The organism is Thalassospira sp. HF15, from assembly GCF_011806525.1.
Taxonomy (GTDB): Bacteria; Pseudomonadota; Alphaproteobacteria; order Rhodospirillales; family Thalassospiraceae; genus Thalassospira.
Window position 1 is genome coordinate 115,344 of record NZ_JAAVKI010000006.1, and the last position, 115,343, is coordinate 230,686.

A 115,343-nucleotide genomic window follows, 5' to 3' on the forward strand; every position below is an offset into this window, starting at 1 on the left:
TTGTCGGGCAAACGACGATTGCCGGTGAAACCGTTCTTGCCGATGTCTCGGCCAAGGACAAGGACGCCGCAGTCGGGGAGATCCGCTAATGGCAGGCGGCATCGAACCCACCCGTCGTCCCCGTCGCTTCAAGGCGCTGTCGCTGACCCGGCTGGCACCGAATGTCGCGACGATGATGGGCATGTGTGCCGGTCTGACCTCGATCCGCTTTGCGATGCAGGATCGTTGGGAGGCCGCCGTTGCCGCCATCCTGATTGCCGGGATCATTGACGGTCTTGATGGCCGTCTGGCCCGCATGCTTAATGCGTCCAGCCGCTTTGGTGCCGAGCTTGACAGCCTTTCGGACTTTGTCTGTTTTGGCGTGGCACCAGCGATGATGCTGTATTTCTGGTCGCTTCATGAGTTGGGCGGCATTGGTTGGGCATTGTCGTTGCTGTTTGCGGTTTGCATGATGCTGCGTCTGGCGCGCTTCAACACCCAGATGCTTGGTGAGCCTGAATTGCCGACATGGGCCTATCGGTTCTTTACCGGGGTTCCGGCCCCGGCGGCCGCCGCCCTTGCCATGTGGCCGATTGTCCTGACCTTCCAGTTTGGCGAAGGCATTTTTGACAGCCCGTATATCGTGGCACCTTATGGCGTGCTCATCGCAGGACTGATGGTGTCGCGCTTGCCGACTTTCAGCTTCAAGAAGGTCAAGGTGCCGCGCGCCTGGGTGTTGCCGCTGATGCTGGCATTCGGGGCGTCGGTGGCGTTTCTGGTATCCTCGCCGTGGCTGACCCTTTCGGCGATTGCCGCAATCTATTTCATCACGATGCCGCTGTCCTATCGCTCCTATCGCCGTATGGGGGTCGAAAACCAGCAAGAGCAGGACAAGGAAGATGAAGAAGACGATGATGGCGAACCCGATGATGATCCCGACGAGGGATTGAACCGCGTCCATCAGAACTGATCATCAGATCAAACAAAAAAGCCGGCATCTTTGCCAGCTTTTTTATTGTGCCGATGAAGGGCTGTATTCAAGCCGGGTTTCGAAATGTTCGGAATGAATGTACTGGTCGCGTGCAGCATAGAACCATTCGCGGTCACTGGGTCCAAGCCATTCGGCATAAAACTCTGTCCACGGCATGGTCGGGTTTTGATCGATGATGCTGTTGATCTTGGCAATTGCCTTCTTGCCCACGGGTGTCTTGGCACATCCGATTGTGGCTTCCAGCAAAGTGGTGTTGCCCGCAATCGGCAAGGCCTTGATTTCAAGATCGGGCGTTTTCTGTCGGCGGTAATATTCTGCTTCTGACGGGAAATAGAGCGTCCAGTCGATCCGGTCGAGATCAAGCATGCGTAGAAATTTTGTATCATCGGCAACCTGCATGACATGCGTGGCGTGCCGATAACGGTTCAGATGCTCATCGACATGGGTGCCATAAGCGCGCCCGATACGCACCGCCGTCGAAAGCTGTTCGTCTGCCAGAAGCTTGTCGAGTTCAATATGCCCCTGCGCATTCAGATAGGGGGCAAAGCGCTCTTCGTCGGCCGCCTGAATGACAACTGAAATCGGCAGATGAAGCAGGATCGTCTTGGCAAAGGCGATATAGGTGCGGCGCTCGGGGGTGGGGATCAGTGTGGTGGAGCAACGCAAGGCTCCTTCGCCGCTTTTCATTTCTGCCAGAAGCCGGGCAAGGGGCACGTGTAATACACTGTGATGATATTGCGGCAGCTGGGCAGCAAACCAGTTCTGGGTATCAGCAGCATAGCCGTCAAGTTTATCGCCATCTGTGATGAACGCAGGGGCAAAGGCCGGCACTGTCCAGATAAAGGATTGATCCGAAGTGGTGTCCTCGGCCGTCGCGCCGTGGGGGATCAGCAACGCAAGCGCACAGGCTAGTCCGAAAACCTGTGATCGTGCCGTATGCCAAGCAACCCATTTCATGCAGATTTTTATTCCCAATCGAAGTCAGCTTCGAAGAATAACATAAATTTACGTCGAAAATTCTTAGGAAAGTATGTATTCGACGCCGCCTTGCAATAACCTTCGATATCGAACTTCATATGGTTTTAATGTTGGAATGTATCAACCATTGCAAAGGTTGGTCGATTATGAAGCCGAAAGGCAAAAAGGGTCCGGCCCCCGTAAAGGGGGCCGGTTCTAACCGCGCGGCGGGGTCGGGGGAAAAGTCGCGCGGCTATTGGGTTAATCGCTTTTCAAGGCAGGCTATTGTGCGCGCCGCTTTGTCTTGCCGGGCAAGAGCGATTTAATCGATTTCAGCCGATCACCAATCGACATCTTGCGAAGGCGAACGCCCATCTTGTGACGCATCATCAAGGCACATGGCGTGAAGATCAGCGTCAAGGCAGTCGCAAAGGCCAGACCGAATGCGATGGAGGTCGAAAGCTGTACCCACCATTGCGTGGACGGTGCACCAATCGAAACATTGCGCTCGGCAAAGTCGATATTGATCTGCAACACCATCGGCACCAGACCAAGGATGGTCGTAACGGTGGTCAGCATTACCGGACGCAGACGCTGTGCACCGGTCTGCAGGATGGCGGCCTCGATGCTGCCCGCGGTGTGTTTGAGCCGGTCAAACGTATCGATCAGAACGATGTTGTTGTTCACAACGATACCGGCCAGCGCCACAACACCAATACCGTTCATCACAATCGAGAAAGCCTGCCCGGTGATCATGAGACCAAGGAACACACCCGCGGTCGACATGATGATCGCGATCATGATCAGCAGTGAACTTGAGATGCTGTTGAACTGGGTGACCAGAATGATGAACATGATGAAAAGGGCCACCGTAAAGGCGTTCATCAGGAAGTCAGCCGATTTCTTCTGTTCCTCATCCTGCCCCTTGAACTGGACCGAGATACGCGGGTCGATATCAAGCGTCTGCATCCATGCCTTGACCTCGCCAAGCTTGGTATCGACCAGAACACCTTCCTGCACATCGGCCTTGACGGTCAGTGCACGGCGGCTGTCAACACGGGTCAGGGTGCCGGTCTTGGGCTTCGGGGTGCGTTTGATGAAGTTGGACATCGGCACCAGACCCTTGTCGGTGACGATCTGCAGGTTTTCCAGCTCGTCGAGCGAGCGATATTTCGCCGGATAGCGTCCGACAATATCGATTTCCTCGTTTGAGTCATCCGGACGATAGGTCGTGAAATTGATTCCGTTGGTCACCAGTTTGACGACATTGCCAATCTGGGTGATATCGGCACCGAATTTCAGGGCCTGGGCACGATCAACCGTGTATTCCCAGTCAATGCCCGGGGGCGACTTGCCGTCTTCGAAGTTATACATACCGCCCATTTCCTGAAGCCCGTTGACCAGCGTGGTCGCGGCATCATCAAGAAGTTCGGGATAATACGAACGCAGTTGGATCTGGATGTCCTTGCCCTGCGGCGGACCCGCTTCCTGGGCGCGGACTTCGACGTGAACACCGGCAAGATCGGCCGTATCGGCAAGGATACGTTTTTCGATCTCGGTTGCCTTGGGCCGGGTCTGCCAGTCAGCATATTCAAGCTGCACCGTCCCAATCACATCTTCGGATGCCTCATTACCACCGGCACCGGCGCCGGAACGGGCATAGACCGTATCAAACCAGTGTTCGCCTTCATGATGGGCATCAAGGGCAAGAATGCGGTCCTCGACTTCTTTAAGCAGGGCATCCTGTTCGTAGTAAGACAGGTTGCCACGTGCGCGGACCTGAACCACGGCGACTTCCGGTTCAACCGCAGGGAAGAATTCAACACCCTTGCCAAGCTTGCCAAATGCGACCCAGACGGAAATCAGGATGATAAACGCCGCCGGGATCACCAGCCAGTAGAAGCGAAGCGATCCGCTGAGGAGGCGAACATAAATTCCCGTGCCGCCTTTGACCTTGTGGATGTCATCGGCGTGATCGGCTGCAATCGCAGCCAGGCTTTCATTGTTGTCACTGCCCGGTTTGCCAAACCATGCACCCACGGTCGGCACAAAGATCAGTGCCATGGCAAGTGACGCGGTCAGCGTAAACAGGACCGTGATCGGCAGGAACTTCATGAATTCGCCGACGATGTCCGGCCAGAAGGCCAGCGGCAGGAAGGCTGCAAGGGTGGTTGCGGTTGATGCAATGATCGGAAGCGCCATGCGTTTTGCCGCCAGCGGATAAGCTTCGCGACGGTGCAGGCCATCAATCATTTTACGGTCGGCATATTCGGTGACGACAATCGCGCCATCCACCAGCATCCCGACAGCCAAAATCAGACTGAACAAAACAACGATATTAACCGTCATGCCCAGCGCCCAAAGGATCAGGATCGCGGTCAGGAAAGAACCCGGAATGGCAAGACCCACCAGAAGGCCTGACCGCCATCCCAGCGCCCAGATGACAACCACCATCACCAGCAGGATCGCAAGGATCACACTGTTCTGAAGATCGGTCAGCATGGTGCGGATATCAGATGACTTGTCCTGCGAATAACTGATCGTCAGGTTGGGCGGAAACGCCTGCTGTGCTTCGGCTGTGACGGCTTTGATGGCATCAATGACTTCGATGATGTTTTCGCCAACACGTTTGGAAACCTCAATGGCAATTGCCGGTTCGCCATTCAGACGGGCAAAGCTTTCAGCATCCTTGAATGTCCGGCGCACTTCGCCGATGTCACGGAATCGAATGACGGAATCCCCGTCAACGATCAGCGGCATATCAAGGATGTCATTCACGCTTTCAAACAGGCCGGGCACCTTGATGTTAAAGCGGCCCGTTCCGGTATCAACCGCACCGGCGGCCACCAGCGCGTTGGAATTGCGAACAAGGGAAACGATGTCGATGCCGTTCAGGCGATAGGCCTCGATCTTCATCGGATCAATGATGAATTCGACCAGTTCCTCGCGATCCCCGGCAAGGTTGGCCTCAAGAACGGCTGGAAGGCCTTCAATCGCGTCTTTCAGGTCGCGTGCGGCGTGCAACAAGGCACGTTCGGGCACGTCCCCGGAAAGGGTTACAACCAGAACCGGGAACAGCGACAGGTTGACCTCGTGAACTTCGGGGTCGTCGGTATCATCAGGCAGTTCGGATTTGGCGATATCAACCCGTTCGCGAACATCGGCCAGGGCTTCGTCGATATCGACATCGGAATAAAATTCAAGCGTCACCGATGCGCCGTCCTGATAGGACTGCGATCTCATTTCCTTGACGCCTTCGATGGAGCGCAATTCCTGTTCCATCGGGCGGAGCAAAAGACGTTCGGCATCTTCGGGCGAAACGCCGTCATGATGCATGGTGACATACAGAACCGGAATCTGAACGTCCGGATCGGCTTCCTTTGGGATGGCGTTGTAGCCGACCCAACCAGACAGAAGCAGCAGGATCAAAACCAGAATGACGGTGCGCGATCTGTTCAGCGCGTGATCAATCAGGGACATTTTTTATCTCCTCATGATACGCGCTATTGCGCGGCGTTTTCTGAAAGGGTCGGGCCGGCATCGTCAGACGCCGTTGCAGGTTTTGCGTCATCCTGCATGATCGGCAAGCCGTCCTTGTCGGTATCAAGATGGACAACCTCAACGGTGGTACCTTCGGTGACCCAGTCATGACCGACCACGATCAGTTCAAATTCGTCGGGCAGCCCGCCTATCCAGATCAGGTCACGGCTGCCGCCCTGTAATTCGACCGGCAGGAAGTCAACCTTGTTGTCATCAACAATGGCCCGAACGCCAAGTTCACCCTCGTCATTCAAGGTCAGGACCGACGGCCTTACACGATGGGCGCGTTTGATGCCGACCGGAATTTCAAGTTCGGCTGTCATGCCATCAGGAATGCGCAGGTCGGGATTGTCAATTTCCACCTCAACCCGATATGTGCGGGTGTCGTTATTGGAAACCCGTGCGGTATAGCGCACAATCCCGTCATGGGTGCTGCCATCAAACAGGGTAACCTCTGCGAGCTGGCCAAGATCAATCGCGCCAATGGAATGCTCGGGCACATGGGCAACGGCCAGTATCGGGTCACTCTGGATAAGGGTCGCGACCGGATCACCAATCGACAGAAGGTCACCAATCTCGGCCGGGCGATCTTCGACAATGCCATCAAAGGGGGCGCGAATTTCAGTGTTGCCCAGTTCGGTGCGGGCAACGATCAGTTCTGTCCGGGCTTCTTCAAGCAGGGCCAGTGCCTCGGCCACACCGTTCTTGGACCGATAGTTCTTTTCAGCAAGGCTTTCGGCGGCGGAGTGTTCAAGTTCGCGCTGCGCGACAAGGGCGCGCGCCTTGGCGACACGGGACTGACGGTCACCGGTATCAAGGCGCACAATAAGATCGCCTTTTTGAACGGGCTGGCCCTTTACCGCGCCAACTTCAATCACGCGTGCCTCGGTCTCAGCCCGGATCTCAACGGAAATGACTGCTTCGGTACGTCCTGTAATGCGCAAATGATCGACGTGATCGACAGCCTGACTGGTGATGGTGCGCACGCTGGCCAATGGCTTGGGCGCATCACTCTCACGCGTGGTGTTTTCAGACGCAGTCTGATCGGTCGTTTCGTCGCCGGGGGTTAAGTAGGCACTGCCGATCCATATAACGGTCCCAACGACCAGTAGAATGGCGATCAGGCGTGAAGCGTTCATTGTTCTCTTCCCTCAAATATTCCGGTCCGGAATGCGTCAGTGGCTGTGTTGGGCACGTCTTATGAAATTCTTTTTCTTGTCGCTATGCAGTCTTGTGCGCTGCTTAGGGTAAGGATGCTCAGGGCTTGTTGGCCTTGCGATTTCTTAATTCATCAAGCAGGCCCTGCTTGTTTTCACGAATAAATTTCACCGTCGCATTGCACATGGCCTGTCCCAGTCCGGCGACAAAACAACATCCCGGCGAGGGTTTGCCGTCTTCATCGCGCCCATGGAACTTCTGATGGGCAGGCTTGTCCGGGTTGTCCGGATCAATCTGCATGCTCATCAATTCGTGACGGGCGGCAAATTCGTCAATCAGCGCCTCAGTCAGTTCAATTGGCATTTCTTCGGCAAAGGTCAGCATGAACAAAATGTCGGAACGGTATCGATCTTCGGCCGGGCGTGTCTGCAAAAGGGTGCGCAGGAATGTGCGTCGGCCTTCTGATGTCAGTTGATAAATCTTCTTGTCCGGTTTGTTTTCCTGTTCATGTTCAACAAACGTAACCATACCGTCCTGGGTCAGTTTGGTCAGGGCCGGATAGATCGAGCCAAGGGACGCGATTTGAAAATGGCTAAAAGTGCCATCATCAAACATCTTGCGGATTTCATATCCTGTTGCCTCGCCGCCCATCAGGGCACCCAGACATAACGTACGTACGTCCATCTTCTGATCTGTATCCTTGTTGTTTCCCCCGGATCGAAAACGCCTTGGCGGGGGAGAGTGCCAAGATAACTGTATCAATCCGATATATATAGAACTATCATATATCAATTCGATATAGTCAATCGAATATAACGGAACTTTTTATGACAGCCTTTCAATCTGGACGATTCACGCGCCGATGGTGTTACATCATGGTCAGCGATTTTGATCCGATGCAGGTGATGTGATGGTGAGATTGGCAAATATGGCCTGTTGCGGCGTCCGCCTGTGCATAATCGGACGCCGATAGTGTCCGATTGTGTCTATTGAAACGATATAGTTGGTCTGGCCAGGGCATGGTGTGGCCGACAGACCAATGATCGATAAATTCAGGAGCATGCCGGAATGACCGGTTGGACGGATTATGTAAGTGCGCTGGTGGCGGCCGTTGGCGTGGCGCAGGCAGTGTTCCTGTGTTTGATCTTGCGCTCCGAAGGGGCGCGTGCGTTTGGTGCCAACCGCTGGATGATGCTGTTTATCGCAGCCGTTGCACTCAACCTGGTCGAAGATGTCGTCGAGCCGATGGTCGGAGGGGATTTCGCCGGTTTTCTCAAACTGTTCTTTGGGCCGATCAATTTTGCCATCGGACCGGCGATATATCTTTATTTCCGCGAAATTTCCGGCAATCCGTCCCGCCGCCCTTGGGGACATTTCGTCTTGCCGCTTGTGGTGTTTAACCTGACAGCCTGGGTCGTGACCCATCGCGATGCTGCAACGGCACGTATGGCGGGGCAATACACCGCCTGGGAACTTGTTGAAGCCTTTGTCTGGGCTGCAATCTTTGTTCAAGTGGCGGTATATCTCGTTCTTTTGTGGCAGGTGGCTTGCCGGTATCAGCGCAAAGCCGAAGAACAGCTTGGTGCGGATCGTAAGGTGATGCAGCGCTGGATCGGGGTGATTCTGGGTGGTTTGTCATTCGTTTTCATCACCGTTGCCCTAGGCAGGATCGTCAGTCTTTATATGCCTGATCATGCCGAAATGTTTGGCAGCGAGATCGCGTTTGCGTTGGTTTTGTTTGCCATGAGCTATGAAATTGCCACGCAACCGGCCTTGTTTGTTATGGCCGACTGGCCATCTGATGACACGTCTGATGAGGCAGATGAAGTTGGTGATTTGCTAAGCAAACCGGCCATTTCAACAGATAAAAATGCGCCGCTGAACGCATCCGTGGCGGATGATGGTGCGTCCAATGCCGCAATCGCGCGGCCGTTGCTTGATCCTGATGGTGTGACGCGCTCCTTGGCCCGCCTTGAAGAGATTCAGGCGCGGGGGGATATCCTTCTCGATCCGTTGGTGTCCTTGCCAAAACTTGCACGCGCCGTCGGGATAACGCCCAATCAGCTGTCCTATGTGCTTAATCACCATGTCGGCAAAAGCTTTTTTGATTTCGTCAACGCCGCGCGTGTGGCCGAGGCACGGTCTGTGCTGTTGCTGGAGCCGGATCGTACCATTCTCGACATTGCGCTGAGTGTCGGATTTAACTCGAAATCGACCTTCAACCTCGCTTTCAAGAAAATCACAGGTGAAACGCCAAGTGCCCTGCGTGAAGCAGCACGACGTGACGCGCAATCTGTCAACGCGTCCGAGCAGCCAATCGCAAGTCCGGATCAACAGCATTGGACGCCAAAGGTCGGATGACGGGTGATGCTGGGGGCCTCTTTATCAACGGAGGCGACCATGTATCAGCACCAGACATACCCAACCGGTTCATCTTGCAAAACAGCCTCGGGCGTTGCGGATCCTGATCGTTTGCAACGGGTTCAACGCCGTCGCAAACGCACACTTCGTGTCGGGGCGGGGGTGTTGTTGGGGTTGGTATGTTTTGCCCGCGCGGGGTTTGATCGCTCCAGTCAATGGCATGACAGTATCGAGGCCCTTGGAATCATTGCCATCATGGTCTGCATTGTCGGGCGGAGCTGGTGCGCGCTTTATATCGGTGGGCGCAAAAAGACCTCGCTCGTCACGCTTGGTCCCTATTCAATCAGCCGCAATCCGCTTTATGTGTTTAGCTTCATCGGGGCCTTTGGGGCAGGGGCGCAGACGGGCAGTCTTGTGATTGCAGGCTTGTTTGCCCTTGGATGCTGGCTGGTGTTTCGCGGCGTTGTCGCGCATGAAGAAACGATGCTTGCCGCGCGGTTTGATGCGTCTTTTGATGACTATCGCCAGACCGTGCCGCGATTTGGCCCCAACCTGATGAAGTGGCGCGATGCAAAAGATCTGGTTGTAAAACCGCATTTGTTTCTTGTGACCCTGCGCGATGCCTGCTGGTTTCTTTTGGCGGTACCGGTGTGCGAAGGCATCAAGCTCTTTCAGGATCAGGGACGGTTGATCGCGCTGATCTCTTTGCCGTAAGGCAGGTGTTGAAATCCTCTCAGGCGGCGGTATCTGTCGGTCGACCACCAAAGGATTTGATCATTTGGTTGCGTTCATCCTCGCGCAGTGGATCTGAATCAAGCGCAAGCGCGGCTTCAAGGACTTGCGGATCGACTTTCAACGCTTCGATGCCGTCGGTCAGGTCCTGTTTTGCCCAGAGATGCACGTTACATTCAAGCTTGATATAGCTGCGGGTCGCCGCATCGGGATCAAGCTTTTCAAAGGTGTCGACTTCATACTCGCCAGGGGCAAGCAACCCGGCATGACCTGGCAGATGGAACGGATGAAAGAACGTCACCGTGCGATGGGTTGTGCGGGTAATGCTCATGATCATGGCTCCTTCAAACAACCGGAAAATTGGACGCAAGAAATCATCGTTGCGCTTGGTCCCGGCCGTCTTGCAAGATTTTGTCTTTTAGCGAGCAGTCGTCATGTGCGTTTGCGGGCATGCGCCCTTCTTGAAAATGCGTTCTGTCTTGCTTGATGTGCAAGAAACAGCCGACCTTTATTACATAGTAATGTTGTTAAAGAAGTGCAAATCGGGATGGGAAACACCCAAGCGGACAGAGGGGGGTGTGTAAAAAATAGTTTACACCGTTGCGTCGGTCAAATTCCGTTGGTCGCGATCAAGGGCGGCATCGAGAACGTCGGGTTTAACATTCAGCGTCTGCTCAACCATTATGCCGCGTACTTTGACCTGAACATGCAGCTCGGTCGAAACGCGCCGGTAGGCATTAAAGGAAATGCTCTCGATCAGTTCTTCTGTCGTATCGACGCCATAGCTTCCTGACGGGAAAGTACCGTCAAACCCGTCCAAATGGAACGGATGGACGAAGGTCACTGTCTTGTGTGTCGTGCGCGAAATGGTCATGGCGAAAGCTCCTTTAAGATCTGTTGGTCAAAACCCGCATGTCTCCCAACAGAACATGACGGAGGGGAAATCCCCCCGCCAGTGCCATGGTCAGTCATTCGCCCCTTGCTTTGGTGCGGGAGCGTTTTCGGCCTGGGACTTGTCAGGCTGTGAAAGTGGGGTTTGTTCATCAGGTGCGCCGGCCAGCGGTTTGGCTGGCTTGGTCTTTACCGAGTTCGCTTGTGTTTCAGAAAAACTGCGAAATGACATGATGTGTACTTTCCATACGGGGCGCAAAGCACGCCTCCATATTGAAAATGGTATGTCCCCGATGGAATAGCAAACGCGCCAATGCCTTGTTTTTTCGGGAAAACCCCGATCCCCATGAAAAGGATCACCTATTTGGGATAAAATATATTTTCTGGCATGATGTCATAACGGCCCAGATGTTCAAACCCCGCGCAGATTACCCCAGACATGGACATCCATTATTCCCAGCCTGTTTCTTCTGGGAGGTTTTCGTCAGTGCTTTCACAAGAGGGCGCTATTTCAAAGAGAGCGGAAGTCTTCAAGCCAAAAGCGTCTTTTTCACATCAGTCGCAAATCAACAGTGTGCTGATTGCAGAAGCTTTGCACGGGAAGGCTCGGAGAAAAACGCAGTTTTATCAGAAACGGATGGGACTGAAGTGAATTTCTGCGTAGCTGTTAGTGCTAGCGTGTGGAATATGTGCCGCGGATGCTTTCATAAAAATCTGCGAGTCTCTCGCTGGGATCCCGCCCATGAAAAGTACTCTCAAATGCGGCATCAAGGATCGACGGTGTGAAGACAGTTTTTCGTGATAAAATTTCAAAGAATTGTGCAACTCTCAGGCGTCTCTCTGGATCCTGAATTTTTACCCCGGATTTATTTTGTTCAATTGTTTTGCCGAAAATTGCATACCTGTCGGTTGTATAAGTCTGGCTGCCGTTTTCATAGTTGCAGCCTGCGACAGCTTGCGCATTTGCAGTGATAATTTCCAAATCTCCGACATAATAGAATATCTCGCCCTGGCAAAATGCCTTTGCTGCTTCTTTATGATTGTTAAATGACCGCACAAGTGGCTGGTCAGGTTTGCAGGTCTCTTTTCCGGTTAAAGTTGATTTTTGGCCGTTTGCTGCCGGTGAAGGAATTTGGGCTTCTTTAATTCGGGCCTCTGTCTTGGAGGCAGGGTCTTTTTCAGCAACGACAATTCCGACCAGTGGATACCTTCGGTGGCAGGGTTGATTATTTCGACTTTGTATTGCGTTGCTGGCATTGACTAAGTATTTAGCGTATTTAGCACTGGTTGGCTCGATGCAGTTGTCGGAGTTTGTAATCTCTTTTTGAAGTTCTTCTGAGGGATCAGCAATGTACGCTACTTTACCCTCGCACAAAGCCTTCGCAGCTTGTTCGTCATTCTTAAAAGTCTGATAGATAGAAAGTGTTCTCGTACACACCTCGCTCCCGTTCAGGTAGGTGTTGATTTCTTTTTTGTACGAGGGGAGCTCGTTGGTGTTGGCCAGCGCCTGGATGGCATAACTGGTGTTGGTACCTTTGACCACGCCGATAAGGTTGTGATCTGTGCTACATGCCGTGAGTGGCGCGCCGGATCTGTTTTCGCCAGCCAGAGTTATGTAGCTGACACCTGTCAGGAAAAGCGGGGCGGATACTGTGAAATCCGAACGGCGATCATTTGTGATCGTTGCTGGATCACACAGAATATCGAAGTCCTGACCAAGATAGCTCAGTCTTGACCCATCAAGACCCGGTGTCGTTTCGAAGGTTACGTTCTTTTTGCCAGTCTCAATTCGGGTGTCAATATCGACCACACCGATGTCCGAGTAGGCGAGTATTTCTTCGTCGTCACCGATGTTTAAGGTCATTTCCTTAAGGGCGGCATCGCAGATGCGCACCATATATCCGGTATACCCCTTGCGCGCGAGCGGGCCGTGGGTTCCATCTGTTATGATTTCGGACCCAGATTCAGGCTTGAAGGAGAATGGTCGCGCGTGACTTCGAACCCCGATGCAGAGCTTTTTGCCTTTGCAATCGCTTGTAGCCTGCGAGGAACTTGTTTGTGCTTTGGATACAGAAGGCCCAGCCGCAGAAACAAATGTCAGAAGGCTAATGCAAATCAGCCAGAAGCATCTCGACATGATTTGTTATCCCCCTGCAGGATTCGGTTTCGGTGTCTCTGGCCCTTCGCTTAGCTCAAGCAATCCGGCAAACATAGTCAGGAATATGAACGGCACAATGCAGAATATTATGGCATCCCGGGCAGACTTGTGGGTCCAAGCCTCGTCATATGCGACAAAGTTCACACCGAACATGTACACGCAATAAAGTGCCATGAACAACACGGCTATTGTGATCGTCCATTTGGAATGAAGGTGGTCATGTTTGTCCATGATCACCAAAGCTGCAAATGCCAGAATCACACCTGCGCCAAACTGCAGAAAATAAAACGTACTAAATTGTTGAAAATGAAATGTTATTTGCGTTGTGGTCAGTTGGAAGTCGACATCAAAGGCAAGATTGGCGATGTCAATAAATGCGCTCGAGAATATGGCCGCGACACCGGAAAACAAAGACAGGCTGAGGATGCGCAGAAATGGAAAGTGATGTAATTTCCAGTTTGTGTTCCACGACTGCTGTTCGACACGAACTTCGCGTGCATAGATCACGAATAGAACGCTGGAAAAAATCACGGCTGCGGAACGAATGCTGTCCCAGGTCGCTGCCTCCAATGCTAGTTCGACACTTGGATAAATTTGCTGGTTGCTAAAAACATCAATTATCTTGGCCCAGACAAAATACGTCGAAACGATGGATAAGAAACCAAGGCAGATGGCGACAAGGAATGCCAATGCAAACGCGTTCTGCTCTGCGTTGTAGGTTCCTTGGATAAACTCCTTTATCACTTCTATAGGGTTGGAGTTATCACGTGAGCTTTCACGGTCGCGAATAACCTGCTGGACGCTGAAGATTGACCGATTGTTTCTTACAAACATCACGGAAAATAGCGCCATCGTGTTTTCCCGTGTAATCGCGGCCTTTCTTGCAAAATCAACATATGCCTGTTGTTCGTCATCGGTCATGGCCGATTGCGAATTTGACGTATGTTCGGGTAGAGCATCGATCGCCTTGCTTAGTTCATGGTGTTCTTCTTCTAAGGTCTTGAGTAACTCGGTCAGCTGAGACATACGGTGCATTGGAAAGTATAGTGTTCGGCTGTCGGTTCTCGTCGCCATTGCGAGGCAGTCAATTGCAAGCAGAGAGCTTTTTATCTCCGCGATGTGAAGAAATGCGTTTTGTTGATCTTTTAAGGCGGTAAGCTTCTTTTCAAATTTGCTGCATAAGGGCGTTGCCATCTGCGAGCAGTGCTTTTCGAATGGAAATGCATGTAGAGTCTCGATAACCCGATACACGCCGCGTGGTATGCCTGCCAAACGATGGGCAAAGCTGCGCATCGTACGCTCTATCGGTTTGACCGGTCCGAGCGAAAGAAAAGATATGAGCAAAGCAGAAACGAAGATTGGCTTTCCGTAGAAGTCATGTTCTTCGGGGGTGGGAATTGCGCCAACGGTCGTTTGAGCACCGGCCGCAAGCGATACAAGAGTGTATACCTCTGCGGAGCCGAGAATTGCGGCATAAAGCACGAGATACATCGTGGCGTAGCAAAGAAATCCAGCGATGATTTCGCCGTTGGTGCACAGCGTCCGCGCTTCCACTTGCTGCAAAATCGGGTGCAGCTCAAATGGGTGTCTACCATTAGGGGAGTTGAAGCTACGATAGGCTTCAACCAAAAGTGTGAATGCACCTGCCCCGACAATAAGCCAATATAACAACTGCTCATTCATGGCAGCTGATCTTCTTATATCAGATGCATTTTTGCGCAGACGGGTTACATGGCCCCGCTGCAAATGAAACGCCGATGCTGGCGGAAAATCCAATAGCGCCGACTAGTACTGCCAAGATCACAAGTGATTTGAACGACATGTTGCTTATCCCCCGATAATTCAGGTTGTTGTTATACAACCAGGAGGGGAGTTTATCAACCAAAAGATTCTAATATGAGAAATTTATTAACCTAAAGTAGTTTTCTTGATTTGCTGCTAGCATCTACGCTTTATACCCCGCGCAGATTGCCCCAGACATGTACATGCCATTGCGGCAGAACCCGCACATCAAACCATTTGCGTTTGGCGACTTCATCCACCAGCCAGCGATAGCGTTCCGTCAGGCCGTCGATATCAACACCGTCTGCACCATCCGGATGCGGTTCGGCGGGTGTGGTGTTGACCGGTTGCAAACAGACCGGAATGCCAATGTGAAGGTTCCTCACATAATCGGCAAACATCAGGTCGTTTTCATCGCGGATCGGGAATTTCAGGGTAATCGCCGGGCCGTTCAGCATGCCGTTGGCCTGCGCGGCATCAATGCAGGCCGCAAGGGCATCCTTATCAAAACTGGTTTCGGAACTGGGCGGCTTTGGGCTGATCGTCAGGAAATTCAGATCGGCAAACCAGTCCTTGGCGATGCTGCCCTGGGTCTCGATCGCGAAGGTAAACCCTTCTTGCGTGCCCATCGCAATCAGCGCACCCAACGGCTGGATCGCAGGATTGCCGCCCGAAAGCGTGATCAGGATCGGTTTGCCACCGGAAAGCTGTTTGACCGCGTCCAAAACCTCGGTCGCGGACATGGGTTTCCAATCCGCGCGAAAGGCCGGATCAACCGCATAAAGCGTGTCGCACCAGGAACAGCGGAAATCGCAGCCGCCGGTGCGGACAAACACGGTCGGCATGCCGATCAGCGCACCTTCGCCTTGCACGGTCGGGCCAAAGATTTCCGAAATGCGGATTTTATCGCGGTTGTCCGACAGGCCCGCCAAATGACGATCAACTGCGGTCATGGACGATATTCCGCCCAGGTTTTCGGGGTTTCCGACACGCGCACGGCCGAGACTTCCGGCCAGCGATCATGCGCCCAGTCATAGAAAAACAGCGCAAGTTGTTCGGCGGTGGGGTGGTCGTGGCCCAGAACATCATTGAGATGACGGTGATCAAACTCGTCATCGATCAGACTTTTAAGTGGCCCCAGTTCGCGGTAATCGCGCACAAAGCCGCGTTCATCAAGTTTGGCGGCCTTAAGTTCCACCTCGACAATATAGTTGTGGCCATGCAGGCGCGCACACGGGTGGTTTTCGTCAAGGCCGCTCAGTTGATGGCTGGCGGAAAAGGCGAATTGTTTGGTGATGGTGAACATCATTTGGTCTTTCATCAAAATCACGCGCACAGGCAGGCTGCCGGACGACCGGGCGTCAGCGCCGCGCATGCGGTTTGGTGTTTGGGCTGTGTGGGATTACTCGGCCGCGTTGGTGGCTCCGGCGGCGCTGTTTTCGCCTTTGGCAAACTTGCGTGCCATATGATCGGCACGGGCCTGTTTCCAGTAATCGCGATCGACATAGACGGTGGGGTCCTTGACGCGGGCCAGTTCAAGTGCCTCGCGCCGTTCGACACAGGTGCCGCACCGTCCGCAATGGGTTTCCCCGCCCTTGTAGCACGACCATGTCAGATCGACCGGCACGCCAAGACGCCCGGCTTCAAGCGCGATATCGGCCTTTGAGACAGTGACAAATGGCGTATACAGCTTGACGTCCTTTACCCCTTCAAGGGCATGGTTCTGCATGGCCTGAAACGCATTGATGAAATCCGGACGGCAATCGGGATAGATGAAATGATCCCCGCCATGGACAGCCGTTGCAACCGCATCGGCCCCGGCACTGGCCGCGGCCCCAAAGGCCACCGACAGCATGATGGCATTGCGGTTGGGCACGACCGTGACGCGCATGGTTTCTTCGGCGTAATGGCCATTGGGAACATCAATATCATCGCTGGTCAGCGACGATCCGCCCAGAAGGGCGCCCACCGGGGTCAGATCAACGATGTGATGTTTCACACCAAGATTGCGCGCGGCTCGGGCAGCGAAATCGAGTTCCTTTTTATGGCGTTGGCCATAATCAAATGAAATAAGGGAATGCAGTTTGTGCTCGGACGCGACCTTATAGGCCAGGGTTACGGAATCCAACCCGCCAGAGCAGACGACAATCGTCTTCATGATGTTTAGTCTCTCGTGTTTTTAACCTGGTGCTACGACAGGGGAAGGGGCATCCTTCCAAGGCTGCGCGGTTTGCCATGGCGGTCTTCAAAACGCAAGCAAAAATCCACGCATGCGGCCATGCGTGACGCGCAGGATTGCTTGGTTTTTTACGGAAATCCGCGATCAGGCAAGGTGTCTGGTCAGGCGCGTGTTCCGCTAAGTACATGAAAACAAATCGGGACCTGAAAATGGCCGTCTTCGATATAAGGGGCCAGCGTTTCAAACATCGCGGCATTGATCGCGCCGACTTCCATATCCGACGAATTGCGCAGGACATTGCCAAACAGCATGTCCATCTGCGGCTTCCAGAAGGGGGCGGTTTCGGGAATACGACCGGCCGGGCTGTGGCTGGTATCGGTGACATCGCTGAAACCGGCCTTTTTCAGGCGATCAGTGGCATGATCGACATCGCCAAAGCCAAACGGATCAAGCCCGGCTGCATCGAACCCGATGCCAAGGATATTGCCCAGAACTGCGTCCATCGCCGCAAAAAGTGGATTGTCCACCAAGGGGGCCCAAACCATGAAAACCGCCTTGCCGCCGGGGCGCAGAACGCGGAAAGCCTCACGCAGGGCCTGATCGGGATCATCGCAAAACATCACGCCAAAGCGACAGGACACGACATCAAAGGACTGGTCCTCAAAGGGCAGCTTTTCCATATTGGCCGGAACGGCCGTAATGTTGGAAATGTCTTCTTCCAGGGCGCGTTCGACAAGGGCATCGCACATGTCTGGTACGATGTCGGACGCGGTCACCTTGCCCGATACACCGGGAATGTTGACCCGGTCTTCTGCACTGCCACCGCCAAGGGCACGGGCAAAGGAAAAGGCCGGCTCACCGACCCCGGATGCCAGATCGAGAACGTCAAGCGGAGCACCGTGACGCTTTGCCGAAAGGCCTTCAAGATCGGCGGCCTCAATCATATGCCGATTGATTTTTTCAGCTGCTGGGGCAAGCCGTTCGGCCCAGGTAATCCAGTCGGTCGAAAGGTTTTGCCAAGTCTCGGATGTCTTGTCGGGTGATGGCGTGGTCATGGTCGGTCTGCTTCCCTTTGGGTTTGGCAATGACCATAGACGCAAACATGGCATGCTTTAAAGGGTGTTTTGCAGTGCAATGCAGACGAAAAGCCCCGCGCGCCATTGCGCGGGGCTCCCTACGCGCGCTAGACGGCGGCTCTTCAACCTTCCAGCAGGCGTAACAGGTTCTGGCGCATTTCACTGATGCGCCCGAGCATTGCAACGCTTGTTTGGGTCAGGATTTGGTTGGAGGCCTGGTTGGTCAGCTCTGCGGCAATATCCAGATCAAGCAAGCTGGAGCGTGCGTCTTTGACATTTTCAAGTGTCGCAGCAAGGTTGGAGCCGGCAACGTCGAGACGGTTCTGATTGGCGCCGATATTCGTGCGGGCCCGCTGGATGTCATCAATGGCGCGCGTGATGGTATCGAGTGCCTTGCGCGCCTTGACCGATGTGGTAATGGCATCCTTGCCAAGATCATCAAGGCTTTTTTCGGTGCCATTTGCACCCGCACCAAGGGCAGCAGCATCGACAGCCGTCATCGAAATCGAAACCTGGTCACTGGCGGTGTTGCCGCCGCCGACCTGCAGGTAAACCCGGTCAGACAGTTTGGTGCCCTGATCCTCAAGCACCGAGAATACCGGGGTGGACCCAAACAGCTGTGTCGTGGTGGAGCCATCCGCCCCCGCACCGTCAGATCCTTGCGTCAGGGCGTTTGCGATCGTGCTGCCGATATTGAAGTTCAGATCAACTTTCACCCCGACATTGTCGAAATCAAGCGACAGTTTTTCGCTGACTTCAAGCGCCTTGGTGCCGCCGGTTGCGTAATCGGTGATATCGATGCTTTGGCTTCGATCCACTGAGGCGCCATCAATTTCAGCCGCAGCACTGAGCATGACCCTGTCGCCAATCTTGATCAGATCAAGTCGAAGCTGGTTGTCACCAAGTCCGTCACCGGTGTCATCGCCCGCCCAATAATTGTCCTTGGTAATGGTAAAATTGGAAAAGCCATTGGCATGGGAAAGCGCATTGGCGCTGCCACCCGTTTTCAAATCCGAATAATCAAGCGAGACATCACTGCCATCGCCCAACAACTGGATGCCGTTGAAATTGGTCGAGGATGCAATGCGATTGATCTCGTTGCGTAACTCGATGAATTCGTCATTGAGAAAACCCCGTTCGGAGTCCGAGAGGTGTTCTGATGCGGACTGAACGGCCAGCGTTTTCATGCGCACCAGCACGCCATCAATGGTGGCCATGCCACCATCGGCGATTTGCAGCATGGAGTTGCCGTGACCGATATTGACAATCCCGGATGTAATCGCCGAGGCCGTCGAATTCAGGCGCGCGCCGATGGCCAAAGAAGTGGCATCATCGCGTGCAGATACTACGCGCTTTCCCGATGCCAGCTTGGCAAGCGATCTGTTCGTCGCTTCCTCGGCGCGTGCGAGATTGCGGTGAGCAAGGTTCGCCGCATGATTGGATATGATATTTGACGCCATGTAGCAGTTCCTACCTGAACAAGCAAAAAAACGGTGGCGGCGTTTAGGGACCTCTACGTGAGGTCATCTGAGAAAAATCTTAATTAGATAAATATGAAATTGCAACAGATAATATTAGAAATGACTCATTAACAAGTCATTGAAAGATAGCTATCTTTTAGTCTCCTATGCCAAAGGAGGGGTTTGAAATTCTATTTTCTGCGGGTGGTTTCTTTGGAAAAAAGCAAGCCCCTGTCGGGGAGGACACGGCCGTTGAAAAGCCACCTGTCACGTTAAGTCGGCGTATACAGGTGCAAAACCAAAGAGCCCTGCGATGCTTCGCAGGGCTTGGAAGTCTGGCTGGTCAGCAGTTTTAACCTTGCAGCAAGCGCAACAGGTTTTGTGGCATCTGCTGGGCCTGTGCCAGCATGGCAATACCTGACTGAACCAGAATTTGTTTCGAGGTGAAGTTGGTCATTTCCGACGCCACGTCGAGGTCAAGCAGGGTGGAGCGGGCATTTTCGATATTCTCGATCATAGTCGAAAGATTTTGCCCCGCGAAATCCAAGCGGTTCTGATAGGTGCCGACATTGGCGCGTGCGCGCTGCAAATCATCAATCGCACGGGTGACAGCCTCAACCGCGTCCTGGGCGTTTGCCGCAGTGGCGATGGCATTGGTGCCAAGATCCTCAAGGCTTTCGGCCGAGCCGGTTGCACCTGTGCCAAGCGTGGCGCTGTCGACCGACTGGAAGGAAACCGAAAGCCGGTCATTTGATGTATTGCCTGCACCGACCTGGAAAGAGATATCATCGGCAAGCTTCTGACCGTTATCCGCACTCATTTCGACATTATTGCCAAAGCCGATAACCTGGGTCGTCGCCTGACCATCCGCACCCGCGCCGTTCGAGCCAAGGGTGATGGTGTCTGCAATGATGCCACTGATGTTCGAATTCAGATCAAGGCTGAGCCCGAGTTCATCAAAATCAAGGGTTAATCCGTCGCCGGGGCTAAGCACCTGTGAACCACCCGTGCCATAATCGGTAATGTCGAGCGACTGGGTGCGGTCCGTGGCCCCGTCAATCAGGGCGGAAATCGTCAGGATGACGGTCGTTCCCATCTTCTCCAGATTGACCAGGAAAGAGTTATCCGTGACACCGTTATCATTGGCGTCGGTCGCCCAGTAGTTGTTGTCGGTGATCGCGAACCGGTCAAAACCGTTGGCCGGGCTCAGCGCTTCAGCCGCACCACCAGTGGCAAACTCGGCATAATTAAGCGATACATCGCCGCCATCGCCCAGAAGCTGAATGCCATTGAAATTGGTCGAGGATGAAATCCGATTAACCTCGTCACGGAGCTGCGTGAATTCATCATTGAGAAAGCCGCGCTCGGTATCGGAAAGGTTGCCGGACGATGCCTGCACCGCAAGGGTTTTCATGCGTACCAGAATGTCATCGATGGTTGCCATGCCGCCATCGGCAATCTGTAACATCGAATTGGCCTGCCCGACATTCACGGCTGCGGTCTTCAAGGCTTCTGCGGTGGCGCGGAGCCGGGCCCCAATCGCCATCGAGGCCGCATCATCGCGCGCCGATACAACCCGCATTCCCGAGGAAAGCTTGGCAAGCGAACGGGTCGCCGCCGCATCTGACGCTGTCAGATTGCGATGCGCAAGGTTCGCCGCATAGTTTGAGATGATGTTCAAAGCCATCGTTGTTCCTACCTGAACCTGAAAACAGGGCCAAAGCCACTGTCAAGTCGCTCTACTTGAGCGATTAGTATGAGGAATTTACGATATGTTTGATCGCGACGCAACTGTTAATAGAGTTTGATGGTTTGTAAAAACCTCAAAGTTTTTTCTGTCTGGCATCTGTGTATAAAATCGTCGGCAAACACAAAAAAAGCAGTAGCAGAAAACCCTGCCACTGCTTTCGATATCTTGGCCTAGACCGGAACTATGATCAGCCGTTAGTGCCGTAACGCGGGGTGTTGCGCTGGGCATTGCTGCCAGCTTCGGCGTAGGCTTGGCTTGCCTGTGCGGTCTGGGTGACCTGCGATTGCAGGACCTGTTCATCGCGTTCCGGCGTTGCTGCCTCACCCGCTTCTTCTGACGCGCTGCTGTTATAAAGCTCGGTCAGGCGCTGCTCGATGCTTTGCAGGCCTTCATTGAGGCGGTCTTCGGTCTCGGAGATATTGCCGTTGATTTCGTCATTGAGTGCGCCCAATCCATCAAGGATTTCACGCGCATCTTCAAGACCGGCCTGAATGCCTTCGCTGGCCTGATCGAAAATCTCGCGGGCTTCGGCCTCTGAACTTGCGTTGGATGCAATCAGATCGCCGACACGGGCAAGAATACGGTCTGCGACGGCTTCTGGCGTGAAGTGGTTCGGATCAACGCCCTGGATCGACAGGCCGGTTGATTGCAGGCTTTCATTGATCGCAGCAACGATATTGTCGGCCGACAGGCGGACGGCGGATTCAGATGAAAGCGAAACAGACGTCGCAGATGCAAATGCAGATGCGCCATTGTTTCCGGTTTTCTCAGAATCACTTTGGCCCGGCAAATAGGATTGCGCCGAGCGACCAGATGCCCCGGATTGTTGGGATGACAGACCACCAATGGTGATATCCATAAACGTCCTCCCTGGACGGAATGCGTTAAGCACGGTGCTGACAATCAGCACGTTTGCAAGCAGTATCGCACGGTCATTGTGTGCGCAAACAACCACTTGGCGAATTTCACCGTGTAATATGGCATGGAAAGGCGCAAAAATCCAGTGTTGTTGTTCGGATCAGGTCAGGGTTGGTGGTTCGCTGTGAACAGGATTGCATGCCGTGCGGTTCAGGATGGACAGTCGATGTTGGTAAAAATCGTCGGATTTTCGCCGGATTTGTCGCGATCTGATGTTGCACGTCGATCAAAGCGCGCTTATGAACACTGCATAAGTTTATGTTTAAACCCATTCGGGTTTTGCTGGCGCGGCCTTGGGCCGGCGCCTCAGCCCGATAGGCAGGAGTTGATTGAGCGTGGCGAACTATCAGGAAAGTGCGCAGGAATTTGAAAAGCGCTGGCAGGCATATTGGCGGGAAAACGATACCTATCGCACGCCAAATCCCGGCGATGCCGATTTCGACGCAAGCAAAAAGAAAAGCGTCATCCTGGACATGTTCCCATACCCAAGCGGGGTTGGCCTGCATATCGGGCATCCGCTGGGCTATATCGCGACCGATGTAAAGGCACGGTTCGAGCGCATGCGCGGCAAGAACGTTCTGCATTCCATGGGCTTTGATGCCTTTGGCCTGCCGGCAGAGCAGTTCGCAATTCAGACCGGTCAGCATCCGCGCATCACGACCGAAGCCAATATTGAAAACATGCTGCGTCAGCTTCAGGTCATCGGCCTTGGCCATGATCCGCATCGTCGTTTCGCCACGACCGATATTGACTATTACAAATGGACGCAATGGATCTTCCTGCAGCTGTTTAACAGCTTCTATGACCCCACGGTTGAATGGAAAGGCCCGCAGGGGCAGGTGATCAGTGGTCGTGCGCGCCCGATTGCCGAGCTGCGCCCGCTTTTGGAAAGTGGTGAATGGCTGCTGGACGAAGATGGCGTGCCGCAGCCGAAATCGGTCATTGGCGAAGGTACGAAGGCCGAAGGCAAAGATATTGATCGCGCGATTGATCGCGGGCGTCTGGCCTATGTCGATGAAGTGCCGGTCAACTGGTGCCCGATGCTGGGCACGGTTCTGTCGAACGAGGAAGTCACCAACGAAGGCAAGTCCGAACGTGGGGATTACCCGGTTTATAAACGCCCGCTGAAACAGTGGATGTTGCGCATTACCGATTATGCCGACCGTCTGGTGGCCGATCTTGAAGGGCTGGACTGGCCGAATGGCGTGGTCGAGATGCAGAAGGGCTGGATCGGCCGTTCTGTCGGTGCGCGGGTGAATTTCCCGGTCAAGCTGTCCGATGGCGCGGATGACAAGATCGCGGTCTATACCACCCGCCCGGATACCATCTTTGGCGCGACCTATATGGTGCTGGCACCGGAGCATCCGCTTGTTGATAAGCTGGTGGCCGAAGACAAGAAGGCCGACGTTGCCGCTTATCGCGCGCAGGCGTCCGAGCTTAAGGCCGTCTCGGCCAAGGATGATGCCGAGCGTGAAAAGACCGGTGTGTTCATTGGCGCACATGCGACCAACCCGGTCACTGGCGAAGAAATCCCGGTCTGGATTGCCGATTATGTCCTGATGGGCTATGGCACCGGCGCGATCATGGCAGTTCCGGCTGGTGATCAGCGCGACTTTGAATTTGCCCATAAATTCGATCTGCCGATCAAGGCAACCACCAAGCCGTCCGATGCGTGGCTTAAAGACAACGCCCCGGCAGATGCCGTCGATGCCGATGCTGCAACGCTGCTTGCGCGCTATGAGGCAGAGCCTGGCGCCTTTAAACTGGCCCAGGTTGAGGTTGGCGAGACGATCAATTCCGCCAATGACGAGGTGTCGCTCAACGGGCTTTCGACCCCGGATGCCAAGGCAAAGATCATCGAATGGATGGAAGCCAAGGGGATTGGCCGTGGTCGCGTGCAGTACAAACTGCGTGACTGGCTGTTCTCGCGTCAGCGCTATTGGGGGGAGCCGTTCCCGGTTCTGTTCGACGTTGAGACCGATCAGGTGCACGGCATTGCCGACGCCGCCCTTCCGGTTGTTTTGCCGGAAATGACCGATTTCAAACCGAAATCCAACGAAGACCCGAATTCCGAACCGGAACCGCCGCTGGCACGTGCCAAGGACTGGATGGAAGTCACAGGCATCGTCCTTGCCGATGGATCGGTCCTGCCGGTTGAGGCCGAAGTCGGTTCAACATACGCCCATGACGGGGCGGAGTATGAGGTGCGCGCGTTCAAACGTGATGCCAACTCCATGCCGAACTGGGCCGGGTCTTGCTGGTATTATCTGCGCTATTTCGATGCCAAGAATGATGCCAAGTTTGCATCTGATGATGCGGCGGCCTACTGGGCGAGCAGCACGGATGCGAATGGCGATGCGCTTCCGGGTGCGGTTGACCTTTATGTTGGCGGTGCGGAGCATGCGGTGCTGCATCTTCTGTATTCGCGTTTCTGGCATAAAGTCCTGTTTGACCTTGGCTATGTCGCAACGCCGGAACCGTTCCAGAAGCTGTTTAACCAGGGCATGATTACGGCCGATGCCTATACCGATGCGCGCGGTGTTTATGTCGACATCCATGATGTTGAAATGCGCGATGTCGATGGCAAGAAGGTTCCGTTTAATGCCAAGACCGATGAACAGTTGATCACGGTGCCGGGCAAGATGGGCAAGCGTTATAAAAACGGTATCCCGCCCGAGGAAATCTGCGACCAATACACCATCGATACGTTCAGAACGTACGAGATGTATATGGGGCCGCTTGATAGCTCCAAACCTTGGCAGTCAGATGCGATTGTCGGCATGATGCGCTTCCTTTCCAACGTCTGGAAAGTCACGACCCAGATGGAACGCACCGATAACGTTGATGGCAAGATCGAAACGCTTCTGCATAAAACCATCGCCAAGGTGACCAAGGACGTGGCCGACCTTCGCCATAACACGGCGATTGCAGCCCTCATCGAACTGACCAATGCGCTGACCAAGCAGAATGCCGTGCATGATGATCATGCCAAGGCATTGGCGCTGATGGTTGCGCCGTTTGCCCCGCATCTGGGCGAAGAGTTGATGAGCCGGATGGCCGCAGACGAGTTTGCTGCCAAGAAATCGGTGATCAAGTTCGACTGGCCGGCATTCGATGCCGAGAAAGCCAAGGATGATGAATTTGAAGTCCCGGTTCAGGTCAATGGCAAGAAGCGTGGCTCTGTCATGGTCGCAGCCGATGCCGATCAGGCAACGGTCGAGGCGCTTGCCAAGGCGGATGACAACGTTGCCCGCCATCTTGACGGCAAGGAGATCGTCAAGGTGATCTATGTCGCCAAGCCGACCCCAAAACTGGTCAATATCGTTGTGAAGGGCTAGGGCCTGTTAGCAGGAAACGACAATACAGGGCGCGTTGCGATGGCAGCGCGCCCTGTTGTGGTTAAAATGATCCATAAATCTCTGTGATCAGGATCAAGACCAAGACCAAGATCAAGGTATCAGGCTGATACGCTGCGGCTCACAGCTCTCGGAACGCTCTGCTGGCGGGATGTCGCGTTCAACGATGCTCACATCCGGTACGAGTTCCGGGTCACGCAGAATGGCGGCCAACGTACCGTTGCAGAGCATGTCATAGATCGCCTGATTGAACTTCTGATGATTGACGATGCCAGAGCGGTTTGCCGCAAACAGCGCGAATATGTTTTCGCTGCTGATCGCGACGCTGCTGTTGGCGATGACGTTTTCAAGGCCGAGTTGGGTGCGCATGCGCATGCCGCCGACACGCCCGATAATGGCCGCATCTATGCGGTTACTCGCCAGCATTCTGAAAAGCGTGAGATCATCTGGTACGCGCTCATATTCAATGTCAGGATGGTCTGTAATGAAAGCCGGGTAAAGATAGGCAGAAAGGCCGACCCGTCTTCCGGCAAGGTCGCTCAGATCCTCTACACTGGCATAAAACTTTGCCGGTTTATAGAAGACCACATTGGCTCGGAGTACGTAGGGGACAGACGCCAGGGATGGTGGGACAGGGGCAAGTGACGGAAAAGCGCCAAATACGTCAAAAGACCCTTGGGCAAAGTCCTTCAACGCGCGGCGTACCGGCAGTACTTCAATCTCGATATCTTGCCCGGAGTGCTGTGCGACTGCTTTGTAGACTTCAATAATCAGACCCTCGTCAGGGCTTTCGATAAAGCTTGGTACATACGGAAACACCACTCTAACTGTCTCAGCTTTGCCCGAATGGGGCAGACTGCCAACCAAGCCAATGGCGATCAAAGCAATGATTGCAAGACGTTGTGACATTGCGGTCCCTTAGCTGGAAGACCTTGTTTGTAAGCTTTTGCAGGCACCCCATACATCCATGTTGGTGCGAGCCAACAGGAATTCAAAGATTTTCTTCGGCTTTGGCGATCAGTCGCGCAGAAAAGCACTTCTGGGATTGCAGTCCTTGATGATGGCACTGGGTGGCAATTCGCGTTCGATGATCGCCTGGTCGGGCAGAAGGCTCACGCGGCCAAACAGTTTTGCCAACGTCCCGTCGCACAGCATTTCATAGATCGCCTTGTTAAAGGCCTTGCGGTTTTCGATGCCGGCACGATCAGCTTTGAAAAGGGTCAGGACATTTTCAGTCGTGACTGGATTGTCCGCGATGGAGATGGTGTCTTCCAGAGCGAGTGACTCTAGCAGATAGAGACCCGAAAAATGTTCGATGATGGCGGCATCAAGGCGGTCACTTGCGATCATTCGCAACAAGAACTCGTCATCTGGCACACGCTCCAGACCGAGTTCCTTACGGTCGACAATAAAGTCGGGATAGTGATAGGCCGATAGTCCGACCCGTCTGCCGTCGAGATCTTCCAGCTTATCAACGCCGCTTGGTCCAAAGGCCTCTGAACGGTAAAAAATCAGGTTTTCGCGACGATAAAACGGCACGGATGCCAGCGAGACCGGAATTTGTGCAAGCGACGGAAAAGCCCCCAGGGCGTCATATACGCCGCCCTTAAAGCCTTGAACGGCGCGCCGTACCGGCAGTATTTCTATCGTGATCTCCAAGCCTGACCGCGCTGCTATTTCCGTATACATATCGACGAAAACGCCCTGGGTGCTGCTTTCTGCCATCAGGGGAATATAGGGAAAGACCACCCGCATCGGTGTCGTCGATGATGCCGCCAGTACCTGACTGGTGAGGAGAAAAAGGAAGGCCAGGGCGATGGGAAAGGGGCGCATGAAATATGGTGTTGCTTGTTGCCAGCGTGAATGAGAACTAGACCACGTTCCGGGCCGCTGTACAAGGTTTGGTCGTCTTTAGGGACCCTTCTTGCAGTGTTTAGGGTATGGCGCGACAATAGGTGGTTTTCGCTCTGTTTTACTCGCGCCTTGATAGGGTGGCTCAAAAAAACGTGCTGCGGTCGGACTAGAAGGCGCTAAGCAATTGACGGGGCATGACGGGCTGGCTACAAATCGCCAACCAAGATGTTTGCAAGGTTTTATCAATGAGTCACGGGCGCAAGATTTCAGTTATCGGTTTGGGTTATGTCGGGCTGCCGGTTGCGGTGGCATTTGGCACCTCAATTGGCCGCACTGTTGCATTCGATATCAATCAGGCGCGTATTGCCGAGCTTAAAGCCGGTCACGATGCAACCGGTGAAGTCGATGACCATGAACTGGCGGCGGCCGACCTGCTCTTGACGGCCGACGCAAAGGATCTGGCAAAGGCCGATTTCCATATTGTGACCGTGCCGACCCCGATTGATGGCTCAAACCGTCCCGACCTGTCGCCGTTGCGCTCGGCTTCAAAAACCGTTGGCGCCATCCTTAAGAAAGGCGACATCGTTGTTTATGAGAGCACCGTCTATCCCGGTGCGACCGAAGAAGAATGTGTTCCGATCCTTGAGGAACTCTCAGGTCTTAAAGCTGGTGCCGATTTTACGGTTGGCTATTCGCCGGAGCGGATCAACCCGGGTGATCGCGAGCACCGTTTCACGACGATTACCAAGGTTGTTTCGGGACAGGATACAGCCACGCTTGATATTGTTGCCGATGTCTATGGCAGTGTCGTCACCGCAGGCATTCACAAGGCTCCGACCATCAAGGCAGCCGAGGCGGCCAAGGTGATTGAAAACACCCAGCGTGATCTGAACATAGCACTGATGAACGAGCTTTCGCTGATCTTTGATCGGGCGGGTATTGATACGCGTGACGTGCTTGAAGCCGCTGGCACCAAATGGAACTTCCTGAGATTTACACCGGGGCTGGTCGGCGGACACTGCATTGGTGTCGATCCCTATTACCTCACGCACAAATCCGAAGAGCTTGGCTATTATCCGCAGGTGGTTCTGGCCGGTCGTCGGGTGAATGACGGCATGGGGGATGTGGTTGCCAACAAGGTTATCCGGGCGCTGCTCCGCGAAGGGGCAACCAAGAACCCGACCGTGACCGTGCTTGGCCTGACCTTCAAGGAAGATGTGCCTGATATTCGCAATACGCGTGTAATCGACATCGTCCGGTCCCTTGAAGAGGCTGGCGTCAATGTGCAGGTCCATGACGTGCATGCTGATAAGGAAGAAGTCGCGCACGAATTTGATGGCCTGAAGCTTTGCTCGGACAGTTGCCTGGAACCTGCCGATGCGATGGTACTGGCCGTGGCGCATAAGGAATATGTTGCCAAGGGCTGGCCGTTGATTTCCACTCTGCTTAAGGACGGGAAAGGCTTTGTCGCCGATGTCCGCGCTGTTCTGCCGCGTGATGCAGTGCCGAGCGGTATTGATCTTTGGCGTCTTTAAGCCACCGCGCCTATTCGTCCTAATATAGGTCCAGTTCGCGCTGCAGCTTCTTTGTCAAACCCTTGGCGACGATGCGGTGCGAACTTATGATGTGATCTTTCAGGTCCTGATCATTCAGGCCCGGCGCGTCATAGTGTTGTATCCATTTCATACCGCGTGATGCCAGATAGGGGGCAGGCCGCAGGCCGGGCATGTCTTTTAAAACCTCATAGCCGATCTCGGATGTCTTGAATGTGATGCCAAGTGTCTCATTTGTGGCCCAGCCGCCAATGGCAAACACCTTGCCGCCCACCTTCCAGACATCTGCGCCACCCCACTGCACCACATGAGTGGTTTGCGGCAGCGATTTGCAAAAGGCGTTAAACTCGTCCCGGTCCATCTGATGCATCCCATAGTTGAATACTGAGCAAAATGTCAGCTTTGTTCGACAATGCTGGAAACCAAGCGGCTAAGTCTATTGGCAAAACGCTCATTGCTGAAATCCTCCTGACACATTTGGTAGGCCGCGTCGCGCATTAACGTCGTCTCCGGTGAGTTGATTGCTGTGATAATCGCATTGGCGAGTTGCCCTGGGTCTTTCGGCTTACAAAGCCTTCCGGTTTCACCACCTCGTACGACTTCCGGCAGGGTTGCGATGTCACTGGTAATAACAGGCACATTGGCGGCCATCGCTTCGAGCACGACAAGCGGTTGGGCTTCGTTGGCGTAGTGACTGGGAAAAATGAATATGTCTGCGTATTCGAAGGCGGCTTGCTTTTTATTGTCTGAGACTGGTCCCAAACAGGTTGTTTGTTCGCGTATCTGAAATGTTTCCAGAAGTTCAACGAGATCGGTCTCACTGATGTCGCCTGTTGCGCCTGCGATGGTCAGATCAAACGCAATACCTTTTGTACGCAGAATAGAGCAGGCTTTAAGCAGGGTTTCGACACCTTTGGCGTAAAACAGATTGGATAGCCATAAAAGCCGGATCGGATTGTGTGGCATCCATGGCTCGGTGGGTTTCTGTCGGAACGCGTCGTCGCTCAGGCAGTTGTGAATAAAGACGGATTGGCAGTTTAGGCCGTCTATTTCATAGCGTAAACTCTCGCCCAACAGAATTACAGTTTGACCTTTCAATACCGCTTTCTGAAACCATCCAGACCACTTTGATCTTCGCATATTCGGAAGGCCACGGCCGTGTAGGTGGAGGATCGCAGGGACATGAAAAATCTTTGCCAGCAGGACATAAATGCAGTCGCGATAATAGGCGAAGCCACTTGGCGCAAAGCAGATATAGAGCGCTTTCGAGCGTGGTAATGCCCAAATCAAACGTAGAAAAAACCAAAACGCCAACGCGATCTTGCGGACAGAAAACTTGCTTACATCAGACAATGTGCGGGCAAAGCGCATTTCAATGACATGCAGGTCGAAGTCTTTTGCCAAGGCGTCTATTGCAAACTGGTTCATTTTCGCTGCCCCGTGCATGGGCGGAGGTAGCTGAACCATTGCGATGATTTTCGGGCGTTTGGTCATCGCACGTCCTTTCCCGAAAACAAGCGCAATTCGCGGAGCTTGGCAATCGCCGGCCAGACCGACCAAGGGAGGGCTGGCCGATAATGTTCTAGAACAGAAGCGCGCGTTTGCTGGTAAAGCCCGTCGGGTATCCGTGCGAAGTGGCGGCTATCCGGATTGAGGTTCCGCTCAATCAATTGTGTGTCGAGCCGACATATGATGGCTTTTGCCAAACAACAAGCGCGTAGATAGAAATCAAGATCAATGCAGCAGGGTAGATCCGTCGCGTAACCGCCAGCGCGCGCCCAAACGGATCGATGCATGGCAAGTGATGAGTGATGCAGTGGATTACCGATATAAAAGCGGGATGGTGAAAAACGTTGTAACCCGCCCAAAGTCGGTCGCCGCTGATCTGACCGGGCAAGCGCAAAGACAAGCTGATTGTGGTCGATAGCAAAGGCATCGACTTGCCGGTCCAGTCGACCGGGCAGGGAAAGGTCATCAATATCCTGAATGGCGACCAGATCGGTCGGGCTGCTTTCAATCGCCAGATTAAGCGCAGCACCGCGTCCGATCTTGCCGGGATGAATGAGTTTGAGGCATGGGTTATCTTGCCAGCCCGTTGGTTTGGCAAAGGGTATGGCTGAGCCGTCATCGACAATGACGACATGATCATCGGGGCCAAGTATCTGGCCAAGATTGGCGAAATAAGGATCCAGAAACGCATCGCCGTCGCGCACGGTTGTAATGATTGTTATGGGATCACGCATTGCTATCACCCCACGCGATGGTCAGGTTAGCGCTGTTTCCGTGATTTTGTCTCGCGCTGATCCGCGTGGCCGGGCCAGCGGCACTGAATGCGGCCTGTTGCACGATCTGCAGTGGCGCATTTGCGGTCAATTTTACACCGATTTCTGGGCAGATAATGGTGTTTTCTGCCATCTGAGACAGTCCAGCATTACTATCAATGAGAATTCGGAAGAGATCGACTTTATCAGCTTCATGATCGGGAAGATGTTCGGAGATGATGACGCGCGTGTTTTGAAAGTCGATCTGTCGATGACCGACAATACCGGCAAGCTCGAACCGTATATCAATTCTGTTGTCTGATACGCGGCCAGCGCTGAGAAAGCGGGAAAATGCGGCCTCGCCAATGGCGGGAAGCGGGTTTGAGGCTGGTCCATAAAGGCTTGGGACAGCCTGCTCACCGCCGGTTGGTGGCATCAGGATGTGCGCTGATTTTCCCTGTCCCGTGACAATCACCGGTACGCCGGAAACATCGAACCCCTGCCTGCCGCAAAGCGCCATTTGCGCGTGATAGTTGGGAGATGAAAACTGCGCAATTGGAGCGGCGTCGTGGATTTCCGGTGCCGGGCGCTTGCGATCTTGGACGGCTGGAAGTTGTGAGGCTTTCAGCAGCCAATAGCCTGTAAAGGCAAGGTAGTCGTCATGGCGGTTGTAGCTATACCATCCCGGTGTTTGCGGGTTGTCGGGGCCGGGAGTATCAGACAAGGGTGCTGGTGAAAGCAGGTTCAGGGGGAGTTGGCCTGACTTGAGAAGTGCGTCTTCAATTCGAAACAGAACGCCATCGGCTGCCTCAAAGTATCCCTTTTTCGTCAAGGCATACAGCGCGCAGGCCGCGCCAAAACTCTGTCCTGCACCGCGCCCGAGCAGATTTGCATAGCCGTGTGTGCCTGTCAGCTGTGCAATCAGCGCTGTTGCTCGATCCGCGATGCGTTGATGTCGCGTATTTCCGCTATCGGTTAATAGGGCTGTGCAAAAGGCGTGATATTGCGTGGAAAAACAATTGGGTCGGTCGAAGAAGACCGGCGTGCGCCAATAGCGATGCAAGATAAAGGCGAAATGGGCAAGGTTGATGAGCTTTGACGTAAGTCCCGCGCGTCGTTTGTGTCGGTTGACGAGGCCAAGCATCTGCCAGTTGGCAACATCGGGGCATTGATGTTTGGTATCTCGAAGAATTTCGGCGATGGTTTCGCGGGGTATCCCCGGTGTATCGCGCAACGCGTATTCGATGAACTCGCGGTGATATGTTTCGGCGGGCTGCTCCGAATTCAGGGCATCCAATGCGCGTTCAATGTTCTGGGAGAACTGATCTGGGTTGATACGGCTCCAGAGATTTACAGCAAAGGCCTTGGCGTAGAAGTCGGGGTTTTCGAATTGGCCGTTTGCGCGTTGGCGTTTAGCGAGATCATCTGCGATCCTGTAGGCCAAGCTTTGGCAGCGATGGCGAAGGTCTTGGTGGTCTAGTGAAAATGACATGTGACCTCCAACACCAGCGACTGACCGGATTTAAGCTCGTTTAACGGCACCGCTTGTAGTTCTGGGCAACGGCGCCCCATACGTTCACGTAGCCGCCACAATAGTCTTTTGATAGGTGGAATGCGCCAGAGAGAACGTGAAAGGCTGTCCGGTGCGGAAAGCGTGAAAAGGCGATTTGCCCAGCGCAGCCAGACCTGATCAACCGGGTCACGGGCCAGGAGACGGGCATGAATGATCCAGTGATCGTCCCGGTCACGCAGATACATGTATGGATCGAAGCGACCTGCACCGTCAGCTTGATCAAGCGTGACGGTTATGTTCGCGCCATCATGACCGATGAGCTTCACATCTTTGGCGGGATAAAGGCGGTATTTGTCACTGTTGGTGTGGTGAACAAGCTGGTTGGCAATGATCCCATGCTTGACGGGGTTTTTGTCAAACACCAGCCGGATGACCGCATCTTGCAGCAGAATGTCGTCGCGTGCCTTGACTGAAAGCCGAAGTCTGATCTGGTTTGCTGAGGTTTGGTCCGTTGTGTATGTGATCTGTAAGCGGCCGCCCGACAGGTCCCAAGTGTCGCCTTCATGTATGGCGTTTCTGGATTGATCGGTGAGCGTCACAAAGGAATGCCGGTCTGAGCATTCCAGCCCCCATGGCCCAAAGCGGATGTCACCATATTGCCCCCTGATCATCTTGTTGTCTGTGATGGTTGCGGTCAGTTTCTTCATGCCATGACCTGCCGTTTTGTCAGGACTTTCTGGCAAGCAACCAGGATCAGAATCAGACAGGTCATCCGAAATACGATCAGTGCCATGATGTCGGTCGATGCCGTGAAGATTGGCATCCCGAATGCGGAGATGATCATCAGGGCAAGGCATAGCCATCCCACCCACCGGAAAGCAGATGTTTCCTGCAGGATCAGGATTTGTCGTGTGCAGAGCGCGAGCATGATCGGCCACACTGCACCAATCTGAAGAACGCTGATCAGATCATTGGACGGATCGTGATAGACAATCTTTGCCAATGCGCCGGGGAAGAAGAAAAGCAGTCCGGAGACAAATGCCATCGGCATCAAAAGCCAAACGTCACGCAATCGCCCTGTTTGTTGTTTGGCAAATAGAGCTGACGCAATGGCTGCAATCAGACCGGCGCAAAACAGGAAAATTCGCTGCGCCAGAAACAGCTGATGGTGCTCTGCGCCAAGCAGAACAAAGTCGAGATTTGGCAGAAACCCGGCCAGCAATGTGAAGCCGACAAGGCCGAACGCATCGCCATTTTTGGTTGGCACAGTTTCAAGAGAACGGGTTGGCGAACGTTCGAAAGCAAACATTGTCGCGAGTGCGAAGCTTGCCAGGGAAATCGCAGGTGCAATGAGATAAAGCGCCGATGGTGCATGTGTCATCGAAGCCCAAAGTGCTGCGACAATGCCACAGGCCTGACCGGTAACGGCGGTCAGACCAAGTCGTGAAAAGCGGGTTTTTGCGGCAATCAGCCAATCCGGGGAAAGGGCGGCGGCAAGCGGTATGAGGATCAAGGGCCAGTAATGCCCGAAGGGCAGGCTGGTCGTCAGGGTGATCAGGGCAGATGCAATCATTGCAATGAGAAGGCGCAGAACGACGATAAACAATGCCGGGCGAAAGGTACGGCGTTGAGCCAGCCTTACCAGAAGCGGGCCAGAGCCAGCCTGGGTTGCCGTGACGGCGAGACCGATCATTGCAAGCAGTTGGAAATAGGTGCCGAGATCAGCTTGCGAATAGGCATGACCGATCAGAACGAGGATCACCATACCGCCTATCCGCGCGACCATGTTGGCCCCGATCAACCACAAGGGATACAGGGAGTAATGCCCCGACTTTATGATCGCCTGCAATCTATCCATGACGCGACAGAATGGTTTCGTAGGCGTGATCGACCCGTGCGCCATAGGCGTGGCCAATATCACAGGCGATTTGATCACGCGCGGTTTGTGCGATCTTTCGACGCTTGGTTGGGTGAGTTATGAGTGTGGTTGCAGCCGTCACCAGCGCTGAACTATCGCGTGGCGGGATGATCAGACCGCTTTGATGATTGATAACGGGACTTCCAGCATCAAACGTGGTGATGACAGCACAACCGGCCGCCATGGCTTCCATGGTGGCAAGACTGCTGCCCTCTGTCAGGCTGGGGAAAACGAAAATATCTGCTGCCAACATGTGATCTGTGACCCGAGCATGCGATAGTGGACCAAGCCATTTCACCCCGTCAGGCAGGTTTGACAACAAGCCTATGGCGCAAGGCTGGGCCGCCCCGATGAGTGTGAGATCAACCCGCGATCCGAACTGGCGACGAATGGTTTTCCAGGCCTTCAGAAGATGGGCGGTGCCTTTGGCAAGCGACAAGTTACCGACATAAAGAAGTCGAATGGTGGTGCCGCCCCGCGCCAAACGCTGCCGATCAAGAAGCGCCTGGCAGTGTGGTGAAATGAACGGGATCAGGAATATCTTCTTCGACGCAGTTCCAGCACGTTGTAGGCCTTCCACAACAGCTTCGGACGGGGCGAATACCGCGTCAGCAAAGCTGGCTTCTGCCGTCCGGCGCCTGGCGAGATACGCCGAGATTTCCCGGTAGTCGCGCCCATGGGCGCTATATTCATCGGCGAGCTGCATCTGGCGGATTTCAGCAAGTTGGCCGGTGACATCCGAGATTGCGATCATATTGCGTGCTTTTGCCCGACGCATCGCGGGCAGGCTGTAATTGCCTTGGCCGTGCAGTATGTCGGCCTTGGGTGGTCGCAAGGCGGCAAGTAACGACAGGGGAATGTCGGAGTAAAGGTTATGGGCTGGAACACGAAGTTTTTGGGCGGCTTGGCCAAGCAGATCCGGCAACAAATGGCGACCTGGAATATCGGTGAGTAGAGCCGAGGCGTGGCGCGATGGTGGTTGCAATACACCGGAACCGTCATGGCGCCAAAAGCTGTCCCAACGGACCAGCCGATCCTGATCGGCGAGGTGTCTGGCAAGAATTCTGGCCTGATCGACACGGCTGATCAACCAGACGGATGGTCCTGAGCCTGAGGCGCGATGTGGTTTGATTATCCCCATCGGCGACTGTCCGCTTTACGATTAACCGCCTGACATACGGCCTGCCAGATACTGTAACAGTGATGGTCCGGGGTGTTTTGGGTGATCGCCATTGCTTGATGCTGGCGCGTGCTTTCGAGCAGTTCGGGATTGCCAAGAAGGCGTTTGCACGCCGAGGTCCAAACTTCGGGATCGTCAATCGGCAGGATTTCCTGCCCGCACAAAATATCCGGTGCACATCCCGTCATCGGGCTTGCCAATGCAACTGAACCACATGAGATTGCATCAACCACACCAACGCCATAGGCGTCATTGCGGCTCGGGAAAAGGGTAATTTTGCCGTTGGTGAGAATGGGGGGGAGATGATCGGGTGCCAGCTGTTCGAAAATCTCCACCTGTGCGCCGGGGCCGCAAGATGCCGCAAGCCTTTTGGTTTTGGGGATGTCTGTGCGGCCGACAATTGCGATGCGTTTTGCAATGCCAGCCCGTGAGAGTTCTTCTACGGTCTGCATAAAGACGTCAAAGCCCTTTGAGGTCGTTGTACGGCCGCACCAGACGATATCATATTGCCTTTCCTTGCCCGTCCGGTTGGCCGCGATATCGGGGACCGGGAATGACGGCGGAATGGGCGCGATCGACGTGTGGTCTGACGATGCGCCATGGACTGCAAACCATTCTGCGCCGCGCGCACTTGCGGCGATGAAGCCTTCGGCGCGCGCGATCATGGCCCGGCGCAAACTGCGTCGAAGCGGATTGGCATAGGCCGCATCAGATCCCGACCAGCCATCAAACTGCAAAATGCTTGGAATGCCGCGGTTAAACGCCCAGTTCTGAGCCTGCCACTGCGCAATGCCAAAACCGTTTAAAATCAAAACATCGGTTGGTTTGCGCATAAGCGTCCGCTTGACGCCAAACGGGATCGCCAAGGTTCGATTTTCGCCAAGGGGAACTTGCACGCCCGGCAAGGTGACATGCTCAAATGCAGGCTTGGGAATTGACCAGTTGCGTTGAGGTTCGCGCTGTTGAGTGCATAGAATACGTAACCCTCCGCCTGTGGCCACCGCGCGGTGATGAAGCGCGTCATAGGCAGCGGATCGGTAGGGTGGCACAAGGTTTGTCAGTAAAGTCACCCTCACCGCGGCAATCACCTTGGGATGCTGATATTGCCTGTAACTCAATCATAAGTTACTATTCAATTCAACCAATTAGCCGTGACCTTAAATCGCACACGGCAGCGAGGGCCGAACGCCAAAAGCAGGAATTGGATGTTTTTGTCGTCTTCAGGTGTCTGGCCGGGGTGACAGGGGTGGCACATGCGTGACGAACTCAAAGGGTACAAAGCTGCCTTCTTCGGGTTGCCGCTAGATACGAGACGACGCAGCCTTGTCTGTGCCGATATCGCATTACAAGTTCGAAACGCACGCGAGACTGATGCCCGAACGTGTCTTCACCATCATTGCCTGAATGCGATCAAACTTCCCGCGGCACTCCAGGACGATAACTTGTTTGCTGCCCTTGCCCGTGCGGATTGCCTTTCGGCTGACGGCCTGGGAGTTGTTTTTGCAGCGCGTCTGATGGGGATCAAGGTGGCTGAGCGGGTTACGGGCATTGATCTATTGACCGACCTTCTGGCGCAGTTCGCACAGGACGGGACGCGGATTTTTCTTTTGGGCGCGCGTCAGGACGTACTTGATCGGCTGCAGGTGACATTGCCCACACGCTTTCCCGGACTGATCATTGCCGGCACACATCATGGCTACGAATTCGATGATGAAAAGCTGGCTGATTGTGTTGCAAAGGCCAAGCCAGATGCCCTTTTTGTTGCCCTGCCATCTCCGCGCAAGGAATTGTTTGTTGATCAGTTTGCGTTGAAGACCGGATGTCGCTTTGCCATGGGTGTTGGTGGGGCATTTGATGTTTTGGCCGGGAAAGTCAGACGTGCACCGGTTATTTGGCAACGCGCGGGTCTGGAATTCCTTTGGCGTATCCTGTGCCAACCCCGTTACATGATCCCGCGATACGGTCGGGGATTGCTTGCATTCACAAGGATCGTCTTGCCAAAGGTGGCAGATTTTCAATTCAAACGCCTGCGCGCGGCCTTTCGAAGAGCTGTGATCATGCTGGCCGCATTTGCGATGCTGGTGCCGGTTTCTGAAGTTAAGGCACAGACCCAGCCCCAGACCGCCACGAACTCTGATCTGGAGGATCGAAAGGCAGCAGTCGATTGGATCGAAGCCGAAATTGCCAATGTCAAAAAACCTGATGATGTTACGCGGTTGATTGATGCGCTTCTCGATGATGTGCTGTCGAATGACAGTGACTCCGAGCAACCTGTCATCAATTGGTCAGCCGCAGAAAGCAGACTTGAACTATTGCTTGGCCTTTTTGATAGCGCTTTTGCCGACGGCACCAGCAGGTTTTTGTTGGAAAGCGTTTTGGGCGGTGTTGTCGTAAGGCTGACCAATCTGCATCCCGACCCTGAACGGCTTGCCGGCGTCGTGCGCAGCAATGCCGCAGGTCTGGCTGAGCGTCTGTTGGAACGGAAGTCTGACCAACGGTTCACTTTTGCGGACGAACAATCTTCATTTTCTAACAGTGTCGAAAGCGGAGCACCAACGCGCTTTGCTGGTGGTGCGGTGATATCGCAAAACGAGCGGCTATGGCGTTATTCCCTGTTTTTTATCGATGGTGCCCAAGATCCCTTAGCCGAAAGCCTTTGGGATAAGGAGGAATACAACCAGCCGACCGGGATCGCAGAACTTGAGGATGCAAGTCCCCGATGACAGACCATCTGAATGATCCCCATCGTTTTGGCAGCTCTGATACTGAACGGTTTGATCCTTCCTTGCGGGATTTGTTGCGCATTTTCTGGCAACGCCGTGGTGTTGCGACGCTTGTTTTTGTCTCCGTCCTGATCATGCTTCTGACGGTGATAGGCAACTGGCAGGGGACCTATCGGTCCGTAGCCGAGATCGGGTTTTCACAAGACAGACTAACCGCCGAACCTTCGCAGTACGGGCTGCCTGGCAGTGAAGGGCGCCACTTAACCGCCCAGGAAATTGAAACGGCAATCGCCGAAATCCGCGGGCAGCAAACGCTTTCGACCGCACTTTCGGTTTTGCGTGGAGAGAGTGTCTCGCTCACCGATAGGCCAAACGAAGCCAGTATCCTTGACCAATTAACCGAAATGATTGCGGGCAAGTCGGAGGCTTCTAAATCCGGCGATCTGGAAAGTGACGAGGTCCGGAATTTACGCGATGGGCTGGATGCCGTTCGGGTTGGCAATGCGGCAGTGATTGAAGTTGCCTTTCACGCAAAGCAGCCGGAAACAGCGCAACAGGCCTTGTTGGCGATTATTGAGAGCTATCTCTGGCTGCGAGAAGACCAGCAAAAGGCCACCATCCGAAGACAGCTGGCTGAGGTGGAAACGCAATTCAAAACCGCGCAAGATGACCTCGCCGCTCTGGAAGGTAATCTTGCCGACTTGCAAAGCGGTGCCGGTATTCTTGATGCTGATGAAAATGCGCGGATGCTTGATCGCATCTATGCGCTTGACGAGCAGGCAGAAAAACTGGGCCAAGAGGTTGTGGACCTTAGAGTTGCGCAGGCAAGCCGCAATGGCGCGGAGAACCTTGACGACCTTCTGGCGATTTCCGATGTCGCTAGCCATCCGGTTGTGCAGCAAATCTCGACACAGCTTGAGGCGAGAGAGCAGGAATTTGTCGCCCTTGATCAGCGCTACGGCCCCAAGCATCCGATCATGCAGGGCAAGCAGCGGGAGCTTGATGATTTGCGCAATGAGCTGCGTCTTGTCGCGAGCAACGTTGCCGATCAAATGGATATCGCGCTTGCGGGTGCGGAAGAAAAACTGCGTCTGATTACGGCCCAGCGTAATCGTTGGGAAGGCAGGATGGCGGTGCGCAATACAAGCCTTCAGGGACAGACCGCCTTGAGCCGATCGGTCGCGATGGCGCGCACGAACGTTCAGGAACTTGGTCAACAGGTGCAGTCGCTTCGGCGGGAAATGGTTGGCTTCGATAGTGATGCCGCGATCCTGCGTGCGCCAACGTTGCCAACGGCAACCGAATTTCCCGGCAGGCGTGATCTTGCCATGCTGGCCATCATGATTGCGTTGTTTGTGGCTGTGGTCGCGGCGTTACTGCGTCACTATTTCGATCAGAGCATTGATGATGAATTTGAACCGCAGACAGCGTTGGGTATCCCGCTTTTTGCCCGCATCCCGGATCAATCCGGTTTGCCAAAGGTTGGCGACGGGTCTACGTCGTTTGACGAAGCTGCCGGGCATTTGGCCGTTCTGATGCGAATTATGTCCCAAGGTGCAGATATGGCACAGCACGACAACACCGATGGGCAGGTCATTGCCCTCGGCTCTGCCCTGTCTGGTGATGGCAAAAGCCACATTGCCCATGCGCTGGCTGAAAAGCTGGATGGCTTGGGCGCCTCGGTGATCATCCTTGATGCGGACCTGCATGACCCGGTACTGCCAAACCAGCGCCAGCATGACGGAGAAAATACCGCCGATCTGACCGATGTCATGTCAGGAATTGTGGATCTGGATGATGCCCTTGCGGGGACGGAGAATGGTGACGGGTATCGATATCTTGGCGCGCGCATGGCTGTGCCGGGAAATATCGCAACGGGGCTGATTGACGGGCACTTGGCAGGGATCATTTCAAAGCTGCGATCTCGCTTTGATCACGTGATTATCGACACCCCGCCGATCCTGTCGGTGGCCGATGGCGTGATTGCACTTGGTCTTGCCGATGTCAGGTTGTTTGCCCTTCGCTGCGGACATAGCAAGCGCCGCGATGTCGCTCAGGCATTGGCGCAATTGCGCGCAGCCAACATTGTCCCTGAAGGGGTTGTCTTGAATGGAAGCCAACCCCGTGCGGCATATGGCAAGGCGCAATCGGCAGTGGCGATTGAAGGGCAGCTGACATGAAATTTGCCCTGATTTCAATTGCACTTTTCTTGCTTGGGGCTGGCGGGATGGTTCTGGTCTCGGAAGGCAAGGCGTTGTCGGGTCTGGAAGACAAGCGTACGGGTTTTGCCAATGGCGATGGCTTTGGCGCAGAGCGTGATACGCGGGATCTGCTCAATGCCATGATTATCGGTCACCGCGCGGAGCTTGGCGAGATCATCAAGGCGCATTTGGCGAAGAAGCCGTTTGATCCTCTGTTGGTTGGTCTGAAGGGTGAAAGTCTGGCTGATCAGGATCTGTTGGCTAGCGCAAAATTGCTGGATCGGGCGCAGGCGATTGCGCCGCGTGATCCAAGGGTGCAGGCGCTCCGCGACGGGCTGCAATTGCGGCTTCAAAGCTTGCCATTCCAAGCATCACAATTGGCAGAATAAGGGCAGGCATGACCGTGACCCAATCCCCAATGCTGCCAAGCATTCCCATGACAGCAAGGGCGATCACAAGCGCGCGGGTGCCAGGTTGTTGGATGGTGGCGATAACCGTTTTAAGGACGATGATAAGTACTGCGATCAGGATCAGCATAGCCGGGATGCCAAACATGATCGCGCCGTCGAGCCAGAGGTTATGGCTGCTAAACCAGTTGGCATTCGCGTTCAGATCCGCGGTGGCGAAATGAGCAATCACAAGCGCAACGCTATCGGCTCCCCATCCGGTGACAGGCCGTTCTGCAATCGCTTGAGCGGCGGTAGCCCACAGGTCATCGCGCTGTATCAAATCGCTGCGGGCAAGGTCGGAGAATCGACCGAAAAGTTCTGGCGACGCGATGCTTGTAGTGGCGATGACCGCGATGCAGCCCAGACTGATCAGAAACAGCCGTTTGAAGCTTCCGGCGTTTTCACGCGGTGTCAGGATGATAAACAACACGCCGCCAACCAGCGCCATGACAATCGCCAGTCGCGAATGGCTTTGGACAAGGGCAGCTGCAAAAATGATGGCAAGTGCCAGCCAACCGCCCACGCGATCAAACTGTTTGCCGACCGACATGGCACGGTGTTGCTGATAGAGAAACAGACAGGCGACAATGCCAAATCCCATCAGGACCCCAAAAGCATTGCGATTGGCAAAGCTCCCGGTCCAGTCGCCAAGATGGGCCTGCTTGGCAAACCAGAGTGTTGTCTGCCACCCCATCAGATCAGTACTGGCTGCCAGAACCACTTGAACAGCACAGGCAACCACAATGGTGCGCGTGATCAGGATGGGCAGGCGGCTCTCCAACTGCGCCACCAGTGCCGTCAGGGTGATCACACCGCCAAGCCAGATAGAATAGACCGCAATGCCAAGCCAGCCATTAGGCACGAGTGCGATGCGCGCCACGTCAAACGGATAGGCCTGAATAGGCCAGATTTGCAGGCTTTGCAGCAGGGACCAACCAATCAAGCCGGCTATCAGAAGCCAGAGATAAAGCAGATGTTTGCACATCTGTGCCGGGCCACGGTGCAGGCAGATCGCAAGGATGCCGATACCGGTCAGAATGGCCAAAATGGCAAGCGCCCATGGCCGCAAACCGCCCAGCAACAGCGGGGCAAGAATGATCTGCGCCATCAGACAGGTTTGCGCCAGCCAGAGCATTATGGTCAGCCATTCTGCTGTGAAAACAACACCTTCAGCCTAGTCGAAATTTTGCAACCTGTCGCGTTGCTTGCTTATGGAGACTGGCGATGAAGGGGGGCACTTCGTCAGTTGCGACGTATGACGGACCAGAATCAGGTGCAGCCAGACAGGCGCGGTTCCTGCCGATTTGGTTCGTCCTGGGTGGTAATGTCGTGACGGGGGCGTCGCTTTGGCTGATTGCGGCGGGTGGGATGGCGGCAAAGCTTATTTTGCTTGGGGGTTGGATTGCGGGGCTGTGCTGCTTTGTCCGTTCGGTGCGGTTTGGCCCCGGCTTGCTTGTGGGCAGTTTGGTTCTTGCAGGCTTGATCGGCGTGATCGCAACGGGGAGTGGGGCCAGCATCGAAAAGCTGCGTCTGATCGGCAATCTTTTGATGCTGCCGGTTGGGCTTTTGGTCGGGCTTGCGATCGGGCGCGAAAGTCTTCGGGTGATGATCCCTGTTCTTGTGCTCTATCTGATGTTGTCGAGTTCGTTTCAGATGACGCATGAGGGCATGCGGCTTAATCAGCCGTTTTTGTTTTTGGGTTTGTTTGCCCTTTTTTCGGTGGTGCGGTGGCAGGGGCATTGGCTTCTTTCGGGGGCAAGTGCGGTGGCCATCATGCTTAGCCAGACGCGCATTGCGGTGCTTGCGATGCTGGTCAATTTAATCGGGATGGTCCGGTTTTCGCGGGCGATGACGTGGCTTGTCGGAAGTGTCGCCGTGGTCGGTGTTGGCTGGGCGGCGTTATTGTGCTTGCCGCGTTTGTTTCTGACCCACGGCAGCGGTCGGTTGGCCTTCTGGCAGGATTTTTGGGTGCTTTGGCAAAGCGGGTCGCTCTGGCAGCAATGGCTTGGTTTCGGGGTTGGGTCGGTGGAGGAAATCCTGTCCGGATACCAATCCTTTGCGTCCTTTGGTGCCTTGCATAACGATCATTTTCGCATGCTGTTTGAAACCGGGCTTCTGGGGGCCGGGCTTTGGTTTGCTGGATGGGGCGTGATGCTTTGGGCCGTGCGGCATGTGCGGCTTGCGGTCTGTATCCTGCTGTCGGTGATGTTGACCATGGTGACAGATAACACACTGAATTATGGCCATTACCTGATCTGTTGCGGCATCGCCGCCGGGATTGCCGCGCGTGAAGGACCGCACCATGGATAGGGATCAGCTGATTGATATCCGCGACCGTGTGTTGAACTGCATGATCAATGATGATTTTGCTGGCGCCGATCCGTTTGACGGGCTTGAAAGTGCGCTGTTTCGGGCAAGCGGGCTTGGGCGGTTTCGCGCGGCGCGGTTGGCTTGGCTTCAGGCGATCAAGCACGGCCCGGATTTCTTGCGCAAGGCTGCCAGCATTCCACCGATGGCCAATCCCAAAACGCTGGCCTTGCTGGGCGGGGCCGCACAAGGCGGCGTGCTTTGTGATGTGCGGGATCGTTTGATCGAAATGCAAAACCCGGATGGCGGTTGGGGATACCCGTTTGAATGGCAGGCGCGGGCTTTCCATGCCCAACGCCATCAAAGCAATGCCATCGTCACAAGTTTTGTCGTTGATGCCTTGATCGAAAGCGGATTGGCAACGGATCATCCCGCGCTTCAGCAGGCCAAAGGATTTATCGAGCAAAAGCTCTGGCGCAAGGGCCATTTTGCCTATTTCGATCACAGCGCTGTCGAAATCCATAATGCCAGCCTTTGGGCCGCGTTTGCGCTGCATCGGATAATCGGACCAAATGGCAAAAGCGAACGGGCGGCGGAGCGCGTGATCAACGCGCAAAAGATTGATGGCAGTTGGGCCTATGGCACGCGAACCCATCACCGTTTCGTCGACGGGTTTCATACGGGTTATGTTCTTGATCTGCTGGACCGGTTTCGGGCATCGGGCATAAGCGGAATTGATGATGCGATTGCCCGTGGCTGGCAATTTTACCGTGATAAATGCTTTACCCCGGATGGACTGCCGCGCAGCTTTGCCGGGCAAGAGCGGTATCTCGATGCCCATGCAGTGGCGCAAGCAATGGGAAGTCTTGTGCGGTTTGGTGATAAGCAGGGCGCGGTCCGGGTGGCCGTGTGGGCCGCAGACACCCTTTTTGATCCGACGCGCGATCTGTTCTTTGCCGGGATAACCAAAGGCAGTCGCCCGGATCGCCGCAACTACATGCGCTGGACTCAGGCCTGGATGGTCTGGGGGCTTTCAATCGTGATAGAAAGCACGGGTTCGAAGCTGCAAGTTAAAACCATGTCGATTTTTGATGCCAACAAACCGCTTTCCTTTGACCACCCTGATCCGAAACGGGCAGAGACGGAAGCAGAGCTGCGCGCGTTGCCAGAACAAGATTTCCGCGCGCTTTATAAGATCACGCGCAGGGCAGCATCGCGGGTTAAGGCCGAAGGTGAAATGGAAACGCTTTATGGCCTGACACGCGGCATGAAGACCCTGCAACGGATTGGCGGGGAGCGGGGCATTGTATTCATGAAATCCCAATCGCCTTTCTTGCAGAAATGATATAGACTAAGTTAACTTAGTTTACCGGGAGGATGCGATGGGTATCGTGAACATTCATGAGGCAAAGACACATTTGTCGCGTCTTATTGCACGCGTCATGAACGGTGAGCAGCTTGTCATAGCTAAGGCGGGTAAGCCAGTTGTGCAAATGTCGCCTTATCAGGAAAGTCAAGTCGTGCCGAAACGCATCGGCTTTTTGAAAGACGAGAAAATCTTGATCCCAGAAGATTTTGATCGCATGGGGCAGGACGAGATCGAAGAAATGTTCGGGGTCGGCTGATGAAGCTTTTGCTCGATACCCAGCTGATCTTATGGGCTGCAAAGGACAGTGATAGGCTATCGCTTGAGGCCCGCGAGATCATTTCTGATCCCGACAACGAATTGCTTTTCAGTCCAATCAATATCTGGGAAATCACCATCAAGAACGCGTTGAGGCGACAGGATTTCAAGGCAAACCCAAGGCTTATTCGCCGTGCAATGCTTGATAATGGTTACTTGGAACTTCCGATGCACAGTGAACATGCGATCACCGTTGATACGCTGCCAGCGGTACATAAGGATCCGTTTGATCGAATTCTGATTGCACAAGCAAAGGCGGAGGGCATATTGCTCCTGACTGCCGATAGCTTGCTGGAACAATATGGCGAACCTGTTCGTGTTGTGTGACCATAAATTTCGATGATCTCAGATTTTCCCAGCCTGCCAATCGATGCCGTCCTGCCGGATGCGGTTTCCGCACTTGAAAGCGGGACCAATGTGGTGCTGCAGGCCCCACCGGGGGCGGGCAAGACGACCAAGGTGCCGTTGGCGTTGCTGGACTGCGCTTGGCGCGGGGATCAGAAGATCATCATGCTGGAGCCGCGGCGTCTGGCGGCACGCGCCAGTGCGCGGCGGATGGCGCAGTTGCTGGGGGAGGCGGTTGGTGGGCGTGTGGGCTATCGCGTGCGCTTTGATCGCAAGGTTTCCAAGGACACTAGGATCGAGGTCGTGACCGAGGGTATTCTGGTCCGCATGATTCAGGATGACCCGGAGCTTTCCGGGGTTGCTGCCATCCTGTTTGATGAATTTCATGAACGATCATTGGATGCGGATTTGGGCCTGGCGCTGGCGCTTGAAACTCAAGGCGCATTGCGGGATGATCTGCGGATTGTGGTGATGTCCGCGACCCTTGATGGCGATCCGATTGCCCGCCTGATGGGCGATTGTCCGGTGATCACATCCGAAGGCCGCGCCTATCCGGTCGACACCAAATATTTGGCCCCCAAGCCCGATAAATGGGGCAATGTCCGCATTGACGCGGAAATGACCGCCGCGATCAAAACCGCCCTTCGGGAAGAAAGCGGATCGATCCTGGCCTTCCTGCCGGGGCAGGGCGAAATCATCCGGGTTGAAAGCGCATTAAAAGATGCGGTTGGTGGTGATGTCATCATCGCCCCGCTGTATGGCGCGATGGATGCCAAAGCACAGGATATCGCGATCCAACCCGCCCCGGACGGCAAGCGCAAGGTGGTGCTGGCCACCGCCATTGCCGAAACGTCGCTGACCATTGATGGCATTCGGGTGGTGATTGATAGCGGCCTGCAACGTCTGCCGCGTTTTGACCCGGCATCGGGTATGACGCGGCTGGTGACGGTGAAATCATCGCAGGCCAGCGCAGAACAACGTCGTGGCCGTGCCGGGCGACTGGAGCCGGGGGTATGTTACCGCCTGTGGCCGGAAAACGAGCATCGGGCACGTGCGCCCTTTACCGCGCCCGAAATTGCCGAGGCCGATCTGGCGCCCCTGACCCTTGAACTCGCGCGCTGGGGCGTTGCGGATCCAACAACCTTGCCGTGGCTCGATGTGCCGGACGCGGCCAAGATCAGTCAGGCGCGTGATGTCTTGCGCGGGCTAGAGGCCTTGGATGGCGAGAGCCGTATTACCCCGATGGGCACCGCCATGGCCGGATTGCCGGTCCATCCGCGCTTGGCACATATGATGTTACGGGGCGCGCAGCTTGGCCTTGATGATGTGGCCTGTGGATTGGCGGCATTGCTGTCTGATCGCGATTTCATGCGCGGGCGCGGGGCGGATTTGCGCATCCGGGTAGAAGCCATCCAAAAGGGCCGGGCACCAAAAATGATCACCGAGGCTGCCAAACAGCTTGCCCGCCGGTTGCGTGATGCCGCCAAGAAGGCCGGGCTTGAAAAAGCGGCGGGTGCAAAGGTCGATCACAGCGATGAAGTCGGGTTGCTGCTGGCCTTTGCCTATCCCGACCGGATCGGGGAGCGGCGCAAGGGGGCGGACGCGCGCTATCGCCTGTCGGGCGGGCGCGGTGGTGTTTTGCCCAATAGTGACAGCCTGGCCAATGAGCCCTATATCGCGGTTGCCGAACTGGACGGGCAGGCGCGCGAAGCCAAGATTTACCTTGCAGGCCCGGTGGCCCGCGCCACCCTTGAAACCCACCTCAAAGACCAGATTTCCGAAGGCACCGAAGTCTTTTGGGACAGCCAAAGCGATGTGGTGGCTGCGCGCTGGCAACGCCGGATTGGTGCGCTGGTTTTGGAAGAAAAAGCCACCCATGACGAAGCCGATCCCGAGGCGATTGCGGCGGCGATGATCGAGGGCATCCGCAAGCTTGGCCTGCATTGCCTGCCATGGGACAAGGCCGCGAACGGTCTGCGTGAACGCTTGGCATTCTTGCATCGGGTGGATGGTGATCATTGGCCCGATATGTCCGATGACGGCCTGCTGGGGTCGCTTGAAGACTGGATCGCGCCCTATCTGAGCGGGATCACGAAACGCAGCCAGCTTAAACAGATCAACCTGTCCGAGGCGTTACTCGCGAGGATCGACTGGAACCAGCGACAGGAAATGGATCGCCTGGCCCCCACCCATTGGCAAGTGCCCACCGGGTCAAACATCCGCATTGATTATAGTGGTGAAACACCCGCTCTTCCGGTGCGTATGCAGGAAATGTTTGGTGCCACCGAAACCCCAAAGATTGCGGGCGGCAAGGTGGCAGTGACATTGCATCTGCTTAGCCCGGCGCAACGGCCCATTCAGGTGACGAGTGATCTGATCGGGTTCTGGAACGGGTCCTATGCGCAGGTGAAGGCCGAGATGAAGGGCCGCTATCCCAAGCATTACTGGCCCGATGACCCGCAGGTCGCCGAACCAACGCGTCGGGTCAAAAGCCGGATGTAGAATTAAGCTAGAGTACTAAACGTTTCTGGATTGCATTAGTAAGCTGAACGTCAACATATAAGTTGCGCTAGGCATTATAGGTTCAATTAAGGATTACTAAGTACCCCAAGGCTTTTGTTCGGAGAGTTGCCCTACTTACTACTATTGTTAATGTATGTGTTATATCCGATTTCGAATATTTCCTGATCGATTTTTGAAAGCTTTTCACGTTGAAGAAGTGTATTAAATATCCCCTTTGCAGCTTTCATGTTGGAGGCTCGGTTTTGCGGGTCTATTTTGGCTAAATTCATGTATAGGAAGCATAGGTCTCGGCTCCAATCAGCATTGTCGGGGTCGCTGGTTGAAAGCGATTTAATAATCTCGAAAGCATTGCTATATTCTCCAAGTGCCTTCAAAGTACGACCTTTTTCCAAGTGTGTTTGTGCTAGTCTCTGGCTGAAAACAGCAGAGTCTCTAAGTAAATCTTTGTTTTCTGGGTCGACTTGGGACAGTTCTTGGATAATACTTTTCCCCTCTAGAAGAATTTCCAATGCCGCTTTATGATTTTTCAGATCATAATGAATTGTACCGAGTTTGTTTATTGAAGCAGCAAGTGATCTCTTCATCATTCTGTTGTTTGGGTCGAGATTGCAAATATTGAGATTTATTTCATAGCTTTGTTGGTATCTTTTAAATGAAATAAGCAAATTTCCTTGTTGGCGAAAAATATTCCCAATTTTACTAAGTATAATTGATATATCATGCAGCCATTCAATGTTTTTTGAATCTTTCTTTGCTAATGTTTTGTATAATCGTCGAGCCTTTGAATAGAAATATAAAGAATTTTTGGTATCCTTCATGAGGAAGTATGAGTCCCCAACGCGAATTAACGAGAGTATTCGTTCGTGAGTATATTTAATTTCTGTTTGGTCATTTTTTGAAAGGTCGTCAAAAATATTGTAGCTTTCTTGATAGTAATTTAGTGCTGATTTGTGACCCCCTCGGGCAAGGGTAATGTCACCCATTCGTTCAAGCGAAACCGCGAGATTGCGTTTCTGAGTGAAATCATTCGTATCGGAAGCAATAACTTTTTTAAGGCTGTTTGTGCATTTTTGATACATGTTGAGGGCTAATTGGGATCGGCCTGTGGTTTCATAAATCCTCCCGAGTTCGTATAGTCCCGCACTGTTGTTAGCATCCAGTTTTAGGCCATTAAGGTAGCTATGGATTGCTTCCTCGTAGTCAAAAATTGTTCGCTTAAGAAAAGCTTTTTCGAAATGTAGGCGGGCTGTTGCCTTTTGGCGTTGTTCGAGTTGGTCTTGCGCATCTTCAATCGCGGAATCCAGGATCAAAGCCGCGCCATCTACATCGGCGCTACGAAGTTTTTCACGTGCTGCATGGATAGCCTGATCAATCAGTGTGCCGTCATTGTGGGACGTTTCAAGGCTTTCGGCGCGAGCGAGAAGCTCGTCTACTGCGTGAGCCAAAAGTGCAGGTATCTCTTCTATCTGCGTATCGGTGTGTCCGAGGCGTTCAAGAATGGGGCGGATGTGTTCCGGGTCGATGCTTTTCTCATGGGCTGTTCGGGACAATATCTTTTCCATCTTGTCCACTTTGGCTGAGATATCATCGAGCTTGGTGCTGTCTTGTTTTTGTTGCTCGGAAATCGTATTGACCCCTTGAAACATAGCAACGCTTAAAGACTTGATCCGACCAAGTTGCTCCATCGTCCAAAGGGACTTGAAGGCTTCGTTGTTCTTCAGTGCATTGATGGCATTTTGGGTGAAGTGTGTGAACCAGCCATTTCCAGGGTCATAAAACCGCTTTTTAAACGCCTCCGGGACTTCGTGGGGTGTCGAGCCGGTTGCGACCACGACTTCTTGAAAGACGGTCTCTGTAAGGTCTGTCTGGATGGTGTTTGCTGCGGTTGCCGTTGCCTCGCTGGAGGGGGAGTGTTCAGCATTGTCCTGCATGCTATCCAATGCGCTGGGAAGCAAGGCAAAAACGTCTCTCTCGAACGTGGTTGCGACACCGGTCTTTTTTGATTTCAGCGATTTTCGAGCATCTTTTATGAAGTTCTTCAGTTCGCTTGAAAAGCGTTTGCTGTCTTTATCGGCAGACGGGTTTGTCTTTTGCGCGGCGTCAAATTTTTTAAGGATTGTGTCAAGCGCATCAAGATGGGCCTGACGCAAAGCGGTGATAATCGGGTCTGATTCCGAGGACGCCCGACTAAAGATATTGCCGAGCTTTTCCGCCCCTTCATCGAGTGACTTGTTGAACAGGTTGCTTGCCGCACCGGTCAGGAGCGTGCCTGCGATCAGCTGCGCAGTTACAGGTGCGCCTGCGCTCGCCGTCAATGCGGCGCCTGCAACGGCCAAAGGTATGCACGCCAAACTCTTTTTCGACATTGCCAAGCTCATCATCCACCAAGATACCTCAACCTTAGCGTGCTGTCTGTGCCGGGTGCAAGATTAACAGGTTCTTATGGACATAGAATTTGGCAAGGGCAGGGATGGGTGCTGGACCCGACGAAACGACTAGCCCGGATAGCTGATTTCAAGGACTTCCAACTCATCCTCGCCCGCAGGTGTTCGAACGGTGACGACATCGCCGACACCCGATTTCATCAGGGCGCGGGCGACCGGGGAAATCCAGCTGATCTTGCCATTGAGGCTGTCGGCTTCGTCTTCGCCAACGATGCGGATGGTTTTTTCTTCATCGCGTGCGTTGACGTAGGTGACCTGTGCGCCAAAGAAGATGTGCTGGTGATCTGGTTGTTCTTCGGCGCGGACAACCACGGCATCTTCGATCCGCTTGCGCAGGTATCTTACGCGGCGGTCAATTTCGCGCAGGCGCTTTTTGCCATAGATGTAATCCCCGTTTTCCGAACGGTCGCCATTGCCCGCAGCCCAATGGACAACGGCCACGACTTCGGGCCGTTCCTTTTTCCAAAGGTGGTCGAGTTCGGATTTAAGGGCCCCTAACCCTTCGGGGGTGATGTAAATCGGTCTGTCCATGACCGGGTTGTAACCCAACTTGATCATAGCGAAAAGACCAATAAGAAAGCAGCGCCGGGTTGATGCCGGGCGCTGCTTTGAATTGGTGAAATTCCGGGTGGAACTAAGCCTTGGCTGTCGTGCGCAATTCCCGGTCATCAATCGGCATATGAACAAGGGCGGCAAAGACGCCAAGGGCGACGGATGCCCACCAGACGGCATCGAAATTGCCGGTCAGGTCATAGACAATCCCGCCCATCCACGCGCCAAAGAACGCACCGATCTGATGGCTGAGCATCACGATACCAAACAGGGTCGCCATGTAACGCGGGCCAAAGACCTGTGCGATCAGGCCGCTGGTCAGCGGTACGGTCGAAAGCCAAAGGGCCCCCATCGATGCCGAAAACAGCAAGATGGTTTCAGACGTTTTGGGCGAGAAGATAAAGATCACAATCACCACCGCACGCATGCCGTAAATAAACGACAGGCCATATTTCTTGCGCCATCTGCCCCCGGCCCAGCCGGCGGTGAGCGTTCCGATGATATTAAACAGACCGATCAAGGCCAGACCTTCGGCGGCAACCGAACGGGGCAAGCCGCACAGTTCGGTAAAGGTCGGAAGGTGGGTTGCGATGACGGCAATATGAAAGCCGCACACGAAAAAACCGGCATTCAGCAGTGCAAAACCGCGATGCTTGCGGGCTTCATGGAATGCGGCGGCCAAGCCCTGCGGTCCCAGATCCGGGGTGGCGGTCGGGCTGTGGCCCTCTGCCTTGCCGGTCATGGCAAAGGCAGCCGGGATGATCAGCATCGAAATGCCCGCCAGAATAACAAGGGCCGAGACATAGCCAAGCGAGCTATTGAGCGCCTGAGTGGTCGGGGCCATCACCAGCTGACCGATGGATCCACCTGCGGAGGCCAGACCAAGGGCGAAACTGCGTTTTTCTGCGGTGAAAACACGGCTGATGGCGGCAAGTACGACCGGAAAACTCGTGATACCAACACCGGTACCGATCAGGAAACCTGCGGTGAGGTAAAGCTCGCCCGGGGAGGTGGAAGTCCCCATCAGATAAAGCCCAAGCGCATAAAGAACACCACCGCCAATCAGGGTCCGGGTCGTACCAAAACGATCCGCAATGGCACCGGCGAACGGCGCGGATATGCCCCACATCAGGTTTTGAATGGCAAAGGCCAGACCAAAGGTGGCCGCGTTCCAGCCGGTATCGGTGAGCATATCGGGGATAAACAGGCCAAGCGATTGACGCACACCAAGGTTTAGCGACAACACGAGACAACCTGAAAGCAGAACCAGCCAGGGGAACCATTTTTTCGCGCGCATGATGGTCATGCGGGTTGGGCTTTGCGGCGGACTTTGGGGCGAGCTTTGAGTGGGGCTCATAGACGTTCCTCCGAGAGGGATTATTGTTTATTGGCGATATTGAACGCGCTGGTGGCATGCGTCCAATTCATTCGGATTATGATGCTGATAACATCCGTGCATTGCCGTTGCTGGATGTTCGACCGGCATTAATAACCAGTTCGCCGACCTTGTCGATAATATCGTCAAGATCGGAACTTGAGGTACGCCGGATCAGGGTGATTGCCATGCCCCAGTTCATGCCGGGGATATCAAGGATTTTGATCCGGTCGGCGGCCGGGCTGTGTTTGCAGAACCGCCGTGCCATAATGCCATACCCCGCCCCGGCGGCGACCATTTCGATCTGCAATTCAAGGGCGGACACCTCGATGACCGAGGTAAATTCGACCCCGTTTCGATGCGCCCATGCATTGCCGAGCGCCCGGAAGGTGCAGCCTTCCGGCATCAGGATCACCGGGTTTTTGGCAAGTTCGGCGATGTCTTTCGGGTGGTGACGGGCTGATTTCGGGCCGATGGCAACGACTTCATCATCAAGCAGTGTTTTGGCTGACAAGCTTGCCGGCAGGTCGCGGCTATGCACCCCGCCAAAGATACCATTTGGCCCCCCAAGCGAGAGCAAGGCATCAATTTCACCCCGGCGCAAAAGCGGAAGAAGTTCCGCCGACCAGCCCATTTTGATTGAAAGCGATATGTCCGGGAAAGCCTGATGCAGGGCACGCAGTTCGGTGGCAGCCAGAAGCGGGGCCGCCCCGTGGCTTAGTCCCAGTCGGAACGGGCCATGGCGTTTGGTGTTGCCCAGAACAGAATCACTGAAACCATCAAGCCGACGCAGAAGGTCGCGCGCCTCGCTCAGCGCCCGGTGCCCGGCGGTGGTCGGTTGCAGGGGTTTGGTTGCCCGATCAAACAGGCTTTTGCCAATACGTTCTTCAAGGCGCTGAATACGGCGGGTGACAGCCGGTTGCGTCAGGCCAAGGCGATCTGCGGCACCGTGAAAAGATTGCGCGTCTGCAACGGCGATAAGAGTCTCAAGCTCGCGGGTGTCCATGGGGCGTACCTGATCATGTCGGGATCAGGCAAGTGTCCGGTAAAGGGGCTTGGCATGCAAGAAATCTATTGTGCTACTACAATTGATGCGTTTTACGCATTGGCGGCTGCTGATTCGACGGCCTGATCGCGTTTTCTTTTTGCCTTGAAGGCCGTGGCCGCCGCCGTATAGCCGCCTTCGCCACCGTCAAGAAAATGGAAATGGGTATCATTGGTGATCGATGGCACGATGCATGTCATGATCGCACTGCGCTGGCGATGGGTGCCAAAATGAATGTCGCCTTGCAGTTCGGCCGCATGCAGAAGGGCTTCGACTTCTTCGGCGCGCGCCTTGCTGCAGTTGACGGTCATCCAAAGGCCATCACCAAATTTGCGAAAATCGGTGTTATAGCCGGTGTAATCGCGGTAGCGCTTGGGATCAAAATCGCCCAGTTTTCGGCCGGTTTTCATCAGGATGAAAGCGATCAGCGCGATGTAAAGCGCCTTGAGCCATGCCTTGATATAGCCGCCTTCCTTGTGTTTGGTCGCCTCGGCCTCAAGATGCAGGCCGGGGGGCGGGAAGGCAACTTCGGGACCCGATGCCGGGATCGGACTGCTTTTGCGCGGGCTGTCATCGAGAATGGAAAACAGATCCCGAACGGTGGCCTCAAAACGCGCGGGGTCATTGCGTGGGGCAACAATGATCGACAGGATCACGTCTGATCCTTCGGCGCGGATCGGCGACCATCGGCAGGACAATCCGGTCAGGTCCGGGCGACTGCCCGGTGGGGCTGGTGGGATCAGGTTATGGCCCTGTTTCATCTGGTCTTCGGCCCATTGCAGGCCGCGCCCGTTGAACATGGCATAGGATACCGGCTTGGAAACCGCATAGCGCGCAACGCGGACATGACGGCCAGTTGCACGGATGTCGCCGATCTGAACCAACCCGACCCGCAATTCAAGGTCCAAGGTTTCAAGGGCCCATGTGGCCGTGGCGGCCATGGCATCACGCACGGCATCAATGCGATCAGGCGGGCAGGCAAAGCTTGCACCATCGCCGCCAAACAGGAAGGGATAATCGGAATGACCAAGTGCGTTGCTGACCGCACAAATCACCGATGCCCCGACCATATTGACGTCCTTGTATCGACCGGCCTCGACCGCCTTGGTCGATCCAACTACATCGGATGTACCAACCCACCAGTCGTCGGGAAGGGTGTGATAAACCGCGCCATCAAGAACTTTCCCAAAGTCGTCGAACGTCGGTATGTCGAGATAAAGGTTGGTCAAATCGGTCTTTCATCTGCACGCAGAAGCGCAGGAAGTTTCGGGGCCGCACATTTGCACTACGCACGCGATCAATAGTGCGGCGGTGGTGCATCGTCTTCTGGTGATGTACGCAGGAAATCGATCATGCGTTTAACATCAGACGACATTAATTTGTTCTGACGCTCAAGTAGATCAATCCGGTCCCATTGCGATTTGATCATGTCGGACAGATCGCTGACGACGGTTTCCATGTGGGCAAGCTTTATTTCAAGTTCGGTAACGCGGTTGTCGGTTTCTTCGTGGCTCATTCCGGTATCTTCTGCATAAAGTGTTTGATATGCGTGGCCAGTGACTTGCGATGCTTGCAGGCCTTTGGCACGACTGCGCGGCGCGGACCCTATCATATCAGGATGGTTGATGACTGATTTATCCGTATTGGCCCTTGTTGGCATTATTTTGGCGCTGATTGCGGTTTATGCAATCCGGCTAAAGGCGGTTCCGATGTCAACATCAGCCAAGGCCGCAGATGAAATCATCGCCTATATTCCGGGTGACACCAAGGTCGTGACCGATTTCGGATCAGGCTGGGGTGACTTGGCGCTGGCAGTTGCACGGGCACGGCCGGATGTGACAGTTACCGGGATTGAGCTTTCGCCGATCCCCTATGCTATCAGCCGGATGCGGGCCGTTTTGGCGGCCAAGCCCAACCTTGATTTCATCCGCGCGGATTTCAGAATGCTGGATCGTGATCCGGGGGATGTCGTGGTCTGTTTTCTTGATCCGCGCGTGATGAATGATGTCGGTGACGTGCTTGATCAGCGCATGGCAAATGGTGGCATTTTGATATCCCGCGCCTTTGCCATTCCCGGCTGGCAGACCTTTGGCGAAGTGCCAATGAAAACCGGGCCGGACCGCCTTTACCTGTATCGGATCGGCAGTCACAAGCCCGGTTAATCAGACACGTTAACCAGATCGGATCACGAGCGATCAGTCTTCTTCATAGACCTTGATCAGGGCGGAGTGATCAAGATCGCCATCGCCCATATGGATGAGTTCGTCATAAAGTTCCATGGCAAGGCGCGTGATGGGCAGTTCAACGCCCATTTCACCTTCGGAAAACTCAAGCGCCTGGAACAGGTCCTTGCGCTGGGTGACGACCTTTCCGCCCGGTTCGAAATTGCGTTCGATCATACGTTCGCCGTGCTTTTGCAAAATGGCAGAGTCCGCAAAGCCACCCGTCAGGGCGGAGCGCAGCTTTTCAAGCTCGACACCGGCCTCGTCGGCCATGGAAAAGGCCTCTGCAACCGCACCGATGGTGATGCCGACAATCATCTGGTTGGCTGCCTTGGCAATCTGTCCGGAACTGACATCGCCCACATGGGTTACGCGCGCACCCAGAACATCAAAAACGCGATGAACGCGGGCGAAGTCTTCCTTGGATGCGCCGACCATGATGGAAAGTGTGCCGTTTTCGGCCCCTTGGGTCCCACCGGAAACCGGGGCATCAATCCATGTGCCGCCAGCTTCTTCAACGGCATCGGCAAAGCGTCTTGTCGCCTCGACCGAGGTCGTGCCCATGTCAATGACGATGGTGTCTTCTTCCATGCCGTCAATAATGCCGTCTTCGCCCAGAAGCACGTTTTCAAGCGCAACGGTATCGGCAACACAGATGATGACGATATCGGCCTCTGCCGCGGCATCGGCCGGTGTGCCGGCAGTCGCAATGCCAATATCTTCGAAGGCATTGAGCGTTTCGGGATTGCGGGTATTGACGGTCAGGACTGCACCGGCTTTTTCAAGATTGAGCGCCATGGGACGCCCCATCAATCCAAGTCCGATAAAGGCAATGTTTTCCCCGGAAAGAGCGGTCATGACGGCGATCCCTTTGTGTGACGGTAGAGACATCTGAATTGGTGACGCAAAACCGGTCCGCGCACATTGGCTCGAAACCGGCAAGTTTTCTTGGTTGGGTCCTGTCCCATTGTGGCCTTCGTCAAAGCAGCTATTTTCCGGCGTAACGCCCAAAATGCGCTTTGGGTTCCACAAAATAAAACAGACAGGCCCAACATATTGTTGGATTGCTGAATTAACCGTTCTTCATTCAACGAAGCCGGGCTGGCAAATTGCCGCAGGCACCGCTTAAAATATCAGAGATCACCAGGCCGGACATAGCGCGCAGCCATGGCGCGTTCGATGGCCGAACCCACCAGTCGGTCGATATCAAGCCGGTGGCGCAGCAATTCAAGAATGCGCAATTCTTCCTGGCTGATTTCACTGTCCGACAGGACGATTTCACAGGCAAAGACATAGGCCGTTTCGCGCAGTTTGCGCGGCAGGGCATCGCGGATCATATCCAGCGTGCGGTCCATGCCGTCTTCTTCGCCAAGCAATTGTGCGCAATCGCGCGCAACACTGGTGACGCCATCATTGTCAAAACCGGCAAAAATCGGAAGGTAACGGACCCGGCGGCCCATCGCGGAAAGCTCGGCGTCGGTAATGTCATTATCGGCGGCCGATACCATAACCATTGTGTAGATCAAGGCATCCTGATGCGAAATCACTTTGGTTACTCCTTATCGAAGATGGTTCCCTGAAACGCTGTTCATTCGGAATTTGACGTTCTGATCCGGACAGTGTGAAAACCATCAAGCCGACCGATGGTATGCCGATAACCGTCCATGGGCAACAGTTAACCAATGAATTTTCAACGATTTTAAGGATTACGTAGTGAAAACACGTTCATTCTGTGCGAACTGGTCGCGCGTACGTTGAATGCCGTAAAAATGGTGGCGTGGACCATCCGAAGAACAAAAAACGATGTCGCTATAAAAATACAAGCGAAATGATTGGGGTTCATGGCTCTCGTCGGGGAAAATTTGGCTTTGCACTGTATGGGGTAGCAGTTATGGTCGCGCAGCGACAACAAACATGACGAATAAAGCCGCTATGGGAGACATCAACGCAATCGATTCCGTCAGTATGATGACGGCGTTGATCAGCCATCTGTGTTTGCCGTCTGGAGCATACGAGCCAGACGAAGGACGACTGCTCGTAAACTCGGCATGGCGCGACGCGTATGATAAGGGTGTCGAGGTCGGCGCGTGGGTTTCTGCCGACGCGATCGAAGGCCTGAAAAAGCCGCTTGCGGAGCTTTCCCGGCAACTTCTTGAAACTGGTGGCTACCACCATGTCGAGTGCGGATCCTGTGGTGCCGGGCTTGTTTTGTTTGGTTGGAAAATCACCATTGGGCGGCGCACCTATATCCGCTTTATAACGATTGATGGCAATGTTTCTTCGGGCATTGGATCGCTGATTTCACCGCAGCCGGTTCTGCTGGTAGAAGCCAACGGTCGCCTGCGCAGCGCGAACTGCGCAGCAGAGAATCTTGCCCTTGAAATGGGAATGTCTTCCGCGCTTGATCTGATGCGTCCGGGCGACCAGCGCCCGCTGGTCAGCGACGACGGAGCGCAATTTGATATCGATAATACGCGCACTGTCCATTACGGGCAGCGGTTCTTCCAGTGGCAGTATATCACACTGGAAAATTCGGGTTGTCTGGTGCTTTTTGGTCAGGAACGCACGCGTGAGGAAAGCTATCGCCGGGCGCTTGAGCACGCGGTACACGGGATTATCGAGCTGAATTCCGAAGGCACGATCACCAATGTAAACGAAGAAACCGCGTCGCTGTTCAATTACGATTCCGTGCGCGAAGTGACCCAGGCCTATTTTCGGCATCCGGAAACATTTTATGCCAGTGATAGCGACCGCATTCAGCTTCGCCGTGATCTTGCATCTGGCAAGGGTGTTCAGGGCCGCGATATCGAAATGCGCCGTTCCGATGGCAGCCAGATTTGGGTGCAGGTGAATGCCACCGAAATTCGCGGCGAAGGTGGTATGCTGCTGGGCTATAGCGTCACAATCACCGACATCACAAAGAACCGTCAGGCCGAATATGACCTTAGGCGTCGTCAGGAACGTTATCGCGCGCTGGTGCAAACGGCAGGCAGCGTCATTCTGTTCCTCGATGCCGAGGGCCGCATTCTGGAATATAACCGCGAATGCGAATGGACATTTGGCTATTCCTGGATGGAGGCCGCCGGTCAGAACTTCTTTGACTTTTTGGTGGTTGAAGATGACCGGGAGCGGGTACGCATGGCAGTGCGACGGTTGCTGTCAGGTGAAATCATCAAGGATGAGGTCCTGTCGTTCAAGCGCCGTGATGGCGAAATCCGCCTGTTGCAATGGAACGCGCGCGCGCATTTCGGCGAGGATGGCGATGTTGCCGGCGTGATCTGTATCGGTCAGGACGTGACCGAGAAACTGTCTGTCGAACGCGCCTTGCGCCATGCCGAGGAAAAATTCCGCGGCATCTTCGAAAATTCGGCAGAAGGCCTGTTTCAGAGCGTTCCACTGGGCCCGATCCTGTCTGCAAACCCGGCATTCGCGTCCATTCTGGGGTATGAAACGGTCGAAAGCCTGATTGCCAAGCAGCATGAATGGGCCTTCCACTATTTGAACCCGGTCAATCGTTTGCGCTTTATTGGGCGGCTGCTGCGTGACGGGATTGTGCAGGGATTTGAAACCGAGATGCGCCGCGAAGATGGCAAGATCATCTGGGTCGAGGAAAATGCGCGTCTCGTCCGGGACGAGCAGGGGCGTCCGAGCCTGATTGACGGATCCATCACCGACATCACCGATCGTAAACGCAGCGAGGCACGCATTCAGTTCCTTGCCCATCACGACGGGCTGACAGGGCTTCCAAACCGGACCCTGTTTCAGGAACGTCTGGCGGCGGCGGTTGCACGCAGCAAACGCGAACGCTGCCAATTCGTTCTGATGATGTTTGATCTGGACAATTTCAAGGATATCAACGACACGCTTGGTCACCCGATTGGCGATCTTCTTTTGCAGGGGGTTGGCGAACGTATGCGGGTCTGTCTGCGCAACGAGGATGTTGTTGCGCGCCTTGGTGGCGATGAATTCGCCGTCCTGATCCATGAGCCGGGCTCGGTTGAGGAAGTGACCTTTGTTGCCCAGCGACTGATCGAACGCGTTTCGGAACGTTTCATGCTTGATGGCAATGAAGTGCAGGCGTCGACCTCGGTCGGGATATGCATGTATCCGCAGGATGGTCGCGATGAGAAGGACCTTCTGCGTAATGCCGACCTTGCGTTGTATTGTTCCAAGGCCGAGGGGCGTAATCGCTATCACTTCTTTGAGCCGAAGCTTCAGGTCGAGGTACAGGAACGCAAGGCACTTGAACGCGACCTCAGCCATGCCATTGAAAATGATGAGCTTGAACTGTTCTATCAGCCGATCATCGATATTGCCGGTCACCGTATCATCGGTATGGAAGCACTGGTGCGCTGGTTCAGCCCATCACGCGGGCAGGTCAGCCCGGTTGATTTCATTCCGGTCGCCGAACGCATGGGTATCATTGCCGATATCGGCAAATGGGTGCTGAACCGGGCCTGCCATCAGACCAAGGCATGGCGTGACGAGGGGTATGGCGAATTGACCATTTCGGTCAATCTTTCGCCGCTTGAACTGGCGCGTCACGAAGACCTGATTGAAAGTGTCGGTGAAGTTCTATCGCGGACGAAGCTTGATCCCCATCAGTTGCAGTTCGAAGTCACCGAGGGTGCTGTGATGGACAATCCGCGCGAAGCGGCCATCACGCTTGGGATCCTGCGAAATCAGGGTATCCGCATTGCAATTGATGATTTCGGCACCGGATATTCGTCGCTTGCTTATCTCAAACGGTTCCCGGTGGACAAGATCAAGATCGACCGGTCGTTCATCATTGATATCGACAGTTCCGATGGCAATGCCGCGATTGTGCGGGCAGTGGTGTTCCTGGCGCGATCATTTGGCATGGCGGTCAATGTCGAAGGCATTGAAACTGAAACCCAGTTGGAACACATCGCGTCCGAAGGTGTCGATGAAGTTCAGGGCTTCTATTTCAGCCAGCCGATCAACGCAGGTGAAATGGAAAACTTGCTTAAGGCCAACCTGACCTCGCCCGCCCGTTTTCCGGTTGCCTAGAGCAATTTCCATTTAGATCGAAACTGCTCTGGTTCTGAACTGATCCTGCTTTAAGCCGAGCTCAAAAGAAAACGCACCGGAAAGTTTCCCGGTGCGTTTTATCGTTTCATGGTTTTTTGGCTTTCAGGCCGCTGATTGTTGTTCTGGGTCGCCTGCAACCTTGCAAAGCTTGTCCCGGTCAATACGCATGGTGGATGGCATGCGCGGATTGCGGACAATCGCCCCTTCGCGTTTGAGATTGGCGATCATGCGGCTGGCCGTTTCGGTCGTGGTTGCCACGATATTTCCAAGCTTCTCCCGGTTGGGCAGCGACACCAGATCGTTATGGGCCGACCACAGCAAGAACCGGCAAATCCGGCGCATGGCCGATCCGGTACCAAAACTGATCTTGAGCTGCTGACCGTCCATGACTTCGCTTGCCAGAAGCGAGGTCACAGCGGCCTGTGTGCGTTGATCATTTTGCTGGGCGAGGCGAATGCGCTGGATCGGGATGCGTTTGATCACCGACGGTGCGATGGTTTCAATCACCAGTGCCGGATCGGTTACAGCAAGCATTTCAAGGCCAATCGGATCGCCGGGGCGATAAACCCGACAGACCTGTCTTTCGCCTTGTTCGGTATATTTGCAGCGGAGCGCCAGCCCGGATTCCACGATGTAAATATAGGTGTGGTCCTGGCTGTGATGTCCGATGCTTGCATCGGATGGCAACGTCAAAACGGCGGGATCAGCAAGTTTTTCCAATACATGCAAGGCGTCGTCTTTGTTCATGGGGATCTCCCATTGGCAAATTTTCAGATACGCGGCAAAGCCGTCGCGTATCGACACCAGTCTGTGAACCGGGGAGTGCCCCCGGGATCGCCGGCTTTACCGGCTGGAATTGCTTGAAAATCGGATGGATGCACGTCCGCCAGATACATCTGTGGCGTAAAATCGCCAGCAAGGCTTTAAGAGAGCATGATCCGAATTCCGATCAGACCGAGGCGGGCGGTGCGCGCGGGGATGCGGCAATCTGGCAGAAGTCGTGCAGACGTGCCGTTATATGCAGGGCAGTGACCTTGTTTGACAGCCGGACACGCTGGACCAGCGGCAATTCAGGTTCTACCGGCATGCCAACCGCATGGTTGCCAAGGCCGCAACTGGCGCACTGGAAACCATCAAACGCATCCGAACTGTGCGGATAGGGCGTACCATTATCGGCAAGGTCGGCGGGCACCGAAATCGTTTTGATGCCATTGGCGGTACAAATGATCAGGGGAACGTAGGTCGGTGCGTTACTCGCCGTGCTGACGATACCGGTCGGTTCGGCGGCCATCGCCACAGGTGCGTGCATGAAGCCAAACAACAACGCGTTGACCAGCAACAGCCACGCCACACATAGTGACAGTGTGCGTCTGGCAGCCAAGCAGTTGAGAGGCGTGAAATACACGGGCTTCGTCCCAATCAGGAAAAACGAGAAGCAAATCAAACGCAAATCGTTCTAATGATTTTGAATAGACCCTTGAAAGCACCGTGTCAAAGCTTCGCGTTGTGAACCAGTTATCAGTATTTCTTTATAATCGTTCTGATGTGCCGGGCTGAGCCCGGCACATACTGGATCAGGCCGTTGCCTTGCGGGCAAGTCTTGCCATGGAAATGCGCAACATCACAACGCCTGTAATGGCGACCGCGCCACCGATCAGGGTCAGGATATCAGGCGTAATACCGTTCAGACTCCATGCCAGCACCACCGCAATCGGCGGCACCAGATATAAGAAGTTTGCCGCCGACGCCGGACCAAAATGGCCAATGGCAAAGCTCCAGGTCGCGTAGCCAAGCGATGCAGAGATAAATCCAAGGAACAATACTGCCGAAATTACCGACACTGGTGCCATGCTGATTTGTGCCATGCCGTCAGGCAACCAAGGGGTCAGCCAAAGCGCGCCGGTGATCAGCGTCCAGCAGGTGCAGGTCGCAGGCCCATAGCGTGCAATGACCCCGCGCACCAGAACGAAGTAGGTGGCTGACAGGATTGATGCCAACAGGATCAGCGAACTGCCATTGCCAAACGTCATCGGACCGGGTTGACCAAAGGCAATCAGAACCACACCGGAAAAACTGACAGCCGTGGCAATCCAGGCCCCGATCCCGAACCGGTCGCGCAAGAACACGGTGGCAAGCATCGCCGTCCAGATCGGAAGGGTATTGATGATAAAGCTAGCAGCCCCCGGTGATACGGTTTGCTGCCCGGTATTGAGCAGCCAGTTATAGATGCTGATGCCAAGCGCACCACCCAGACCAAGCCGGGCAAGATCAACCAGACTGGGCATTGCCGGACGTGTGACCAGAAGCCAGATGACAGCTGGACAGGCCGCAAGTGCAAAGCGCACAGCGGCAAGTGGCAGGGGATCAAGCGAGGCCAGGGCAACCCCGATCAGCGGGAAGGCCGCCGCCCAGGAAAGAACCGTAATCAGGGCACAAGCAAGACCAAGTGTGGCGCGTGAAAACATCACCGTTTCCTTTGCTACATATCAAGAAATCTGTCTCTGATCTTGCTGATAACGCGATCATGGATGTTGACATAGAACATAGCTTGGGGATCAGATGTGCATATGATGCACAGCAATGACTTTCCTCTTCCGCCCCTTGCCCTGTTGCCCGCGGTGATCGCTGCGGCGCGCAACGGGTCCTTTTCGGCTGCTGCCCTGGAAATGGGGGTTACGCACAGCGTGATCAGCCGCCACGTCGCACAGGTCGAACAGTGGTTGGGCTATGATCTTTTTGAACGCTATGGCCGCGGGGTGCGCCCGACACCCGATGGTCAGCGCTTCCTGCGTGAAACCCAGGCGGCAATTGATCTTTTGTCACAGGGGGCACAGCCGTGGCGGCAGCGTCGCGGACCGGATGTGATCAAAATCAGCCTGCTGCCATCCTATGCCCGTATCTGGTTTCTTGAACTCGTGCCCGATATCGAGCGTGACTTGAATGTGCGGCTTGAGCTTGAGATTTCCGAGCGGTTGGCAGATTTCAACGACGGGCAAACTGATATCGCCATCCGGTGTGGCAAGGGGCAGTGGCAGGGCACCAAATCCAGCTTGCTGTTTTCCGATGATCTTGTGCCGTTGATTTCGCCGAGGCTTCTGGCCGGGCAGGATCCGAACAGCCTTGATGCCAAGGCGATCTCGAACCTGCCGCTTCTTAATGACAGCGACGCAACCGGTTGGCGCCATTGGCTGGCCGCGCATGGGGTAAAGTACCGGCAAAAGCCGTCTGATCGCCGATTTGAGGATTACAGCGTCGGGCTGTGTGCCGCGGAAGCCGGGCTTGGTGTGATACTTGCGCGCTTGCCGTTTTCTAACACGGCGATTGAAAAACATGACCTGATCATGCTGCCCTATCGCCCCATCAGAAGCCCGCTTGCGACCTTTTTGGTGCAGCCTGCTTATGAACAGCGCCCGGCTGTGCGCGCGGTGGCGGAACGCCTGATTGAGGCGGCCCGGGGCTGAGCATCGGGAACTTGTTCTATTCGATATGCGTTAGATGGACTATAATTTGCAGTAATTTCAGGTTGATATTGCTGCGATCCACAGCAGTCAGGAGCACATCACCATGACATTGATCGTAAATGACGGTACGCCGGAAATGCGCGGACTTCTTGATAAAAGCCGCAAGCGGCTGCGCAATGTCGGGATCATCATGCTTGTGCTTGGCGTGCTTGCGGTGGCCTTTCCGTTTGTCACGACCGTTGCCTTTAAAACCGTGATTGGATGGCTGTTTCTGATCGGGGCGTTTGGCCATTTTTATGGTGCATGGAATGCCGATACACCGACGCGACGCAGCCTTGATATCATTCAGGGGGCTGTCTTTGCCCTGATTGGTGGCTGGCTGGCCTTCATGCCGGAAGGCGGGCTTGTAACCCTGACCGTGTTGCTGGCGATTGCCTTTTTGCTGCATGGGCTTTTTGAAACCATGATGGGCTTGTGGCTTAAACAGTTTCCGGGCTGGAAATGGATGCTGGTTTCTGGCGGGATTTCGGTGCTGGCCGGTATTCTGATCTTCGCCGAACTGCCGAGCTCGGCAACGTGGGCGATTGGTTTGCTGCTTGGCGTTAACCTGTTATCGTCGGGGTTGAGCTACCTGATGGTATCGATGGCGATGGGCAAGGTCTCGCAGGGGTAACGCAATACCCGCATGTCCTTGATATCGTCAGCATGACCTTTAAGGCCGACCTTGAAAGGGGATGGCGATGACAGATATCGGAAGCCTTGCGACCATTGCCGTGGCCTTTTTTGTCGCGGCGGCATCGCCCGGGCCAGCCACCCTTGCCCTGGCCTCTGTCTCCATGGGATCGGGGCGAAAATCCGGTCTTTTGTTTGGTGCAGGGCTTTCGGTCGGGCTTGGTGTCTGGGGGCTGGTGGCGGCCATTGGCCTTGGCAGTGTTTTGCAGGCCTCAAGTCATGCGTTGATGATCTTGAAGATTCTGGGCGGTGCCTATCTGATCTGGCTGGCCTGGCTTTCTGCATGTTCTGCTTCGCGCCCGTCAAAAGCGCATAGATCAGAACCACGCCGGATATCGCGCGGGTTCTGGCAAGGATTGATCCTTAATCTTTCAAACCCCAAGGCGGTGTTTGCCTGGATGGCTGTATTGTCGGTCGGGCTTGGCGAAGGCAGTGATGCGGGGCAGGTCGCATTGGCAGCTGGCATATGCGTGATGCTTGGGTTTGCGATCTATGGGTTCTATGCGCTGATGTTTTCGACATCCGGTGCGATGGCGGTCTATGCCCGTGCGCGGCGCTGGATCGAAGGTGCGGTTGCCGGGCTGTTTGCCCTTGCCGGTTTTGGACTGATCCGTTCGGCCTTTGTGCGGTCCTGACCAAAGGCCCAATGCGCTATCTAATGGTATCGACGGTAAAATTCCGGCATGATGATGTAATCATATATGCGAAAAGACCGGGGTAAGGGATGGCGCAATATCCAATTGACGATACATTGCAGCGGTTTGACGATGCCCTGTCAGCACCGCAGCTTAACCGCGCTATCTTAAGTGTCACCCTGCTTGCCATGGCGGGGCACTTTATCCTGATGTTTACCGGGCAGTTTGGGGTGCCCGACATGTTGATGGGCCACCGCACCGCCGACTTGCCGCTGTTTGTCCTGTTTATCGTTGGTGGCCTGCCTATTTTAGGCCAACTGGCGATCAAGCTTTTGCGCCGGGAAATGGGGGCGGATTTTCTCGCCGCCATTTCCTTTGTTACCGGTGTTGTTCTTGCCGAGTATCTTGCGGCCAGTCTGATCATTCTCATGCTGACCGGTGGGCAGGTTCTGGAAGGCTTTGCCATGCGCAAGGCGTCCTCGGCCCTTAATGCCTTGGCCCGGCGCATGCCCAGTGTCGCGCATCGCAAGGATGCGACAGGCGAGATCACCGATATTGCCCTTGATGATGTGGCCGTTGATGATCTGATTGCGGTCTTTCCCCATGAAACAGCGCCGGTTGATGGTGTGGTGGTCGATGGCCATGGCAGCATGGATGAAAGCTATCTGACCGGTGAACCCTATGTGGTGGCCAAGGCACCGGGGACGGCGGTGCTGTCGGGCGCAATCAATGGCGAGGCGGTTCTGATCATTCGGGCCGAAAAACGCGCGCGCGATTCCCGCTATGCCCAAATCATGAATGTCATGGCCGAGGCTGAACAGAAACGCCCGCGCATTCGTCGCATCGGCGATCAGATTGGCGCGTGGTTTGCCCCGGCTGCATTGTTGTTTGCAATACTTGTCGGGTATCTCAGCGATGATTCATCACGCTTTCTGGCGGTGTTGGTGGTGGCGACACCGTGCCCGCTTCTGATTGCCATTCCGATCACGGTGATGAGTGCGATTTCGATTGCCGCCCGGCGCGGGATTGTCATTCGGGATCCGACGGTGCTTGAACGCTTGCCAACCTGTGAAACGGCGATCTTTGACAAGACCGGCACGCTGACGTATGGCCGCCCGGAACTGGTTGATGTTCTGCCGGGACCGGATATGGACGGCAATCTTGTCTTGCGGCTGGCGGCCAGTCTGGAACGCTATTCCAAGCATCCGCTGGCCTCGGCCGTTCTGGCGGCGGCCCGTGATCGCAATCTGCCGCTTGATGAGGTCAATCATGCCTCGGAAAAGCCGGGGCAGGGCCTGAGCGGGCAGGCGGATGGTCATGAAGTTGCCGTTACCCATCGCAACAAACTGATGAAGTCTGATCCCGATATCGCGGCCCAGTTGCCTGAAACGGCGGCCGGCCTTGAATGCGTGGTGCTGGTCGATGGCAAATATGGCGCGACGTTCCGCTTCCGCGATACCCCACGCGCCGAGGGCGAAAGCTTTGTCGGTCATCTGGGCGACATCCATCATTTCAAAAAGGTGATGTTGCTTTCGGGTGACCGCGAAAGCGAGGTCAGCTATCTGTCCGATCTGCTGGGTATTTCCGAAAGCCTGGCATCGCAAAGCCCGGAGCAGAAAGTCGCCATCGTGCGCCAAGAAACCGCCAAGGCACCAACCCTGTTCATGGGGGATGGCATCAACGATGCACCGGCATTGGCGGTTGCCACGGTCGGCATTGCCTTTGGCAAGGAAAGTGCGGTGACCGCCGATGCCGCCGGGGCCGTCATCCCAGAAGCCTCATTGGTCACCGTCGACGAACTCCTTCACATCAGCATGGCGATGCGCCGCATCCTTCTGCAAAGCGTGATTGGTGGTATGGTGCTGTCGGTCCTTGCCATGGGCTTTGCCGCAGGTGGCTTTATCACCCCGGTGGCCGGGGCGCTTTTGCAGGAAGTGATCGATATTATCGCCATCCTGAATGCGCTGAGGTTGGCGCTGCGTCACGATATCGATGCGGATATTGTTGAGGATGATTTTTGACAGCTTTAAGTGCCGTCTGAATTTTCGACTGCCGCGGCAATTTGGGCGATTGCCGTTTTGATGCCGTCTTCATGGGTGATCTCACGCGACATGCGTTCGGCGTTGTTGCGATATGATGGCGTTTTGAAAACGGTCTGTATCTGCTTTGCCAGAAGCGTTGCATCAAGTTTTGCAGGCTTTATCGGCCTTGGGGAAACGCCAAGCTTGTGCAGGCGTTTTGCCCAGAAGGGTTGATCCCCGAAAAACGGAATGATGATGGATGGGCGCCCGGCGCGGAGGGCTGCTGCGCAGGTGCCGGCACCGCCATGATGGATGACGATATCGACCTTGGTGAACAGCCAGTCATGGGGAACCTCTTTGACCGCAAAGATATTGTCGGGCCAGTCAATGTCATGCATACCGCCCCAGCCGGTGGCAACAATGGCCGCTACGTCCGATCCAGACGACTGTGATGCCGCCTTGGCGATCATCTGTGCCATCGCACCGGGATCATTCCCGTGCATGGATCCGAAGCCGATATAGATCAGGTTTTTATGGCTTTCGACGAACTTTTGTAACGCCGGATCAGGCGCCTGTGTTTGCGGGCTGTTATCAAGAAACCAGTATCCGGTGACGGTTGCGTGTTTGGGCCAGTCATCGGGGCGGGCAATTACGGCCTCGCTAAAGGCATGAATGATTGGAAGTGCGCCGGACTGGCAGGATTTGACGATATCCAGATCCTTGGCCTTGATGCCGTTCTGGCGTCGTTCTGCCCAGCGACAAACTTGCCGACGTAACGTTGCGTTCAAAAGTCTGCACATCAGCTTGCTGGTCAGAAGGTTATAGCAGCGCCCCAGACCGCCACGAAAACCCAGATCAGGGATGCCCATATGCGGATAATCCCCGGTCGGGATAAAGGAGGGGATCAGTTGCGCCATGACGGTCGGAATGCCGAAATGACGGCCAATGGCAAACGCGCCAAAGGTCTTGGGATGAAAGACGATGACGTCCGGTTTGTCTTGGCTGATGGTCTTGAAGATATCATCAAGCAGCACGTCCTGAAGGCCGCGCGTCTTTTTGCCAAGTGCGATCAGGGATGTGATTTTCTGAAACCGGGACGCCTTCGGATCGGCCGAACTGGCAAAAAGTCGGTCATCCATCAGGGCAATCAGCGCATCGGTCAGGGCTTCGAATTCAAGGTCATATTCGGTGACAAAACCGGCAAAGCGTTCGGGGGCCGCCAATGTCACCCGGTGTCCCTGCTGGAGTAATCCACGGCCAAGGGCGACAAAGGGCTGCACATCGCCGCGCGTTCCATAGGTCATCAGCATGACATGCATGGTGCGTCCTTTCCGCCGTCACAATTGAGGCCAAAGAAACCGATTAACCTTCTTCGCGATCCCGGTCATTGCCAAGGAAGCTTCGCGTTTGTTCAATCGCCTCGCGCAGGCCAACCCGCTGAACTTCAACATCTTCGGGGAAGGCCCCCAGAAGCCGCGATGGCATGCGGTTATCCAGCAATACAAACACCCCGCGATCTTCGGCACGCCGGACAAGTCGGCCAAAGGCCTGCTTCATGCGCAACCGTGTCAGCATGTCATCATAGCGCGCGCCGTGGAAGGCGGATTTGCGCGCCCGGTGCAGGATGTCAGGTCGGGGCCAGGGTACGCGATCAAAGACGATCAGGCGTAAGGAATCACCCGGCACATCAACGCCATCACGCACCGCATCGGTGCCGAGCAGACAGGCATCGCGTTCAACCCGGAAAATATCAATCAGGGTCGAAACATCCATGCCATCAATATGCTGGGCCAGCAATTGCAGACCGGCATCATCCATCGGCCCAGTCAGGCGTTCATAGATCGCACGCAGGCGGGTAATGGCGGTAAACAGGCCAAGCGCGCCGCCACCGGACGCCAAGAACAGCTCGCGATAGGCGGCTGCGATATGATCGGGGTTATCACGCCCCAAATCATTGACGATGAAAACGCGGGTCTGTTCGCGGTAATCATACGGACTTTTCATCGCCGCCCGGATCGCAGGCAGCGGCATGTGGGCGGCCCCCGTACGGTCCTCTGCCACGGCCCAGTCGAAATCTTCGTCCCCCGTGCCATCACGCAGCGTCGCGGACGTCACCACCATGCCGTGCGCGGTGGGGGCAAGCGATGTGGTCAGCGGAATGGTCGGATCAAGGTAATGGCGATGCATGCCAACATCAAAATCGCGGCCAAACTGGCGTTCAATCGCAAACCAGTCGACGAAGGTTTTTGGTGTTTCCTCAACCAATGATGCCAGCATTTCGCGCCACGCACCGACCTGCATGATGGCGCGCCGTTCAAGGGATCGGATGGCAGCATCAAGGCGCTGGCGTTCGGCGCTATCAAGCTCGTCGGCCTTTTCATCGAGCATATGGGCGATGATCTTGATCAGCGATTTGGCCGGTTTTTCCATCGCCTCCAACGCGCGGTCAAGGTCCGCTGCACTGGCGAGAACTTCATTGAGTGCGGGTTTGCAATCGGTTTCGATTGAATAACCCCGATCACCCTCGGCGGACCGCGCCATCACCTGTGCCCGAACATGGGCAAGGAAGGTCTCCGCCGGGCCCTTGGCATATTGCGATCCATCGTGAATGCGCGACAGCCATCCCTGTTCCGGCAGGCATTGGGCGGCGACAATCACCGCATTGACCGCATCACGCAATTCATCGCGATCAAGGATCAGGCTTTCAAGCCGCTGTTTCAGGCCACGCGCACGCGACGATCCCTTTTGCTCTGCCCCGAGTAACCACCGGCGCAGTTCCTGCCCCTCCATGCCGGTCAAATGCGATGAAAAGGCCTTGTCGGCGGCATCAAAAAGATGGTGGCCCTCATCGAAGACATAACGGGTCGGCATGGCGGCATCATCCAGCCCGCCAAGGGCTGCTTGCACCATCACCAACGCATGGTTGGCAACAACGATTTCCGCCGATCTTGCGCGGCGCACGGTTTTTTCAACAAAGCATTTCGAATAATGCGGGCAGGCGGCATAGATGCATTCGCCGCGCTGATCTGCAAGTGCGCCGGTAAAGCGATTGCCCAGCAATTCGGTCAGCCAGGCGGGAAAATCGCCCCCGACCATATCGCCATCACGGGTATGGGATGCCCAGCGCGCAATAAGGCCAAGCGGGGTGGCTTGGTGCGGCTGCTGATTAAGCGGCCTTTGGGCTTCTTCGAAATTGAGAAGGCAGAAATAGTTTTCCCGCCCCTTGCGCACCACGGCCTTAAGGCGCTTGTCCTTGGGATCGTCATAAAGGCGATCCAGTTCCTGATCGATCTGGCGTTGCAGGTTACGGGTATAGGTCGAAATCCACACCGCCCCGTCATTCTTCTGCGCCCAGAGTGACGCCGGGGCGACATAGCCCAGCGTCTTGCCGGTGCCCGTTCCGGCCTCGGCCAAGACGATATTGGGCGCGCCATCATGCAGGCGCGGGCCAAAGGCGGAACAGACGGACGACGCATAATCGGCCTGTTGCGGGCGTTCTTCGGCCCCTTCGCCGAGGAGTTCTTTCAGGCGCTTGCGCGCATCCTTGGGATCAACCGGGTAATTGGCCGGCGGCGGTGGCGGGGCATGTTCGGCCCATTCGCCAAGTTTCTTCCAGACCTTAAGCCCTTCATACACCGCATAACGGTGCGGGCCATCACCATCGGCCCCAAGGGCCGCCAGAACAGACACACCCCACGGCCAGTGGCCGCGCGCCATCGGCCATGCAACAGACAGGGCCGGGCTGCGTTTATTGCGATGAAGGGTGGCAAGTTCCTGCAAAAGGCGCTTCATGGCCTCGGCCAAGGCCTCTGCCTGACCGATCAGGTCGTCTGCCGGTTTTTGCCCGGTCGCCAAGGCAATGCCACGCGGGGTCGGCACGCAAAATTGCGCCGGGCGGACAAAGGCAAAAAGCTCCAAAAGGTCATGGGCCGGAAACGGATCGGATTTCAGCCGACGTGCGCAAGCCGGAGTATGGACCAGAATTGGGCGTGATGACCGCGCACGCTTGGCCGCAGCCCCGTGCGGCAGTTCCTCGATCTCGCCATCGGGCGACAAGAACACGGCATGACGCAATCCAACGACCATGACAGGTGCGTTGGGCGGCATGAAACGCGGTTGGGACTCTTCGGAACGATCATCGAACATTTGGGGCACTATAAGCAGACAGCGACAGTGGCGCCACCGGGGAAATTGACCTATCTTGGAATTTATAGAGCAATCACCCGAACACAAGAAGACGGACCGCAATGGCAGCCCCCGATACCCGCAATCAGCATTTCTGGCGCGATGACGCGATGCCGTTTGTTGAATTGCGGCGCGTGGCGGACGGGCATGCTGTTTGTTATGAGCGCCACAGCCACGATACCTTTTCGATTGGCACGGTGCGGGGCGGTTACAGTACCTATTGGAACCGGGGCAAGACCCATGAAACGCAGGCCGGTTCGGTCGTGATCCTGAACCCCGAGGACGTTCATGGCTGCAACCCGGTCAAGGGCGCGGACTGGGTTTATGACATGCTGTTTGTTGATCCGGACTGGCTTACCGATTTGCAGATTGAACTGGATGCTGATGCGGCCGGAAAGTTTGCGATGTTTTCCGACGCACTCAGCCATGATCCGCATCTTTATGACGGCTTGATTGATCTCGCCGATACGCTGGCCAACCCGGATGTGGATATTCTCGGCAAGGAAACAGCACTGGTGTCTTTCTTTGGTGATCTGCATGTGCAGCTTGACCGCCGTGGTGTGCTGGATCGTGCGGTCAGGGTTTCCGGTGCGGTTCATGACCGCAAGATGGCCCGCGTGGGCGAGTATATCCGTGCGCATTATGCCGAAAATATCGGTCTGGATGATCTGGCGGCGTTGGTTGGTTATTCCCGGTCCTATCTGGTGCGGGCATTCAAGAAAACATATGGCATGACGCCTTATGCCTATCTGATCAATTGCCGCGTACAGCGGGCACGCCATGCGCTGAGGCGTGGGGAAAAGATCGTGGATGTCGCGCTTGAAACCGGCTTTGCCGATCAGGCGCATTTTCAGCGTATTTTCAAACGCCTGATGGCGACAACACCCCGGCAATATGCCCGCGCGCAAGTCGCGTGATCCCGGCAAAAAAGAAGGCGGGTGACTGTGACCCGCCCGGAGTTTGCGCAACCCGACTATGGGGACGGGGTGCGCGGGATTATCCCAAAATCAGATAGGCTGCACTGGCGACCAGCAATACGGCCATTGCCCGGTTGAATGCGCGAATGCGTGCAGGTTCGCCCAGAAAGCGTGACAAAAACGCCCCGGCATAGGCCCAGCATGCGACCGAGGCGAAACAGACCACAAAATAGATGGCGGTAAATTCCCAGATTAGCGTCGCCGCACCAGACGCGGCATAAGCACCCATGCCGGCAATGGATGCCAGCCAGGCCTTGGGGTTGACCCATTGCATGACAGCCCCGGTGATGGCCTTGGGGCCAGTTTGGGCATCGCCCTTGCCAAGCTCGCCATTTGACGTTGCCAGTTTCCAGGCCATGAACAACAAGAACGCCACCCCGGCCCACTGAATGACAGTGGTCAGTTGCGGGAAGGCTTCCAGCATTTCATGCAGACCAAGCCCGATCAAAAGCAACAGCAGGCAAAACCCGGCCGTTGCGCCAAAGACAAGGCGAAGGGATGGGCGAAAGCCATATTGCACGCCCGAACTCAGCACCAGAATATTGACCGGTCCCGGCGTGATCGAGGCCGCAAGCGCAAAGGCGGCCATGGAAAGATAGAGGCTGATTGTGGCGGTGAAGCCGGACATCTTGGTGTTCCTCACATCAGGCGTTTTGTTGTTTGTTCGACTATGCCGTGTCTTGTGGCGCGTTTATTGAACAAAATTGACCTAGTGAGGGGATGTTTCCGGATCTGGGCAAAAAAAACGCAACCGGATGAGGGGCCGGTTGCGGTGCTTGGCGTATATGTGCCTGTCCCGGTTGGTTGCCGGGGCCGGTATCAGATCAGCTTGATGTCAGATCCATCAGAAGCGATGCACAGCGCTGCGCGATATCGTTGTTTGGTTCTTCGCTGCCCGGCATTGTTGCCCAGCCCTTTGCGATAACAAAATCGTCGCGCTTATAGGAGCTTTCAGCCTTGAGGGCGGTCAGCTCTGCCATCTGATTATTCGGCGAAAGCATTTTGAACTGGGCGACACACACCGGTGCCATCGCCGAGATCGCCGCTTCCTTGCCGCTTGCATCGGCCATTTCCTGCGCGGTGCTGCCAGACACCACCGAGCCGGTGCTAAAACCGACAACAGTGATAAGAACAGCACCAATAACGCCGCCCCAAATTCCGGGCTTCGTCCATGCAGGGATTTCGATAGCCATAATAAAAATTCCTTTTGATCAGGCCGCAAAAAGTATTTTTCACAGCTCTGTTAGATCAAAGGGAAACATTGATGATGTAATATTACAATTGATTTATTTTTAAATATTTAAATCAAAGGTCGAAAATTTAAAGGGAATGGATTTTATTTTTCGGAATTTTGAAGAATTATTTCGCGGTTTAACCAAGAAACAAGTTCGACAATCCAGTTGCCCCACCGGCAATCATGGCGTAGCGCGCAGCCTTGCCAATGGTCACCAGAATGAGGAAGGGCAAAAGACGCACCCGCATGACCCCGGCAAACAGCGTCAGCGGATCGCCAATAATCGGAAGCCAGGCGAGTAGTAATGACCACAACCCGTATTTGCCAAACCACTGTGAAGCGCGATCAAGGGCGTCTGGCGAGACCGGAAACCAGCGTCTGTCCTTGAAATGCTCGGCATAAAGGCCAAACCACCAGTTGATCAGTGATCCAATAACATTGCCAGCAGTCGCCACCGCGACCAGCACCCACACTGCATGCTCCCCGGATGCAATCAGGGCTGCCAATGCTGCCTCGGATGTGCCGGGCAGAATGGTGGCGGATGTCAGTGCGGACAGGAAAAGGGCGAGAAGCACGTTTAAAAGCCAGTCACATCAGACTTTAGGATCTGAGGGTAAATTTACGGACGTCAACCGGTCCTGCGAGAACTTCGTCCCCACTGTCACCAAAGGCCTTTAGGTAGGGTTTCTCAAAATGCAGGGCGAGGTCTTCTTCCGAGCGCCAGTTTTCATAGGCCAGCCAAACCGCAGGATCGTCTTTTGACTGGTGCATGTCATAGCTGATGCAGCCTTCCTCGGCGCGGGATGGTTCGACCAATGCCAAAAGCCGTTTGCCAAGTTCTTCTTCCATGCCAGGTTTGGCGCGTGCTGTGGCGACAACGGTAAGCTTCTTGGACATTGTGGTTTCCTGACATTGTTATGGGTCTGTGTTGTGGAGAATCACGGCCAAACACAGTGCAGGACAAACGTTTGTTTCACAAGCCGATACACAATAGAAAAAGGCCCGGTGCGGGGTAACACCGGGCCTGAAAGTGCTGGTCAGCAATTTGGGGGGAGCTGACCAGCAGGGGGGAACTTGTGTGTGTCACGCGATTACTGATGTGACATCGACATTGCCGCGCGTCGCGTTGGAATAAGGACAGATCTTGTGGGCTTCCTCGACGAGCTTTTCGGCTTCGGTCTTGTCCAGTCCCGGCAGCGAGACATTGAGCGTCACAGCAAGGCCGAAACCGCCTGCGTCACGCGGGCCAATTCCGACTTCGGCGGTGACCGAAACATCATTGGGGACTTTTGGTCCACCCTGAGATGAGACGAATTTCATCGCGCCAATGAAGCAGGCCGAATAGCCCATGGCGAAAAGCTGTTCGGGGTTGTTGCCCTCACCGCCAGCACCACCCAGTTCCTTTGGCGTGGTCAGCTTGACATCCAGCGACCCATCCTCGGTTTTCGCGCGGCCATCACGGCCGCCGGTGGCAGAAGCGCTTGCGGTATATTTTACATCAACAGACATGGTTTCATCCTTTGTTTGAACATTGGTTCGCTTGGTGAGAACCCGGCTGCGAATTCTTCATATGTCGCCGGGTCTGGGCAGGCGCAAGTGCACCTGTCCGAAAGAGGGTGAAAGTTTGGGGGAAGTCCCCCTTTGGTTATTCGCCGTGCAGGGCGTTGCGGAGATACTGACCGGCCTGGGCAGTTGCGCCTTTGGCAGCCGGGGTATCAGCAAGGGCATTGAGCATGACGAAATCATGGATCGTGCCGTTGTAGCGGGTGACGGTGACATCAACGCCAGCCTGGCTCAGTTTGCGGGCATATGCCTCGCCTTCGTCACGCAGCACGTCGTTTTCCGCGGTGATCACAAGTGCCGGGGCCTGACCGGCAAGCTGATCGGCACTTGCATGGATCGGTGTGATTTTCGGGTCAGTACGATCAACGCCTTCGGGCAGGTATTGGTTCCAGAACCATTCCATCGCAGGCTCGGTCAACCACGGACCATTGGCAAATTCGGTATAGGATCCGTTGTCAAGATCAGCATCCGTCACCGGATAGAACAGAACCTGTGCGGTGATTTCCGGGCCACCGCGTTCCTGGGCCAGAAGCGAAACCACAGCGGTCATGTTGCCTCCGACACTGTCGCCGGCAATTGCCAGACGGGTCGGATTGATATTGAGCTGTTCACTATGTTCGGCAACATATTTGGTGACGGCATAGTCTTGCTCGATCGCGACCGGATAGCGCGCCTCGGGGGAACGTTCGTAATCAACAAACACCAGAGCGGCATTGGCGCGGACCGAAAGTTCACGCACCAGACGGTCATGGGTGCCGGTATCGCCCATCACCCAGCCTGCGCCATGGAAATACACGATCACAGGAAGACGTTCATTGTTGCCCGCCGGGCGGATGATGCGAACCTTGGTGGTACCCGTCGGGCCAACATCAAACACCGTGTCGGTGATATCAACAGCCTGTTTGGCAATGTCGCCTGACTGTGCACCGGCAAGAACGTTGCGGGCCGCAGCCGGGGTCAGGGTGTAGATGGCCGGGCCGCCGGACGCGGAAAGGGCATCGATGAATTCCTGAGTGGTGTTTTCAAGAACCGGCTCTGCGAAGGCCGCGGTGCTGGTCAGCGAGGTCGATAGTGCCAGTGCGCCAGAAACAACAGCAGCGGCAACTTTTGAATTGAATGGGCTCATGGGTCTGATCCTTTAACTGGGCTGCCCGATATGTTTGATGGGCGGCGTTGCGTTTTGTTGAATTATATATCGCACACAATTAAATCGTACACGATATAAAAATGGGAAGCGCAGCCATGCAATAAAATCGCTTGTGATTTAATCGCGTGCGATTTAGATTATTTGGCTTTGAAAATTTCAGACCCGGGTTGCTCTGAGAAGACAGTTACCTTTGCGCGGGTTTGGCTCTGGCTATCAAGGATCTTACCAATGGAAGACACATCCAAAGATGATCTGCTTCAGCTCGAACAGTTCCTGTGCTTTTCGATCTATTCTGCCGGTCATGCGTTTAACCGGGTTTACAAACCACTGCTCGACAAGCTTGGGCTGACTTATCCGCAATATCTGGTGATGGTGACCCTTTGGCAGCAAGACAACCAGTCTGTGCGCAGTATCGGGGAAAAGTTGTATCTGGAATCCAGTACGCTGACCCCGTTGCTTAAACGGCTGGAAGCCCATGGGTTCGTCAGCCGTAAACGTGATCCCGAGGACGAGCGATCAGTTCGGGTTCGTCTGACGGATGCGGGAAAGGCATTGCGGGAAGCGGCAGAAGACGTTCCGGCCTGCATTTGGCAGGCCACCGGACTTGATCTTGAAACTGCCAAGCGCCTCAACCGGGATCTGCGTGCGATGCGCGATCATATGGACGCGGTGGCCGAGAAGCTCTAGGCGCTGTGTCCGGTGCGCTACTTAACAGCTTTCTTGCGATCCCGGTGATAGGTCAATGCCCAGCCAAGGGCCGTTTTGATGGCACCTTCGGGCAAAGGGCGATCAAGGGGCAGGATAATCGCGCGGTTGCCTTCGGTGGCAAGTTCGGCCGAAAGAAGGCTTCGTGTGCAGTCAATCAGATCGGTCTTGCAGTCAAAAAAGATCATGACCTGATCGGGTGTTGCCGGTTTCCAGTCTGCACGGATGGTAATGCCCGACCCGGATTTGGGGCGCCATGCCGGTTCACCCCATTTAAGGCTTTCGCCAACCGGTCCGACCCCGTCGATTTCATCTGCCAGTTCAAAAACCCAATCACGGATCGACATCAAGGCCCGCCGGGCCGCAGCCGGGCAGGCATTGAATTTTGCCGAAACGTCGGGATTGGCGAAATCGCCGGCTGTCGTCATAGGCCCCCCGCACTCATATTCCCGAAAGTCTGGATCAGAAGCCAAACGCCGCAAATTGCCAGCGTGATGTGCTGCATGACCATGGCCGGGGCAATGATCTGTTTGGTGCGGGTGAGGGTTCCGAAAACATGCAGGAGACGCGATGCCATCAGGATCAGCGCCACCACCCAGATCATGGTCGAGGTGGCCAGAACTGCCTCAATCGCAAGGACGAGCAACACGCAAAGCGGTGCATTTTCAATGAAGTTGCCATGCGCGCGGATACGGCGGCGCAAGGTCATGTCATCCCCGTCACCGGAAATGACATTCAGCTGAAATCGACGGACGGAAACCATCAGGCTGAGCGCGGTCAGCATCAGAACAAATACAGCTGTCATGCAGACTGTTACAGGAAGTGGCAGCATTGAATGGTTCCCGAATTGTTGGCACAGAGTGCAGAGGGTTTGGTCAATTCAACCACCGAATGTCGTCGGGATCAAATAAAAGGACAGCATCGAAAACGATGCTGTCCTGTGGTCTGGCGTCATTTGAGACCCTAGATGTTGCGCAAACGATCCAGGAAGTTCTTGACCTGTTCATCAAGATTGCGGGCTTCCTCGGCCAGTTGGGTCGCGCCGGCCTGCACGTTCGATGCTGCTTCACCGGTTTCCTGGGAGGTGTTGCGGACAATCCCGATGGAGGAAGATACCTCGTTGGTGCCCGCAGCTGCCTGCTGAACATTGCCCGATATCTCGGCGGTCGCAGCGCCTTGTTCCTCAACGGCAGAGGCAATGGCGGTGGCGATTTCATTGATGCTTTCCATGGTTTCCGTCACCCGCTCAATCGCACCAACCGTGTTTTGCGTTTCCGATTGGATGGAGCCGATCTGTTGGGCGATGTCCTCGGTCGCCTTGGCGGTCTGGTTGGCCAGGTTTTTCACTTCCTGTGCGACAACGGCAAAGCCCTTGCCTGCTTCACCGGCACGGGCTGCTTCGATGGTCGCATTGAGTGCCAGAAGGTTGGTCTGGGCGGCAATGTCATTGATCAGACTGACCACTTCGCCGATGCGGTCTGCTGCCTCGGCAAGGCCGGTGACCATGGCGTTGGCCCGTGACGCTTCATCGACAGCCGTATTGGAAATGTCTGATGATTTCGCCACCTGAGAACTGATTTCCTGAATGGAGGCAGACAGTTCCTCGGTCGCGGACGCAACAGTCTGGACATTGGCGCTGGCTTCATCAGCTGCTGCGGCAACGACAACGGCCTGTTCGGAGCTTTCATCCGCTGCACGGCGCATCTGGCGCGAAACGGTTTCCATGTTACCAGCACTGTCAGACACGTTGACAACGATGGACCCGACCGACTTTTCAAACTCGTCGGCCATCTGCAGGCGGGTACGATTGCGTTCTTCGCTGGCCTTGTGTTCGGCCTCCAGCTTTTCACGTTCCGCCTTTTGCATGCCTGCGGACGCTTCCTTGAACGCTTCGAGCGCCTTGGCGATTGCCCCGATCTCGTCATCACGTTTGAGATAGGGCACGGTGACGTCAAACTGGCCTTTCTGAAGGTGATCGATGACCCCGGCAACACGGGTCATCGGACGTGAAACGAGGTTTCTGGTCGACAGAAGAACCACGGCAATGACGATGGCCAGAAGGATCACGCCGCCGATCAGGGTGGCATTACGCAGATTGTTTGCAGGCGCGTAGACCGTTGCCAGTGGCACATTGACAACAACGCCCCACTGATTGGGGTATCCGGCGATCTCGACCGGCACAATCATGTGCATTGTGGTATCATCATCAACCCGGGTTGATGTGCCCGTTTGCATGGCTTCAAGAATGGCAGCATGCACAGTGTTATCGGGTTCAAGCGTGGTTCCGCGAATGTCAGGGTCTTCGTGTGCAACCCATGTGCCTTGCGCTGACACAAGATTGACCGTACCGGTGCCAAAGGGTGTCAGTTCTGCAAAGCGCTCGGAAAGGGCATTGAGTTCAAGGTCAACCCCAAGAACCCCCAGAAACTCACCATTCGGGTTTTGCACCGGATAGACAAAGGATGTCAGAACAACGTCACGGCCCTGAATGTCATAGGTGATGGCATCCGTGACGTAGGGTTGATTGGTGTCGCGCGGGGTCGTGTAATATTCATTGACCTCGGGATTATCGAGCCCGGTCAGATGATAGGGCGTAATGCCTTCGCCGAAATTATAATAATAGGTGACATACTGACCGGTGCCATCACCGAACGGTTCACCTTCGTCTTTGTAGTCTGCATCCTTGCCATCAAGTGCATCGGGTTCGAACCCGGACCAGGCACCCGCAAGCGTTGGATTGTCAATCAGCGTGCGGTTTAGAATTTCGTTATAGGCGCTGCGATCAACGCCCCCTTTTTCCCGGATAGCGCGAAAAGCACCGGCAAGGTTTTTTGCGACCAGCATGCCACCGTTGAGAACGCTACCGGCTTGCTCCGCATGATGGCTTGCAACGGCGCGTGCCTCGCCGACGGTCAATTCCTCGGTCGTCTGGCTGGTTTGAACGGTTTGAAGGGAAATGCCTGCAATCAGGCAGAGTGCTATGGCTATGGCACTCACAACGGTGAGCTTTGCACCAAGTGACAGGGAGGAAAATTTCATCTAGCTGACCTTCCGACCTATGCGTTCGTAGAGCTGAACGCACAATGATATTACATAGTCCAAATCAATGGCTTGGTGAGGGAAGTAGGCACTGCACTGAGTGGCCTTATTCTAAAGTAGAATATCAGCGAAGGGAAGGTCTTAGGTGGGTGTTTAACTCCGGAATTAGAAGTTTCCGGTTTTCCCGATGACAGGTGCAAAGACCTCTTTTGCCGGGATGGGTTTGCCAAACAGGAAGCCCTGCAGCTCGATATTGGGCACATTGCGCAGGAAATTGTGCTGCTTTTTGGTTTCCACGCCCTCGGCGGTCACCTGAAGGTCAAGGGCATCGGCCATGGCCAGCATGGCATTGATCAGGGCGACATCATCGGGCACACCTTGGACAAATGCTCGGTCGATCTTGATGCGTTTGATCGGCAGGTTTTTGATCGACCGCAAGCAGGAATAGCCGGTGCCAAAATCATCAATCGCCAGGGAGACGCCGACTTCACGCAAGTCATGCAGCGTCTGGATCATTGCTGCTTCATCCTGGATCATGCTTTCGGTGACTTCGATTTCAAGATGTTCGGCCGGAAGCCCCGAAAGTGCCAGTTCATTTTGTACGATCTCGGCAAAGTTCGGCAGCTGCATCTGACGGACCGAAACATTCACCGCCATGCGCAGTTTTTGGCCGTACTCATCCTGCCAGCGGCGTGCCTGCTGACAGGCCTCGCGGAGGACCCAGTCGCCGATTTCAAGGATCAAACCGCTTTTTTCGGCAATCGGGATGATTTCGTGCGGACCAACCAGCCCCTGGGTCGGATGGTTCCAGCGTAACAGTGCCTCAACCCCGACCATGTCGCCGGTTTTGCCATCAATCTGCGGCTGATAGTGCAAGACCAGCTGGTCGTTTTCCAGGCCGCGGCGCAGCTCCAGCGAGCGGGTCATATAGTGGGCGGCATTTGCCGTCATTTCCGGTTCATAGAGTGCCCAGGTGCGTCGTCCACGATCCTTGGCGGCATACATGGCGGTATCGGCATGGCGGATCAGATCATGAGACGAATGCCCATGCAACGGGAACAGCGAAATGCCGACGCTGGCCGAGATGTTCATTTCATGACCACTGATGAAGAACGGACGTTGCAGTTCCTGAATGATCTGCTGGGCCAGATTGGCTGCGGCGGCCTCGTTCGGGATGTCTTCGCGGATGATCAGAAATTCGTCACCGCCCAGACGTGAAATCGTGTCGGTGCGTCGGGTAATTCCCTTTATCCGGGTGGCAGCAATCAGAATAACCTGATCACCTGCGGCATGGCCCAGGGTATCGTTGATATTCTTGAAATCATCAATATCAAGAAACAGGCATGTCACCATCGTGCCATTCGGTTCGCAGCGGCCAATCGCCCGGTTCAGGCGATCGGTTGCCAAGAGCCGGTTGGGCAGGCTGGTCAGTCCGTCATACTGGGCAAGATAATGCAGTTCCTGCTCGGCTTGCCGAATGGCGGTGCGGTCCGAGACAATCGCAACGAAATGGGTGAGTTCGTTTTCTTCGTTCTCGACAGAGATCACCTGAAGCGACAGGGATATCGGGTTCCCCTTGTTATCGCGCGTATCAAGATCACGGTTCCATTGGCGACGCGCCCCGATGCCGGCAAACAGTTCACGAAAGAACTCGGCGGGATGTTCATTCGGTGAGAAGAAATAGGGCGGCTTGTTAAGCGTGTTTTCCTCTTTGGTGCCGGTAATCCGGTAATAGGCTTTGTTGGCGTTGGTGACATTAAGTTCCGGATCTAGGATCAGGATGCCGTCCTGTGTGGTTTCAAAGACGGTCATTGCCTCGCGCAGTTTGTCCTGGGTCAGGCGTTGGTCGGTGATGTCCTGCATCATGCCGACAATGCGCTGCGTGCCTTTGCGTTCTTCGCCAAACGATTTTCCCCGCGCACGCAACCAACGATAGTCGCCACCGGGATCACGACTGCGAAATACGACGTCGTAAAAGTCCCCGTGGGCAACCGCATAGGCAAATGCCTTATGCACCATATCGCGATCTTCGGACGCCACCCGTTCCAGGAAGGCATCCCAGCTTTCGGTCACCGTTTCGGTTTCCTGATGCGCCTCGAAATTGCCTAGACCGGTACTGTGCATCTGGCGGGAACCGACATCAATTTCCCAGCAACTCATGCGGGCTGCGGTCATGGCCAGTGACAGGCGTTGCTGGGTTTCAGACAGCGCGACCTCGGCCGCACGCCGTTCCAGCGCCATCTGGATGGTGGCATGGAGTTCACGGTCGGAAAATGGCTTGATCAAAAAGCCATAAGGGCGCGTTTTCTGGGCACGCGACAGGGTGGCGTCTTCGGAATGCGCCGAGACATAGATTACCGGAATATGCAAATCACACGGAATGCCAGCAGCCGTTTCAATGCCGTCAATGTCGCCATCAATGCGAATATCCATCAGGATGATATCGGGCGGATCACTCTCGATGGCCGCAAGCGCGTCGCTGCCGCGTGTATGCGCGCTGGTGCGTTCATATCCCAGCTTTTCAAGCTGCTTGCGCAAATGAAGGGCAATGATGCGCTCATCCTCGACAATCATCACATGGATCGCATGCACCATCTTGATCAATTCCCTTCCGTGAAGGTAATGACAAATGTGGTTTCGCCTTCGGTTTTGACATCAAGGGTGCCGCCAATCTGATCGACCAGCAGTTCGATCAACTGCAGGCCAAGCCCGTCACTTGTCCCCGGCTTGAAGCCATCTGGCATGCCGCAGCCGTTATCAGAGACGCAAAGTGCGACCGTATCGTCATCGATCTTTCTCGTCGAAACATCGATTTGGCCATTGGCTCCGTCCGGGAAGCCATGTTTAAGGGCATTGGTGATCAGTTCATTGGCAATCAGGCCGCATGGCACGGCCTGGTCTATGGCAAGGTGAACATCGGCAAAATCACTTTTGACCTGAACGCGGGTGACATCGACATTGAAGGTTGCCAGAAGAGACGAAATCAGGCTTTCGCAGAAATTGGCAAAATCGACTTTGGCGATGTCTTCGCTTTGATAGAGCGACTGGTGAATTTGCGCCATGGACCGCACGCGGTTGCAGCTGTCAATCAGGGCGTCGCGGGCCTGAATGTCGATGACCGAGGATGTCTGCATGTCCAAAAGGCTGTGGATGATTTGCAGATTGTTTTTTACCCGGTGATGGACCTCTGACAGCAGTGTTTCCTTTTCGCGCAGCGACCGAGCGATCTGTTCTTCGCGATGCTTGCGCTCGGAAATGTCGGAGATCGCAGCGAGAATTTGCATGTTTTCCCCGTCCGAGATCGGATTTAAGCCAATCTCGACCGGGAACTCGCTGCCATCCTTGCGCAATGCATAAAGATCACGACCAGCCCCCATCGGGCGTGGGTTCGGATGATCGGTATAGGAGCCGCGCAATTTGGGATGACCCGCGCGAAAGCATTCGGGAACAAGCATCTCGATTGGTTGGCCGAGCAATTCACGCCGGGAATAGCCGAAAATGATTTCGGTTTGGGCATTGACCATTTCCATGGTCCCGTCAGTTCCGATCAGGATCATGGCATTTGGCGCGTATTCGACAACACGCTCAAACCGTTGATCCGGACTTACCGTCGGAAAGGCATTGGCGGTGATCTTTTCACCAGTCTCTCCAAACGACATCAAAACACTCCAATCTTCGTGCTTGGTTCGTCGGTCGGGATTGCTTTCGCTTAGAAATTGATCACACGTATTAAACTATAATAATTCTGTACTCGACTTCAACCATCTGTACTTTATGGAAAATATTGATGCGATTTAAGCCTTGGCTCCCTGTGAGGGATATTTGGCTACGAATGGTGAAATTCAACTACACTTACGTGTAGCTTTGGTCCCGGCCTTTCAAACAGCAAGATCCCTCTAAAGTTGGGCGAATTTCCCATCAATTCCGCGATTATTTGGCTGCCATGCGCAACAGGTGCTTGATCTTGGCCCGAAGTGGGGTATAGCTTCGCGCAAACATGCGACCCTTGTGGTTGCATGTCGTTTATGGTTTCCGAGAATTCAACGATCCAACTGACAAACAAGGTTTCAAAAATGACAGCCGATCTTCGAGATGCCGCACTTAACAGCAACGTCTGGGCCTTTCAGGAAGCCAGCAAGCTGGTCAAGCGGTATAAACAGAAGGCGCCTGAAAAGGGCTATGTCCTTTTTGAAACCGGTTATGGTCCGTCGGGTCTGCCGCATATCGGCACTTTTGGCGAAGTCGCACGTACGACCTACGTACGTCGTGCCTTTGAAACCATGTGCGATATCCCGACCAAGCTGTTTTGCTTCTCCGATGACATGGACGGGCTTCGCAAGGTGCCCGACAATATCCCGAACAAGGACATGGTTGCCGAGCATCTTGGCAAGGCGCTGACCAGCGTTCCCGACCCGTTTGGGACCCATGAAAGCTTTGCGCACCATAACAATGCCAAGCTGCGCGAATTCCTTGACGGTTTCGGGTTCGAATACGAATTCAAATCATCCACCGAATGCTACAAGTCCGGTGTGTTTGATGCGGCCCTTTTGCGTCTTCTTGAACGCTATGACGCGGTTCAGAAAATCATGTTGCCGACCCTTGGTGAAGAACGTCGCGCGACCTATAGCCCCTTCATGCCGGTTGAGCCGGAAACCAACAAGGTTCTGATGGCGAAAGTCACCGAACTGAATGTTGAAGCGGGCACCATCGTCTATGAGCACCCGGAAACCGGCAAGCTGGTTGAAACCCCGGTCACCGGCGGGAACTGCAAATTGCAGTGGAAGCCGGACTGGGCGATGCGCTGGTATGCGCTGGGCGTTGATTATGAAATGGCCGGCAAGGACCTTATTCCGTCGGTCGAACTTGGCAACAAGATCGTCAAGGCGCTTGGTGGCACCCCGCCGGAAGGCTTCAATTACGAGCTGTTCCTGGATGAAAATGCCCAGAAGATTTCCAAATCCAAGGGCAACGGCCTTTCGATGGAAGACTGGCTGAAATATGCACCGGAAGACAGCCTGTCGCTGTTCATGTTCCAGAAGCCGAAAACCGCAAAGCGTCTGTATTTCGATGTCATCCCGAAAACCGTGGATGAATACCTGACCTTTGCCGAAAAGCTCAAAACCGAAACCGACCCGACCAAAATCCTGCAGAATCCGGCCTGGCACATTCATGCCGGTACGGCACCGGATCGCGACATTCCGCTGTCGTTTGGTATCCTTTTGAACCTTGTTTCGGTTTGCAACACCGATGACCGTGACCTGCTGTGGAAGTTCATTTCACGCTATGTCGCCGGTGCAACCCCGGAAAGCTCGCCATATCTGGACAAGCTGGTCGGCTATGCGATCAACTATTACAACGACTTCGTCAAACCGACGAAGAGTTACCGCGCCCCGACCGAGGCAGAGCAGGCAGCGCTTAAAGATCTGCGCGATGCCCTGTCAAAGGTTGCCCCGGGTACGGAGCCGTCCGATATCCAGACCGAAGTTTTCACCGTGGGCAAAAACCACAATTACGAAAATCTGCGCGACTGGTTCAGGGCACTTTACGAAGTGCTTTTGGGGCAGGAACAGGGTCCACGCATGGGATCGTTCATCGCGCTTTACGGCCTTGATGAAAGTGTTGCCCTGATCGACCGTGCATTGGCGGGCGAAGACCTTTCGGCCTAAGCATCCGATCAGATAAAATTACAGACGGCTCGCCAAATGGCGGGCCGTTTTGCGTTTTGGGTCATATCGTTCAATAATCTGCCGGTCTGATCGGCTATGGCGGTGCTTTGCGTCACCAGCAGGGAATTGAATGATATGGGTTTTTGGCAAAAATCAATGATCGCGGTCGCCTGTTCCAAGCCGCTGCGTGCAGTGGGCGAGGCGGTTGGCCGCAAGACCGGACTTGCCGCACAGTTTGTCAGTGCCAATGATGGCCACGGGCATGTCGCGCGGGCAAAGACGCTTTCAGAGCACGGTATCCGGACCTCGAGCTTCTATCTTGGCGAATATGTGAAGGACATCGCCCAGGTGACGGAAACGGTCGATCAGTTGGGCGATGTGATACCCAAGCTGGGGCAGGCCGGGCTTGATGTGCATGTGTCGATTGATCCGTCGCAGCTTGGATATATGCAGGACCGGGCATTGCTGGATCGCAACGTGGATCTGGTTGCCGCACAGGTGCGCCAAATTGCAGAAACCGCCGCCCCGTCCCAAACCATCCGGCTGATGATCGATATGGAAGATTTCGACATGGTCGATGATACGCTGGCATTGCATCACCGTCTGAGTGATGCCGGTATTCCCGTTGCGCAAACCCTGCAGGCGCGATTGCACAGAACGGAGGCCGACCTAAGCGATATGATCGCCCGTGGTGCGATGGTCCGGTTGGTCAAAGGGGCGATGGCCCCGCCAGCAAGTGTTGCCTTTACCGAGCGTGATCAGATTGACGCCAATTACCGCGCGCTGGCCGGGATGATGTTATCGGAAAACGCCAAGCAAAGCGGGTTTTTCCCAGTCTTTGGCAGTCATCATCGCGACCTTGTCCTTAAGATCGCCAAACAGGCGGATCAAAATGGGTGGGCGCGCGATCAGTTCGAATTTGAAATGCTGTATGGCGTTAATCAGCCCTTGCAGCGCGAACTGGTTGCGGCGGGCTATCGCCTGCGGCTTTATGCGCCGTTTGGCAAGGATTGGTGGGCCTATGCCTGGCGCAGGGTGGGGGAGAACCCGCGCAACCTGTCGCTTTTGATGAAGTCGGGACTTAATCACTAGGAAGATGATTTGAGGCCAGCATAATTCTGCTGGCCTCAGTCTTTTTGGATCAGCTTGGCGGCAGGTAACGCCGCAGTGGATGATCTTCAAACGGGGCAAGCAATACATGCCGCGCGCGTTGCCAGCCAACTCCGAAGGCCATCACCAGACCACCAACGATGAAGCAGACCAGAACAATCGTCATCGACGGATCGATGGCCGCTCCTTCAAAGCTCGATTGCAGCAAATAGCCGACATAGATCAGGCCACTGATGATTGGCGATCGACGATCAAGAATGAGCGAGAGCAACATGGCAATGATGATCACCGGGATCATCGCAAAGGCCGCGGCCTCAAACGTGGCGGCAATCGAATGGATGGTCAGCGGCGCGCCAAAGACATACAGCCAGAACGCACATTCCGCCCAGCCATTGACCCGATTGGGATCGCGGCTGTCGATGAAGATTGCCAAGGCGAGTAACACAATTCCGGTCACTGTAATCAGATAGGGGATATAGGGTTCTGCTGCCGGGCCAAAGGTTGCCATCAGAAGCGACCAGAACACCCCGACCAATCCCGCGGCAATCAACGCAAACGATACCGGCAGGCGATAGCGCAGGAAAAAGCCGATCTGAAAGGCAAAGCCGATCACGGCTACGAACACCAGCACATTCATCGACCGCTGACCAAAATCAATCACCGCATCAAGATCAGACAACTGGCCTGTCGATCCAGCAAACGACATATAAAGCGCAACCGCATAGATCATCAGCGTCGCACCAAGGGCGGCCATGATGGCGATCGAGGGCAGGGATGCCTTGAGCTTGCCAGCGATATATTCGGCCAGCGCGACATAGGCGATCATCGCCAGTGGCGGTGCAATCCAGAAGGCCGAACCATTGGCAAGCAGCCCCCACAGCACGAACCAACCGATGGTCAGGGCAGCAATGCCAAGGGCAATGAAGATGTCATTCATGCCACGAAACAGGGTGAACTTTTCTGTTTCAGGCGATTCATCTGATTGTTGGGCCAGATACCCCTCAAGGCGGGCAAAGGCCTCTTCGCTCAGCACGCCAGCCGATACCGCATTTCGGATATCGGCAAGGGTGAATTGATTGTTTTTCACGGTGGCTCCGGATTGTTTTGAAGAGCTGATTTTCATTTTATCTGCACGTGTCCAAGCGCTCAGTGATACACGGCAATCGGCCGGTTTTCAATTTTCGGCATTCTATTTTGCCATCTGTTAAGCGCGGAATAAGACATCAACGGGGCAACAAACAGGGCGATTAACCCGATTACAATGTTTGGGTAATAAGTTAGTGAACTGACTTATATTGTTTGAGGTATCCATGCCCACCAAGCTGAGTTCCGAGCAAAAGCGACAAAAGCTTGCCCGTGCGGCGATGAATGTGATCTGGCGCGACGGGTATCACGCTGCCACCATTCAGGCCGTCGCGAACGAGGCCGGGTTACCCGCAGGCGGGGTGTTTTACCGCTTTCCCAAGAAACATGATCTGGCCTTGGCGGCACTTGAAACCATGGAAGGGGAATTCGTCCCGCTTCTCGAAAGCATAAGCACTTCCCGCTCGGTGGCGGACAGGCTGGCAAAGTTCTTTGATTATCTTGATGCGATGACGCCCAGGCGTGTGAGTCATGGCTGTCCGTTGGCCAGACTGATGATTGATCTTCCGGCTGATGATGATTTCATCCCGTCGCGCAAAACCGGGCAGGCAGTGTTTGACGCCCTGATCAACTGGGTTGCCGATCAACTGGAACAGGGCGGTGTCGCCCCTGCGACTGCCCGTAAAACCGGGCGTCAGGTGATCCTGCGCTGGCAGGGGGCGATCATTCTTGCCCATAGCATGGCGGACCGGACCATTCTGGATGATGAAATCAACGATCTGCGTGTGCTGACCCGTGATCTTATTGGCTGATCAGGGACTTTTTGTGTGGTGACAGCCGCTGCCATTATTTACGCATTTTCTAATGATGAATTAGGCGCTTGGCGCCGCATGCGGATGTGTATCGCATTTAGTCCCGCAAGCTTTTACCAGTAAAGGACATGGGCAATGACAAAGATGAAACTCGTGCTGGTCGCGATGATGACAATGGTGTTGTCAGCCTGTGCGTCGGGGCCACGCATCTATACCGATGCGGATCCGGCAGCCGATTTCGGACAGTTCAGAACATTCGCCTTTGTCGAAGGTGCCGGTAAGGATGCCGAGGCACAATACCAGACCCTGTCGGGTCAGCGGATCGAGGATGCGATCAATCAGGCGATGGTGTCGCGCGGCTATCAGCTTGATATCCATGCACCCGATCTTTTGATCAATTTCCATCTCAATACCGCGGAAAAGATGCGATCATCCCCGCCGGTTCGCGTGGGCGGGTATTATGGATATCGCAGCGGCGTATATGTCGGCTGGCCGGGCTATGTTGAACCGGGCTATGTCGATAGCTATACCGAAGGCACGCTGAGCATTGATCTGGTTGATCGCCGGACACGTCAGATGGTGTGGGAAGGCACAGCCGTCTCGCGCGTCACCAGTGCAGTGCGCGAAGCCCCGAATGAAACGGTGCGCGCCGCGGTGGCGTCGATCTTTGCCCAATATCCCTATGTCGCGGGTAACAGTGTTCCCAGAGCTTTGGCGCAGTAAAAGACAATACGCCCTAAAACAAAAACGGCCCGGAGATCCGGGCCGTTGGTTTTTGCGATCTTTAATGCGTGAAATCAGTCAGCACTGGCGGCAACAAACGACATATAAAGTTCCTGGGCGCGGCGCGTGATCGGGCCGGGTTGCAGGTTGCGCTCGTCCAGTTTGACGCAGGGCGCGACTTTATAATAGTTGCCGGTGCCAAAAATTTCGTCAGCGGCTTCGAGCTCTTCGTATTTGCAGGTCTTTTCCACGACATCGACGCCATCTTCACGCAGCAGCTTGATCACGCGCTGGCGGGTCAAACCGTTCAGGAACGTGCCATTGATCGCAGGTGTGTAAACCGTGCCATCCTTGGCAAAGAACAGGTTGGCATAGGAAAACTCGGCAACATTGCCAATCGGGTCAAGCATCACGCCGGTGTCAAAGCCCGAACTGGTGGCTTCGCTCACGGCACGGCCGACATTGGGATACAGGCAGGATGCCTTGGCCTCGGTCGGGGCACTTTCGGGTGACGGGCGGCGGAAGCTTGACTTCCGCGCACTGAAACCGGTCTGGACGGCTTCGGGCATTTCGGTGACCGAGATGCACAGAACAAACTGCGCGCTTTCCGGGGTGGGGGCGATAAATCCTTCGCCGCCAAACACGATCGGCTTGATATAAAGGGCCAGTTTCGGGTCGAACTTCTGAACGCCTTCCTTGACCAGGGCGACGATTTCCTCGGTCGTGATGGCGGGCGTCATGCCCATCAGTTCGGCCGAGCGGATCACGCGTGCGCAATGCGGATACAGATCGGGCATTTTGCCATTCATGCGGCGCGCACCGTCAAACACGGTCGAGGCCATCCACACACCATGGGTTTGCGGGCCCATGATATTGGGGTTACCTTCGTGCCATTCGCCCTGATACCAGGTCCAGGTGGTGGCGGTGCTGTCGGTGGCGGCGTGACCCATGAATATGCTCCTGATTGTGTGCCTGTGGGGCGGCTGTTCAAACGGGGCATAGCATAGGATTTTTGCCCAAGCTTGGTCAAAGGAAACATCGCGGGTTTGAATGCCTTTGAAATGTCATGAAATCCGGGGTCAAAACTCATTCATATAATCGTCCCGGTCTCCCGGATTTGTGCGGATATGCGAAGCAAAGTCGCAGGAAGATATGCATCTTTCAAGATTTTGCGACAAAATAGCCCGTGCAAATCCGGGTGATCCGAAGGACAACTGCTATGAGAGAAAGCCTCTGCGTCAAATCCCTTGACCGGGGATCACCCCGCTCTGCGGGCTTTTCCTTGCTTTTTCTCTCATATCAGTTGCCGGGACGGTTATGTGAATGAGTTTTGACCCCAGCAACCAGTTATGCGATAGATTTTTCTATAGATACTTGATTTTGAGGCGCTTTCTGGCGCGATGCGAAGATGATGACCGCGAATTTAAAAGGAACAAGACATGGGTGATGACGTCAAACTTGATCTCGAAGCACGGTTTGAGCATGCCCGTGATGTGATCCGCGAAGCCGGAAAGCGGGCAATGGCGTATTTCGATGGCTCGGCCGGCGATCTGGAGGTCGAGGCCAAGGAAAACCCGCTTGATATGGTCAGTATCGCCGACAAGAATGTCGAGGCGATCATTCGCGACCAGATCGCCGATAGCTTCCCCGAAGATGGCTTTCTGGGCGAGGAAATGGGCATCGAGAAGGGCGACAATGATTGCCTGTGGGTGATTGATCCGATTGATGGCACGGCATGCTTTGTCAATCAGATGCCAAGCTGGTGCATATCCGTTGCCCTTGTCGTCGCCGGTAAAATCGAGCTTGCCCTGATTTATCAGCCATGCGGCAATGAATTGTTCACTGCCAAGCGTGGCAAGGGTGCATTTGTCAATGGCGAACCGATCACGGCCAGCGATGCCAAAACCGTTGGCGACGGGGTGATGGGCCTTGGTATGTCCCATCGCACCACAAGTGATGCGATTACGCCCTTTATTACGGACCTTCTTGATCGCGAAGGTATCTTTATGCGCAATGGGTCCGGCGCACTTTCGATGGCCTATGCTGCCGCCGGGCGTCTGATTGGCTATTATGAACCGCATATCAATCCGTGGGATTGCATGGCGGGCATCCTGTTGATGACGGAGGCCGGCGGTTGGGCCAATGATTATCTGGGCGTACCCGATGCACTTGAAAATGGCGCCCCGATCCTGACGGCGGGTCCGAATGTGGCCGAGGAACTCAAATCAATGACCGGTATCACGCGCTAAGGTCGCCCTGTCTGGGGCCTGATCCTAGGTATCTGCCGTATCGTTTTGCTGCTGCCGGGCACTCAGCTTACGCGAAGCAAGGCGGGCAAGTTCGGTGTTGATCATCTCGATATCGAGCGGCTTGGTGCAATAGGCGTCAAAGCCGGTTTCGTGGAATGATTCAAGATTGTCGTTCGAAATATCGGCTGTCAGGGCAAGGATCGGAATGGTCGCCTTGACCGGGTCTTCGAACTTGCGGATTTGGCGGGTGGCCTCGATGCCATCAAGAACCGGCATATGCAAATCCATCAGAACCGCATCAAAATCGGTGCTGGCCAGAATATCCAGCGCAATCTGGCCATCGGCTGCGGGGGTAATGGTATGGCCCTGCTGTTCAAGCAGTTTCTGGGCAAGGATCCGGTTGATTTCGATATCCTCGACCAAAAGCAGGTTCCAGCTTCCGGGACTGGATGTTTCTGCCGTGTCGGTTGATGCCTGTTCAGGGGGATGGGCGTTCCCCTCATGTTCTGTGAGGGCAGGTTCACTGCTGCGCTTCAGGGTCAGATCAAACCAGAAATGACTGCCGCGGCCTTCCTGACTTTCCACTTCGATCTTGCCGCCCATGGCCTGTACCATGCGCTGACAGATGGTCAAACCAAGCCCCGTGCCGCCATAGCGCCGGGTTGTGGTTGTGTCGGCCTGTGTGAACGCGTCGAAAATGGTGTCCAGTTTGTTGCCGGCAATACCAATGCCTTCATCGCGTACAGCAATGCGGAAGGACACCGTGTCATCGGTGATTTCAAGCGGCTCGGCAATGAGTTGGATATTGCCATATTTGGTGAACTTGATCGCGTTGGACAGCAGATTTGTCAGGACCTGTTTGAGGCGGACCGGGTCCCCCATCACATAGCGCGGTAGGTCAGGTTCAATTTTCAGTTCCAGCGTATTTTCCCGTGCGCGCGCCGGGACCAGCATCATCGATACCACTTCCTCGCACAGTTGGTGCAGATCAAGCGGGGCTTCTTCAAGCACGAGCTTGCCCGCCTCGATCTTGGAAATGTCGAGGATATCACCAATCAGCGACAGCACATGGCGTCCTGCCCCGCGAATGGTCGACAGATAACTGCGCAGGGTTTCAGGCTGCACATCGTGATCCAGACTGTCACTGGCCAGTTGGGTATAGCCAAGGATAGATGTCATTGGTGATCGGAATTCGTGGCTCATATGCGCAATGAATTCCGATTTCGCACGATCCGCTTGTTGCGCCTGATTCATGGCGTTTTCGGCGGCCGCACGGGCATCTTCAAGTTCGCGGGTCCGGGTCGTAACCAGATCAACAATGTGCTTTTCGGTGCGATTAAGCGACCGCAGATAAATCAGAAGCAGGATGGTAATCATGCTGCCAAAGACGAAAATCGCCCATGGTTGCCAGTATATCAGCGAATTAAAGCCACCCTGGTGGCGATGCAAAACAACGATCCAGTCCCGATAGCCAAAGGTGAAATTTGATACATTGGGGTTAAAGGGGATTGCGCGTTCGGCGTTTATATCCTCAAGGGCATGCTCAGCATCATGCGAGCTATGGAACAGCAATCCCTCTTTGCCCGATATCTTGGCATCTGTCAGATAAAGCCCGTAATCCACCGGAATACGTGCGACACGGGCCGCACGCGTGATCATATCGGTGATCCGCAACACCCCGACCGCAATGCCCAGCGGCGGACCGGCGGGGTCGCGATGGTTTTTTACGGCCAGAAAGGCAAGCGATGACACAAGCGGTCCATCGGTTTGTACTGAGGGAAGCGGCTGGGTCAACGTGACATTGTTGGTCGTGAGCGCGGTTTCAAGCGCACGTCTGCGCGCCGGTTCGCTGGCAAGGTCAAAGCCGATCCGTTGTTCGTTGCCCGATCGGGGAAACACATAAAAGACCGGGAAGTAACTGTCGCGTTCCTCGGAAATGCGCGAACCGCCATCAATAATTTCGCGGATCTCGAAATTTTCAACACCGCGCAGTTCGGCGGTTTCTTCAACCAGGGCACGGGCGCGTCGTTCAACATAGGGTGCCCATTCAAGGGCGGAAACACCAGGCCGCCGGTTGATCCATGGGGCCACCATGGCATCGAATGTGGTGGCCGAAACGCTGCCATGGACATCAAACAATGTGCGTACCGCGATCAACGCATCGGTCGCACGACCAAGTTCTTCACGCAGTGATGCTTCAAATGCCAGGCGGTATTGCTCGGTCGCAAGCCGGTCGGCCTCGTCAAGCTGGTTATGGGTGTACCAGGCTGCAAACCCCGATACCCCAAAGCCGATAATCCCGATGAAAACAGCAAGTGCACGGCGCAGACGGTGGACGTCGTCAGACAAGCTGCCGTCACGCGCACGCATTGTTACCAGACTGATGCGTTCCAGCACGACCGCAAGCAGCAAGGCACCGATGGAACTGGCAATGATATAGCCAAACAGACTGTCGATGCCGGTCCGCAGATCCGTGCCGACAAAGGTCGTGTTGCCAAGGGCGGCAAGGGTGATGATATCCGCCGCAATCAGGGCATTGGTGACGACCGCACCCAGGAAGCCATAGCGGATCGTGCCCCAGATGACGCAGGGCAGTGTGACGAAAATCAACAGAAATTCCGGCCGCGCCGAAAGCGGGGTGGTCTGCACTGCAGATGCCAGAACCACACAGGCAACCCCGATGAAAAGCAACTCGCCATGATGGAGCAACGGGCGCGGTTTGATCCGCCAGTTCAAAAGGCGCAAGACCAGCGGCCCGACAACAAGCACACCGACAACATCCCCCTTGAACCAGCCAAGCCACAGCATTTCAAATTGTTCAAAATTGCCGACGTCAAAGATACTGACGTTCAAAGCACCGAGCGTGGCCGCAAGGATCGGCCCCAAAACGCCACCCGCTACAAGATAAACCGCGATATCGCGCAGGCGGGTAAACGGATAAGGTTGTGCAAAGCGCGCAATCAGAAGGGCAGGCACCAGCGCGGCAATGGTGGTGCCCATTGCAACGAAAATCATCGCGCCAATCGTATGGGCGATAATGGTATTGAGCAGGAAGGCCGCGATATACACGGCCGGGAAATACCGCCAGCCCCAAAAGATCAAGGCCGCCAGAATGATACCGGCAGGGGGCCAGATCAGCGTGACATCGGTGCCGAAATACGGCATGTGAATGCTGGCATAGCCCGTGACGACATAGGCAAGGATAATCACCAGATAACGCACAATATGATGGCGTTGCAGCGTCAAACGATTCTTCCTTTTCCCATCAGGTGCCGGTCAGTTTTTTTTGGGGTGCATCTAATGTAATGTGTCGGGTGGCAGATTTGAATAGAGCAATCATCGAATAAGGGCGAAAGGCCAAAGGTTTATCCAAGGATTTACTGGCTGCACCAAAGGACACGCGCAACCCAGTCAATTTCTTCGGCCGGGATGAAGCGGTCTTCAAAATCCGGATTAAAGGATTTCAGTTCCACGCCAAGCGCGCCGCGCCGGACAAGCTCCTTGGCCATGACTTCGCCTTCATTGGTTTTGACAACCACGCGGTCCTTGGGGCGGATGTTTGAGGCCGGGCTTACGATGATCAGATCCCCATCGCGAAATACCGGCGCCATTGACTCACCCGATATCCGCAACCCATAGGCGGTCGGATCGTGAAGCGCTGGAAAGGTGATGTCTTCCCATGATCCGCCAACCGGATAGCCGGCATCATCAAAAAATCCGCGATTGCCAGCCTGGGCAAAGCCGATCACGGGAATGCGCCCGGCACCATTGCCATCAACCAGTTCGGAAAATTCCCGGAAACTGACATCGGTCACCGACAGCACCTTGGAAATGCTTTCGGTCGACGGCCAGCGGGCCTTGCCTTGCGCAGTGGTGCGTTTGGACCGGTTGAACGTCGTCGGGTCAAGTTGCGCCAGTCGCGCCAGTCCCGATGGCGTCAGGCCATGGTCCTCGGCGATCTGGTCAAGGGCGGCCCAAATCTGCTGATGTCTGATCATGGCGCATCCTAGCAGGGCGGATGGGAGTTAATAAAGAAGGAATTAATTCCTTCTTCTTGGGGAGTCGAAGCGATGGACAAATTCCTGCCCTGCTGTCTGGGACGGTTCGCAACCGTGCTTTTCGGTGGGCACACGTGATTGTTCTCGATTCTTGTCGGATGGCTACCAGCCTGAACTGCAAAATAATCGATGTATGTCAGCATCTTACTCATCATCAGCTAAGATAATTTTGCCGTGGTGAAGCATTTACCCAACTTTTGAATAGGAAATTAATCCTTTACAATGAGAACAAAAAGGGATTATAGCTTGCATATCAACACCGGAATTGCATCTGGAAATAGGCCACGCTTTTCAAAGGCTGGCTGATTAGGCGGCCAAAGGTCGCTGATATGCGTGGGCGGAAAACCGCCCTTGGGGACATCACAAACCATTCATCGCACCGGCGTGCATTGCAAAATGCGCGGGCGGGATTACTGTATCCTTTTCAATGGTTTGGCGCGGTGAATGGCGGTTTGCAGGTCCGGTGGGATGAACAGGCATTATCCAGCAGGAGGGCGACGTGACCGAACAAAGACTTTTTCCCAAACCACTCTCTGCGCGTGACATCACACCCTTTTCCAGTGCCCGGCAGGCATGGTTCTGGTTCGTGCGGTGTCAAACCGCCCGGATCGAAGGCGCACGCGTGGTGGCCGATGCGGGCGAGGTGGTCCGTCCGTGCGATCCCGACGATGTCTATAACGCGGTGATGCGCCTTAAGAAGGGCGGTGTTCTGAATGACCGGCATTTGCAGGTTCTGGAATATTTCGGGCTCGTCGAACGCGAACCCGACCCCCGTGATCCGCGCGAAAAGGGCAAGGGGGATTTGTGGCAACACGCCATGGCAGCCCTTGAAAACGCACTGATCACACGCGGCATCGTCAAACGCGGGCAAGATGAAAGCTTTCACCATGAGGACGGCGTTGTTGAACTGGGTGGGGATTTGTCGCCATGCACGATGTGATGACCACAGATGTTGCCCGATCAGACGTTGCTGAAATGGCCGATAACTGGGCCAGTCAGTCCGTTTCCGGGCGCGAGGTTTCGGTGCTGGTCGTCTTTGCCGATGCACCGGAAAAACGGTTGCTGCGTATTCTGAAACCGGGCTTTCGGCATTGCTTCGTGCTGGTATCCGGGGTGCGGGCCGGGGAATGGATCTGCCTTGATCCGCAAAGCCATCGGGTGCGGTGTGAAAGCTGGTGCTATTCACCGATCTTTGATCCGGCGGCCTATTATCGCGGCCTTGGCTATCATTGTATCTGGGCGTCTTATCCGGCCTCCATCACGCGGAAGGTACGGTTTGGCCCGATGAGCTGTGTCGAGCTGGTCAAGCGGTTGCTGGGCATTTCAAGTCTTTGGGTCATCACCCCCTGGCAGCTTTATCGCCATCTGCAAAACGGGATTGAAACGGATCAAATCGGGGATGTGTATTTTTCTGAAAAATGTTCTTGATTTGTTCTTTTTAATGTGGCATAACAAACAAATCAACGCCACAGATGCGCCCGCAGGGTTCCGACCCTTGCGGGCGTTTTTGCGTTTGGGGGATCGGGAGGAAAAGCGATGGGCAGTTTGTTTTCGACACCAAAACCGGCCGCCGTCAGTGCACCAGTCGCACGCCAAAAAGTCACCAATGCTGATGACGACACCAGTGCCGAAGACGTCGCGCGTACTGCCCGGACCGAGGCATTGGAACGCCGCCGCTATGGGCGCGCCAGCCTGATCGGAACAAGTTATCGCGGGCTTTTAAGTGACCGCATCGCCAAGGCGGGCGGTGGCAAAAACCTGTTGGGGGAATAGGCATGGCGAAATCGCAAAAGCTTGGGCAGCAGTCCGAGCTTGAAGACATGGCAAACGCCCAGGCCAATGTTGGGGCCAATGTCGCACAGCTGCGCGCCCGTTTTCAAAAGGCGATGGAACGTCGGCGCAACTGGCTGAGCCATTGGCAGGATTGCTATGAATTTGCCCTGCCACAACGCAATGCCGCCAGCAACCAGACGAGTGGGGGCAAACGCCTTGATCGGGTCTTTGACGCAACCGCATCCGATGCGGTCGAACAGCTTGCCGCCAGCCTGATGGCCGAAATCACCCCGCCCGGTGGCGGCTGGTTTGAGCTGGAACCGGGCGGCAATGTTGCCAATGCAGACCGGCAGGCTTTGACAGAGCAGCTTGGTCGGGCTGTCAGGATTTTGCAGGGGCATTTTGATCGTTCCAATTTCGCGGTTGAAATGCATCAGGCGTTTCTGGATCTGGTCACCGCCGGAACAGCCTGTTTGCGGTTGGAAAAGGCGGATTTGCACAGCCCGTCTGCCTTGCGTTTTACCGCAGTACCCTTGCGCGATCTGGCGTTTGAAGAACGATCTGATGGCAAGATGGATGCGGTGTTTCGCAAACTGTCGCTCACCCGCGATGAAATCACCGCCACCTGGCCCGATGCCAAGGGTTTTGCCGATCATCAGGACGACAAGGACGCGCCCAAGCGCATCGCCGTGATCGAGGCCGTCCTGCCCGCAACCGATCGCAAAACCGGTTATGAGCTGTGTGTCTTTCGCGAAGACGGCGATGGCCATTCAGGCGATCTGATCTATCGCGACTGGTTTGATGTGTCGCCCTATATCGCCTTTCGCTGGATGAAGGCGCCTGGCGAGATTTATGGCAGATCGCCTGTGATGAAGGCACTGCCCGATATCAAGACCGCCAACAAGGTGGTTGAGTTGGTTCTGAAAAACGCCTCCATCGCCGTCACCGGCATCTGGCAGGCTGATGATGACGGGGTGCTGAACCCGGCGACCATTCGGCTGGTGCCGGGCAGTATCATTCCCAAGGCGGTAGGCTCGGCCGGGTTAAAACCGCTTGAGGCCCCCGGTCGGTTTGATGTGTCTGATCTTGTGCTGTCTGATTTGCGCGATCGCATTCGGCGGTGTTTGCTGGCTGATCGCTTGGGCCAGACCGATCAACCGGGTATGACCGCGACCGAGGTGCTTGAGCGGGCTTCGGAAAATGCACGGCTTTTGGGGGCTACCTATGGCCGGTTGCAGGCGGAATTGCTCTATCCGCTGATCCGGCGCGCGCTTTATATCCTTGCCCAAACCGGCGAACTTCCCGACATCCCGCTCGATGGCGATGTTGTCGTGCTGCGTCACGCGGCCCCCTTGGCGCAATTGCCCAAACGCGTACAGGCGGGACAGGCGTTGGATTGGCTGTCGCGGATTGCGGGCCTTGGGCCGGAAGCGCTGGCCGAGGTCGATCTGCCGGTCATGGTCCGCTGGCTTGCCGATCAGTTCGGTGTGCCCGACCATCTGTTGCGCCCCAGCCTGCCGCCTGAAATTGCGGAGGTGATGTGATGACGGACAATGGATGGGACTGGTTTGAGGCCGAAAACGAAAGCCTTTCAGACGGCAGTGCGGATCATTGGCAGGCCTGTTTTGACAGTGACGCCGGGGCAAAGGTTCTGGCCGATCTCGAACGTCATTTCCTGCACGCGGCGCTTGGCCCGGATGCCAGTGACAAGGCGATCTGGATGCGCGAGGGCAAGCGTGCACTGGTGCTTCAGATCAAGCGGCTGGCAGGTAGCGCAAAGGAAGACTGAGCCGCACGCTTAGAACAGCAAACGACCTTTCAGAAAACTGGAGTGTCCGCATGACAACCGAACCTGATCTTCTTTCGCCGGAAGCCGAAGCACCTGAGGTGCCGGAAGCATCGGAAACACCCGAAACACCCGGTGCCATCAGCGAGGAACCGGAAGCCGAGGTTGATGCCGCAGCCCTTGCCGATTTGGTGCCCGACGCGCCAGATGCCTACGCCATCGAACTTACGGAGGGCATCGGCGAGATTGATGCCGATCTGAATAAGCGCCTGCACGAGGCAGGCTTTAGCAACGCGCAGGCGCAGCTGGTCTATGATCTGGCCGGGGAGGTCCTGTCACCCCTGCTGGGTGATATCAATCAGGCCGCACAGCGCGCGACCGACCGTGCCGCCTTGGCGGCCGAATTTGGCGGGGCAGAAAACTGGAAGAAGTTGGCCCCGAAAATTGAAAGCTGGGGCAAGGCCAACTTGCCCGACGCCGCCTTTGAAACCCTGTGTCAGAGTGCCGATGGCGTGCGTGCCATGCATCGCATGATGGGGCAAAACGATGAGGCGGCACTTGGCAAAGCCGATGGCGGATCAGGTAGTGGGGATTTGCGGTCTGACATCCGTCGCAAGATGAATGATCCGCGCTATTGGCGGGATCGTGATCCGGCGCTTGTCGCCGAGGTGCAGGCGGATTTTGCCCGCCTGTCACAAAGCTGAACTGGCTTAGGCATCTCGCCCTAAAACAGCTTGTCAGCCCGGTCGATGACCGCGTTGACATAATCGGGTATCGGGGTCAGCGGCAAAAGGAAATAACCCGCTACCCCAAGCCCGATCAGGCTGAACACCAGCAAAACCGACTTCTTCACGGCAGACACTCTTTTTCTTGTTTGAAACGCACAGATAAGCCCTTCGGGTGCAACAGGTCTGGGCAAATCCGCGACGTGTCCCAACGTGAGACAGCACGGTTAAACCATCAAACCATGACCGGAAAATGACCGGGTTTTGGGGCAATTGTGGCAGTGACCTTGATCGGGCCCGCAATTGAACCCCGGCGGCTGCCTGCAATCACGACAAAATCATATCTGAAACAAGGGGATCGTAATCGATGACAACCACGATTGATCAAAGCTTCATCGACCATTTTCAGGCCGATGTGCATCAGGCCTATCAACGCATGGGATCAAAGCTCCGCAACACAGTGCGGGTGAAAAACGCGATCAAGGGCGCGACCACGGTTTTCCAGAAAGTCGGCAAGGGGACCGCCACCACCAAGGCGCGTCATGGCAAGGTGCCGGTGATGAATGTCGATCACGAGGCGGTGCGCTGTGACCTGCGCGATTATTACGCCGGTGACTGGGTCGATGCGCTTGATGAACTTAAAATCAACCATGATGAAAAGATGGTTTTGGCCAATGCCGGGGCCTATGCACTTGGCCGCAAGACCGACGAGCTGATCATTAATGCGCTGGTCGGGGCCGAGGATGTCGTGCCCGATAATACCGAGGGGATGACCCTTGATAAGGTGATGATGGCGTTCGAGGGCCTTGGCGACCGGGACGTTCCCGATGACGGGCAGCGCTATGCGATCGTTGGCTGGAAACAGTGGTCGGAGCTGCTTCTTATCGATGAGTTTTCTCGATCTGATTATATCGGCGATGACGATTTGCCGTGGAAGGGCACACAGGCCAAACGCTGGCTCGGCACGCTCTGGATGCCCCATTCCGGCCTTCCGGTCGCAAGCGGCATTCGCTCCTGCTTCTGGTATCACCGCACAGCCATTGGTCATGCAATCGGCTCCGAGGTCCAGTCCGATATCACCTGGCACGGCGATCACGCTGCCCACTTTGTCAATAACTCCATGAGCCAGGGCGCGACGCTCATTGATGGCGATGGCGTGGTGTGTTTGCAGGCACAGGAATAACCCCCTGATCCGACTTTTCCCGAACCAAGGAGACCCAAATGGCAGAAGGTTTCAAAGCCAGAAACCTCAGTGTTCTGGCCTACGCCAACGGCTTTACGCTGTGGCACTACATCACCCCGGACGTCGCCGCCGACGTCGATACCGCCGACTATTTTGCTGATGCGCGCGACATGCTGCGCGTCGGTGATTTCATCATCGCCAACACCAACCGCGATGCGACCCTGTCCGGTGGCCTGTTTGTTGTCGCCAGTTCCGGTGCGGGTGGTGTTGATGTGCGTGACATGACGGCGGTCGGCACCTCAAACACCGACTGATCTGGACTGACCTTTCTCATCCTCCCTCAACCTCGCCCCGGTGAATGATGTTGCCGGGGTTTCTTTTCTCCGAAACAAGGAACGCTTTATGGATCAAACGGTTAAATTTTGTTCGGATGTCAATATTGCGCAGTTCGCAGCTTTCGCGGGTTACTTTGCGATCAACGGACAAATTTCGGCAGCGAGCGCCAACACGCTGAACATTCCCGAATGTCTGGTCAATATTGGTGGGAATGGTCACGGTTATTTTCTGGATACCCAGTCTGATTGGTCGATTGTTGACCCAACCCATCATGACGGTTCGCTGACTACCTTGGCCCTTGGTGATGATATCAGTCTGTTTGCGGTTGATGCAGATGAAGGAACGTCAGAAGCCAAATTGATTGCCACTAAGAATGTTGCTTTCCCTGATGGGTATGACGCCACCAACAGTCGCAAAATCGGCGGGTTCCACTACGGCCGGGTGCGCCCGGTCGCCAATCGATATGATTTGTCATACATGCCGACGGTGCAGATAGTCCCCAACAGTGTCTGGGATTTGAAACATCGCCCAACTTGTGATCCGACAGGCATGGTCGAAATCGTCCCCGGCGGGTTCTGGGCCGATATCTACCTGAACTCCGAGGGCACCGGCACTTGGCCGGAAAATGTACCCGTCAGTCGCTATGGTGTAACCCCGATCAAGGATGATGTGTATGCCCGTACCGACTTCCACCTGCTTGTGCGCAATGCGGGCAAGCGCCTGCCGACCGTTGAAGAATTCCTGACTTATGCAGAGGGTGCGCCAGCTGGCCAGGATGGCAACAATACCTATGCTTGGTCGGCGACCTCCAATACCGGGCCGACAACCACTGGTGATGTCGAGAAATCGGTATCCATGTTCAATGTGGTAGATGCGGTAGGGAACCTCTGGGATTGGCTTGATGGCCACTTCGACCTTGGCGGAAACAACTACAATCAGGATTTCTCCGTGGTCAATGTGGGTCAGGATTCTTCCGCACCGCGAGGTAGTGTTAATCACGTTGCTTGGCGATGCTTCATTGGTGGCGGGGTGTTCTATGACGGTGCGCATTGCGGCTCTCGTTACATCCACTCGGGCGCGGCTCCGTGGGAAGCAAATAGCGTTGTCGGGCTGCGCGGCATCTGCGACGCCCTTTAGAAATCAAAACTTCTGATAAAGACCTGAAAGGTTTTTCTCCCCGGTGACATTCGCTGCCGGGGTTTCTTTTCTCGCCTGAAAAAAGGATTGCCCATGTGTAACTGCAACAAGATTACGATCTGCACAGAATTTGACGCCGCCCAGATTGCTGGCCTGCAGGTGCCGATTGCCTCCATCCATGCCTTTGCCACTCAGACAGTACCGGACGGCTATCTCAGCTGTGATGGTTCTGCGGTCTCCCGTGTGGAATATGCCGACCTGTTTGCCGCACTCGGCACTGTCTGGGGCGAAGGTGACGGCAGTACGACCTTCAATATTCCTGATCTGCGCGGAGAGTTTCTGCGCGGCTTTGATGCCGGGCGTGGTGTGGACGACGAGCGGGTGTTTGCATCGGCGCAGCTTGATCAGATGCAACGTATTACCGGTCAGACCGATACGACTTATGCCGCGCTCAATCGCAATTTTGCGAATGGAGCTCTTGCGGGTACCTCCGGCGTCGGTGGTGCGAGCGAGACATCAACTGAGTATGGTATCTTTCGCCCGGCGGGACTTCTGAACTTTGATAGCGCCAATAGCCCGGGATCGCGAACTGGCGATGAAACCCGCCCGCGCAACGTCGCTGTGACTTACGCGATCAAGGCGTCCCAGCCTGCGGCAGCCTGACGCCGATCCCTTCACCAAATCACGTCTTTCCCTCGCCCCCGGCAACATGTGTTGCCGGGGTTTTCTTTTATCAAACCAAGGAGACTGCCCATGCAGGGTTCAACCGCAGTGGAATGTGAAGTTCTGAACGTTATTCAGAGTGCAGGCATCTGGCCCGACTGCGATGACAAGACCCAGTTGCTTCAAGCCATCGAAACGCTGATTGCTGGCGGTGGCTCTGGCGGCGGTGGTGTTATCGCGGGCAGTGAAATCGGTTCGGTTTCGGCGTTCGCCATGCCAACCCCGCCGACCGGCTGGCTGGTCTGTGATGGTTCGGCTATCTCGCGCACCGAATATGCCGATCTGTTTGCGACCATCGGCACACTTTGGGGGGACGGTGACGGCTCTACCACGTTTAACCTACCGCAACTCTACGATTTTCTGAGGGGCTACAATGCAAGTTCTGGTCTTGCTGTTGGTACATGGCAGGACGATGCAATCAAAGCTCACAGCCATATTGTCACCGCAGGAGCTTCTAGCGACGTCGGTCTCGGCGCAATCGTTGGTGGCGCTGAGAACTCCGTTGAAGCGAGTGTGAATACATCAGAAGTTGGCGGATCGGAGACAGTTCCAAAACACAATGTGGTCTTGTTTGCGATCAAGGCGTTTTATCCGTCGGCGTCGTAACTCTGGCGAACGACAACCTTGCGGAGCCCGGTTTTCCGGGCTCCGTTTTCTTTTGGGGGGGACGTAATGGCATTAAGTGATGTCGCGCTGTGTGCACGCGCATTGGTGATGATCGGGGCGGCGCCGATTTCGTCTTTTGAGGAAGACGTTGCCGAGGCCGAGATTGCCCGGATGCTGTATCCCACCGTGCGCGACGGGATGCTGGCGGGCTATCCGTGGCGGTTTGCCGGGCGGGGGGCCTGGTTATCGCGCTTGGCGGATGAGGATGTGTCGGTCTCGCCCAAGGATGGCAGTGCACTGTTTGCCTTGCCGCGCGATTTTATCCGCTTGCTGTCGCTTGAACATGAGGGCGGCAAGATTGCCCAGTTCGAGTTGCGTGATCAGGCGATCAAGGTCGCCGGTGAAAGTGCCTATTTGGCCTATGTCGCGCGGTTGCCTGAGGGCAGTTTCCCCGCCTGGTTTGATTTGGCATTGATGGCGCGATTGGCAGCCGAATTTTGCCTGCCGCTGACTGAAAGCAGTACGCGGGCGGAGTACCTGTTCAAGCGGGCTGAAGACCAGTTGCGCGAAGCAAGGTTAGCTGATGCGCAGCAATCCACCCCGCATGCGATTGATGATTTTTCCCTGATTTCTGCAAGGAACTGAGCCCATGGCCCGCCGCGTTCTGGAGAAAAACACATTTTCGACCGGTGAACTGGCCCCGGAATTGTGGGGCCGATCAGATCTGAGCGCCTATGCCAATGGCGCGGCACGGCTGCGCAATGTGTTTATCGAGCCATCGGGCGGTGTGCGCCGCCGTCCCGGCATTCGATTGATTGACGAATTGCCGGGGCCAACGCGTTTGATCCAGTTCGAGTTTAATACCGAGCAGACCTATTTGCTGGCCTTTGGCGACAAACGTGCGCTGGTGTTTGAAGACGGGGTGGCAACGATCCGGTTTGAAAACACCTTTGGTACGGAGCATCATGATCTTCTGAACTGGACGCAAAGTGCCGATACGCTTTTGGTGGTTCATCCCGATGCCGCGCCGGTGCGGATCACGCGCACTGCCGATGGCAGCTGGCAAACCAGCCTGTGGGCCTGGCGCGAAACCAATTTCAAAACCAGCCAGCCCTATTACAAGTTCGTTCAACCCGCCGCCACCCTGACCCCGTCGGGCACCAGCGGGACGGTCCAGCTCATCGCCAATGTGGATTTGTTTGTGCCGGAGCATGTCGGCACCCTGTGGCGGATTCAGGGGATTGAGGGTGAAATCACCAGTGTGGGTGATGCCCGCACCGCCGAGATCGCGCTGAAACAGGCCCTGCCCAATGCCAATGCCACTGTCGATTTTGTCGAGCAGGCCTTTTCCGATGTGCGCGGCTGGCCACGCAGCGTGACCTTTCATCAGGACCGCCTGATCATTGGCGGATCGCGCGACCTGCCCAACCGGCTCTGGATGTCCAAGTCCGGCGATCTGTTTAATTTTGAGCTGGGCGAGGGACTGGATGACGAGGCGATTGAATTTGCCCTTCTTGCCGATCAGGTCAATGCCATCACCGGGATTTTCGCCGGACGCCATTTGCAGGTCTTTACCAGCGGGTCGGAATGGATGGTCACAGGCGATCCCCTGACACCGGCCAATGTCCAGGTCACCCGCCAGACGCGCATTGGCAGCCAGAGCGATCGTACCGTGCCGTTGGTCAATGTTGATGGCGCAACGCTTTTTGCCGGGCGTAGCGGGCGTGAAATCCGTGAGTTCCTGTTTACCGATGTTGAGCAGGCCTATGGATCGGCCGATCTGGCGTTGCTGTCGCGTCATCTGATTGATCATCCCATCGATCAGGCCTTTGATCCGGATCGACGGCTTTTGCATGTGGTGATGAGGGACGGATCGCTTGCGACCCTGACACTGTACCGCAGTGAGGCGATTACCGCCTGGTCCTCGCAGTCGGTTGCGGGATGTCATTTTACCTCTGTCTCCGTCTCGGGCGGGGATGTTTATGTCGTGTTGGAGCGGGGCGGGCGTTATTTCCTGGGCGTGTTTGACCCGGCATGCGGCTTTGATCTTTATCGTCGCCAAACGGTTGCAGAGGGAGAACCGCCCCGCCAACATTGGGGCAATCTTGATCTGCTGGAGGGGCTTGATGTTTCCGTTTGGCAGGACGGGGTTCTGGCCCATGACATTCCGGTTGCCGGGGGCACGATCACGCTGTCTGAGAGCATCGGTGCGGTATCGGAGATCGCGGTCGGATTGCCGTTTACGCATGAAATTTATGCCCTGCCGCCGGCCGCATCGGATGGCAGCCGCCCGCATGGTGGGAATGCCGTGCGATTGGTGTCCGTGACCCTGCGTTTGCAGGAAACCGGGCAGCTTCGGGTTGATACCGGACGGGGATTGCGCGATGTCGCGCTGCCGGTGTCACCCGATGATGAACGATCGCCCGATGATAAAGATGCGCTTTATAGCGGGGATATTACGCTGCGCGCACTTGGCTGGCGGCGGGGCAGCGGGGGAAAGGTCAAAAGTGGATTATGGCGCATCGCCGGGGCATTGCCCCGGCCTTTTTTGTTGCTCGGTGCGGCCAGTGAAATGGGGGTGAATGACTGATGGGTGGATTTACATCAATCGTGCCGATGGCGGCATCGGTGCTGCAAACCGGTCAGCGTGTGGCGGCCGATCAGGCCAATACCCAAAGCCGGATCAATCAAGGCGAGGCCGCCCGCCAGGCCGATCTGGCCGAGATCGAAGCGCGTGAGCGCGAAGATGCCGCCAAACGCGAAGAAGACCTACGTCGGCGTCAGGCCACCATCCGCGCCCGGCAAGGGGCATCTGGCCTGATGGCGGGTGGATCGGGATCGGCCAGTGCGGTTCTGGCGGGCTATGAAAAAGCCGCCCGGCAGGATGCGGACCTTAGCGCCAATGCAACGGCGCGCAAGCGTACGCGCATCAATCAACAGGCCGCCTGGCGCGAAAAGTCGCTTTTGCGATCCACAGAGGATGACACGGTTGCGCGCCTCAATGCTTGGTTTTCCAAGCGTGACGGCTGGGGCTGAATTTCTGGGGCTGATCTTTTATAGGGGGGGAGTAAGCGATGGGTGCCGTTTTTGCCAATCAGGTCCGTGCCAGCATTGCCTTTGTCGGCGATGGCGCACGCGACACATTTCCATTTGATTTTGATGTGTTTGATGCAGGCGACGTGCGGGTTGCCATCAATGGCACGGAAACCGATACCGGGTTTCACATTGCGTTAACGCCGACTGATCAGGGCGGGGGTGGTGTGGTGCGGTTTGAAACCCCACCGGCGAACGCCACCACCATCACCATTGCCCGGCAATTGCATTTGCGCCGCCTGAGCAGCTTTGACGCCATGTCGATCCCGCGTGGTGATGCGCTGGATCGCGATTTTGATTTCATGACAGCCGCCCTTGGCGATGTTGATCGCGCGCTTTCGGGCACGTTGCGCTTTGGGTCGGGGCAAAGGGACGGCGCATCGGCAGAGCTGCCGGTTATTGAACCCGGTCGCGCCCTGATCTGGAACGACGCGGGGGATGGGCTTGCCAATGGCCCAAGCGGGACGGAGATTGCGGTTGCCAGCACCAAGGCAAGCCAGGCGCAGGACGCCGCCAACCGGGCCGAAGCCGCCGAAAGTCGATCAGAAACAGCACGTGCCTCGTTTGAACGGTCTTCTGCCAGGGCGATGCTTAACCTTGATTTTCGCAGTGGCGATCTGCTGGCGTGGGAGGATGAGCGCCGCATGCCGGTGATTGATGCGCCCGTCAGCCGCATTATGGATATCCGCGAAACCGGATCCTTGGTCAGGCTTTCAAGTGGTGCGCAATTGACCCTGCCGGTGGCATCCGTTGCCCGCAATGGCGTGCGCTTTCGGGTGTTTAACGGTGATGGCACCATGGTTGATATTACGACGGCGGCGGGCGATGTGATCCGCCCGATCCATGGCGGTATTGATGCGACCGTTTATCCGTTGCCGACACGCGGCGACATGGTCGATCTGATCTGTGATGGCACGCGCTGGTTTGCAGCCCCCATTCATGAAAGCGGGCCGGTGATCAAACTGCTTCGAACTGCCAGCCAATCGATCCCGGCAGGTGGGGCGTTTCTGGTGGAATGGGATCAGGTGATTGAAGACAGTCACGGACATTATGACAGCGGCGTGCATGGTGTGACCGGGCTTTCGCCGGGGTTTTATCATGTTGATGTCGGGGTGCGTTTTCCCATTACAGACCAGTCGGTATTTACCACATTGTCGCTGGAACGCTTTGACGGCACGGATTGGTCAAGCCATTTGCAGGCCAATGACATCACCGCGATGGGCAGCGGGGCGGCGCACAGTCTGCGGCTGAATGGCATCGCCCGGATTGATGCCACACCCGCAACGGGCTTGCGCCTTCGGGTAATGCATAGCGATACCGAGACGCGTGAAATCGGAGACCATGATCTTTTGACCTGGTGTCACATTCATCGCATTGGCGGTTAGCGCGCCAAAACATCTTCACGCCATCCAGACAGATTTTGATCAAGGAGATGCATCCCATGGGATTGCGTTATCAACCGCTTGCGGCCTGCATGAATGTCACGCGTGCCAGCACGAAGCTTGTCCGCGGTCCAAGCGGCCTGCTTGAAACCCGCTCAAACGATGAACCGGCCTATGATCATGATGAACTGGGGCGGCGGTTGGGCCTTCTGGTCGAGGGGGTCGCGACCAATCTGCTGCGCTATTCCAATGCCTTTGACAATGCGCTTTGGGAAAAGGACAGCGGGGTGACCGTGACCAGCAGCGCGATTGCCGCCCCGGATGGCAGTCAGAGCGCGATGCAGCTCTACCTTCCCGGTAGTGCTGGGGGTGCGGATGGCCTTTACCAGAATGTTGGTGGGCTGGTTGCAAGCGATACCTATAGCTTCGCCGTCTGGATGCGGGTGGTGTCGGGCACGGCGGATATTACGCTGGGTGGTGTTGACGGGGCATCCGCGCATGGTTTCGTGTTGGATGAAAACTGGCAGCGTGTCTGGATTTCCGAACCGGCATCCGGCACCACCCGATACCCGAAAATCAGCACCGCAATCAGCGCGCTTCCGGCCTCCGTCCTGATCTGGAATGCCCAGCTTGAAGCGGGGGCTGCGCCGACCAGTGATATCATCAGCAACGGCATTCCGGCGGCGCGTGCGGCCGATGATGTGCGCCTTGATCCCGGTGACTGGTTCGCCCAAGGGCGCGGGACATTTGTTTTTGATATCCATACCGCGCGTGACTGGCAGGGCATCTGGCGGATCGTGCAGATGTATTCCATGAGCCTTAATGATGACCATCTTGATCTTGGCTATGACAGTGCGGCTGATCAGTTGCGCATTTCGCTGCGCAAGGGGGGCGTGCCGGTTGTGACCCAGTCGCTGTATGGCACGCTTGCGAAGGACAGCCGCCATCGCATCGCACTGGCCTGGGACGATGACGGGGTTTCGGTCGGGCTGGATGGTGTGGTGCTGTCATCGCCCGATGGCTTTGCCATGCCGCGCAATTTCACCAACATCGTTTTGGCCACCTTTGACGGCGCAGACAAGGCGATGAATGGGTATGTGCGCAATCTCGCCTATTGGCCGGAAAAGCTTTCCAATGCGCGGCTGTCAGAGCTTTCAACTATCTGAGGATGCGCGATGCGTGAGACGGAAAACACCGATCCAATCGCGAGCTTGCGGGCGGAACTTCTACGTGATTTGCCCGATGATATCAAACGGGTGCGAAATGCCTATCGCCGGGCGGCACAGCAGGCCGCGCTTCTGCGCGACGCCAAGGATTTCAATGCCCATCAGGCAGCGTGCAAGACAGCACTCGGGCATCTTGATGGGTTGATCAAGCTGCTGCGCTGGGCGTCTGAGGGGCAGGGTGCCAGCGCAGAGGATGCAGGTGACGCGCCAGACGCATCGGCAACCGATCTGATCACCACGGCCAGAAAGGCACTGGCCGACATTGACGCGGCATAGCAAAGCGAAGGAGGCGTCTCATGGCACAGGCCCGCTTCGCCGAATTCGTCTGGATCTGGGATCAGATGTTGGGGCTGGGGATGCCCGCCCATCATCGCAAGATGGCCGATTGGCTTGAAGACTGCTGGCAGTCGGGCAAGCGGGAAATGCTTTTGATGGCGTTTCGCAATTCCGGCAAATCCACCCTGGTCGGGTTTTTTTGTGCCTGGCTTTTGTATCGTGATCCCGATTTGCGCATTCTCGTACTCGCCGCCGATCTTGATCTGGCGAAAAAGATGGTGCGCAACGTCAAGCGCGTGGTGGAGCGTCATCCGTTGATGGCGGCCCTTTTGCCCGAAAAGCTGGTGGATTGGGGGAGCGAGCGGTTTACGGTGGCGCGCAGCGGCATCTTCCGTGATCCGTCCATGCAGGCGGTTGGGATTGGTGGCAATATTACCGGGTCGCGCGCCGATCTGGTGATTTGTGATGATGTCGAGGTGCCCAAAAACAGCGACACCGCCCATAAGCGATCCGAACTGCGCGAAAAGCTTGGCGAAATTGCCTATGTGTTGGGCCCGACCGGGGCGCAGCTTTATGTTGGCACCCCGCACAGCTATTATTCGATCTATGCCCGTGAAGCCCGCACCGAAATCGGTGAAGTAGCCCCATTCCTTGCGGGTTTTTCACGTTATGAACTTCCCATCGTCAATAGGGACGGGACATCAAATTGGCCGGAACGCTTTGATGAGCAGGCGATTGCGGCGATGCAGGCCCGAACACCCGCGCGCAAGTTTCAAAGCCAGATGATGCTTGAAATGGTCGCCCCGGTGGCCGGGATGCTTGATCCGGCGAAATTGCGTTTCTATGAGGACGCAGCCGAGATTGATTATGGCAATGGCCGCATGCGCCTTCGGATCACGGATCGCACCATGGTCGCCAGTGCCTGCCATTTTGATCCGAGTTTCGGCTCAAAGCACGGCGACGGGGCGGTGGTGGCCTGCGTTTACATCTGTGATCAGGGCGAATATTGGCTGCACGATATGGCGTGGCTGCGGGCCTCAAACCCGGAGACAAACGGCGATAAGCCTTGGCAGGATGAAGCGAGCCAGCTTTGCGCACAGGTCGCCGAATTCATGGCGCGCCATCATTTGCCGTCGGTTCGGGTCGAGACCAATGGCATTGGCCGGTTCCTGCCCAATATTCTTCGGCGGGAGCTAAAATCAATCGGATGGGCGGCCAGCGTCGTAGAGCATTATGAGAGCACCAACAAAGCCACCCGGATCGAGGATGCCTTTGGCGCGGTGATGGGGGCAGGCTTGCTGCATGTCCATCACGCTGTGGGTCAAACGCCATTTCTGGCGCAGATGCGCGATTGGCATCCCGATGGCAATGGCCCGGATGACGGGCTGGATGCGGTGGCGGGCTGTATTTTGAATGATCCGGTGCGGCTGCCGCGGGTTGATATGCCGATCCGACGGGCCGACTGGCGGGGCCAAAGCGGAATGTTTCGGGCCGAGAGCCATTTCAATCCGTGAGAGTCTGAATAGAAACTCTTACGAGTGGGAAAAAACTTTCCCGCAATGCCAAATGGTTAGGGAGCCTGTGTATCACAATTGCGAAATATTCATGGAAAATTCAGCTTTGGTTCCTACGTTTATTATATGAAAGAATAGTAAGTAATATTTATTCCTATACCAAAGTGCGTAGTTGATTCAGACAAAGGCGGGTGCCGGTTACAAAGCAGCCGGTCCGGGAAACGGCCAAAGATCATTTTTTGATCCATTTCGCAGTACAGGAAAACAAGACGTCCATGTGGGCGCACCTGACTGTCAGGAGGCCTGACCATGTTGAAAACACTGAGCTTGATCGCTGTGGTGGCAGGTGCCGTTGCAGTAACAATTCCCGAAGCCTCGGCATCCCCGGTCTGTGGGGATCGATCCAAGGTGATCGACAGCCTGAGTGCCAAATATTCCGAACAGCCGGTCGCGGTTGGCGTGACGTCCAATGGGGGCGTGATCGAGGTGCTTAAAGCGCCCGACGGCCAGACCTGGACGATCCTGTTTACCTATCCGTCCGGTCCAAGCTGCCTTGTTGCCTCTGGCGAGGCCTGGCAGGACCTGGAAGAAAAGCTGAAAGGCCCGGCAGCCTAGGGTCAAACCTGTTGCCTGCCTCCTGAATGCTCTGACCGTTCATCCAACCCGCGGGGTGTGGCCCCGGGTGGAGAAAACGGTGAACTGACCCGCAAGCCAAGGCTTGCGGGTTTTTCTTTGTCCGAAAATCGAGGCCCCCATGACCCTGCCTGTGACCCAGTCAATTGATGTGATCTGGTGGATCACGGCTGTTGAAATTCCTGCTGTCGCCAGCCTGTTCTGGCTGCAATGGCGGATGCGATCCGAACTGCTTGGCCGTATGGAGCAACTCCGTGCCCGCGAGGAGTCAGACACGTCTGATCTGCGCGATGCGTTGGCGGCGTTCAAGCTCGATGTCGCACGCAACTATGTTTCCATCCCCTATCTCAAGGATGTCGAAAAACGCCTGACCGGCCATTTGCTCCGGATCGAGGCCAAGCTCGACATGCCAGCACCCCCGAGCAAAAAGGACCTTGCCCATGACTGATACATTGATCCGACCCGATACATCGCCAATCACCGATCCCGCGACGCTTTCCGAGGTCGAAGTTCTTGCCCGAACCCTTTATGGCGAGGCACGCGGCGAAGAGCTTGCCGGGATCGAGGCAGTGGCATCCGTCATCCTCAATCGCGTGGCGTTCGCGCAATCTCGCGGGCACTATTGGTGGGGCAATGACATCAAATCGGTGTGTCTCAAACCCTCGCAGTTTTCCTGCTGGAACAAGGCGGACCCCAACCGCAAGAAGCTGCTGGCACTTAGCCCGCGCGACCCGGCATACCGTCTGTGCAAACGCATCGCCAAACGCGCGGTGGCGGGCGACCTTCCCGATCAGACCGAGGGTGCCACCCACTATCACACCCATGCGGTGGATCCGTTCTGGGCACGCGGCCATGTGCCGGTCGCCGAGATCGGGAACCACCTGTTCTACAAGAACATCGGCTAATCCGATGGCCGCTATTGCCGCCAAGACGGACTGCAAAGAACCATTGGCTGCGCTTCCGGTGCTCACGTACTCAAACGTACGCTGTGCGCCGGTTCTCGCCAATGCTCCTTTTCGTCACGCCTTAACGCCAATCCCGACCATCGGCGGGGTGCCCCGAATTTGAGGGAGAACTTAGATGATACCAGCATTGCTTGCCCAGATCGGCCTGCCGCTTTTGATGAAGGCGGTGGGGGCGGGGCTTGATCATATCGACAATCCGATCGCCAAAACGGCCGCCGAAGGCCTTAAACAGGTGGAGGCTGCCGTTACCAAAGGCGATGTTACCCCGGAACAAATTTCGGCCGCCAATCGCCACACCGAACGCATGGCCGAAATCGAACTCACGCGCGATACCGAGACGCTTAAATCCGTCAACCGCACCATCCGGGCCGAAGTCGCCAGCGAAGATGCCTTTGTCCGCCGCTGGCGCCCCAGCTTCGGCTACGCCGTCGCACTCACCTGGATCATGACCATGGGCGCAATCGCCTATGCCATCATCCTGACCCCACTTCAGGCCCCGGCGATCATCGCCGCGCTGGTCAATACCAGCCCGATCTGGGGTATTGCGCTGGGGGTTTTGGGCGTGAGTGTGGTTAAGCGGAGTGCGGATAAGAAGAACTTGTAAAACTCACGAGCACGCTTACTCAGGCCAAGCTAGTAGTGCCTGCAAAAGGATATCGGTTTCGCATGGAGCATCTTGGATACTCTCGACCTTTTTCCAAGTTTTAAAAACTTCGTCTGGACTGACTAAACCAGCCTCAAAACTATTTGTAATCACCTTATCCGCAATTTCGTCTTTGAAGCCTGATAACCGAACTATTGGGAAATATCCGAAGAATAGTTCCTGTGTGACATCTAGATCTACATAGAGTTTAACGGGCACTATTTGTCCATAGCCGTTGTCTATTTTGGTTATCCCATCTCGTAGCGGGAGTTTGTTGTGTGACCCCGGCTCAGTTGGCCATAGACCAGAGTTCCAAGTTTTAGAGGCAATGGAGAAGGGGGTATCAAGCTCGTTATCAAGGCTGTCATGCACTTTCACCTCAAATGGGAAATTGGGTGGCAGCATGAGCGGTAATGGGGCTGAAGTCTCTATTCCAAAGGAGATTTTCGCTGCCCGATAGTCACAAATTGCAGGAATCTTAGCATTGACAGTCCACTTATGATTTGAGGTATCTGCGGGGCTATAAAGGGATATTTTAAATGCTTTTGCTCTGGTCTTTGCTGATTTTGTGAAGCCCTTTGGGCAGACAAGAACGCCTTGGTGTACGCCTATATCGTCTAGGAGACCTGCAAACGTCTCAACACCTTTAACATCAAGAGGGCGAGCATAATCTTTGCATTCGATAGCAATTTGAATGGTGAACTGTGCGCACCTTTGGGTCATCAATACGTCAACTTGACGTAGGCGTTTACTGTGGCGACCCATCATTTTGGCGTCATGAACAATCTCGGCTTCAGGGGCAAGTTCTCTTTGGATGTTGAAGACAAGCTCTTCAAGTTTCTGATAATCAGCTTTTTCCTTATCGTGTCCGGTCGTCTTTGACATGCCGCAGATATCCTGATTGTGAGATATTCCTCTATTATACCATTTGCCTAAAAACATTTAGACTTGGAGTTTCGCAGTAAGAATACTCTCTCACAATTTTTGCGAGTACAGAATACGCATCATCAGTTTATTGTAAGTCTCTGTTGGTCTTTCGGTTTTTGGAGAGCATTTTTAGTAATGTCAGAGAGGTTTTGCGCTCATAAAAGCAATGGGGTGCATTAGTGTAAAAAGGGAACAGTCCCCTTTTATGTTTCTGGATTGCCGCCTATTTTTGCGTGAGCTAGGAATGCGTTGATCTCTTCCGCCGAATACCCCAACAACTCCCCCATCCGCGCGGAATCTGCTTCATGGTCTTTGACCGTCCCGGCGCATAGATTGCGGCACATCACCAGCGCGTCCTCAATCCGCCATTCTTCGCCGGGCAGGGCGAAGAACAGGTAGCGCATGTCATGGGGTGGGCGGGGGATGATTTCCTCAATGCGAATGATCCGGCCTGCGGCGACATACGGGGCGAAATCGGCATCGGGGAAATAGTCGCTGACATGGACGGCGTCCGAGAACATTGCCA

Annotated in this window: 105 protein-coding genes (2 of these 105 cut by a window edge); 48 read left to right on the forward strand and 57 right to left on the reverse strand. The window is 55.2% G+C overall.

The window, feature by feature from the left end; genetic code table 11:
- Positions 1 to 89: the final stretch of a phosphatidylserine decarboxylase gene (locus HED22_RS14570; protein WP_167723512.1), read on the forward strand. The gene continues 634 nt to the left of window position 1, outside the view; 89 of the gene's 723 nt are visible here — the last part of the coding sequence; the start codon falls outside the window, past its left edge; its stop codon occupies positions 87 to 89.
- Complete coding sequence (gene pssA, locus HED22_RS14575; RefSeq protein WP_167723514.1) at positions 89 to 949, forward strand: CDP-diacylglycerol--serine O-phosphatidyltransferase; 861 nt, start codon at positions 89 to 91, stop codon at positions 947 to 949. Before HED22_RS14570 ends, pssA begins: the two co-directional genes overlap by 1 nt.
- A 42-nt stretch (positions 950 to 991) precedes the next feature.
- Here pssA and HED22_RS14580 read toward each other — a convergent pair whose 3' ends face one another.
- The 4 genes from HED22_RS14580 to HED22_RS14595 all read right to left on the reverse strand — a co-directional run bounded on the left by HED22_RS14580 (position 992) and on the right by HED22_RS14595 (position 7,309).
- Positions 992 to 1,927 carry a TIGR02285 family protein gene (locus HED22_RS14580; protein WP_167723516.1) on the reverse strand — a complete coding sequence of 312 codons (936 nt, stop codon included), beginning with the start codon at positions 1,925 to 1,927 and terminating at the stop codon, positions 992 to 994.
- Positions 1,928 to 2,209: 282 nt separating this feature from the next.
- Positions 2,210 to 5,407, reverse strand: coding sequence for an efflux RND transporter permease subunit (locus HED22_RS14585; RefSeq protein ID WP_254870067.1), 3,198 nt, complete (start codon positions 5,405 to 5,407; stop codon positions 2,210 to 2,212).
- Between the two features lie 23 nt (positions 5,408 to 5,430).
- Complete coding sequence (locus tag HED22_RS14590; RefSeq protein ID WP_167723518.1) at positions 5,431 to 6,606, reverse strand: efflux RND transporter periplasmic adaptor subunit; 1,176 nt, start codon at positions 6,604 to 6,606, stop codon at positions 5,431 to 5,433.
- Between the two features lie 118 nt (positions 6,607 to 6,724).
- Positions 6,725 to 7,309 (reverse strand): PadR family transcriptional regulator, encoded by a 585-nt coding sequence (locus HED22_RS14595; protein WP_167723520.1) that lies wholly within the window; start codon positions 7,307 to 7,309, stop codon positions 6,725 to 6,727.
- Between the two features lie 384 nt (positions 7,310 to 7,693).
- Between HED22_RS14595 and HED22_RS14600 the strand changes: the two genes are divergently transcribed.
- On the forward strand, positions 7,694 to 8,986 hold the full coding sequence (locus HED22_RS14600) for an AraC family transcriptional regulator (protein ID WP_167723522.1): 1,293 nt from the start codon (positions 7,694 to 7,696) through the stop codon (positions 8,984 to 8,986).
- A 39-nt stretch (positions 8,987 to 9,025) separates the two neighbouring features.
- Complete coding sequence (locus HED22_RS14605; protein WP_167723524.1) at positions 9,026 to 9,700, forward strand: isoprenylcysteine carboxylmethyltransferase family protein; 675 nt, start codon at positions 9,026 to 9,028, stop codon at positions 9,698 to 9,700.
- Positions 9,701 to 9,719: 19 nt separating this feature from the next.
- On the opposite strand, the gene HED22_RS14610 is transcribed toward HED22_RS14605, so the two are convergent.
- The 11 genes from HED22_RS14610 to HED22_RS14660 form a co-directional block, all read right to left on the reverse strand.
- Positions 9,720 to 10,049, reverse strand: coding sequence for a hypothetical protein (locus HED22_RS14610; RefSeq protein ID WP_167723526.1), 330 nt, complete (start codon positions 10,047 to 10,049; stop codon positions 9,720 to 9,722).
- 261 nt (positions 10,050 to 10,310) lie between these two features.
- Complete coding sequence (locus HED22_RS14615; RefSeq protein ID WP_167723528.1) at positions 10,311 to 10,592, reverse strand: hypothetical protein; 282 nt, start codon at positions 10,590 to 10,592, stop codon at positions 10,311 to 10,313.
- A 690-nt stretch (positions 10,593 to 11,282) separates the two neighbouring features.
- Positions 11,283 to 12,746, reverse strand: a complete 1,464-nt coding sequence (locus HED22_RS14620; RefSeq protein ID WP_167723531.1) for a transporter substrate-binding domain-containing protein — start codon at positions 12,744 to 12,746, stop codon at positions 11,283 to 11,285.
- A gap of 6 nt (positions 12,747 to 12,752) precedes the next feature.
- Positions 12,753 to 14,450 carry a hypothetical protein gene (locus HED22_RS14625; protein WP_167723533.1) on the reverse strand — a complete coding sequence of 566 codons (1,698 nt, stop codon included), beginning with the start codon at positions 14,448 to 14,450 and terminating at the stop codon, positions 12,753 to 12,755.
- 269 nt (positions 14,451 to 14,719) lie between these two features.
- Entirely contained in the window at positions 14,720 to 15,502 is a 783-nt protein-coding gene (gene queE / locus HED22_RS14630; protein WP_167723535.1) for a 7-carboxy-7-deazaguanine synthase QueE, read from the reverse strand.
- Positions 15,499 to 15,858: a 6-carboxytetrahydropterin synthase QueD gene (queD, locus tag HED22_RS14635; RefSeq protein ID WP_254870068.1), complete on the reverse strand. Its 360-nt coding sequence runs from the start codon at positions 15,856 to 15,858 to the stop codon at positions 15,499 to 15,501. Before queD ends, queE begins: the two co-directional genes overlap by 4 nt.
- A 93-nt stretch (positions 15,859 to 15,951) precedes the next feature.
- Positions 15,952 to 16,707 carry a 7-cyano-7-deazaguanine synthase QueC gene (gene queC / locus HED22_RS14640; protein WP_167723537.1) on the reverse strand — a complete coding sequence of 252 codons (756 nt, stop codon included), beginning with the start codon at positions 16,705 to 16,707 and terminating at the stop codon, positions 15,952 to 15,954.
- Between the two features lie 182 nt (positions 16,708 to 16,889).
- On the reverse strand, positions 16,890 to 17,783 hold the full coding sequence (locus HED22_RS14645) for a class I SAM-dependent methyltransferase (protein WP_167723539.1): 894 nt from the start codon (positions 17,781 to 17,783) through the stop codon (positions 16,890 to 16,892).
- Positions 17,784 to 17,926: 143 nt separating this feature from the next.
- Positions 17,927 to 19,264, reverse strand: coding sequence for a flagellin (locus HED22_RS14650; RefSeq protein ID WP_167723541.1), 1,338 nt, complete (start codon positions 19,262 to 19,264; stop codon positions 17,927 to 17,929).
- Between the two features lie 352 nt (positions 19,265 to 19,616).
- Positions 19,617 to 20,951, reverse strand: a complete 1,335-nt coding sequence (locus HED22_RS14655; RefSeq protein ID WP_167723543.1) for a flagellin — start codon at positions 20,949 to 20,951, stop codon at positions 19,617 to 19,619.
- 250 nt (positions 20,952 to 21,201) lie between these two features.
- A complete protein-coding gene (locus HED22_RS14660; RefSeq protein WP_167723545.1) occupies positions 21,202 to 21,873 on the reverse strand; it encodes a DUF5610 domain-containing protein in 672 nt (223 codons plus the stop codon).
- Between the two features lie 394 nt (positions 21,874 to 22,267).
- Here HED22_RS14660 and HED22_RS14665 point away from each other — a divergent pair, with 394 nt between their 5' ends.
- A complete protein-coding gene (locus HED22_RS14665; protein WP_167723547.1) occupies positions 22,268 to 25,270 on the forward strand; it encodes a leucine--tRNA ligase in 3,003 nt (1,000 codons plus the stop codon).
- A gap of 111 nt (positions 25,271 to 25,381) precedes the next feature.
- Here HED22_RS14665 and HED22_RS14670 read toward each other — a convergent pair whose 3' ends face one another.
- On the reverse strand, positions 25,382 to 26,197 hold the full coding sequence (locus HED22_RS14670; protein ID WP_167723549.1) for an ABC transporter substrate-binding protein: 816 nt from the start codon (positions 26,195 to 26,197) through the stop codon (positions 25,382 to 25,384).
- A 108-nt stretch (positions 26,198 to 26,305) separates the two neighbouring features.
- A complete protein-coding gene (locus tag HED22_RS14675) occupies positions 26,306 to 27,121 on the reverse strand; it encodes an ABC transporter substrate-binding protein (RefSeq protein WP_167723551.1) in 816 nt (271 codons plus the stop codon).
- A gap of 266 nt (positions 27,122 to 27,387) precedes the next feature.
- On the opposite strand from HED22_RS14675, the gene HED22_RS14680 reads away from it, so the two are divergent.
- Entirely contained in the window at positions 27,388 to 28,677 is a 1,290-nt protein-coding gene (locus HED22_RS14680) for a nucleotide sugar dehydrogenase (protein ID WP_167723553.1), read from the forward strand.
- A gap of 19 nt (positions 28,678 to 28,696) precedes the next feature.
- Here the strand turns inward: HED22_RS14680 and HED22_RS14685 are convergent, their stop codons facing one another.
- The 8 genes from HED22_RS14685 to HED22_RS14720 all read right to left on the reverse strand — a co-directional run bounded on the left by HED22_RS14685 (position 28,697) and on the right by HED22_RS14720 (position 36,637).
- A complete protein-coding gene (locus tag HED22_RS14685) occupies positions 28,697 to 29,056 on the reverse strand; it encodes an MmcQ/YjbR family DNA-binding protein (RefSeq protein ID WP_167723555.1) in 360 nt (119 codons plus the stop codon).
- Positions 29,057 to 29,091: 35 nt separating this feature from the next.
- Positions 29,092 to 30,189 carry a glycosyltransferase family 4 protein gene (locus tag HED22_RS14690; protein ID WP_167723557.1) on the reverse strand — a complete coding sequence of 366 codons (1,098 nt, stop codon included), beginning with the start codon at positions 30,187 to 30,189 and terminating at the stop codon, positions 29,092 to 29,094.
- Positions 30,186 to 30,938 carry a glycosyltransferase family A protein gene (locus HED22_RS14695; protein WP_167723559.1) on the reverse strand — a complete coding sequence of 251 codons (753 nt, stop codon included), beginning with the start codon at positions 30,936 to 30,938 and terminating at the stop codon, positions 30,186 to 30,188. The genes HED22_RS14690 and HED22_RS14695 overlap by 4 nt, the downstream gene beginning before the upstream one ends.
- Positions 30,931 to 32,448: a hypothetical protein gene (locus tag HED22_RS14700; RefSeq protein ID WP_167723561.1), complete on the reverse strand. Its 1,518-nt coding sequence runs from the start codon at positions 32,446 to 32,448 to the stop codon at positions 30,931 to 30,933. The genes HED22_RS14695 and HED22_RS14700 overlap by 8 nt, the downstream gene beginning before the upstream one ends.
- A complete protein-coding gene (locus tag HED22_RS14705) occupies positions 32,433 to 33,176 on the reverse strand; it encodes a hypothetical protein (protein ID WP_167723563.1) in 744 nt (247 codons plus the stop codon). Before HED22_RS14705 ends, HED22_RS14700 begins: the two co-directional genes overlap by 16 nt.
- Positions 33,173 to 34,255: a hypothetical protein gene (locus tag HED22_RS14710; protein ID WP_167723565.1), complete on the reverse strand. Its 1,083-nt coding sequence runs from the start codon at positions 34,253 to 34,255 to the stop codon at positions 33,173 to 33,175. Before HED22_RS14710 ends, HED22_RS14705 begins: the two co-directional genes overlap by 4 nt.
- Before the next feature lie 64 nt (positions 34,256 to 34,319).
- Entirely contained in the window at positions 34,320 to 35,528 is a 1,209-nt protein-coding gene (locus HED22_RS14715; RefSeq protein ID WP_175581262.1) for a glycosyltransferase family 4 protein, read from the reverse strand.
- Complete coding sequence (locus HED22_RS14720; protein WP_167723567.1) at positions 35,519 to 36,637, reverse strand: glycosyltransferase family 4 protein; 1,119 nt, start codon at positions 36,635 to 36,637, stop codon at positions 35,519 to 35,521. Before HED22_RS14720 ends, HED22_RS14715 begins: the two co-directional genes overlap by 10 nt.
- Positions 36,638 to 36,820: 183 nt before the next feature.
- Between HED22_RS14720 and HED22_RS14725 the strand changes: the two genes are divergently transcribed.
- Together HED22_RS14725 and HED22_RS14730 are read left to right on the forward strand one after the other, a co-directional pair.
- Entirely contained in the window at positions 36,821 to 38,290 is a 1,470-nt protein-coding gene (locus HED22_RS14725; RefSeq protein WP_167723569.1) for a WecB/TagA/CpsF family glycosyltransferase, read from the forward strand.
- Complete coding sequence (locus HED22_RS14730; protein ID WP_167723571.1) at positions 38,287 to 40,470, forward strand: hypothetical protein; 2,184 nt, start codon at positions 38,287 to 38,289, stop codon at positions 40,468 to 40,470. The genes HED22_RS14725 and HED22_RS14730 overlap by 4 nt, the downstream gene beginning before the upstream one ends.
- A gap of 282 nt (positions 40,471 to 40,752) precedes the next feature.
- Here the strand turns inward: HED22_RS14730 and HED22_RS14735 are convergent, their stop codons facing one another.
- Entirely contained in the window at positions 40,753 to 42,048 is a 1,296-nt protein-coding gene (locus HED22_RS14735; protein WP_167723573.1) for an O-antigen ligase, read from the reverse strand.
- Between the two features lie 116 nt (positions 42,049 to 42,164).
- Here HED22_RS14735 and HED22_RS14740 point away from each other — a divergent pair, with 116 nt between their 5' ends.
- The 5 genes from HED22_RS14740 to hrpB are packed head-to-tail and all read left to right on the forward strand — an operon-like array spanning position 42,165 to position 47,778.
- Positions 42,165 to 43,250: an O-antigen ligase domain-containing protein gene (locus HED22_RS14740; protein ID WP_167723575.1), complete on the forward strand. Its 1,086-nt coding sequence runs from the start codon at positions 42,165 to 42,167 to the stop codon at positions 43,248 to 43,250.
- Complete coding sequence (locus HED22_RS14745; protein WP_167723577.1) at positions 43,243 to 44,592, forward strand: prenyltransferase/squalene oxidase repeat-containing protein; 1,350 nt, start codon at positions 43,243 to 43,245, stop codon at positions 44,590 to 44,592. Before HED22_RS14740 ends, HED22_RS14745 begins: the two co-directional genes overlap by 8 nt.
- Positions 44,593 to 44,629: 37 nt before the next feature.
- Entirely contained in the window at positions 44,630 to 44,872 is a 243-nt protein-coding gene (locus HED22_RS14750) for a type II toxin-antitoxin system Phd/YefM family antitoxin (protein ID WP_167723579.1), read from the forward strand.
- The gene (locus tag HED22_RS14755) at positions 44,872 to 45,258 is read left to right on the forward strand and encodes a type II toxin-antitoxin system VapC family toxin (RefSeq protein WP_167723580.1); all 387 of its coding nucleotides are present in this window, start codon (positions 44,872 to 44,874) and stop codon (positions 45,256 to 45,258) included. Before HED22_RS14750 ends, HED22_RS14755 begins: the two co-directional genes overlap by 1 nt.
- A 12-nt stretch (positions 45,259 to 45,270) precedes the next feature.
- Positions 45,271 to 47,778, forward strand: coding sequence for an ATP-dependent helicase HrpB (hrpB, locus tag HED22_RS14760; RefSeq protein ID WP_167723582.1), 2,508 nt, complete (start codon positions 45,271 to 45,273; stop codon positions 47,776 to 47,778).
- Between the two features lie 131 nt (positions 47,779 to 47,909).
- On the opposite strand, the gene HED22_RS14765 is transcribed toward hrpB, so the two are convergent.
- The 6 genes from HED22_RS14765 to HED22_RS14790 all read right to left on the reverse strand — a co-directional run bounded on the left by HED22_RS14765 (position 47,910) and on the right by HED22_RS14790 (position 54,731).
- Positions 47,910 to 50,165 carry a lipopolysaccharide assembly protein LapB gene (locus tag HED22_RS14765; RefSeq protein WP_167723584.1) on the reverse strand — a complete coding sequence of 752 codons (2,256 nt, stop codon included), beginning with the start codon at positions 50,163 to 50,165 and terminating at the stop codon, positions 47,910 to 47,912.
- Positions 50,166 to 50,294: 129 nt separating this feature from the next.
- Positions 50,295 to 50,774, reverse strand: a complete 480-nt coding sequence (gene greB, locus HED22_RS14770) for a transcription elongation factor GreB (protein ID WP_167723586.1) — start codon at positions 50,772 to 50,774, stop codon at positions 50,295 to 50,297.
- Between the two features lie 103 nt (positions 50,775 to 50,877).
- Positions 50,878 to 52,152 (reverse strand): MFS transporter, encoded by a 1,275-nt coding sequence (locus HED22_RS14775; RefSeq protein WP_254870071.1) that lies wholly within the window; start codon positions 52,150 to 52,152, stop codon positions 50,878 to 50,880.
- A gap of 76 nt (positions 52,153 to 52,228) precedes the next feature.
- Positions 52,229 to 53,176, reverse strand: coding sequence for a LysR family transcriptional regulator (locus HED22_RS14780; protein ID WP_167723588.1), 948 nt, complete (start codon positions 53,174 to 53,176; stop codon positions 52,229 to 52,231).
- Between the two features lie 92 nt (positions 53,177 to 53,268).
- Positions 53,269 to 54,444, reverse strand: a complete 1,176-nt coding sequence (locus HED22_RS14785; protein WP_167723590.1) for a DUF3095 domain-containing protein — start codon at positions 54,442 to 54,444, stop codon at positions 53,269 to 53,271.
- Positions 54,445 to 54,512: 68 nt separating this feature from the next.
- Complete coding sequence (locus tag HED22_RS14790) at positions 54,513 to 54,731, reverse strand: SlyX family protein (RefSeq protein ID WP_167723592.1); 219 nt, start codon at positions 54,729 to 54,731, stop codon at positions 54,513 to 54,515.
- A gap of 109 nt (positions 54,732 to 54,840) precedes the next feature.
- Here HED22_RS14790 and HED22_RS14795 point away from each other — a divergent pair, with 109 nt between their 5' ends.
- A complete protein-coding gene (locus HED22_RS14795; protein ID WP_167723594.1) occupies positions 54,841 to 55,377 on the forward strand; it encodes a trans-aconitate 2-methyltransferase in 537 nt (178 codons plus the stop codon).
- Between the two features lie 33 nt (positions 55,378 to 55,410).
- Here HED22_RS14795 and HED22_RS14800 read toward each other — a convergent pair whose 3' ends face one another.
- Together HED22_RS14800 and HED22_RS14805 are read right to left on the reverse strand one after the other, a co-directional pair.
- Entirely contained in the window at positions 55,411 to 56,295 is an 885-nt protein-coding gene (locus HED22_RS14800) for an NAD(P)-dependent oxidoreductase (protein WP_167723596.1), read from the reverse strand.
- A 275-nt stretch (positions 56,296 to 56,570) separates the two neighbouring features.
- Positions 56,571 to 56,984 carry a tellurite resistance TerB family protein gene (locus tag HED22_RS14805; protein WP_167723598.1) on the reverse strand — a complete coding sequence of 138 codons (414 nt, stop codon included), beginning with the start codon at positions 56,982 to 56,984 and terminating at the stop codon, positions 56,571 to 56,573.
- Positions 56,985 to 57,351: 367 nt separating this feature from the next.
- Here HED22_RS14805 and HED22_RS14810 point away from each other — a divergent pair, with 367 nt between their 5' ends.
- Positions 57,352 to 60,468 carry a bifunctional diguanylate cyclase/phosphodiesterase gene (locus tag HED22_RS14810; RefSeq protein WP_254870072.1) on the forward strand — a complete coding sequence of 1,039 codons (3,117 nt, stop codon included), beginning with the start codon at positions 57,352 to 57,354 and terminating at the stop codon, positions 60,466 to 60,468.
- Between the two features lie 123 nt (positions 60,469 to 60,591).
- On the opposite strand, the gene HED22_RS14815 is transcribed toward HED22_RS14810, so the two are convergent.
- From HED22_RS14815 to HED22_RS14825, 3 genes are all read right to left on the reverse strand, one after another.
- Positions 60,592 to 61,236 (reverse strand): Crp/Fnr family transcriptional regulator, encoded by a 645-nt coding sequence (locus HED22_RS14815; RefSeq protein ID WP_167723600.1) that lies wholly within the window; start codon positions 61,234 to 61,236, stop codon positions 60,592 to 60,594.
- Positions 61,237 to 61,438: 202 nt separating this feature from the next.
- Positions 61,439 to 61,894: a DUF2946 family protein gene (locus HED22_RS14820; RefSeq protein ID WP_167723602.1), complete on the reverse strand. Its 456-nt coding sequence runs from the start codon at positions 61,892 to 61,894 to the stop codon at positions 61,439 to 61,441.
- Between the two features lie 169 nt (positions 61,895 to 62,063).
- Entirely contained in the window at positions 62,064 to 62,954 is an 891-nt protein-coding gene (locus HED22_RS14825; protein WP_167723604.1) for a DMT family transporter, read from the reverse strand.
- Positions 62,955 to 63,056: 102 nt separating this feature from the next.
- Between HED22_RS14825 and HED22_RS14830 the strand changes: the two genes are divergently transcribed.
- From HED22_RS14830 to HED22_RS14845, 4 genes are all read left to right on the forward strand, one after another.
- Positions 63,057 to 63,950 (forward strand): LysR substrate-binding domain-containing protein, encoded by an 894-nt coding sequence (locus tag HED22_RS14830; RefSeq protein ID WP_167723606.1) that lies wholly within the window; start codon positions 63,057 to 63,059, stop codon positions 63,948 to 63,950.
- Positions 63,951 to 64,053: 103 nt separating this feature from the next.
- Positions 64,054 to 64,623 (forward strand): HdeD family acid-resistance protein, encoded by a 570-nt coding sequence (locus HED22_RS14835; protein WP_167723608.1) that lies wholly within the window; start codon positions 64,054 to 64,056, stop codon positions 64,621 to 64,623.
- Between the two features lie 67 nt (positions 64,624 to 64,690).
- Positions 64,691 to 65,317, forward strand: a complete 627-nt coding sequence (locus HED22_RS14840; protein ID WP_167723610.1) for a LysE family translocator — start codon at positions 64,691 to 64,693, stop codon at positions 65,315 to 65,317.
- 89 nt (positions 65,318 to 65,406) lie between these two features.
- The gene (locus HED22_RS14845) at positions 65,407 to 67,338 is read left to right on the forward strand and encodes a heavy metal translocating P-type ATPase (protein WP_175581263.1); all 1,932 of its coding nucleotides are present in this window, start codon (positions 65,407 to 65,409) and stop codon (positions 67,336 to 67,338) included.
- Between the two features lie 5 nt (positions 67,339 to 67,343).
- Here the strand turns inward: HED22_RS14845 and HED22_RS14850 are convergent, their stop codons facing one another.
- Positions 67,344 to 68,657: a glycosyltransferase gene (locus tag HED22_RS14850; protein WP_167723612.1), complete on the reverse strand. Its 1,314-nt coding sequence runs from the start codon at positions 68,655 to 68,657 to the stop codon at positions 67,344 to 67,346.
- A gap of 43 nt (positions 68,658 to 68,700) precedes the next feature.
- Positions 68,701 to 71,484 (reverse strand): ATP-dependent DNA helicase, encoded by a 2,784-nt coding sequence (locus tag HED22_RS14855; protein WP_167723614.1) that lies wholly within the window; start codon positions 71,482 to 71,484, stop codon positions 68,701 to 68,703.
- 101 nt (positions 71,485 to 71,585) lie between these two features.
- Here HED22_RS14855 and HED22_RS14860 point away from each other — a divergent pair, with 101 nt between their 5' ends.
- Positions 71,586 to 72,440, forward strand: coding sequence for an AraC family transcriptional regulator (locus tag HED22_RS14860; RefSeq protein WP_167723616.1), 855 nt, complete (start codon positions 71,586 to 71,588; stop codon positions 72,438 to 72,440).
- Between the two features lie 79 nt (positions 72,441 to 72,519).
- Here the strand turns inward: HED22_RS14860 and HED22_RS14865 are convergent, their stop codons facing one another.
- The 6 genes from HED22_RS14865 to HED22_RS14890 form a co-directional block, all read right to left on the reverse strand.
- Entirely contained in the window at positions 72,520 to 73,128 is a 609-nt protein-coding gene (locus HED22_RS14865) for a LysE family translocator (protein ID WP_175581264.1), read from the reverse strand.
- Positions 73,129 to 73,324: 196 nt separating this feature from the next.
- Positions 73,325 to 73,693, reverse strand: a complete 369-nt coding sequence (locus HED22_RS14870; protein ID WP_167723618.1) for a hypothetical protein — start codon at positions 73,691 to 73,693, stop codon at positions 73,325 to 73,327.
- Between the two features lie 178 nt (positions 73,694 to 73,871).
- Entirely contained in the window at positions 73,872 to 74,309 is a 438-nt protein-coding gene (locus tag HED22_RS14875) for a YqaA family protein (protein WP_167723620.1), read from the reverse strand.
- A 25-nt stretch (positions 74,310 to 74,334) separates the two neighbouring features.
- The gene (locus HED22_RS14880) at positions 74,335 to 74,631 is read right to left on the reverse strand and encodes a putative quinol monooxygenase (RefSeq protein WP_167723622.1); all 297 of its coding nucleotides are present in this window, start codon (positions 74,629 to 74,631) and stop codon (positions 74,335 to 74,337) included.
- A gap of 186 nt (positions 74,632 to 74,817) precedes the next feature.
- Positions 74,818 to 75,243 carry an organic hydroperoxide resistance protein gene (locus HED22_RS14885; protein WP_167723624.1) on the reverse strand — a complete coding sequence of 142 codons (426 nt, stop codon included), beginning with the start codon at positions 75,241 to 75,243 and terminating at the stop codon, positions 74,818 to 74,820.
- Between the two features lie 136 nt (positions 75,244 to 75,379).
- Complete coding sequence (locus HED22_RS14890) at positions 75,380 to 76,423, reverse strand: alpha/beta hydrolase (protein WP_167723626.1); 1,044 nt, start codon at positions 76,421 to 76,423, stop codon at positions 75,380 to 75,382.
- Between the two features lie 249 nt (positions 76,424 to 76,672).
- Here HED22_RS14890 and HED22_RS14895 point away from each other — a divergent pair, with 249 nt between their 5' ends.
- Positions 76,673 to 77,131: a MarR family winged helix-turn-helix transcriptional regulator gene (locus HED22_RS14895; RefSeq protein WP_167723628.1), complete on the forward strand. Its 459-nt coding sequence runs from the start codon at positions 76,673 to 76,675 to the stop codon at positions 77,129 to 77,131.
- Between the two features lie 17 nt (positions 77,132 to 77,148).
- Here the strand turns inward: HED22_RS14895 and HED22_RS14900 are convergent, their stop codons facing one another.
- From HED22_RS14900 to HED22_RS14920, 5 genes are all read right to left on the reverse strand, one after another.
- Positions 77,149 to 77,577, reverse strand: a complete 429-nt coding sequence (locus HED22_RS14900) for a DUF1801 domain-containing protein (RefSeq protein ID WP_167723630.1) — start codon at positions 77,575 to 77,577, stop codon at positions 77,149 to 77,151.
- Positions 77,574 to 77,981: an MAPEG family protein gene (locus tag HED22_RS14905; protein ID WP_167723632.1), complete on the reverse strand. Its 408-nt coding sequence runs from the start codon at positions 77,979 to 77,981 to the stop codon at positions 77,574 to 77,576. Before HED22_RS14905 ends, HED22_RS14900 begins: the two co-directional genes overlap by 4 nt.
- 131 nt (positions 77,982 to 78,112) lie before the next feature.
- Positions 78,113 to 80,188: a methyl-accepting chemotaxis protein gene (locus HED22_RS14910; RefSeq protein ID WP_167723634.1), complete on the reverse strand. Its 2,076-nt coding sequence runs from the start codon at positions 80,186 to 80,188 to the stop codon at positions 78,113 to 78,115.
- A gap of 165 nt (positions 80,189 to 80,353) precedes the next feature.
- Positions 80,354 to 82,783, reverse strand: a complete 2,430-nt coding sequence (locus HED22_RS14915; protein WP_167723636.1) for an EAL domain-containing protein — start codon at positions 82,781 to 82,783, stop codon at positions 80,354 to 80,356.
- 5 nt (positions 82,784 to 82,788) lie between these two features.
- Positions 82,789 to 83,847: a sensor histidine kinase gene (locus HED22_RS14920; RefSeq protein WP_167723638.1), complete on the reverse strand. Its 1,059-nt coding sequence runs from the start codon at positions 83,845 to 83,847 to the stop codon at positions 82,789 to 82,791.
- 414 nt (positions 83,848 to 84,261) lie between these two features.
- Here HED22_RS14920 and HED22_RS14925 point away from each other — a divergent pair, with 414 nt between their 5' ends.
- Entirely contained in the window at positions 84,262 to 85,854 is a 1,593-nt protein-coding gene (locus HED22_RS14925) for a lysine--tRNA ligase (protein ID WP_167723640.1), read from the forward strand.
- Between the two features lie 135 nt (positions 85,855 to 85,989).
- Positions 85,990 to 86,946 (forward strand): proline dehydrogenase family protein, encoded by a 957-nt coding sequence (locus tag HED22_RS14930; RefSeq protein WP_167723642.1) that lies wholly within the window; start codon positions 85,990 to 85,992, stop codon positions 86,944 to 86,946.
- A 49-nt stretch (positions 86,947 to 86,995) separates the two neighbouring features.
- Here HED22_RS14930 and HED22_RS14935 read toward each other — a convergent pair whose 3' ends face one another.
- Positions 86,996 to 88,051, reverse strand: a complete 1,056-nt coding sequence (locus HED22_RS14935) for a hypothetical protein (RefSeq protein ID WP_167723644.1) — start codon at positions 88,049 to 88,051, stop codon at positions 86,996 to 86,998.
- Positions 88,052 to 88,274: 223 nt separating this feature from the next.
- On the opposite strand from HED22_RS14935, the gene HED22_RS14940 reads away from it, so the two are divergent.
- Together HED22_RS14940 and HED22_RS14945 are read left to right on the forward strand one after the other, a co-directional pair.
- The gene (locus HED22_RS14940) at positions 88,275 to 88,859 is read left to right on the forward strand and encodes a TetR/AcrR family transcriptional regulator (RefSeq protein WP_167723646.1); all 585 of its coding nucleotides are present in this window, start codon (positions 88,275 to 88,277) and stop codon (positions 88,857 to 88,859) included.
- A gap of 135 nt (positions 88,860 to 88,994) precedes the next feature.
- Entirely contained in the window at positions 88,995 to 89,582 is a 588-nt protein-coding gene (locus HED22_RS14945; protein WP_167723648.1) for a DUF4136 domain-containing protein, read from the forward strand.
- Between the two features lie 74 nt (positions 89,583 to 89,656).
- Here the strand turns inward: HED22_RS14945 and HED22_RS14950 are convergent, their stop codons facing one another.
- Positions 89,657 to 90,532 (reverse strand): branched-chain amino acid aminotransferase, encoded by an 876-nt coding sequence (locus tag HED22_RS14950; RefSeq protein WP_167723650.1) that lies wholly within the window; start codon positions 90,530 to 90,532, stop codon positions 89,657 to 89,659.
- Positions 90,533 to 91,021: 489 nt separating this feature from the next.
- On the opposite strand from HED22_RS14950, the gene HED22_RS14955 reads away from it, so the two are divergent.
- A complete protein-coding gene (locus HED22_RS14955; RefSeq protein WP_167723652.1) occupies positions 91,022 to 91,831 on the forward strand; it encodes an inositol monophosphatase in 810 nt (269 codons plus the stop codon).
- 24 nt (positions 91,832 to 91,855) lie between these two features.
- Here HED22_RS14955 and HED22_RS14960 read toward each other — a convergent pair whose 3' ends face one another.
- Both HED22_RS14960 and HED22_RS14965 read right to left on the reverse strand, forming a co-directional pair.
- Positions 91,856 to 95,077 (reverse strand): CHASE domain-containing protein, encoded by a 3,222-nt coding sequence (locus tag HED22_RS14960; RefSeq protein ID WP_254870074.1) that lies wholly within the window; start codon positions 95,075 to 95,077, stop codon positions 91,856 to 91,858.
- Positions 95,078 to 95,208: 131 nt separating this feature from the next.
- Positions 95,209 to 95,829, reverse strand: a complete 621-nt coding sequence (locus tag HED22_RS14965; protein WP_167723654.1) for a helix-turn-helix transcriptional regulator — start codon at positions 95,827 to 95,829, stop codon at positions 95,209 to 95,211.
- A gap of 559 nt (positions 95,830 to 96,388) precedes the next feature.
- Between HED22_RS14965 and HED22_RS14970 the strand changes: the two genes are divergently transcribed.
- The 6 genes from HED22_RS14970 to HED22_RS14995 all read left to right on the forward strand — a co-directional run bounded on the left by HED22_RS14970 (position 96,389) and on the right by HED22_RS14995 (position 100,152).
- Positions 96,389 to 96,829 carry a hypothetical protein gene (locus tag HED22_RS14970; protein ID WP_167723656.1) on the forward strand — a complete coding sequence of 147 codons (441 nt, stop codon included), beginning with the start codon at positions 96,389 to 96,391 and terminating at the stop codon, positions 96,827 to 96,829.
- A complete protein-coding gene (locus tag HED22_RS14975) occupies positions 96,817 to 97,317 on the forward strand; it encodes a hypothetical protein (protein WP_167723657.1) in 501 nt (166 codons plus the stop codon). Before HED22_RS14970 ends, HED22_RS14975 begins: the two co-directional genes overlap by 13 nt.
- A gap of 108 nt (positions 97,318 to 97,425) precedes the next feature.
- Complete coding sequence (locus HED22_RS14980) at positions 97,426 to 97,662, forward strand: hypothetical protein (RefSeq protein ID WP_167723660.1); 237 nt, start codon at positions 97,426 to 97,428, stop codon at positions 97,660 to 97,662.
- Between the two features lie 2 nt (positions 97,663 to 97,664).
- Positions 97,665 to 99,206, forward strand: coding sequence for a portal protein (locus HED22_RS14985; RefSeq protein WP_167723662.1), 1,542 nt, complete (start codon positions 97,665 to 97,667; stop codon positions 99,204 to 99,206).
- Positions 99,206 to 99,451, forward strand: a complete 246-nt coding sequence (locus tag HED22_RS14990; RefSeq protein WP_167723664.1) for a hypothetical protein — start codon at positions 99,206 to 99,208, stop codon at positions 99,449 to 99,451. The genes HED22_RS14985 and HED22_RS14990 overlap by 1 nt, the downstream gene beginning before the upstream one ends.
- A 50-nt stretch (positions 99,452 to 99,501) precedes the next feature.
- Positions 99,502 to 100,152, forward strand: coding sequence for a hypothetical protein (locus HED22_RS14995; protein WP_167723667.1), 651 nt, complete (start codon positions 99,502 to 99,504; stop codon positions 100,150 to 100,152).
- A 20-nt stretch (positions 100,153 to 100,172) separates the two neighbouring features.
- Here HED22_RS14995 and HED22_RS19755 read toward each other — a convergent pair whose 3' ends face one another.
- Positions 100,173 to 100,301: a hypothetical protein gene (locus HED22_RS19755; RefSeq protein WP_269451512.1), complete on the reverse strand. Its 129-nt coding sequence runs from the start codon at positions 100,299 to 100,301 to the stop codon at positions 100,173 to 100,175.
- A gap of 239 nt (positions 100,302 to 100,540) precedes the next feature.
- On the opposite strand from HED22_RS19755, the gene HED22_RS15000 reads away from it, so the two are divergent.
- From HED22_RS15000 to HED22_RS15075, 16 genes are all read left to right on the forward strand, one after another.
- Complete coding sequence (locus HED22_RS15000; RefSeq protein WP_167723668.1) at positions 100,541 to 101,356, forward strand: phage capsid protein; 816 nt, start codon at positions 100,541 to 100,543, stop codon at positions 101,354 to 101,356.
- Positions 101,357 to 101,394: 38 nt separating this feature from the next.
- Positions 101,395 to 101,670, forward strand: a complete 276-nt coding sequence (locus tag HED22_RS15005) for a hypothetical protein (protein WP_167723670.1) — start codon at positions 101,395 to 101,397, stop codon at positions 101,668 to 101,670.
- Between the two features lie 88 nt (positions 101,671 to 101,758).
- A complete protein-coding gene (locus HED22_RS15010; RefSeq protein WP_167723672.1) occupies positions 101,759 to 102,829 on the forward strand; it encodes a hypothetical protein in 1,071 nt (356 codons plus the stop codon).
- 93 nt (positions 102,830 to 102,922) lie between these two features.
- The gene (locus HED22_RS15015) at positions 102,923 to 103,492 is read left to right on the forward strand and encodes a phage tail protein (RefSeq protein WP_167723674.1); all 570 of its coding nucleotides are present in this window, start codon (positions 102,923 to 102,925) and stop codon (positions 103,490 to 103,492) included.
- Positions 103,493 to 103,582: 90 nt separating this feature from the next.
- Positions 103,583 to 104,158 carry a phage tail protein gene (locus tag HED22_RS15020; protein WP_167723676.1) on the forward strand — a complete coding sequence of 192 codons (576 nt, stop codon included), beginning with the start codon at positions 103,583 to 103,585 and terminating at the stop codon, positions 104,156 to 104,158.
- Positions 104,159 to 104,224: 66 nt separating this feature from the next.
- On the forward strand, positions 104,225 to 104,803 hold the full coding sequence (locus HED22_RS15025) for a hypothetical protein (RefSeq protein ID WP_167723679.1): 579 nt from the start codon (positions 104,225 to 104,227) through the stop codon (positions 104,801 to 104,803).
- Between the two features lie 4 nt (positions 104,804 to 104,807).
- Complete coding sequence (locus HED22_RS15030) at positions 104,808 to 106,748, forward strand: hypothetical protein (RefSeq protein WP_167723681.1); 1,941 nt, start codon at positions 104,808 to 104,810, stop codon at positions 106,746 to 106,748.
- On the forward strand, positions 106,748 to 107,194 hold the full coding sequence (locus HED22_RS15035) for a hypothetical protein (protein ID WP_167723683.1): 447 nt from the start codon (positions 106,748 to 106,750) through the stop codon (positions 107,192 to 107,194). The genes HED22_RS15030 and HED22_RS15035 overlap by 1 nt, the downstream gene beginning before the upstream one ends.
- 38 nt (positions 107,195 to 107,232) lie before the next feature.
- Positions 107,233 to 108,636 carry a hypothetical protein gene (locus HED22_RS15040; RefSeq protein ID WP_167723685.1) on the forward strand — a complete coding sequence of 468 codons (1,404 nt, stop codon included), beginning with the start codon at positions 107,233 to 107,235 and terminating at the stop codon, positions 108,634 to 108,636.
- Between the two features lie 56 nt (positions 108,637 to 108,692).
- A complete protein-coding gene (locus HED22_RS15045) occupies positions 108,693 to 109,799 on the forward strand; it encodes a hypothetical protein (protein ID WP_167723687.1) in 1,107 nt (368 codons plus the stop codon).
- 9 nt (positions 109,800 to 109,808) lie between these two features.
- Positions 109,809 to 110,135, forward strand: a complete 327-nt coding sequence (locus HED22_RS15050) for a hypothetical protein (protein WP_167723690.1) — start codon at positions 109,809 to 109,811, stop codon at positions 110,133 to 110,135.
- Positions 110,136 to 110,155: 20 nt separating this feature from the next.
- Positions 110,156 to 111,649, forward strand: a complete 1,494-nt coding sequence (terL, locus tag HED22_RS15055) for a phage terminase large subunit (RefSeq protein WP_167723692.1) — start codon at positions 110,156 to 110,158, stop codon at positions 111,647 to 111,649.
- A 309-nt stretch (positions 111,650 to 111,958) separates the two neighbouring features.
- Positions 111,959 to 112,264 carry a hypothetical protein gene (locus tag HED22_RS15060; RefSeq protein WP_167723694.1) on the forward strand — a complete coding sequence of 102 codons (306 nt, stop codon included), beginning with the start codon at positions 111,959 to 111,961 and terminating at the stop codon, positions 112,262 to 112,264.
- 139 nt (positions 112,265 to 112,403) lie between these two features.
- Complete coding sequence (locus tag HED22_RS15065) at positions 112,404 to 112,730, forward strand: hypothetical protein (RefSeq protein WP_167723696.1); 327 nt, start codon at positions 112,404 to 112,406, stop codon at positions 112,728 to 112,730.
- Positions 112,723 to 113,187: a cell wall hydrolase gene (locus HED22_RS15070; RefSeq protein ID WP_167723698.1), complete on the forward strand. Its 465-nt coding sequence runs from the start codon at positions 112,723 to 112,725 to the stop codon at positions 113,185 to 113,187. Before HED22_RS15065 ends, HED22_RS15070 begins: the two co-directional genes overlap by 8 nt.
- A gap of 175 nt (positions 113,188 to 113,362) precedes the next feature.
- Positions 113,363 to 113,851 (forward strand): 3TM-type holin, encoded by a 489-nt coding sequence (locus HED22_RS15075; protein WP_167723700.1) that lies wholly within the window; start codon positions 113,363 to 113,365, stop codon positions 113,849 to 113,851.
- 15 nt (positions 113,852 to 113,866) lie between these two features.
- Here HED22_RS15075 and HED22_RS15080 read toward each other — a convergent pair whose 3' ends face one another.
- On the reverse strand, positions 113,867 to 114,775 hold the full coding sequence (locus HED22_RS15080) for a restriction endonuclease (protein WP_167723702.1): 909 nt from the start codon (positions 114,773 to 114,775) through the stop codon (positions 113,867 to 113,869).
- Positions 114,776 to 115,020: 245 nt separating this feature from the next.
- Positions 115,021 to 115,343: the 3' portion of a hemin receptor gene (locus tag HED22_RS15085; RefSeq protein WP_167723704.1), read on the reverse strand. 85 nt of this gene lie beyond the right edge of the window; 323 of the gene's 408 nt are visible here — the last part of the coding sequence; the start codon falls outside the window, past its right edge — the gene reads right to left on this strand; its stop codon occupies positions 115,021 to 115,023.

Excerpts from the sequence above, each read along its gene's own strand:
- HED22_RS14885 (WP_167723624.1), bottom strand. The coding sequence starts at position 75,243 with ATGTCTGTTGATGTAAAATATACCGCAAGCGCTTCTGCCACCGGCGGC.
- HED22_RS14955 (WP_167723652.1), top strand. The coding sequence starts at position 91,022 with ATGGGTGATGACGTCAAACTTGATCTCGAAGCACGGTTTGAGCATGCC.
- HED22_RS14845 (WP_175581263.1), top strand. The coding sequence starts at position 65,407 with ATGGCGCAATATCCAATTGACGATACATTGCAGCGGTTTGACGATGCC.
- terL (WP_167723692.1), top strand. The coding sequence starts at position 110,156 with ATGGCACAGGCCCGCTTCGCCGAATTCGTCTGGATCTGGGATCAGATG.
- HED22_RS14700 (WP_167723561.1), bottom strand. The coding sequence starts at position 32,448 with ATGTCATTTTCACTAGACCACCAAGACCTTCGCCATCGCTGCCAAAGC.
- HED22_RS14625 (WP_167723533.1), bottom strand. The coding sequence starts at position 14,450 with ATGAATGAGCAGTTGTTATATTGGCTTATTGTCGGGGCAGGTGCATTC.
- HED22_RS15070 (WP_167723698.1), top strand. The coding sequence starts at position 112,723 with ATGACTGATACATTGATCCGACCCGATACATCGCCAATCACCGATCCC.
- HED22_RS14810 (WP_254870072.1), top strand. The coding sequence starts at position 57,352 with ATGACGAATAAAGCCGCTATGGGAGACATCAACGCAATCGATTCCGTC.
- HED22_RS14905 (WP_167723632.1), bottom strand. The coding sequence starts at position 77,981 with ATGCTGCCACTTCCTGTAACAGTCTGCATGACAGCTGTATTTGTTCTG.
- HED22_RS14735 (WP_167723573.1), bottom strand. The coding sequence starts at position 42,048 with ATGGCGCAGATCATTCTTGCCCCGCTGTTGCTGGGCGGTTTGCGGCCA.
- HED22_RS14740 (WP_167723575.1), top strand. The coding sequence starts at position 42,165 with ATGAAGGGGGGCACTTCGTCAGTTGCGACGTATGACGGACCAGAATCA.
- queD (WP_254870068.1), bottom strand. The coding sequence starts at position 15,858 with ATGATGTTCACCATCACCAAACAATTCGCCTTTTCCGCCAGCCATCAA.
- HED22_RS14645 (WP_167723539.1), bottom strand. The coding sequence starts at position 17,783 with ATGACCACGCCATCACCCGACAAGACATCCGAGACTTGGCAAAACCTT.
- HED22_RS15010 (WP_167723672.1), top strand. The coding sequence starts at position 101,759 with ATGGATCAAACGGTTAAATTTTGTTCGGATGTCAATATTGCGCAGTTC.
- HED22_RS15080 (WP_167723702.1), bottom strand. The coding sequence starts at position 114,775 with ATGTCAAAGACGACCGGACACGATAAGGAAAAAGCTGATTATCAGAAA.
- pssA (WP_167723514.1), top strand. The coding sequence starts at position 89 with ATGGCAGGCGGCATCGAACCCACCCGTCGTCCCCGTCGCTTCAAGGCG.
- HED22_RS14930 (WP_167723642.1), top strand. The coding sequence starts at position 85,990 with ATGGGTTTTTGGCAAAAATCAATGATCGCGGTCGCCTGTTCCAAGCCG.
- HED22_RS14850 (WP_167723612.1), bottom strand. The coding sequence starts at position 68,657 with ATGCATGTCATGCTGATGACCTATGGAACGCGCGGCGATGTGCAGCCC.
- HED22_RS14755 (WP_167723580.1), top strand. The coding sequence starts at position 44,872 with ATGAAGCTTTTGCTCGATACCCAGCTGATCTTATGGGCTGCAAAGGAC.
- HED22_RS14910 (WP_167723634.1), bottom strand. The coding sequence starts at position 80,188 with ATGAAATTTTCCTCCCTGTCACTTGGTGCAAAGCTCACCGTTGTGAGT.
- hrpB (WP_167723582.1), top strand. The coding sequence starts at position 45,271 with ATGATCTCAGATTTTCCCAGCCTGCCAATCGATGCCGTCCTGCCGGAT.
- HED22_RS14995 (WP_167723667.1), top strand. The coding sequence starts at position 99,502 with ATGACAACCGAACCTGATCTTCTTTCGCCGGAAGCCGAAGCACCTGAG.
- HED22_RS15075 (WP_167723700.1), top strand. The coding sequence starts at position 113,363 with ATGATACCAGCATTGCTTGCCCAGATCGGCCTGCCGCTTTTGATGAAG.
- HED22_RS14730 (WP_167723571.1), top strand. The coding sequence starts at position 38,287 with ATGACAGACCATCTGAATGATCCCCATCGTTTTGGCAGCTCTGATACT.
- HED22_RS14750 (WP_167723579.1), top strand. The coding sequence starts at position 44,630 with ATGGGTATCGTGAACATTCATGAGGCAAAGACACATTTGTCGCGTCTT.
- HED22_RS14980 (WP_167723660.1), top strand. The coding sequence starts at position 97,426 with ATGGGCAGTTTGTTTTCGACACCAAAACCGGCCGCCGTCAGTGCACCA.
- queC (WP_167723537.1), bottom strand. The coding sequence starts at position 16,707 with ATGAAGACGATTGTCGTCTGCTCTGGCGGGTTGGATTCCGTAACCCTG.
- HED22_RS14925 (WP_167723640.1), top strand. The coding sequence starts at position 84,262 with ATGACAGCCGATCTTCGAGATGCCGCACTTAACAGCAACGTCTGGGCC.
- HED22_RS14695 (WP_167723559.1), bottom strand. The coding sequence starts at position 30,938 with ATGCGTGATCCCATAACAATCATTACAACCGTGCGCGACGGCGATGCG.
- HED22_RS14675 (WP_167723551.1), bottom strand. The coding sequence starts at position 27,121 with ATGCGCCCCTTTCCCATCGCCCTGGCCTTCCTTTTTCTCCTCACCAGT.
- greB (WP_167723586.1), bottom strand. The coding sequence starts at position 50,774 with ATGGACAGACCGATTTACATCACCCCCGAAGGGTTAGGGGCCCTTAAA.
- HED22_RS14860 (WP_167723616.1), top strand. The coding sequence starts at position 71,586 with ATGGCAGCCCCCGATACCCGCAATCAGCATTTCTGGCGCGATGACGCG.
- HED22_RS14945 (WP_167723648.1), top strand. The coding sequence starts at position 88,995 with ATGACAAAGATGAAACTCGTGCTGGTCGCGATGATGACAATGGTGTTG.
- HED22_RS14585 (WP_254870067.1), bottom strand. The coding sequence starts at position 5,407 with ATGTCCCTGATTGATCACGCGCTGAACAGATCGCGCACCGTCATTCTG.
- HED22_RS14830 (WP_167723606.1), top strand. The coding sequence starts at position 63,057 with ATGATGCACAGCAATGACTTTCCTCTTCCGCCCCTTGCCCTGTTGCCC.
- HED22_RS14780 (WP_167723588.1), bottom strand. The coding sequence starts at position 53,176 with ATGGACACCCGCGAGCTTGAGACTCTTATCGCCGTTGCAGACGCGCAA.
- HED22_RS14725 (WP_167723569.1), top strand. The coding sequence starts at position 36,821 with ATGCGTGACGAACTCAAAGGGTACAAAGCTGCCTTCTTCGGGTTGCCG.
- HED22_RS14890 (WP_167723626.1), bottom strand. The coding sequence starts at position 76,423 with ATGAGCCCATTCAATTCAAAAGTTGCCGCTGCTGTTGTTTCTGGCGCA.
- HED22_RS15015 (WP_167723674.1), top strand. The coding sequence starts at position 102,923 with ATGTGTAACTGCAACAAGATTACGATCTGCACAGAATTTGACGCCGCC.
- HED22_RS14920 (WP_167723638.1), bottom strand. The coding sequence starts at position 83,847 with ATGTCGTTTGGAGAGACTGGTGAAAAGATCACCGCCAATGCCTTTCCG.
- HED22_RS14775 (WP_254870071.1), bottom strand. The coding sequence starts at position 52,152 with ATGAGCCCCACTCAAAGCTCGCCCCAAAGTCCGCCGCAAAGCCCAACC.
- HED22_RS14990 (WP_167723664.1), top strand. The coding sequence starts at position 99,206 with ATGACGGACAATGGATGGGACTGGTTTGAGGCCGAAAACGAAAGCCTT.
- HED22_RS14825 (WP_167723604.1), bottom strand. The coding sequence starts at position 62,954 with ATGTTTTCACGCGCCACACTTGGTCTTGCTTGTGCCCTGATTACGGTT.
- HED22_RS14815 (WP_167723600.1), bottom strand. The coding sequence starts at position 61,236 with ATGAACAAAGACGACGCCTTGCATGTATTGGAAAAACTTGCTGATCCC.
- HED22_RS14610 (WP_167723526.1), bottom strand. The coding sequence starts at position 10,049 with ATGAGCATTACCCGCACAACCCATCGCACGGTGACGTTCTTTCATCCG.
- HED22_RS14880 (WP_167723622.1), bottom strand. The coding sequence starts at position 74,631 with ATGTCCAAGAAGCTTACCGTTGTCGCCACAGCACGCGCCAAACCTGGC.
- HED22_RS14600 (WP_167723522.1), top strand. The coding sequence starts at position 7,694 with ATGACCGGTTGGACGGATTATGTAAGTGCGCTGGTGGCGGCCGTTGGC.
- HED22_RS15040 (WP_167723685.1), top strand. The coding sequence starts at position 107,233 with ATGGGTGCCGTTTTTGCCAATCAGGTCCGTGCCAGCATTGCCTTTGTC.
- HED22_RS15000 (WP_167723668.1), top strand. The coding sequence starts at position 100,541 with ATGACAACCACGATTGATCAAAGCTTCATCGACCATTTTCAGGCCGAT.
- HED22_RS15045 (WP_167723687.1), top strand. The coding sequence starts at position 108,693 with ATGGGATTGCGTTATCAACCGCTTGCGGCCTGCATGAATGTCACGCGT.
- HED22_RS14790 (WP_167723592.1), bottom strand. The coding sequence starts at position 54,731 with ATGAGCCACGAAGAAACCGACAACCGCGTTACCGAACTTGAAATAAAG.
- HED22_RS14900 (WP_167723630.1), bottom strand. The coding sequence starts at position 77,577 with ATGACGACAGCCGGCGATTTCGCCAATCCCGACGTTTCGGCAAAATTC.
- HED22_RS14680 (WP_167723553.1), top strand. The coding sequence starts at position 27,388 with ATGAGTCACGGGCGCAAGATTTCAGTTATCGGTTTGGGTTATGTCGGG.
- HED22_RS14795 (WP_167723594.1), top strand. The coding sequence starts at position 54,841 with ATGACTGATTTATCCGTATTGGCCCTTGTTGGCATTATTTTGGCGCTG.
- HED22_RS14605 (WP_167723524.1), top strand. The coding sequence starts at position 9,026 with ATGTATCAGCACCAGACATACCCAACCGGTTCATCTTGCAAAACAGCC.
- HED22_RS14655 (WP_167723543.1), bottom strand. The coding sequence starts at position 20,951 with ATGGCTTTGAACATCATCTCAAACTATGCGGCGAACCTTGCGCATCGC.
- HED22_RS14690 (WP_167723557.1), bottom strand. The coding sequence starts at position 30,189 with ATGACCAAACGCCCGAAAATCATCGCAATGGTTCAGCTACCTCCGCCC.
- HED22_RS15050 (WP_167723690.1), top strand. The coding sequence starts at position 109,809 with ATGCGTGAGACGGAAAACACCGATCCAATCGCGAGCTTGCGGGCGGAA.
- HED22_RS14840 (WP_167723610.1), top strand. The coding sequence starts at position 64,691 with ATGACAGATATCGGAAGCCTTGCGACCATTGCCGTGGCCTTTTTTGTC.
- HED22_RS14940 (WP_167723646.1), top strand. The coding sequence starts at position 88,275 with ATGCCCACCAAGCTGAGTTCCGAGCAAAAGCGACAAAAGCTTGCCCGT.
- HED22_RS14715 (WP_175581262.1), bottom strand. The coding sequence starts at position 35,528 with ATGGGGATAATCAAACCACATCGCGCCTCAGGCTCAGGACCATCCGTC.
- HED22_RS14835 (WP_167723608.1), top strand. The coding sequence starts at position 64,054 with ATGACATTGATCGTAAATGACGGTACGCCGGAAATGCGCGGACTTCTT.
- queE (WP_167723535.1), bottom strand. The coding sequence starts at position 15,502 with ATGACCGCAGTTGATCGTCATTTGGCGGGCCTGTCGGACAACCGCGAT.
- HED22_RS14670 (WP_167723549.1), bottom strand. The coding sequence starts at position 26,197 with ATGTCACAACGTCTTGCAATCATTGCTTTGATCGCCATTGGCTTGGTT.
- HED22_RS14765 (WP_167723584.1), bottom strand. The coding sequence starts at position 50,165 with ATGTCGAAAAAGAGTTTGGCGTGCATACCTTTGGCCGTTGCAGGCGCC.
- HED22_RS14580 (WP_167723516.1), bottom strand. The coding sequence starts at position 1,927 with ATGAAATGGGTTGCTTGGCATACGGCACGATCACAGGTTTTCGGACTA.
- HED22_RS14660 (WP_167723545.1), bottom strand. The coding sequence starts at position 21,873 with ATGGATATCACCATTGGTGGTCTGTCATCCCAACAATCCGGGGCATCT.
- HED22_RS15025 (WP_167723679.1), top strand. The coding sequence starts at position 104,225 with ATGGCATTAAGTGATGTCGCGCTGTGTGCACGCGCATTGGTGATGATC.
- HED22_RS14685 (WP_167723555.1), bottom strand. The coding sequence starts at position 29,056 with ATGGACCGGGACGAGTTTAACGCCTTTTGCAAATCGCTGCCGCAAACC.
- HED22_RS15035 (WP_167723683.1), top strand. The coding sequence starts at position 106,748 with ATGGGTGGATTTACATCAATCGTGCCGATGGCGGCATCGGTGCTGCAA.
- HED22_RS14620 (WP_167723531.1), bottom strand. The coding sequence starts at position 12,746 with ATGTCGAGATGCTTCTGGCTGATTTGCATTAGCCTTCTGACATTTGTT.
- HED22_RS14965 (WP_167723654.1), bottom strand. The coding sequence starts at position 95,829 with ATGATCAGACATCAGCAGATTTGGGCCGCCCTTGACCAGATCGCCGAG.
- HED22_RS14590 (WP_167723518.1), bottom strand. The coding sequence starts at position 6,606 with ATGAACGCTTCACGCCTGATCGCCATTCTACTGGTCGTTGGGACCGTT.
- HED22_RS15060 (WP_167723694.1), top strand. The coding sequence starts at position 111,959 with ATGTTGAAAACACTGAGCTTGATCGCTGTGGTGGCAGGTGCCGTTGCA.
- HED22_RS14615 (WP_167723528.1), bottom strand. The coding sequence starts at position 10,592 with ATGACCATTTCGCGCACGACACACAAGACAGTGACCTTCGTCCATCCG.
- HED22_RS15065 (WP_167723696.1), top strand. The coding sequence starts at position 112,404 with ATGACCCTGCCTGTGACCCAGTCAATTGATGTGATCTGGTGGATCACG.
- HED22_RS14710 (WP_167723565.1), bottom strand. The coding sequence starts at position 34,255 with ATGGTCGCGCGGATAGGCGGTATGGTGATCCTCGTTCTGATCGGTCAT.
- HED22_RS14650 (WP_167723541.1), bottom strand. The coding sequence starts at position 19,264 with ATGGCGTCAAATATCATATCCAATCATGCGGCGAACCTTGCTCACCGC.
- HED22_RS14985 (WP_167723662.1), top strand. The coding sequence starts at position 97,665 with ATGGCGAAATCGCAAAAGCTTGGGCAGCAGTCCGAGCTTGAAGACATG.
- HED22_RS14975 (WP_167723657.1), top strand. The coding sequence starts at position 96,817 with ATGCACGATGTGATGACCACAGATGTTGCCCGATCAGACGTTGCTGAA.
- HED22_RS14855 (WP_167723614.1), bottom strand. The coding sequence starts at position 71,484 with ATGTTCGATGATCGTTCCGAAGAGTCCCAACCGCGTTTCATGCCGCCC.
- HED22_RS14870 (WP_167723618.1), bottom strand. The coding sequence starts at position 73,693 with ATGGCTATCGAAATCCCTGCATGGACGAAGCCCGGAATTTGGGGCGGC.
- HED22_RS14595 (WP_167723520.1), bottom strand. The coding sequence starts at position 7,309 with ATGGACGTACGTACGTTATGTCTGGGTGCCCTGATGGGCGGCGAGGCA.
- HED22_RS15030 (WP_167723681.1), top strand. The coding sequence starts at position 104,808 with ATGGCCCGCCGCGTTCTGGAGAAAAACACATTTTCGACCGGTGAACTG.
- HED22_RS14915 (WP_167723636.1), bottom strand. The coding sequence starts at position 82,783 with ATGGTGCATGCGATCCATGTGATGATTGTCGAGGATGAGCGCATCATT.
- HED22_RS14800 (WP_167723596.1), bottom strand. The coding sequence starts at position 56,295 with ATGACCGCTCTTTCCGGGGAAAACATTGCCTTTATCGGACTTGGATTG.
- HED22_RS14950 (WP_167723650.1), bottom strand. The coding sequence starts at position 90,532 with ATGGGTCACGCCGCCACCGACAGCACCGCCACCACCTGGACCTGGTAT.
- HED22_RS14705 (WP_167723563.1), bottom strand. The coding sequence starts at position 33,176 with ATGAAGAAACTGACCGCAACCATCACAGACAACAAGATGATCAGGGGG.
- HED22_RS14745 (WP_167723577.1), top strand. The coding sequence starts at position 43,243 with ATGGATAGGGATCAGCTGATTGATATCCGCGACCGTGTGTTGAACTGC.
- HED22_RS14865 (WP_175581264.1), bottom strand. The coding sequence starts at position 73,128 with ATGTCCGGCTTCACCGCCACAATCAGCCTCTATCTTTCCATGGCCGCC.
- HED22_RS15005 (WP_167723670.1), top strand. The coding sequence starts at position 101,395 with ATGGCAGAAGGTTTCAAAGCCAGAAACCTCAGTGTTCTGGCCTACGCC.
- HED22_RS15020 (WP_167723676.1), top strand. The coding sequence starts at position 103,583 with ATGCAGGGTTCAACCGCAGTGGAATGTGAAGTTCTGAACGTTATTCAG.
- HED22_RS14895 (WP_167723628.1), top strand. The coding sequence starts at position 76,673 with ATGGAAGACACATCCAAAGATGATCTGCTTCAGCTCGAACAGTTCCTG.